The 115,343-nt window shown below is 59.8% G+C and carries 102 protein-coding genes and 1 pseudogene (2 of these 103 cut by a window edge); 61 read left to right on the top strand and 42 right to left on the bottom strand.

Translation table 11 applies throughout. The annotated features are described in order from the left end of the window. From AB4O12_RS21180 to AB4O12_RS21155, 6 genes are all read left to right on the top strand, one after another. Positions 1–1,093, top strand: the final stretch of a protein-coding gene (locus AB4O12_RS21180; RefSeq protein WP_460059683.1) for an ABC transporter permease subunit. The gene continues 1,193 nt to the left of window position 1, outside the view; only the last 1,093 of its 2,286 coding nucleotides appear in the window; the start codon falls outside the window, past its left edge; the stop codon is at positions 1,091–1,093. Positions 1,094–1,109: 16 nt separating this feature from the next. Continuing rightward, positions 1,110–2,780 (top strand): phosphate ABC transporter permease PstA, encoded by a 1,671-nt coding sequence (gene pstA, locus AB4O12_RS21175; protein ID WP_460059682.1) that lies wholly within the window; start codon positions 1,110–1,112, stop codon positions 2,778–2,780. A gap of 93 nt (positions 2,781–2,873) precedes the next feature. Next, positions 2,874–3,707: a phosphate ABC transporter ATP-binding protein PstB gene (pstB, locus tag AB4O12_RS21170; RefSeq protein ID WP_041476597.1), complete on the top strand. Its 834-nt coding sequence runs from the start codon at positions 2,874–2,876 to the stop codon at positions 3,705–3,707. 119 nt (positions 3,708–3,826) lie between these two features. Further along, positions 3,827–4,588, top strand: coding sequence for a phosphate signaling complex protein PhoU (phoU, locus tag AB4O12_RS21165; RefSeq protein WP_016772483.1), 762 nt, complete (start codon positions 3,827–3,829; stop codon positions 4,586–4,588). A 176-nt stretch (positions 4,589–4,764) separates the two neighbouring features. After that, on the top strand, positions 4,765–5,697 hold the full coding sequence (locus AB4O12_RS21160; RefSeq protein ID WP_460059681.1) for a response regulator: 933 nt from the start codon (positions 4,765–4,767) through the stop codon (positions 5,695–5,697). A 316-nt stretch (positions 5,698–6,013) separates the two neighbouring features. Next, positions 6,014–6,910: a peptidoglycan DD-metalloendopeptidase family protein gene (locus tag AB4O12_RS21155; protein ID WP_150742875.1), complete on the top strand. Its 897-nt coding sequence runs from the start codon at positions 6,014–6,016 to the stop codon at positions 6,908–6,910. Positions 6,911–7,082: 172 nt separating this feature from the next. Here the strand turns inward: AB4O12_RS21155 and AB4O12_RS21150 are convergent, their stop codons facing one another. The 3 genes from AB4O12_RS21150 to phoB form a co-directional block, all read right to left on the bottom strand. After that, complete coding sequence (locus AB4O12_RS21150) at positions 7,083–8,423, bottom strand: hemolysin family protein (protein WP_016772486.1); 1,341 nt, start codon at positions 8,421–8,423, stop codon at positions 7,083–7,085. A gap of 123 nt (positions 8,424–8,546) precedes the next feature. Next, positions 8,547–9,833, bottom strand: coding sequence for a phosphate regulon sensor histidine kinase PhoR (gene phoR, locus AB4O12_RS21145; RefSeq protein WP_221264854.1), 1,287 nt, complete (start codon positions 9,831–9,833; stop codon positions 8,547–8,549). A gap of 137 nt (positions 9,834–9,970) precedes the next feature. Next, positions 9,971–10,660 carry a phosphate regulon transcriptional regulator PhoB gene (gene phoB, locus AB4O12_RS21140; protein WP_007896474.1) on the bottom strand — a complete coding sequence of 230 codons (690 nt, stop codon included), beginning with the start codon at positions 10,658–10,660 and terminating at the stop codon, positions 9,971–9,973. Positions 10,661–10,811: 151 nt separating this feature from the next. On the opposite strand from phoB, the gene AB4O12_RS21135 reads away from it, so the two are divergent. Next, the gene (locus AB4O12_RS21135; protein WP_460059680.1) at positions 10,812–11,195 is read left to right on the top strand and encodes a COG4315 family predicted lipoprotein; all 384 of its coding nucleotides are present in this window, start codon (positions 10,812–10,814) and stop codon (positions 11,193–11,195) included. Between the two features lie 83 nt (positions 11,196–11,278). On the opposite strand, the gene ubiA is transcribed toward AB4O12_RS21135, so the two are convergent. Continuing rightward, on the bottom strand, positions 11,279–12,169 hold the full coding sequence (gene ubiA / locus AB4O12_RS21130) for a 4-hydroxybenzoate octaprenyltransferase (RefSeq protein ID WP_460059679.1): 891 nt from the start codon (positions 12,167–12,169) through the stop codon (positions 11,279–11,281). Further along, complete coding sequence (locus tag AB4O12_RS21125; protein WP_252879118.1) at positions 12,169–12,729, bottom strand: chorismate--pyruvate lyase family protein; 561 nt, start codon at positions 12,727–12,729, stop codon at positions 12,169–12,171. Before AB4O12_RS21125 ends, ubiA begins: the two co-directional genes overlap by 1 nt. Before the next feature lie 201 nt (positions 12,730–12,930). On the opposite strand from AB4O12_RS21125, the gene AB4O12_RS21120 reads away from it, so the two are divergent. From AB4O12_RS21120 to AB4O12_RS21110, 3 genes are all read left to right on the top strand, one after another. Continuing rightward, a complete protein-coding gene (locus AB4O12_RS21120; RefSeq protein WP_041476603.1) occupies positions 12,931–13,098 on the top strand; it encodes a rubredoxin in 168 nt (55 codons plus the stop codon). Positions 13,099–13,117: 19 nt separating this feature from the next. Further along, the gene (locus tag AB4O12_RS21115) at positions 13,118–14,266 is read left to right on the top strand and encodes an NAD(P)/FAD-dependent oxidoreductase (protein WP_460059678.1); all 1,149 of its coding nucleotides are present in this window, start codon (positions 13,118–13,120) and stop codon (positions 14,264–14,266) included. Positions 14,267–14,456: 190 nt separating this feature from the next. Beyond that, positions 14,457–14,732, top strand: coding sequence for an HU family DNA-binding protein (locus tag AB4O12_RS21110; protein WP_003213368.1), 276 nt, complete (start codon positions 14,457–14,459; stop codon positions 14,730–14,732). A 113-nt stretch (positions 14,733–14,845) separates the two neighbouring features. Here AB4O12_RS21110 and AB4O12_RS21105 read toward each other — a convergent pair whose 3' ends face one another. The 5 genes from AB4O12_RS21105 to tssI all read right to left on the bottom strand — a co-directional run bounded on the left by AB4O12_RS21105 (position 14,846) and on the right by tssI (position 21,282). Continuing rightward, positions 14,846–15,214, bottom strand: a complete 369-nt coding sequence (locus AB4O12_RS21105) for a DUF2388 domain-containing protein (RefSeq protein ID WP_052392119.1) — start codon at positions 15,212–15,214, stop codon at positions 14,846–14,848. Positions 15,215–15,297: 83 nt separating this feature from the next. Then, positions 15,298–17,628 (bottom strand): lipase family protein, encoded by a 2,331-nt coding sequence (locus AB4O12_RS21100; RefSeq protein WP_460059677.1) that lies wholly within the window; start codon positions 17,626–17,628, stop codon positions 15,298–15,300. Further along, a complete protein-coding gene (locus tag AB4O12_RS21095; protein ID WP_460059676.1) occupies positions 17,625–18,416 on the bottom strand; it encodes a hypothetical protein in 792 nt (263 codons plus the stop codon). The genes AB4O12_RS21100 and AB4O12_RS21095 overlap by 4 nt, the downstream gene beginning before the upstream one ends. Then, the gene (locus AB4O12_RS21090) at positions 18,413–19,261 is read right to left on the bottom strand and encodes a DUF4123 domain-containing protein (protein ID WP_460059675.1); all 849 of its coding nucleotides are present in this window, start codon (positions 19,259–19,261) and stop codon (positions 18,413–18,415) included. Before AB4O12_RS21090 ends, AB4O12_RS21095 begins: the two co-directional genes overlap by 4 nt. Then, a complete protein-coding gene (tssI, locus tag AB4O12_RS21085; protein WP_460059674.1) occupies positions 19,258–21,282 on the bottom strand; it encodes a type VI secretion system tip protein TssI/VgrG in 2,025 nt (674 codons plus the stop codon). Before tssI ends, AB4O12_RS21090 begins: the two co-directional genes overlap by 4 nt. A gap of 698 nt (positions 21,283–21,980) precedes the next feature. On the opposite strand from tssI, the gene tssA reads away from it, so the two are divergent. The 24 genes from tssA (at position 21,981) to AB4O12_RS20965 (ending at position 51,698) form a co-directional block, all read left to right on the top strand. Further along, positions 21,981–23,543: a type VI secretion system protein TssA gene (gene tssA, locus AB4O12_RS21080; RefSeq protein ID WP_041476610.1), complete on the top strand. Its 1,563-nt coding sequence runs from the start codon at positions 21,981–21,983 to the stop codon at positions 23,541–23,543. 32 nt (positions 23,544–23,575) lie between these two features. Then, positions 23,576–24,079, top strand: a complete 504-nt coding sequence (tssB, locus tag AB4O12_RS21075) for a type VI secretion system contractile sheath small subunit (RefSeq protein ID WP_016772498.1) — start codon at positions 23,576–23,578, stop codon at positions 24,077–24,079. 28 nt (positions 24,080–24,107) lie between these two features. Then, complete coding sequence (gene tssC, locus AB4O12_RS21070; RefSeq protein ID WP_016772499.1) at positions 24,108–25,583, top strand: type VI secretion system contractile sheath large subunit; 1,476 nt, start codon at positions 24,108–24,110, stop codon at positions 25,581–25,583. Between the two features lie 9 nt (positions 25,584–25,592). Continuing rightward, positions 25,593–26,000 (top strand): type VI secretion system baseplate subunit TssE, encoded by a 408-nt coding sequence (tssE, locus tag AB4O12_RS21065; protein ID WP_460059673.1) that lies wholly within the window; start codon positions 25,593–25,595, stop codon positions 25,998–26,000. 11 nt (positions 26,001–26,011) lie between these two features. Beyond that, on the top strand, positions 26,012–26,536 hold the full coding sequence (locus tag AB4O12_RS21060; protein ID WP_122087903.1) for a PAAR domain-containing protein: 525 nt from the start codon (positions 26,012–26,014) through the stop codon (positions 26,534–26,536). 12 nt (positions 26,537–26,548) lie between these two features. After that, a complete protein-coding gene (locus AB4O12_RS21055; protein WP_460059672.1) occupies positions 26,549–27,478 on the top strand; it encodes a DUF6402 family protein in 930 nt (309 codons plus the stop codon). Positions 27,479–27,558: 80 nt separating this feature from the next. Beyond that, a complete protein-coding gene (locus AB4O12_RS21050) occupies positions 27,559–27,945 on the top strand; it encodes a hypothetical protein (RefSeq protein WP_042608088.1) in 387 nt (128 codons plus the stop codon). A 7-nt stretch (positions 27,946–27,952) separates the two neighbouring features. After that, on the top strand, positions 27,953–28,375 hold the full coding sequence (locus AB4O12_RS21045) for a hypothetical protein (RefSeq protein WP_256807601.1): 423 nt from the start codon (positions 27,953–27,955) through the stop codon (positions 28,373–28,375). A gap of 69 nt (positions 28,376–28,444) precedes the next feature. Beyond that, positions 28,445–30,232 carry a type VI secretion system baseplate subunit TssF gene (tssF, locus tag AB4O12_RS21040; protein WP_256807608.1) on the top strand — a complete coding sequence of 596 codons (1,788 nt, stop codon included), beginning with the start codon at positions 28,445–28,447 and terminating at the stop codon, positions 30,230–30,232. After that, on the top strand, positions 30,196–31,203 hold the full coding sequence (tssG, locus tag AB4O12_RS21035) for a type VI secretion system baseplate subunit TssG (RefSeq protein WP_056790879.1): 1,008 nt from the start codon (positions 30,196–30,198) through the stop codon (positions 31,201–31,203). Before tssF ends, tssG begins: the two co-directional genes overlap by 37 nt. An 11-nt stretch (positions 31,204–31,214) precedes the next feature. Beyond that, positions 31,215–33,872: a type VI secretion system ATPase TssH gene (gene tssH / locus AB4O12_RS21030; protein WP_024014823.1), complete on the top strand. Its 2,658-nt coding sequence runs from the start codon at positions 31,215–31,217 to the stop codon at positions 33,870–33,872. A gap of 10 nt (positions 33,873–33,882) precedes the next feature. Beyond that, on the top strand, positions 33,883–35,403 hold the full coding sequence (locus tag AB4O12_RS21025) for a sigma-54 interaction domain-containing protein (protein WP_056790872.1): 1,521 nt from the start codon (positions 33,883–33,885) through the stop codon (positions 35,401–35,403). 297 nt (positions 35,404–35,700) lie between these two features. Next, positions 35,701–35,841, top strand: coding sequence for a hypothetical protein (locus tag AB4O12_RS21020; RefSeq protein WP_003229566.1), 141 nt, complete (start codon positions 35,701–35,703; stop codon positions 35,839–35,841). 18 nt (positions 35,842–35,859) lie between these two features. Further along, positions 35,860–37,056, top strand: a complete 1,197-nt coding sequence (tagH, locus tag AB4O12_RS21015; protein WP_016772508.1) for a type VI secretion system-associated FHA domain protein TagH — start codon at positions 35,860–35,862, stop codon at positions 37,054–37,056. Positions 37,057–37,061: 5 nt separating this feature from the next. Next, complete coding sequence (tssJ, locus tag AB4O12_RS21010; protein ID WP_460059671.1) at positions 37,062–37,562, top strand: type VI secretion system lipoprotein TssJ; 501 nt, start codon at positions 37,062–37,064, stop codon at positions 37,560–37,562. A 2-nt stretch (positions 37,563–37,564) separates the two neighbouring features. Beyond that, positions 37,565–38,896, top strand: coding sequence for a type VI secretion system baseplate subunit TssK (tssK, locus tag AB4O12_RS21005; protein WP_016772510.1), 1,332 nt, complete (start codon positions 37,565–37,567; stop codon positions 38,894–38,896). Positions 38,897–38,901: 5 nt separating this feature from the next. After that, positions 38,902–39,777 carry a type IVB secretion system protein IcmH/DotU gene (gene icmH, locus AB4O12_RS21000; protein ID WP_016772511.1) on the top strand — a complete coding sequence of 292 codons (876 nt, stop codon included), beginning with the start codon at positions 38,902–38,904 and terminating at the stop codon, positions 39,775–39,777. A 14-nt stretch (positions 39,778–39,791) separates the two neighbouring features. After that, positions 39,792–43,331 (top strand): type VI secretion system membrane subunit TssM, encoded by a 3,540-nt coding sequence (tssM, locus tag AB4O12_RS20995; RefSeq protein WP_016772512.1) that lies wholly within the window; start codon positions 39,792–39,794, stop codon positions 43,329–43,331. After that, on the top strand, positions 43,331–44,059 hold the full coding sequence (locus tag AB4O12_RS20990) for a PP2C family protein-serine/threonine phosphatase (RefSeq protein ID WP_460059670.1): 729 nt from the start codon (positions 43,331–43,333) through the stop codon (positions 44,057–44,059). Before tssM ends, AB4O12_RS20990 begins: the two co-directional genes overlap by 1 nt. Further along, positions 44,056–45,057, top strand: a complete 1,002-nt coding sequence (locus AB4O12_RS20985) for a serine/threonine-protein kinase (protein WP_460059668.1) — start codon at positions 44,056–44,058, stop codon at positions 45,055–45,057. The genes AB4O12_RS20990 and AB4O12_RS20985 overlap by 4 nt, the downstream gene beginning before the upstream one ends. A gap of 28 nt (positions 45,058–45,085) precedes the next feature. Further along, positions 45,086–47,122 carry a type VI secretion system Vgr family protein gene (locus AB4O12_RS20980; RefSeq protein ID WP_460059667.1) on the top strand — a complete coding sequence of 679 codons (2,037 nt, stop codon included), beginning with the start codon at positions 45,086–45,088 and terminating at the stop codon, positions 47,120–47,122. A 5-nt stretch (positions 47,123–47,127) separates the two neighbouring features. After that, positions 47,128–48,147, top strand: coding sequence for a tetratricopeptide repeat protein (locus AB4O12_RS20975; protein WP_460059666.1), 1,020 nt, complete (start codon positions 47,128–47,130; stop codon positions 48,145–48,147). A gap of 16 nt (positions 48,148–48,163) precedes the next feature. After that, positions 48,164–51,199, top strand: a complete 3,036-nt coding sequence (locus AB4O12_RS20970) for a hypothetical protein (protein WP_460059665.1) — start codon at positions 48,164–48,166, stop codon at positions 51,197–51,199. Then, complete coding sequence (locus AB4O12_RS20965; RefSeq protein ID WP_252877119.1) at positions 51,189–51,698, top strand: hypothetical protein; 510 nt, start codon at positions 51,189–51,191, stop codon at positions 51,696–51,698. The genes AB4O12_RS20970 and AB4O12_RS20965 overlap by 11 nt, the downstream gene beginning before the upstream one ends. 173 nt (positions 51,699–51,871) lie before the next feature. Here the strand turns inward: AB4O12_RS20965 and AB4O12_RS20960 are convergent, their stop codons facing one another. Beyond that, positions 51,872–52,144 (bottom strand): hypothetical protein, encoded by a 273-nt coding sequence (locus tag AB4O12_RS20960; RefSeq protein WP_252877118.1) that lies wholly within the window; start codon positions 52,142–52,144, stop codon positions 51,872–51,874. A gap of 11 nt (positions 52,145–52,155) precedes the next feature. Between AB4O12_RS20960 and AB4O12_RS20955 the strand changes: the two genes are divergently transcribed. From AB4O12_RS20955 to AB4O12_RS20945, 3 genes are all read left to right on the top strand, one after another. Beyond that, entirely contained in the window at positions 52,156–53,520 is a 1,365-nt protein-coding gene (locus tag AB4O12_RS20955) for a lysozyme inhibitor LprI family protein (RefSeq protein ID WP_460059664.1), read from the top strand. A gap of 139 nt (positions 53,521–53,659) precedes the next feature. Beyond that, on the top strand, positions 53,660–54,115 hold the full coding sequence (locus AB4O12_RS20950) for a cell division protein (RefSeq protein WP_460059663.1): 456 nt from the start codon (positions 53,660–53,662) through the stop codon (positions 54,113–54,115). A gap of 4 nt (positions 54,116–54,119) precedes the next feature. After that, a complete protein-coding gene (locus tag AB4O12_RS20945) occupies positions 54,120–54,707 on the top strand; it encodes a lysozyme inhibitor LprI family protein (protein ID WP_237143798.1) in 588 nt (195 codons plus the stop codon). Between the two features lie 504 nt (positions 54,708–55,211). On the opposite strand, the gene AB4O12_RS20940 is transcribed toward AB4O12_RS20945, so the two are convergent. Beyond that, positions 55,212–55,574: a DUF6124 family protein gene (locus AB4O12_RS20940; RefSeq protein WP_460059662.1), complete on the bottom strand. Its 363-nt coding sequence runs from the start codon at positions 55,572–55,574 to the stop codon at positions 55,212–55,214. A 434-nt stretch (positions 55,575–56,008) separates the two neighbouring features. On the opposite strand from AB4O12_RS20940, the gene AB4O12_RS20935 reads away from it, so the two are divergent. Then, on the top strand, positions 56,009–56,392 hold the full coding sequence (locus AB4O12_RS20935) for a helicase (protein ID WP_460059661.1): 384 nt from the start codon (positions 56,009–56,011) through the stop codon (positions 56,390–56,392). A 188-nt stretch (positions 56,393–56,580) separates the two neighbouring features. Beyond that, positions 56,581–59,145: a hypothetical protein gene (locus tag AB4O12_RS20930; protein ID WP_460059660.1), complete on the top strand. Its 2,565-nt coding sequence runs from the start codon at positions 56,581–56,583 to the stop codon at positions 59,143–59,145. Between the two features lie 88 nt (positions 59,146–59,233). Here the strand turns inward: AB4O12_RS20930 and AB4O12_RS20925 are convergent, their stop codons facing one another. The 6 genes from AB4O12_RS20925 to exbB all read right to left on the bottom strand — a co-directional run bounded on the left by AB4O12_RS20925 (position 59,234) and on the right by exbB (position 66,076). Next, on the bottom strand, positions 59,234–60,634 hold the full coding sequence (locus AB4O12_RS20925; RefSeq protein ID WP_460059659.1) for an aminoacyl-tRNA deacylase and HDOD domain-containing protein: 1,401 nt from the start codon (positions 60,632–60,634) through the stop codon (positions 59,234–59,236). 79 nt (positions 60,635–60,713) lie between these two features. Beyond that, positions 60,714–62,789, bottom strand: coding sequence for an ATP-dependent DNA helicase RecG (recG, locus tag AB4O12_RS20920; protein WP_041476627.1), 2,076 nt, complete (start codon positions 62,787–62,789; stop codon positions 60,714–60,716). 9 nt (positions 62,790–62,798) lie between these two features. Then, positions 62,799–63,728 (bottom strand): hydrogen peroxide-inducible genes activator, encoded by a 930-nt coding sequence (locus AB4O12_RS20915; RefSeq protein ID WP_024014805.1) that lies wholly within the window; start codon positions 63,726–63,728, stop codon positions 62,799–62,801. Between the two features lie 216 nt (positions 63,729–63,944). After that, a complete protein-coding gene (locus AB4O12_RS20910) occupies positions 63,945–64,691 on the bottom strand; it encodes a TonB family protein (protein WP_042608108.1) in 747 nt (248 codons plus the stop codon). Beyond that, positions 64,688–65,116: a TonB system transport protein ExbD gene (gene exbD / locus AB4O12_RS20905; RefSeq protein ID WP_016772535.1), complete on the bottom strand. Its 429-nt coding sequence runs from the start codon at positions 65,114–65,116 to the stop codon at positions 64,688–64,690. The genes AB4O12_RS20910 and exbD overlap by 4 nt, the downstream gene beginning before the upstream one ends. Positions 65,117–65,122: 6 nt before the next feature. Then, complete coding sequence (exbB, locus tag AB4O12_RS20900; RefSeq protein WP_041476629.1) at positions 65,123–66,076, bottom strand: tonB-system energizer ExbB; 954 nt, start codon at positions 66,074–66,076, stop codon at positions 65,123–65,125. A 188-nt stretch (positions 66,077–66,264) separates the two neighbouring features. On the opposite strand from exbB, the gene AB4O12_RS20895 reads away from it, so the two are divergent. Beyond that, positions 66,265–67,119 (top strand): SDR family oxidoreductase, encoded by an 855-nt coding sequence (locus AB4O12_RS20895; protein WP_460059658.1) that lies wholly within the window; start codon positions 66,265–66,267, stop codon positions 67,117–67,119. Between the two features lie 87 nt (positions 67,120–67,206). On the opposite strand, the gene AB4O12_RS20890 is transcribed toward AB4O12_RS20895, so the two are convergent. The 6 genes from AB4O12_RS20890 to AB4O12_RS20865 form a co-directional block, all read right to left on the bottom strand. Further along, the gene (locus AB4O12_RS20890) at positions 67,207–67,947 is read right to left on the bottom strand and encodes a hypothetical protein (protein ID WP_252868469.1); all 741 of its coding nucleotides are present in this window, start codon (positions 67,945–67,947) and stop codon (positions 67,207–67,209) included. 65 nt (positions 67,948–68,012) lie between these two features. After that, positions 68,013–68,393, bottom strand: coding sequence for a RidA family protein (locus AB4O12_RS20885; RefSeq protein WP_014340863.1), 381 nt, complete (start codon positions 68,391–68,393; stop codon positions 68,013–68,015). Positions 68,394–68,417: 24 nt separating this feature from the next. Next, a complete protein-coding gene (spoT, locus tag AB4O12_RS20880; protein WP_007920338.1) occupies positions 68,418–70,523 on the bottom strand; it encodes a bifunctional GTP diphosphokinase/guanosine-3',5'-bis pyrophosphate 3'-pyrophosphohydrolase in 2,106 nt (701 codons plus the stop codon). A 57-nt stretch (positions 70,524–70,580) separates the two neighbouring features. Further along, on the bottom strand, positions 70,581–70,844 hold the full coding sequence (rpoZ, locus tag AB4O12_RS20875; protein ID WP_008030604.1) for a DNA-directed RNA polymerase subunit omega: 264 nt from the start codon (positions 70,842–70,844) through the stop codon (positions 70,581–70,583). Positions 70,845–71,012: 168 nt separating this feature from the next. Continuing rightward, positions 71,013–71,633, bottom strand: a complete 621-nt coding sequence (gene gmk / locus AB4O12_RS20870) for a guanylate kinase (RefSeq protein WP_039757364.1) — start codon at positions 71,631–71,633, stop codon at positions 71,013–71,015. 12 nt (positions 71,634–71,645) lie between these two features. After that, positions 71,646–72,509 (bottom strand): YicC/YloC family endoribonuclease, encoded by an 864-nt coding sequence (locus AB4O12_RS20865; protein ID WP_460059657.1) that lies wholly within the window; start codon positions 72,507–72,509, stop codon positions 71,646–71,648. A gap of 268 nt (positions 72,510–72,777) precedes the next feature. Between AB4O12_RS20865 and rph the strand changes: the two genes are divergently transcribed. From rph to gltS, 3 genes are all read left to right on the top strand, one after another. After that, positions 72,778–73,500 carry a ribonuclease PH gene (rph, locus tag AB4O12_RS20860; protein WP_027610407.1) on the top strand — a complete coding sequence of 241 codons (723 nt, stop codon included), beginning with the start codon at positions 72,778–72,780 and terminating at the stop codon, positions 73,498–73,500. Positions 73,501–73,525: 25 nt separating this feature from the next. Then, a complete protein-coding gene (locus AB4O12_RS20855; protein WP_016772541.1) occupies positions 73,526–73,894 on the top strand; it encodes a DUF4870 domain-containing protein in 369 nt (122 codons plus the stop codon). A 370-nt stretch (positions 73,895–74,264) separates the two neighbouring features. After that, complete coding sequence (gene gltS, locus AB4O12_RS20850) at positions 74,265–75,473, top strand: sodium/glutamate symporter (RefSeq protein ID WP_056791569.1); 1,209 nt, start codon at positions 74,265–74,267, stop codon at positions 75,471–75,473. A gap of 68 nt (positions 75,474–75,541) precedes the next feature. Here gltS and AB4O12_RS20845 read toward each other — a convergent pair whose 3' ends face one another. Further along, entirely contained in the window at positions 75,542–76,321 is a 780-nt protein-coding gene (locus AB4O12_RS20845; RefSeq protein WP_016772543.1) for an exodeoxyribonuclease III, read from the bottom strand. 82 nt (positions 76,322–76,403) lie between these two features. Here AB4O12_RS20845 and pyrE point away from each other — a divergent pair, with 82 nt between their 5' ends. Further along, the gene (gene pyrE / locus AB4O12_RS20840; RefSeq protein ID WP_056791572.1) at positions 76,404–77,048 is read left to right on the top strand and encodes an orotate phosphoribosyltransferase; all 645 of its coding nucleotides are present in this window, start codon (positions 76,404–76,406) and stop codon (positions 77,046–77,048) included. A 102-nt stretch (positions 77,049–77,150) separates the two neighbouring features. On the opposite strand, the gene AB4O12_RS20835 is transcribed toward pyrE, so the two are convergent. From AB4O12_RS20835 to coaBC, 6 genes and pseudogenes are all read right to left on the bottom strand, one after another. Further along, positions 77,151–77,543 carry a hypothetical protein gene (locus AB4O12_RS20835; protein ID WP_305381777.1) on the bottom strand — a complete coding sequence of 131 codons (393 nt, stop codon included), beginning with the start codon at positions 77,541–77,543 and terminating at the stop codon, positions 77,151–77,153. After that, entirely contained in the window at positions 77,530–78,102 is a 573-nt protein-coding gene (locus tag AB4O12_RS20830) for a hypothetical protein (protein ID WP_016772546.1), read from the bottom strand. Before AB4O12_RS20830 ends, AB4O12_RS20835 begins: the two co-directional genes overlap by 14 nt. Positions 78,103–78,526: 424 nt before the next feature. Beyond that, on the bottom strand, positions 78,527–79,432 hold the full coding sequence (gene argB, locus AB4O12_RS20825) for an acetylglutamate kinase (protein WP_016772548.1): 906 nt from the start codon (positions 79,430–79,432) through the stop codon (positions 78,527–78,529). A gap of 17 nt (positions 79,433–79,449) precedes the next feature. Then, positions 79,450–80,853, bottom strand: a pseudogene (locus AB4O12_RS20820) (phosphomannomutase/phosphoglucomutase); the annotation flags it as partial. 239 nt (positions 80,854–81,092) lie between these two features. After that, positions 81,093–81,548, bottom strand: coding sequence for a dUTP diphosphatase (dut, locus tag AB4O12_RS20815; protein WP_016772550.1), 456 nt, complete (start codon positions 81,546–81,548; stop codon positions 81,093–81,095). A gap of 5 nt (positions 81,549–81,553) precedes the next feature. After that, the gene (gene coaBC, locus AB4O12_RS20810; RefSeq protein WP_016772551.1) at positions 81,554–82,762 is read right to left on the bottom strand and encodes a bifunctional phosphopantothenoylcysteine decarboxylase/phosphopantothenate--cysteine ligase CoaBC; all 1,209 of its coding nucleotides are present in this window, start codon (positions 82,760–82,762) and stop codon (positions 81,554–81,556) included. 133 nt (positions 82,763–82,895) lie between these two features. On the opposite strand from coaBC, the gene radC reads away from it, so the two are divergent. Then, a complete protein-coding gene (radC, locus tag AB4O12_RS20805) occupies positions 82,896–83,570 on the top strand; it encodes a RadC family protein (protein WP_056791587.1) in 675 nt (224 codons plus the stop codon). A 145-nt stretch (positions 83,571–83,715) separates the two neighbouring features. Here radC and AB4O12_RS20800 read toward each other — a convergent pair whose 3' ends face one another. Further along, a complete protein-coding gene (locus AB4O12_RS20800) occupies positions 83,716–85,302 on the bottom strand; it encodes an ABC transporter substrate-binding protein (protein ID WP_460059656.1) in 1,587 nt (528 codons plus the stop codon). Positions 85,303–85,748: 446 nt separating this feature from the next. Between AB4O12_RS20800 and rpmB the strand changes: the two genes are divergently transcribed. Together rpmB and rpmG are read left to right on the top strand one after the other, a co-directional pair. Then, positions 85,749–85,982, top strand: a complete 234-nt coding sequence (rpmB, locus tag AB4O12_RS20795) for a 50S ribosomal protein L28 (protein ID WP_007920377.1) — start codon at positions 85,749–85,751, stop codon at positions 85,980–85,982. Between the two features lie 11 nt (positions 85,983–85,993). Continuing rightward, a complete protein-coding gene (rpmG, locus tag AB4O12_RS20790) occupies positions 85,994–86,149 on the top strand; it encodes a 50S ribosomal protein L33 (RefSeq protein WP_016772554.1) in 156 nt (51 codons plus the stop codon). A 203-nt stretch (positions 86,150–86,352) separates the two neighbouring features. Here the strand turns inward: rpmG and AB4O12_RS20785 are convergent, their stop codons facing one another. Next, positions 86,353–86,715, bottom strand: a complete 363-nt coding sequence (locus AB4O12_RS20785; RefSeq protein WP_150637118.1) for a cupin domain-containing protein — start codon at positions 86,713–86,715, stop codon at positions 86,353–86,355. 236 nt (positions 86,716–86,951) lie between these two features. On the opposite strand from AB4O12_RS20785, the gene AB4O12_RS20780 reads away from it, so the two are divergent. Beyond that, positions 86,952–88,445 (top strand): aldehyde dehydrogenase, encoded by a 1,494-nt coding sequence (locus tag AB4O12_RS20780; RefSeq protein ID WP_041476638.1) that lies wholly within the window; start codon positions 86,952–86,954, stop codon positions 88,443–88,445. A gap of 259 nt (positions 88,446–88,704) precedes the next feature. Beyond that, a complete protein-coding gene (locus tag AB4O12_RS20775; protein ID WP_252868468.1) occupies positions 88,705–89,847 on the top strand; it encodes an MFS transporter in 1,143 nt (380 codons plus the stop codon). 87 nt (positions 89,848–89,934) lie between these two features. Here AB4O12_RS20775 and AB4O12_RS20770 read toward each other — a convergent pair whose 3' ends face one another. Next, positions 89,935–91,503 (bottom strand): phospholipase D family protein, encoded by a 1,569-nt coding sequence (locus tag AB4O12_RS20770; protein WP_460059655.1) that lies wholly within the window; start codon positions 91,501–91,503, stop codon positions 89,935–89,937. A gap of 61 nt (positions 91,504–91,564) precedes the next feature. Beyond that, complete coding sequence (locus AB4O12_RS20765) at positions 91,565–92,986, bottom strand: aminotransferase-like domain-containing protein (protein WP_041476641.1); 1,422 nt, start codon at positions 92,984–92,986, stop codon at positions 91,565–91,567. A 175-nt stretch (positions 92,987–93,161) separates the two neighbouring features. On the opposite strand from AB4O12_RS20765, the gene AB4O12_RS20760 reads away from it, so the two are divergent. Then, positions 93,162–93,404, top strand: coding sequence for a DUF1127 domain-containing protein (locus tag AB4O12_RS20760; protein ID WP_150637114.1), 243 nt, complete (start codon positions 93,162–93,164; stop codon positions 93,402–93,404). Positions 93,405–93,524: 120 nt separating this feature from the next. On the opposite strand, the gene AB4O12_RS20755 is transcribed toward AB4O12_RS20760, so the two are convergent. Next, positions 93,525–94,835 (bottom strand): NAD(P)/FAD-dependent oxidoreductase, encoded by a 1,311-nt coding sequence (locus AB4O12_RS20755; RefSeq protein WP_460059654.1) that lies wholly within the window; start codon positions 94,833–94,835, stop codon positions 93,525–93,527. 146 nt (positions 94,836–94,981) lie between these two features. Here AB4O12_RS20755 and AB4O12_RS20750 point away from each other — a divergent pair, with 146 nt between their 5' ends. Beyond that, positions 94,982–95,335, top strand: a complete 354-nt coding sequence (locus AB4O12_RS20750) for a YkgJ family cysteine cluster protein (protein WP_041476668.1) — start codon at positions 94,982–94,984, stop codon at positions 95,333–95,335. A gap of 120 nt (positions 95,336–95,455) precedes the next feature. Here AB4O12_RS20750 and AB4O12_RS20745 read toward each other — a convergent pair whose 3' ends face one another. Continuing rightward, the gene (locus AB4O12_RS20745; protein ID WP_010465173.1) at positions 95,456–95,944 is read right to left on the bottom strand and encodes an Lrp/AsnC ligand binding domain-containing protein; all 489 of its coding nucleotides are present in this window, start codon (positions 95,942–95,944) and stop codon (positions 95,456–95,458) included. Between the two features lie 153 nt (positions 95,945–96,097). On the opposite strand from AB4O12_RS20745, the gene dadA reads away from it, so the two are divergent. The 6 genes from dadA (at position 96,098) to AB4O12_RS20715 (ending at position 102,219) form a co-directional block, all read left to right on the top strand. After that, on the top strand, positions 96,098–97,402 hold the full coding sequence (gene dadA, locus AB4O12_RS20740; protein ID WP_122506211.1) for a D-amino acid dehydrogenase: 1,305 nt from the start codon (positions 96,098–96,100) through the stop codon (positions 97,400–97,402). Further along, positions 97,374–97,727 (top strand): RidA family protein, encoded by a 354-nt coding sequence (locus tag AB4O12_RS20735; protein WP_041476645.1) that lies wholly within the window; start codon positions 97,374–97,376, stop codon positions 97,725–97,727. The genes dadA and AB4O12_RS20735 overlap by 29 nt, the downstream gene beginning before the upstream one ends. A 93-nt stretch (positions 97,728–97,820) precedes the next feature. After that, positions 97,821–98,894 (top strand): alanine racemase, encoded by a 1,074-nt coding sequence (gene alr, locus AB4O12_RS20730; protein ID WP_150637369.1) that lies wholly within the window; start codon positions 97,821–97,823, stop codon positions 98,892–98,894. An 88-nt stretch (positions 98,895–98,982) separates the two neighbouring features. Next, positions 98,983–99,531: a cupin domain-containing protein gene (locus AB4O12_RS20725; RefSeq protein ID WP_016772566.1), complete on the top strand. Its 549-nt coding sequence runs from the start codon at positions 98,983–98,985 to the stop codon at positions 99,529–99,531. 181 nt (positions 99,532–99,712) lie between these two features. Beyond that, entirely contained in the window at positions 99,713–100,126 is a 414-nt protein-coding gene (locus AB4O12_RS20720; protein ID WP_039757383.1) for a c-type cytochrome, read from the top strand. Between the two features lie 170 nt (positions 100,127–100,296). Beyond that, the gene (locus AB4O12_RS20715; protein WP_150637110.1) at positions 100,297–102,219 is read left to right on the top strand and encodes an acetyl-CoA hydrolase/transferase C-terminal domain-containing protein; all 1,923 of its coding nucleotides are present in this window, start codon (positions 100,297–100,299) and stop codon (positions 102,217–102,219) included. A gap of 126 nt (positions 102,220–102,345) precedes the next feature. Here AB4O12_RS20715 and AB4O12_RS20710 read toward each other — a convergent pair whose 3' ends face one another. Both AB4O12_RS20710 and rep read right to left on the bottom strand, forming a co-directional pair. Next, positions 102,346–102,918: a xanthine phosphoribosyltransferase gene (locus AB4O12_RS20710; RefSeq protein WP_016772573.1), complete on the bottom strand. Its 573-nt coding sequence runs from the start codon at positions 102,916–102,918 to the stop codon at positions 102,346–102,348. Positions 102,919–102,975: 57 nt separating this feature from the next. Beyond that, positions 102,976–104,985 carry a DNA helicase Rep gene (rep, locus tag AB4O12_RS20705; protein ID WP_016772574.1) on the bottom strand — a complete coding sequence of 670 codons (2,010 nt, stop codon included), beginning with the start codon at positions 104,983–104,985 and terminating at the stop codon, positions 102,976–102,978. Between the two features lie 272 nt (positions 104,986–105,257). On the opposite strand from rep, the gene AB4O12_RS20700 reads away from it, so the two are divergent. Next, entirely contained in the window at positions 105,258–106,931 is a 1,674-nt protein-coding gene (locus AB4O12_RS20700) for a putative bifunctional diguanylate cyclase/phosphodiesterase (RefSeq protein WP_150742919.1), read from the top strand. Between the two features lie 128 nt (positions 106,932–107,059). On the opposite strand, the gene AB4O12_RS20695 is transcribed toward AB4O12_RS20700, so the two are convergent. Further along, positions 107,060–108,454 carry a NorM family multidrug efflux MATE transporter gene (locus AB4O12_RS20695; protein WP_460059653.1) on the bottom strand — a complete coding sequence of 465 codons (1,395 nt, stop codon included), beginning with the start codon at positions 108,452–108,454 and terminating at the stop codon, positions 107,060–107,062. Positions 108,455–108,613: 159 nt separating this feature from the next. Here AB4O12_RS20695 and AB4O12_RS20690 point away from each other — a divergent pair, with 159 nt between their 5' ends. The 3 genes from AB4O12_RS20690 to AB4O12_RS20680 all read left to right on the top strand — a co-directional run bounded on the left by AB4O12_RS20690 (position 108,614) and on the right by AB4O12_RS20680 (position 113,109). Then, the gene (locus AB4O12_RS20690) at positions 108,614–109,534 is read left to right on the top strand and encodes a LysR substrate-binding domain-containing protein (protein WP_460059652.1); all 921 of its coding nucleotides are present in this window, start codon (positions 108,614–108,616) and stop codon (positions 109,532–109,534) included. 188 nt (positions 109,535–109,722) lie between these two features. After that, a complete protein-coding gene (locus AB4O12_RS20685; RefSeq protein ID WP_016772578.1) occupies positions 109,723–111,699 on the top strand; it encodes a methyl-accepting chemotaxis protein in 1,977 nt (658 codons plus the stop codon). A gap of 195 nt (positions 111,700–111,894) precedes the next feature. Further along, positions 111,895–113,109: an aldose 1-epimerase family protein gene (locus AB4O12_RS20680; RefSeq protein WP_460059651.1), complete on the top strand. Its 1,215-nt coding sequence runs from the start codon at positions 111,895–111,897 to the stop codon at positions 113,107–113,109. Here AB4O12_RS20680 and AB4O12_RS20675 read toward each other — a convergent pair. Both AB4O12_RS20675 and AB4O12_RS20670 read right to left on the bottom strand, forming a co-directional pair. Further along, on the bottom strand, positions 113,106–114,599 hold the full coding sequence (locus tag AB4O12_RS20675; RefSeq protein WP_071172128.1) for a YifB family Mg chelatase-like AAA ATPase: 1,494 nt from the start codon (positions 114,597–114,599) through the stop codon (positions 113,106–113,108). The two genes, AB4O12_RS20680 and AB4O12_RS20675, sit on opposite strands and share 4 nt — an antisense overlap. 383 nt (positions 114,600–114,982) lie before the next feature. After that, positions 114,983–115,343: the 3' portion of a hypothetical protein gene (locus AB4O12_RS20670; RefSeq protein ID WP_082530345.1), read on the bottom strand. Its footprint extends 104 nt past the window's final position; only the last 361 of its 465 coding nucleotides appear in the window; its start codon lies off the right edge, out of view — the gene reads right to left on this strand; the stop codon is at positions 114,983–114,985.

Genomic DNA, 115,343 nt, shown 5'->3' with positions numbered 1-115,343 from the left:
AGTGATCGTCGAAGCCGGCGGCAAGCTGCAGCCGTTGCTGCTCGACAACCCGCACCCGGAAGTATCGTGGAGCGCGCTGTGGAGCAAGGTCTGGTACGAGAACTACGACGAGCCTAAATACGTCTGGCAATCGACGGCGGCCAACACCGATTTCGAACCGAAACTGAGCCTGTCGCCGCTGACCTTCGGCACCCTGAAAGCCGCGTTCTACGCCATGCTGCTGGCCGCGCCACTGGCCGTCGCCGCTGCGATCTACACCGCGTACTTCATGGCCCCGGGCATGCGCCGCAAGGTCAAACCGGTGATCGAACTGATGGAAGCGATGCCGACGGTGATCCTCGGTTTCTTCGCCGGCCTGTTCCTCGCGCCGTACGTAGAAGGCCATCTGCCGGGCATCTTCAGCCTGCTGATGTTGCTGCCGATCGGCATTCTGGTCGCCGGTTTCACCTTCAGCCGCCTGCCTGAATCGATCCGCCTGAAAGTCCCGGACGGTTGGGAAAGTGCGCTGCTGATTCCGGTGATCCTGTTTGTGGGCTGGCTCTCGCTGTACATGAGCCCGTTCATGGAGAACTGGTTCTTCGGCGGCGACATGCGCATGTGGATCTCCCATGATCTGGGCATCACCTACGACCAGCGCAACGCTCTGGTGGTCGGTCTGGCCATGGGTTTCGCGGTGATCCCGAACATCTACTCGATCGCCGAAGACGCCGTGTTCAGTGTGCCGCGCGGCCTGACCCTGGGTTCGCTGGCCTTGGGTGCGACGCCATGGCAGACCATGACCCGCGTGGTGATCCTGACCGCCAGCCCGGGCATCTTCTCGGCGCTGATGATCGGCATGGGCCGTGCGGTCGGCGAAACCATGATCGTGCTGATGGCCACCGGCAACACCCCGGTCATGGAGATGAACCTGTTCGAAGGCCTGCGCACCCTGGCCGCCAACGTCGCGGTGGAAATGCCCGAGTCGGAAGTCGGCGGCAGCCACTACCGCGTGCTGTTCCTCTCGGCGCTGGTGCTGCTGTTGTTCACCTTCGTCATGAACACCCTGGCAGAACTGATTCGTCAGCGTCTGCGCAAGAAATACTCGTCGCTTTAAGCAAAGGTAGAAGTCTGTGAAACAGAACTCCCTGAAAGGATGGTTCAAGAGCGGCGCCCCGGGCGTCTGGATCAGCGGTGGCGCGGTGTCCATCGCGGTCATCATGACCATTGGCCTGTTGGCGGTGATTGCCGTGCGCGGTCTCGGTCACTTCTGGCCGGCGGACCTGATCCACGCCCATTACGACGTACCGGGCCAGGCCAATCACCTGGTGATCGGCGAAGTGGTGCAGAAAGAAGAAGTGCCGCGCGCACGTCTGAAGAGCGCCGGTCTGCCGGTGCCGGACGAAGGCCCGGAATTCATGACCCGCGAGCTGATCAAGGTCGGCAACCGTGACCTGAACGGCAACGACTTCACGTGGATCGTCGGCGAGTGGTTGACCAAGCAGACCACGCCGCCCGAGCTGATGGCGATCGAGCGTCGCGAGTGGGGCAACTTCTACGGCTACCTGGTCAACGTCAAGCAGGATGGCAAGGTCATCGCCGAAGGCGAGGCCGCTTGGCCTGAACTGCAAGCGCGCATCGATCGGGTGAACGATCTTGCGGCTCAACTGAAGACGCTGGAAAAAACCGACATCGGCGCAATCAATGCCGGCCTCGAGCGAATCCGTCTGCACGGGCGCAAACTGGAGCTGGAGGGCAAACTCGACGCCACCGCACAAGCGGACATGGAGTCCGAGCGCGCCGAGCTGGACGCGCGCTACAAAGACATCGAAGCACGTCTGTCTGATTTGCATGAACAGTTCAACCGCGACGCCTTGACCGCCCGTGACGCCAACGGCAAGGAAATCGAAATCGGTCTGGGCAAAGTCGTGCATGCCTACCAGCCAAACGGCATGAGCACCTTGACCAAGGTTGGTTTCTACTTCAGCAAGATCTGGGAATTCCTCTCCGACGACCCGCGTGAAGCGAACACCGAAGGCGGGATCTTCCCGGCGATCTTCGGCACTGTGATGATGACCCTGATCATGGCGATGATCGTTACACCGTTCGGCGTGCTGGCAGCGGTGTACCTGCGCGAATATGCCAAGCAGAACACCCTGACTCGCGTCATTCGTATCGCGGTGAACAACCTCGCCGGCGTACCGGCGATCGTTTACGGCGTGTTCGGTCTGGGCTTCTTCGTCTACGTGCTGGGTGGTTCGGTCGACCGCTTGTTCTTCCCTGAAGCACTGCCGGCGCCGACCTTTGGTACGCCGGGCCTGCTCTGGGCCTCGCTGACCCTGGCGCTGCTGGCAGTGCCGGTGGTGATTGTGGCGACCGAAGAAGGTCTGGCGCGGATTCCTCGTACCGTGCGTGAAGGCTCGTTGGCCCTCGGCGCGACCAAAGCGGAAACGCTGTGGAAAATCGTTATCCCGATGGCCAGCCCGGCCATGATGACCGGGATGATCCTCGCCGTGGCCCGTGCCGCCGGTGAAGTGGCGCCGCTGATGCTGGTGGGTGTGGTGAAACTGGCGCCGTCGCTGCCGGTGGACGGCAACTACCCGTACCTGCACCTGGACCAGAAGATCATGCACCTGGGCTTCCACATCTATGACGTCGGCTTCCAGAGCCCCAACGTCGAAGCAGCCCGCCCGCTGGTGTACGCCACCGCGCTGCTGCTGGTGCTGGTGATCGCGACGCTGAACCTGTCGGCGGTGTATATCCGCAACCACCTGCGCGAAAAATACAAAGCACTGGATAGCTAAAGCCATTAGCCACAAGCGGCAAGCTACAAGCCGCTTTTGCTCAAACTTGCAGCTTGCAGCCAGAAGCTTGCAGCTACGAACGGAGTGAGACCCATGCAGCACGAAACACACAGCCACGGCATCAACATGTCTGCCTTGGGCCGCGACAAGCAGAGCCTCAACCTGGCGCAGGAAACCGTCGCCATCGAAGTGCCGGGCCTGAGCCTGTACTACGGCGACAAACAGGCACTGTTCGACGTCAGCATGAACATCCCGAAGCAGCGTGTGACCGCGTTCATCGGCCCGTCCGGCTGCGGTAAGTCGACGCTGCTGCGTACCTTCAACCGGATGAACGATCTGGTCGACGGCTGCCGTGTCGAGGGCGCGATCAACCTGTACGGCAACAACATCTATCGCAAGGGCGAAGACGTTGCCGAACTGCGTCGTCGCGTCGGCATGGTGTTCCAGAAGCCCAACCCGTTCCCGAAGACCATTTACGAAAACGTGGTCTATGGCCTGCGCATCCAGGGCATCAACAAGAAGCGCATCCTCGACGAAGCCGTTGAATGGGCGTTGAAAGGCGCGGCATTGTGGGACGAGGTCAAAGACCGTCTGCACGACTCGGCCCTCGGCCTGTCCGGTGGTCAGCAACAGCGTCTGGTGATCGCGCGCACCATCGCGGTCGAGCCGGAAGTGCTGCTGCTCGACGAACCGTGCTCGGCTCTCGACCCGATCTCGACGCTGAAAGTCGAAGAGCTGATCTACGAGCTGAAGTCCAAGTTCACCATCGTCATCGTGACCCACAACATGCAACAGGCGGCACGGGTGTCCGACTACACCGCGTTCATGTACATGGGCAAACTGGTGGAATTCGGCGACACCGATACTCTGTTCACCAATCCGGCGAAGAAGCAGACCGAAGACTACATCACCGGTCGCTATGGCTGATTGCAGCAGCGGCAAGCCGCAAGCTTCAAGCGGCAAGAAAGAATTGGTGCGATATCAGGACTTATACATAACTGCTTGAAGCTTGCAGCTTGAAGCTTGCAACTTTCGCGGAGCGAACAATGATTTCCAAAGAAGGCCTTACCCATCACATTTCCGCGCAGTTCAACGCTGAACTGGAGGAAGTGCGCAGCCACCTCCTTGCCATGGGCGGGCTGGTCGAGAAGCAGGTCAACGACGCGGTCACGGCGCTGATCGAGGCCGACTCCGGCCTGGCTCAGCAGGTGCGTGAGATCGACGACCAGATCAACCAGATGGAACGCAACATCGACGAAGAATGCCTGCGCATTCTCGCCCGCCGTCAGCCGGCAGCCTCCGACCTGCGTTTGATCATCAGCATTTCCAAGTCGGTGATCGACCTCGAGCGTATCGGCGACGAAGCCACCAAGATCGCCCGTCGTGCCATCCAGTTGTGCGAAGAAGGTGAAGCGCCGCGCGGTTACGTCGAGGTCCGCCACATTGGCGACCAGGTACGCAACATGGTTCGTGATGCGCTGGACGCCTTCGCCCGTTTCGACGCCGATCTGGCCTTGTCGGTGGCGCAGTACGACAAGATCATCGACCGCGAATACAAAACCGCCCTGCGTGAGCTGGCCACTTACATGATGGAAGACCCGCGCTCTATCTCGCGGGTGCTGAGCATCATCTGGGTCCTGCGTTCGCTGGAGCGCATCGGCGATCATGCGCGCAACATCTCCGAACTGGTGATCTACCTTGTGCGCGGCACCGATGTGCGTCACATGGGCCTCAAGCGCATGAAAGAAGAAGTTGAAGGCACAAGCGCTGAAACCGCTAATGTTCCGGGCGAAGCTGACGATAAGTAAGATTGCCTGAGAAAAGCGCCCGGCCCTCTGGCCGGGCGTTTTTGTTTCTGCTTTTCAGAAGCGGATTCGAATTAAAAGCAGCACCCGCGAACGAAAAGTCCCGGCGTGACTGAAGAGTTTTGGCAATGTGCCATCAGCCAGCGTTATGCTTGCCGGGATTTTAATAGGGGTGTTGGATGAGCAAGATCAGTGTGTTGGTCGTGGACGATGCTTCGTTCATTCGTGACCTGGTGAAAAAGTGCCTGCGTAATTACTTCCCGGGGATCCGCACCGAGGACGCCATCAACGGCAAAAAGGCCCAGGCGATGCTGGCCAAAGAGGCTTTCGACCTGGTGCTGTGCGACTGGGAAATGCCGGAAATGTCCGGCCTCGAACTGCTGACCTGGTGCCGCGAGCAGGACAACCTCAAGACCATGCCGTTCGTCATGGTCACCAGCCGTGGTGACAAGGAAAACGTCGTGCAGGCGATTCAGGCCGGCGTATCCGGTTACGTCAGCAAGCCGTTCACCAACGAGCAGCTGCTGACCAAGGTCAAGCAGGCACTGAACAAGGTCGGCAAGCTCGACACCTTGATGAACAGCGCGCCGACCAAGATGAATTCGGCATTCGGCAACGATTCCCTGAGCGCACTGACCGGCGGCAAGCCTGCCGTGGTCGGCGGCGCTGCGGCCGAGCCTGCCGCTGCTGCACCCGCTCCAGCCGCTGCGCCGTCGCGCGGTTTGCTCAACAGCCCGCCAGTTCAGGCGCCCGGTGCATCCAAGGCGCCGGTGGGCGGTCGTGGTCAGGGCCAGTTGCGCCTGCCGAGCGGTACTCAGCAATGCGTGATCAAGGCCTTGAGCATCAAGGAAGCCCTGCTGGTAGTGAAGCGCACCGAGACCCTGCCGCAGATCCTCGACAGCGCCGTGCTCGATCTGGAGCAGGGCGACAACGCCGAGATCGCGCGCCTCAATGGTTACCTGCACGCCATCGTCGCCCACGAGCAGAAAGCCGACAGCGACTGGCTGCAACTGACCTTCCGCTTTGTCGACCAGGATGCGCAGAAGCTCGACTACATCTCGCGCCTGATCGCCCGGGGCACGGCGCAGAAGCACTTCGTACCCGGCGCGTAAGCTTCGTCGCCCGATAGGCCGCCTTCGCGAGCAGGCTCGCTCCCACCCTGGAACGCATTCCAAATGTGGGAGCGAGCCTGCTCGCGAAGGGGCCAGCCAAAACACCACTTGTCTCCCGTGCTCTGATCGTTCCCACGCGCAGCAAAGGAATGCCTCAACCGGACGCTCCGTGTCCTCTGTGCAGGGGACGCAGAGCGTCCCGGGCTGCATCCCCACGCAGAGCGTGGGGACGATCATTTGAAACATCTGTCGACTAGCCTGGTCTGTCTCAGCTGCTAGGCTGATTCCCAGGCCTTCCTTCGACAGACTTTTGCCCATGTTCGCGCGCCTGCTGTTTTTCTGCGGTCTCTGCCTGGCCTCCCAGCTGGCGATGGCCATGACCATCTACAAATCCACCGATGCCAACGGCGTGGTCTCGTACAGCGACCGCCCGAGCAAAGGCGCAAAGGTGTTCGTGTTTCAGGACCGTATGGTCGAGCGCCTCGACCGCCAGGTGTACCTGGACATCAAGAAGCAGAAAGGCGTCGACGTGGTGTTTGCGCGCAACGATTTGTACGCGCCGGTCGAGGTTGCCCTGGCCTTCATTGGCACGAGTAATGTGCGCGGCGTGCCCGCGCGGGCGATCCGTCGCGTGCTGCCGCCGCGCAGCAACACACGGCTGGCGCTGCTGACGGCGATCAGCCGTGACCAGCCGCTGGTGTATTCGCCGCAGTTCCAGTATTCGCTGGGCGACCCCGCAGGCACCGCACAGAGCTATCGCTATCCGCTGCCCTGGCGTGGCGGGCCGTTTCGCCTGAGTCAGGGCGCCAACGGCCAATACAGCCACTACGGGCCGAAGAACCGCTACGCCATGGACATCGCCATGCCGGTGGGCACGCCGATCATCGCCGCGCGAGCGGGAGTAGTGGTGAAAACCGAGAATTCCCAGAGCGGGCGCGGTACCGATGCCTCCGGTAATTTCGTCCGGGTGCTGCACGACGACGGCACCATGGGCGTGTACCTGCATCTCAAACAGGGTTCGGTGAGTGTGCGCGAAGGACAACGGGTCAAGGTCGGCAGCCCGCTGGCGCTGTCGGGCAACACCGGCAACAGCAGCGGCCCGCACCTGCACTTCGTGGTGCAGCGCAATACCGGAGAGGGGCTGGTGTCGATTCCCTATCAGTTCAACCAGCCACTGGGAGCCTTGCCCAACTTTGCGTTGGGCAAGCAGTAGGCGCGATAGGGTGTTGAGGGTTTTTGTGGCGAGGGGATTTATCCCCGTTGGGCCGCGAAGCGGCCCCAAATATTGCAACTCTGTACTAACTGACTGCATTCAATGGTTTTGGGACGGCTGCGCCGTCCAACGGGGATAAATCCCCTCGCCACAAGAGCCCCCAAAACTCCCATCAATCGAGCATCAACACCTTGGCCAGAACAATCTTCGGCCCTTTCATCTTCTTTATGATGATCCGCAGGCCTTCGACTTCCAGCACTTCTTCCTCTTCCGGCACCCGTTTCAGGGTTTCGTAAACCAGCCCGGCAAGGGTTTCCGCTTCGATGTGATCGAGATCGATGCCCAGCAGACGTTCGACCTTGAACAACGGCGTATCGCCACGCACCAGCAGCTTGCCTGGCTGATAGGCGAGAATGCCGCGCTCTGCCTTGCGGTGTTCGTCCTGAATGTCGCCGACCAGCACTTCCAGCACGTCTTCCATGGTCAGGTAGCCGATGATGTTGCCGTCAGCCTCTTCGACCACGGCGAAGTGCGAGCCACCCTTGCGGAACTGCTCCAGCAGTTGCGACAGCGGCATGTGCCGCGACACGCGCTCCAGCGGGCGGGTCAGCTCGGCGAGGTTGAACGACTCTGGAATGTGGTCCAGCGCGGCCAGTTCCAGCAGCAGATCCTTGATGTGCAGCAGGCCGACGAACTCCTGGCGCTCGCTGTCGTACACCGGATAACGGCTGAACTTGTGGCGACGGAACATCGCCAGGATTTCCTTCAGCGGCGCGTTGAACTCCAGGGTGATCAGGTCTTCGCGGGAGTTGGCCCAGTCGACCACTTCCAGCTCGCCCATTTCCACCGCCGAAGCCAACACGCGCATGCCCTGATCGCTCGGATCCTGGCCACGGCTGGAGTGCAGGATCAATTTCAGTTCTTCGCGGCTGTAATGGTGTTCATGGTGCGGGCCGGGTTCACCTTGCCCGGCGATACGCAAAATCGCGTTGGCGCTGGCGTTGAGCAGGTAGATCGCCGGGTACATCGCCCAGTAGAACAGGTACAGCGGCACCGCGGTCCACAGCGACAAAAGCTCGGGTTTGCGGATCGCCCATGACTTGGGCGCCAGCTCGCCGACCACGATGTGCAGGTACGAAATGATGAAGAACGCGGTGAAGAACGACACGCCTTTGATGATCTCGGGCGAGTCGACGCCGACTGCGCTCAGCAGCGGCTCGAGAATATGCGCGAACGCCGGTTCACCGACCCAGCCCAGACCGAGAGAGGCGAGGGTGATGCCGAGCTGACACGCCGACAGGTAGGCATCGAGCTGACTGTGCACGGTGCGCAGGATGTGTCCGCGCCAGCCATGTTGTTCAGCGATGGCCTCGACCCGGGTCGAGCGCAGTTTGACCATGGCGAATTCCGCCGCAACGAAAAAGCCGTTGAGCAAAACCAGGATCAGAGCAAAAAGAATCATGCCGAAGTCGGCAAAAATGGTCGCGAGGGACAAGCCAGGGGAAGGGTCCATGATGGAGTTTTGCGGGTTCCGTGTGATTCGAAATTAGGGAGAAACAGCGCCTGAAAGGCAGGCACAAGTCAGCCAATGTAGCGGCTGACCGTGCGATTGCCTAGTGGCGTGTGCCGGGCGGCGTCACTCGGTGGCGCTGATCGCCCGTGCGCTGGCCACCTGGGCCGGGGCGAAATGGCAGGTAAACGTGCTGCCGTGGCCGGGCACGCTGCTGATCTCCATTCGCGCGCGGTGGCGCAGCAGCACGTGCTTGACGATGGCCAGGCCGAGGCCGGTCCCCCCGGTGTTGGAGTTGCGGCTGGAATCGACGCGGTAGAAACGTTCGGTCAGGCGCGGCAGGTGTTTGCTGTCGATACCGATGCCGGAATCCTGCACGCTCAGGTGCGCGCCCTGATCGTCGCCCCACCAGCGAATGCGGATGTTGCCTTCGGCCGGAGTGTACTTGACCGCGTTGAACACCAGATTGGAGAACGCGCTGCGCAACTCCGCTTCGCTGCCCTTGAGCAGCACTCCGGCATTGGCCTCGAGGCTGATGCGCTGGTTCTTCGCCCCGGACAACTGCTGCGCATCGCTGGTGATCGATTGCAGCAGCGTGTCGATCTGCACTGGCTGGTTGTCCGACGGATAGTCGGTGGCTTCCAGCTTGGCCAGCAGCAACAGATCGTTGAGCAGCGTCTGCATGCGTCCGCCCTGTTGCTGCATCTGTTGCAGAGCTCGGCTCCAGCGCGGGTTCACTTCCTCGACATTGTCCAGCAGGGTTTCCAGATAGCCGCAGATCACCGTCAGCGGTGTGCGCAGCTCGTGGGAGACGTTGGCGATAAAGTCCTTGCGCATCTGTTCCAGCTGATGGATGCGCGTCACGTCGCGGACCAGCATCAGGTGTTCATTGTTGCCGTAGCGCGTCAGGTACAGCTGAATGCGCACGCGATCGTTGGTCGGCGAAGGGATTTCCAATGGCTCGGCGAAGCTGTCCTGCTCGAAGTATTCCTTGAAGCGCGGATGGCGCACCAGGTTCGTCACCGGTTGGCCGCTGTCCTGCGGAGTCTTCAGGCCGAGCAGGGTTTCGGCGGCGCGGTTCCACCATTCGAGGTTGCCGTCGCTGTCGAGCATGATGACCGCGTCTTTCAGCGCGGCGGTGGATTCCTGCACCCGGTCGATCACCGCTTGCAGACGCCCGCGCACCCGTTGGTCGCGGCGTTGCAGGTGATAGATGCTGTCGAACACCTCGCCCCACAGACCATAGCCATCGGGCGGCGCTTCGTCGGGTTGGTGCTGGCGCAGCCATTCGTGCAGACGCAGCAATTGCTTGAGCGTCCAGGCCAGATAAAGCCCCAGACCCGCCGCGAGGCTCCAGCCGTAATAGCCGGTGATCAGGCCGATCACCAGGCAGGCGGTGACCAGCAACAGCATGTGGCGAATCAGGGTGCCATGCCAGTTTTGATTCACAGAGGCGTCCTTAGCCGCAGCGTCAAGTTTCAAGCTACAAGCTGCAAGTCAGAGCGGCTCGCTGTTTCTTGCCGCTTGTAGCTGAAAGCTTGCAGCTGCTTTCATGCTTTTGTGGAGAACCGGTAGCCGGTGCCGCGCACGGTTTGTACCAGATTTTCGTAAGCGTCGCCGAGGGCCTTGCGCAGGCGCCGGATGTGCACGTCGACGGTGCGCTCTTCGACGTAGACGTTGCCACCCCAGACCTGGTCAAGCAACTGGCCACGGGTGTAGGCGCGTTCCTGATGGGTCATGAAAAATTGCAGCAGGCGGTATTCGGTCGGGCCCATCTCGGCGGGTTTGCCGTCGATGGTCACGCGGTGGCTGATCGGGTCGAGCAGCAGGCCGCCGACTTCGATCGGCGCTTCGCCATCGGTCGGTCCGGCGCGGCGCAGCACAGCCTTGAGGCGGGCGACCAGTTCACGCGGGGAAAACGGTTTGGTGATGTAATCGTCGGCGCCGACTTCCAGGCCCTGGATCTTGTTGTCCTCTTCGCCCTTGGCGGTGAGCATGATGATCGGGATGTCCCCGGTCAGCTCGTCACGCTTGAGGCGCCGGGCCAGTTCGATGCCCGAGGTGCCGGGCAGCATCCAATCGAGCAGGATCAGGTCCGGTTTGCGGTCGACAATAATGGCGTGAGCCTGCTGCGAGTTCTCTGCCTCGAGGCAGTCATAGCCGGCCATTTCCAACGCCACGGCGATCATCTCGCGAATGGGCGCTTCGTCGTCGACGATCAGAATGCTCCTGCCAACCATGCCTTAATCCTCTTGTCATTTAACTGTCTTGCGCCGCATTAGATAACGGAATTATTGCAGTCGTGTGACAGTATTTCAGGCCGGCAACATTTGCACCCATCCTCGACTAAGCTCTAAGTCCGAATCCTGACAACCACAAAAGAAGGTTTCCATGACTCAAATGACTGTTTCGTTCAAAGCCCTGCTGCTGGCCGCCGCCCTGACAATACCGGGGCTGGCCATGGCGGCCGATCCGGCGATGGAGAAGGACGGCATGTACACCGACCACAAGGGCATGACCCTGTACACCTTCGCCAAGGACTCCGCTGGCAAGTCCGCGTGTAACGACAAGTGCGCGGCAAACTGGCCGCCGTTGATGGCGCAGGCGGGTGACAAATCCATGGGCGACTGGACGGTGATCAAGCGTGACGACGGCACGATGCAGTGGGCCTACCAGGGCATGCCGTTGTACACCTTCGTGATGGACAAGAAGGCCGGCGACATGACCGGCGACGGCAAAATGGACGGCGCCTGGAAAGTCGCCAAGGCCAAATAACGCAAAAGATCGCAGCCTTCGGCAGCTCCTACACTGGAATGAGTAGGACCTGTAGGAGCTGCCGCAGGCTGCGATCTTTTCAGTCAGCGCAGTGCGTAATCCAGCACGATCCCGACAAATATCGCCAACCCTGCCCAGTGGTTGTGCAAGAAGGCCTGGAAGCAACGCATACGGTCCTTGCTGCGCGTGTACCAGAACTCCCACGCATAACATCCCGCAGCTACCAGCAAGCCGAGGTGGAACCAGATCCCCAGTTCGAACTTCGATCCGGCCAGGATCAGGCAGGCCAGCGACAATGCCTGCAAGCTGAGGATGATCGCCCGATCTGCCTCGCCAAACAGAATCGCCGTGGATTTCACGCCGATCTTCAGATCGTCATCACGATCGGTCATCGCGTAATAAGTGTCGTAGCCCACCGTCCACAGCAGGTTGGCAATCCACAGCAGCCACGCCGCCGCTGGCAACTCGCCGGTCTCGGCGGTAAAGGCCATCGGCATGCCCCAGGAGAACGCCGCGCCCAGCACCACTTGCGGGTAGTAGGTGTAGCGCTTCATGAACGGGTAAGTGAACGCCAGCGCCAGACCGCCGAGCGACAGCCAGATCGTCGGCGCATTGGTGCACAGCACCAGCAGAAAACTGATGCCCATCAGCACGGCAAAGAACACCAGCGCTTCCTTCGAGCTGATCCGGCCAGCGGCGAGCGGCCGTTGCGCGGTGCGTTTGACGTGGCCGTCGACCTTGCGGTCGGCCCAGTCGTTGATCACGCAACCACCGGCACGGGTCAGCACCACGCCGAGGACGAAGATGACGATGTTGGCCAGCGACGGCGAACCCTTGCCGGCAATCCACAACGCCCACAGCGTCGGCCACAGCAGCAGGTAAATGCCGATCGGCTTGTCCATGCGCGTCAACTGAACGAAATCCCAGGCGCGCGGGTTCAGACGGTTGAGGGACTTGAGCAGGCTCTGATACATCAGCAATTCTCCGGATGGGCGCGGGCGGCGTCCCACAGGCTCGGCAGGAAGATTTCCGCGACCAGCACGCTCAGCGCACCACGGTCGAAACGCGAACGCCGGCCCCACAGGTCAGGGGCTTGCACCGCTGGCGGCAACCATTGTTCGGGGTAGCGGCAGACTTCGATCGCGCGGCGCTGGAACGCCTGATCACAAAACAGCAGTTCACCCAGCGAGCGGCTGCCCAGTTCATCCATGTGCAAACCATCGCCTTGCAGAGCCGCCCGCGAGGCGACGCTGCGGGCAAACACCCAGGCTTCGCCATGACCACGCAAATACACCTCACGCACCCAGCCTTCGCTGCCCTCGGCCAGATCCAGCGCCGCGCATTCATCAGCGCGCAGGGTGTCCCAGCCTTCGAACAGCGGCGACACGCTGAAGCCATCCTCGGACAAACGGGTCAAACGGCGGGTCAGCGAACCTTCGTCGAACAACCAGTCCAGGGTCAACGGATCGGGGCGGGGCGTCAGGCGGTCTTGGGTCAGCCAGAGCGGGGCGGGGCAGGCATTTGAATGTTGCACAATGAGTCATTATTGGCCGCAAATGAGGCGGCGAGCTTACCATGGCAGGCGACAGGATTGAGCGGCGCCGGCCGCCGTTGCGCCGAACAGGCTTGCATCTGCGCGGCACCCTCAGTACAAAACGCCCTGAGCAGGATGGCAGCGCAACACCCATCGACCGTCCGCGCCGGCACTACGCCTGAACCCTGAGGAAGTACCTGAATGAAGAAGTGGCAATGTATCGTCTGTGGCCTGATCTATAACGAAGCCGAGGGCTGGCCGGATGACGGCATCGCGGCGGGCACCCGCTGGGAAGACGTACCGGCAGACTGGCTGTGTCCCGACTGCGGCGTCGGCAAAATGGACTTCGAAATGATTGAAATCAACTAAGCAAATAGAGGAGTAAGGCATGAGCGCACCAGTCGTCATCATCGGCACCGGGCTTGCGGGCTACAACCTGGCCCGCGAGTTTCGCAAGCTCGACAGCGAAACCCCGCTGCTGCTGATCACCGCCGATGACGGCCGCTCTTACTCCAAGCCGATGCTCTCCACCGGCTTCGGCAAGAACAAGGACGCCGACGGCCTGAGCATGGCCGAGCCCGGCGCCATGGCCGAGCAGTTGAAGGCCGAAGTGCGCACCCACACGCGCATCAGCGGTATCGACGCCGGCCACAAACGCTTGTGGATCGGCGAAGAAGCCGTGCCCTATCGCGACTTGATTCTGGCCTGGGGCGCGGAAACCGTGCGTGTGCCGATCGAAGGCGACGGCGGGGAACTGGTGTTCCCGATCAACGATCTGGAAGACTACGCGCGCTTCCGTGCCGCAGCGGCGGGCAAGCGTCGGGTCTTGGTACTCGGCGCCGGGCTGATCGGCTGTGAATTCGCCAATGACCTGATCCTCGGCGGCTACGAAGTGCAACTGGTCGCGCCGTGCGAACAGGTCATGCCAATGCTCTTGCATCCTGCCGCGGCGGCGGCCGTGCAGGCCGGGCTGGAAAGTATCGGGGCGAAGTTTCACCTCGGCCCGGTGCTGACCCGGCTGGAGAAAGTCGCCGATGGCCTGGAAGCGCACCTGTCCGACGGTCAGATCATCCCGTGCGATGTGGTGGTCTCGGCGATCGGTCTGCGCCCGCGCATCGATCTGGCAGCGGCTGCCGGCGTGCAGGTCAATCGCGGCGTGATGGTCGATCGTTACCTGAAGACCTCCCACGCCAACATCTACGCCTTGGGTGACTGCGCCGAAGTCGACGGGCTCAATCTGCTTTACGTGATGCCGCTGATGAGCTGCGCGCGCGCTTTGGCGCAAACCCTCGCTGGAAACCCGACTGCGGTCAGCTACGGGCCGATGCCGATCACCGTGAAAACCCCGGTGTGCCCGCTGGTGGTTTCGCCGCCGCCACGGGGCAGCGAAGGCATTTGGAGCGTCGAAGGGCAGGGCGCCGACATCAAAGCGCTATGCCACAGTGCCGACGGTCAGTTGCTCGGTTACGCCCTGACCGGCGGGGCAGTCATGGAAAAACTGGCCCTGAACAAACAGCTGCCGCCGCTGCTGGCGTAAATGCCGGTCGTTCTGTCGCAAACACCGCTCTTTTGCCCCGACAAAGGTCTTGGGGAGACTGGCGCCGCCGTTGGCGGCGTGCCATTCTCACTCCCGTCTGCCGCAGAGTAGAGCCTGCGGCGCCTTGGGCGCTGTTCCAACGAGAACAGCACGGACATAACAACAAAAAACCGTCAAAGGGGCTTCACTAATGCGTAAACCAGAACTCGCCGCTGCAATCGCCGAAAAGGCAGACCTGACCAAAGAACAGGCCAATCGCGTCCTCAACGCCGTCCTCGAAGAAATCACCGGCGCCCTGCACCGCAAGGACAGCGTGACGCTGGTCGGCTTCGGCACCTTCCTGCAACGCCACCGCGGCGCCCGCACCGGCAAAAACCCGCAGACCGGCGAACCGGTCAAGATCAAGGCCAGCAACACCGTGGCATTCAAGCCAGGCAAATCGTTGAAAGACAGCGTCAATCCTTGATGGCGGCGTGCTTCCCTGAATGACGGGGAGAACCGCAAATGAGAAATGGGCACACCGATTGCGGTCGGGTGCCCATTTTTTGTACATCTACCATCCGTCCGGATACTTAATGATTATCCATAGGTAGCCAAAACCATATGGGCAAAATCTCTCTTGCTTAATTTTTGCTCGGTATTTTGATGGAGATATGCACGCCATGCGGATTCAAGCATGGCCCCGTCGAATTCTCCGTCCGTAGCGATATATGTAGTGGCGTCGTCCTTTACAGCTTGCACATAGTGCTTCGAAAGGCTTTTGATTTCTTCCGACGTCGTATAAAACGGCACGGTTGTTGTGAAGAGCAACATAGCCCCCGTTGATGATAAAGGGCCTTTAAACAGGCAAATTTTTGCAATGCACATTTCAGCCGAAACAGAGGTGCTGATAAAAAGCAAAATTAAGGCTGGAATCGTGATCCGTTTTTTGAAAAAGCTAGTGCCCATGTCTAATTGAACTCCTTGTCCTTAATTGCGCCGCCAAGCGCACTGCATGTCTTTTTGAGTCGAGAAAGGATTACGTCAGAGCGCTACACAATCGAATCAATATCCAGATGAAACGGCGCGCCAACTGCATGCCCACCGGTCATCGCGGCGATAGCGGCGTCGTGGTCTTCAGCGGCTGGCGGGATCATCGCCAGTTGCTCCTGAACCAGGTTTTCAGGATGGGCGTTCCAGCGCAGCAGACCTTCCTCGACCCATTCGGGCTGGTCGGCATAGCTGCCGTAAACGTCGACCTCGGTGACCCGTTGACTGCGCAGCGCTGTCAGGCGGGCCATGGTCATGCTGATCTTGTCTATTTCCTGATTGAGCATCAGCGTCTTGTGCGCGCGCTCCTGCTCTCGCACGTAAGAACGGTGGTTGTTTTGCAGATCGCGCTTAACGGCCCGCAGCTGTTGCTGAATATTCTCCAGGGCGCTGCTGATCCATTCGTATTCGCGATTGGTCACCAGCGAACGCTTGAGCTGCAGTGCTTCCTGCCAACGGCGCAAGCTGGCCCAGCAGCCGGGGATGTAGCTGCCGACCATTGAGTGGTGACCTGCGGAGAACAACTGCCGCAAAAACGATTCGCGCTCGGGCAAGCCGTTGGTAGCGCGCAGGGCCTTGGCGCAGCCGTGATCGATGATCGTGCTGCAACCCGGTTTCCACAGAATCGACGACTTGTGACCTTCGCCAAATGTCACCGGCATGAAATGACGCAAATCACCGTGATGCCCATAGTCATCTCCCAGTAAGTTGATCATTCCCAGGATCAGAAATGCGAAACCTCCAACTGGATGCAGGGCCACTAGTCCCACGTTGGCCGCATACATTTCCTTCGGCTTGGCGAAAGTATTCATCCATGTGGCGGGGACGCTCGGAACCGGGTCGTTCTGATTGACGATGCGGTGGTGGGCCAATGCTTTGGCGCTTTCGATGAAGGTGGTGTCGCCGGCGCGGGGGGCGCCGTAGGTGTAGAGCACGATTTGCGGGGAGAACTCCAGGTTGCGTCTCAGCATCTCGGACAGGATCAGTGCAACTGCACCGCCCAGACTGTGACCCGTGATCAGCAGCTTTTGCCCGCTGTAGAATTTTTCCAGATAAGTCACGATAAATGGATAAGCCGCCAAAGCGCCACCGTAGAAACCGCGGTGCACTTTGCCTTCGCCTTCGGCAAAGGGAACCTGATAGGCATCGCCGTCACGCCGGCCGTCGGGCCAGATCTCACTGGTACCGCGTACGCTGATCAGGATCAGTTCGTCGTGGTGGCAGATGAAAGCCTGAGTGTCCGTGCTTTCGACCTGTTTGCGATCATCGAAAAAATGCAGTCTGGCGGGGTGTTCTTGTTGATTCCCTAACGCGGGGTCATTCACTTCGGGGTAAAGATTCGGGTCAAACGGCACCACTTCCAGGCGTTTCGAATACGGCACGTCTTCATACAGTGGATAGTATTTCTGCGATTGTGAGTCATCGACCTTCCACAACTCATCGAACTGCGGCAGCGCGTGGCCGAACCAGTTGCCGCTGCTGGGCTGTAGCGGAAAGCTTACCGTGTCGGTCTGCACCGGTTGAGTGTTGGGTTCCTGTCCGAAATCGGTGTAGCTCAGCGTCGCCATCACCGACAGCTGATAAAGGTTGAGCGCGCAGAACGCGTCGCCTGTCGACAGCATTGGCCGTAGCGCTCTCATCGGCCGTACTTCCAGCACATGGTGTTTGTTCGGCAGCAGTGCGACGCCCTTGGGCGGCGGCGGGGAAAACCCCAACTCGACGGTGGCCATCTCCGCCGCACTCAAGATGGTGTGCAGTCCGCCATCCGCAGAAGTTTTATCGACGACCGTGAAGTCTCTGGACTTCGCAGCGGGGCGCATGAGCTTGTGCGCCGCCCTCTTCGGAGCGTCGCGACGAGCAGCCAGCGGCGGCAAGTGGGCGATGTGTTTTACCAGTTCACTGACTTCGACCTGGCAGTACGCATCGGTTTCGGACAGGTCCTTGGCGGGGTTGGCCTGGGTGCGAGTGCCTGTTTTGTGGAAGAAGCGGGTTTTTTCGGCGCGGACTTGGAGTTCGGTGATGGGGAGAGGGTAGTGCGGTCGTTCCTTCAGTCGCGCATATACTTCCTCTTTACCCTGATAAAACTGACTGAGCTTCAGGGTTACGGGACCGCAGTAATGATCAAGAACTTTTCCGGAGCCCGAGGAATCCAGTTTGCCGGTATAAACAATATCTTCGTAATCGACGGCTTCGTAGGTCAAACCGGCGTAGGGTTTGCCATCACCGAACTCGTCCACCAATTGAAAACTTGTGGCTTGTCCGCGTCTTGGGCAGGCGTGGATGTTGCCTTGCATAAAGGCCGCAATGCCGGAATCTGTCGGCTCAATGCTCATGGGGTCTGATCCTTGTTTTCAGTGCAATCGGGGTAAATAGTGCAGATGCGCTCGTCTACCATCCTGAATGTGCTGAAGTCTTTGTAATTGCCGAAACAGAACGCATCCTGATCCTCAAAGGCTTTCCCCATGCAGCGCTTCCATCCGCCGGGCACTTTTACCCACGTGTCACCAAAAGCGGGCTTTTCCCGCTCAGATAATTGGATTTTCAGAGTCACCGTTTTTCCAGAAAGCTGAGTCAGCGTGTACGCCGTGAAAGGACGGCTCCGCCCGACATTGCCCTGTGCATCCATTTTTTTGCAGGTCAGCAGTTTGATCAGATAACGCTTCGGGCCCACCGTGCGAAAAGACCACATGCACTCACCAAAGAACTCAGCTGTCTCGTCATCTCTGAAACTACCCATCTGTCGTTCCAGCAACTCCGGACGTACAGCAATCGAGGCGTAGTCATAGCTGAAGTTGCTTCGCCCTGAACCATAAATACCGATGACCTTGATCTCGATGTAATTCAGCGCCAGCGGACATTCGCTTACGGTTCTGTACAGCGGGATCTCGGAAGTCCCTTGGTACTTCATATTGGTTTTGTTGTATCCCAGCTGAGTGTTTCTCCCGCCAGGCACGGTGCATGTTTGGCCCTTGGCCGGAACATAGGTGGCCGTCAGGTCGTACTTGAATCCAGGTGGAAAATCCGGAACAAACATAAAGGTGTTCGGGGTCTTCACCGTCGTACAACCCACCAGCAATTCCAGGCAACCACTCAGCAGCAACCCTCGTTTCAAGTTCCTCATCGACCTACTTCTCCCTGCCAATACAACGCTTCCTGATATACCCGCTCAAAATGCATCGCCGGATCTTCACCGGGTTTGGGCAGCCATGATTTGCCTGGCCGATATCCCGGTAACTGCAAACTGCGCGTCAGCAAGAAATGCACTTGCTCCGGTTGTTGCCAGCCCCACAAGTGCGTCAGTTGAATCAGGCCCCACAACCATTCATCGACGTCGAGCTGTTCGGCCAGCGTGGCCATGGCTTCGGTATGTTCGCCGACCAGGTAACGGCGGGTGTTGTCGAACAGCACGTTGGCGTAGATCAGCTCCGGGGTCGGCGTGTGCAGCCACGGCGGATCCATCGGCAGCGGGTGGTGGCCGGGGTCCGGGTTGTCGATGGCGTTCCATCGTTCTGCGTGCCAATAGCAAACGCTGTTGAATGGCCCGAGAAACGCCGCGCGGTGCTCGGGTTGCAGGTGCGCCAGCGCACGTCCCAGAACCCGGTTGTCATGCACGCGGTACACCGCCTGATTCGGACGTTCGCCGGTTATCAGGCGATCGCGCCAATGCGCCGCCAGCAGATCAAGTTCGACGTGACGGGCACTGGCCAGCCAGCCCCAATTGCGCTCGGGCGTGGCGAGCAAGGTCTGGATCGCGGGATGCTGCGCCGTATCGATCTGCAACAGCAGCGGGCCGGTCGGCACCAGCGACTCGGCCGGCGTGCCGGTGTAGAGCGGACGAAACCGCTCGGTGCCGAGGTCGCGGGTCAACGCAGCGTGCTCTGCGCTGTGGCCGTCGGTGTCGAGCATCAGATACAGATCGCAGCCGGCGCAGGACTGAGCGTGCAACCATTGTTCGACCGGGCTCATGCGACTTCTCCCAGCTCGCACAGACCCGCTGCGCAGGCTTCGCACAGCGGGCAAAAATCCGCTGCCTGCTGGCGGGCGCTGTTGACGATCGACAGCGGTGTGGCGCTGCTCGGAAGAATCAGGCCAGCCTCTGCCTGTAGCGGTTGTAGCGGTGCGAGACCCGGCAGTGGCGCGCCGCCCTGAACGATGGGCACGCTGCTGAAAATCCCGCCGGCATTGATCACGACGTGATGACCGCCCGCTGACAGCGTCAGGCTCATGCCGGCATCGATCACCACGTTGCTTGCCGTGACATGCGCCTGCTGGCCGGCCTGGATCACCAGAGCGCCCAGGGTCTGGCTGCTGGTGCCGCTGACCTGCAACAAGTCATCGGCGTTGATCACGGTGCTGCGCAGCCCTTGATGAGTGCGCGAATCCCTGCCCTCGATGAGACTGGTGCTGTCATTGCCGACATGCTCATGGCGGTCACGAGTGATCAGGCTGCGGCTGTCGTTGAGGATCAGTTGCTCAAGGTCGCGCTGCGCGCGCAGGCAGATTTTCTCCTGCCCGGCGCGATCCTCGACCGACAGCTCGTTGTAGCCGCCATTGCGCGGTGAGCTCTGGCTGCGTAATACCGTGCGAGTTTTACTCGCCGGCAAGGGATGAGCGACGGCATTGACCTTGTTGGCGACGCAGCCGGTAATCAGCGGTTGGTCCGGGTCGCCTTCCTGGAAGGTCACGACCACTTCCATGTCGACCCGGGGAATGGTCACCGCACCGAATCCGTCACCTGCCCAACTGGACGCTACGCGTAACCAGCAACTGCTTTTTTCGCTGTTGCGTTCAGCGCGATCCCAAGGAAACTCGACACGAACCCTGCCGTATTCATCACAGAAGATCTCTTCTCCGGGAGGCCCGGTAACGCGCGCGGTCTGGCAGACCAGCAAGGGCCTTGGCGCGGGCAAAGGCGGACGGTAAACCACCTCTGCGGGAATGGCCCTGAAGGTATTGCGGTAACCCTGGGAAAAACCATCGGCAGGTTTCGCCTCGCTGCTGAAAGCCTCTTCGAGCACCGCCGGTTGCTTGCCTTCGTGACTGAGACTGACCAGCAGCCACAACTCGTTGCAGTCGGCCCTGGGATGTTCGCTCAGCTCGAACAGGTGACCGCTGCGCAAAATCGGCTGATTGCTTTTGCCTTCAATCCATTGATAGTCGCTGCGATGGCGCTCCAATGCCTGACGCGCCAGCTGTTTGCCGTGCTTCTCGGACTTGATCAGCAGTGGATAGCGATAGTCCTCCAGAGCCGGCGTGAATTCTGCGGTGAAGCGGCTTTCCAGCAGCAGGCTTGGGCGCTTGAGGTCATAGTCGCGGCGGGTGACCGTGCTGGTACGTGTGTTGAAGCCCATGCTCAGGTGGTTGACCACCGGGTGTTCGGCGACCATGCCGCTATCGACCCTGAAGGGTGTGGTGCCCAATTTGCGCGCGAACACCGGGCTGTCGCTGAACACCAGCAAATGCCTGTCGAGCGAATGCTGGTGGTGCCAGGCAATACCCTCTTCGGCGCACAGGCGCTGGATGAACAGGAAGTCGCTTTCGCCGTATTGCGTGCAGTACTCACGAGGCTCACCGGCGGCGACATTGAACGTGAAGTCATCGGCCTGGATGCCATGCCCTTTGAGCACTTGCGCGATGATCTGCGGCACTGTCAGCTGCTGGAAAATCCGCTGGTCGTGGCTCATTTGCAGATAATGCAGCGCCGGTACCACTGACAGCTCATAGCGGGTCAGGCGCTTTCCCGATTCGCCGAGCATGACATTTTCGATCCGCCCGTGAATGCCTTCGCCCGCTAACCCGAATTGCAGAAAAGCAGGCTGGCTGAGCAGGCTTTCCAGATCGAAGTCCGCGTACTCGCTCACCAGCTCGATGCGAAATGCGTACAGCTGACTGATCGCTTCGGTGCCAGTGAACGCGAGCACCTTGAAGTCGTGACGAATGGCCGGGATATGCAGTGAGAATGGCGCGCAGTGGCCTTTGCCGAACATGGGCTTGTCCTTAAGCAAAGTGAGTCAAAGCGCGATACCGTCCTCCCTGATCGCCGCGCATGAAAAGTTGCCAGGGCAAGCTAGCGGCGCGGCAAACTAATTGATGTAAGAAGTATCCCTGAAATTTGTCAGAGTATTCCGGTGTGGAAGTCTTGGTTGGAATGCGAGAAGTGTCTGTAGGACGCGGCTCGGATAACTATCGAAGTGCCAGTATTTGCCGGGGGAGTAAAGTTTCAGAACAATGAAATGCCATCATTATAGTGGCACTTTTTGCATTGATCGTTGTCGCTGCAAACTTCTCGATGGAACCCGGTCATTTTAGGAAGTGTCCTACTTCTATTTTTTTTTGAATTTGGCATGCTGCACGCCGCTCGAGGGTGCGGGCGTCAGGTAAACTCGCCCGGCTGCGGCCGAGGCTCTGGGACAATGGTTTGGCGGGAGCCGGGAAAATGCGCTGATTTATAAACGGCATCAGGGAAACCCCTGCGATATATAGGGCGATCTCCTACAGATCGCAATGAACAGTTCGTCTTGTTGTTTAATCAGATGCTTGCTAGTGGCCATCATAGTGATTACGATGCGCCCACTTGAAAGAGCACATCTCAATTGGATGAGTCGCTGAACTGCTCTTCGATACTGTCCCGCGTTGCTGAAACTCCATTCGCGCGCATGACTGTAATCCTTAATAAAGGCCATGGATGTCCTACTCAAGCAAACTTTCCGCCCATTACCTCGAACTCGCAAAAGTCTCTGTTTCCAAAGAGAATTTCGCGGGCGAAGACGTTCGTTTTTCGATCGAATTCGAGGCGCTGGAAAGTGAGCTGGCCAAGGCTTCGTCGATGCACGAAAGCGGGCAGATCGACTGGCTGAAAATCCGCGAAAACAGCGAAAATCTGCTGCGTACCCAATCCAAGGATCTGCGTGTCGGCGCCTGGCTGACGTGGTCGCTATACCAGCGCGAATCCTTCCCCGGGCTGCTTGCCGGCCTCGGTCTGCTGCACCATCTGTCGGAAAACAACTGGGCCGACGTACACCCGCTCAAACCCCGCACCCGTGCCGCCGCGATCGGCTGGCTGGTGCCGCGTCTCGAGCAGGTCATCACCGAAAACATTGCGATCAAAGAGCAGTTGCCGATGTTCCGGCAGCTCTCTGAGCACCTGGCCGGTCTTGAGGCCGCGTGCACTGAACATCTGGGCGATGACGCGCCACTGCTGCTGCCGATCTCCCGCCGCCTGAAAACCATGATCCAGCGTGCCGCCGACAACCAGCCGGCACCCGGCGTGGTGGGGGCGGCGGTGGCGCAGGTCAAGCAGGCCGCGACCCAGCTGCTCACTCCTGGCGCACCGATCGACAACGAGCGGGATGCGCACAAAGCCCTGCGCGCCCAGCAGGACAGCGCCCGGCCGTTGTGTGCCTGGTGGCTCAAGCAGAAGGCTACCGATCTGCGTGCCCTGCGCCTCAATCGCACGCTGTTGTGGATGACCATCGACGCAGTGCCCGAGCGCAACGCCGAGCAGATCACCGTGCTGCGCGGTCTGCCGCTGGAAAAACTCAAGCTCTATCAGGACCGTTTCGATCAGGGCAAATACGCCGATCTGCTGGTGGAACTGGAGGCGAGCCTGGCGAAGGCGCCGTTCTGGTTCGATGGCCAGAGGATGGTCTGGGAATGTCTCCAGAACCTCAACGCCGAGCTGGCAATGCGCGAAGTGGAAATCCACTTCGCGCTTTTGATTCAGCGCCTGCCGGGCATCATCGAGTTGCGCTTCCATGACGGCGCGCCGTTTGCCGATCCGTCCACCCGGGCGTGGATCGCCGCCAATGTCATGCCGCACCTGCAAAGCGCCAGCGCGCCGCGCAAGGTCGAAAGCGAGAACGTCGAAACCCAGCCGGCCTGGGAAAAAGCCCTCGAGGAAGTCCAGCCGATCCTGCGCAAGGAAGGCTTGAAGCCGGCCGTGCAGATTCTCAAGCAGGGTCTGCAATCGGCCCACGGTGGCCGTGAACGCTTCTTCTGGCAGTTCACCCTCGCGCGGCTGTGTTTCCTGGCCAAGAAATACGAACTGGCCAAGAACCAGCTCGAAACCCTCGATCAGACATTACAGGACTCAGGCCTGCACGCCTGGGAGCCCGATCTTGCATTGCAAGTGCTGCACCTGCTGCACAGTTGCTGCGAGTTGTTGCCGCAGAACCACGCCGTACGTGAAAGCAAGGAAGAGATTTATCGCAGGCTGTGCCACCTCGACCTCGAAGTGGTACTCGAATAGGCCCCAGGGCCACAACCGCAAGGAGAAAAGCCATGGCCAAAGAAGGCTCGGTAGCCCCCAAGGAACGCATCAACGTCACCTTCAAACCCGCCACCGGCGGAGCTCAGGAAGAGATTGAACTGCCGCTGAAGCTGCTGGCAATCGGTGACTACACCCACCGCAAGGACGATCGCAAAATCGAAGATCGCAAGCCGATCAGCATCGACAAGATGACCTTCGACGAAGTGTTGGCCAAGCAAGAGCTGGGTCTGACGCTGAGCGTGCCGAACCGTCTGCAGGAAGATGGCGAGGCTGAAGAGCTGGCCGTGCAATTGCGCGTCAATTCGATGAAGGACTTCAACCCGGCCAGCCTGGTCGAGCAAGTGCCTGAGCTGAAAAAACTGATGGAACTGCGCGATGCGCTGGTGGCCCTCAAAGGCCCGCTGGGTAACGCACCTGCGTTCCGTAAAGCGATCGAAGGCGTGCTCGCCGACGACGAATCCCGCGGTCGCGTACTCGGTGAGCTGGGCCTGAACGCCGCAGCCCCGGACGCCTGAGACTCCAGTAGCCAAGGAAGCCAACACAATGAGCACTAGCGCAGCACAAGAGAAGAGCGCCGCCAGCGGCGAATACAGCATTCTCGACAGCATCATCGCCGAAACCCGTCTGACTCCGGACGACGAAGCCTACGACATCGCCAAGCGTGGCGTGTCGGCGTTCATCGAAGAGCTGCTCAAGCCGCAGAACAACGGTGAGCCGGTCAAGAAAGCCATGGTTGACCGCATGATCGCCGAGATCGATGCCAAGCTCAGCCGTCAGATGGACGAGATCCTGCACCACCCGGATTTCCAGGCGCTGGAATCGTCGTGGCGTGGTCTGCAGTTGCTGGTCGATCGCACCAACTTCCGCGAAAACATCAAGATCGAAATCCTCAACGTCTCCAAAGAAGACCTGCTGGACGATTTCGAAGATTCGCCGGAAGTCATGCAGTCGGGCCTGTACAAGCACATCTACACCGCTGAATACGGCCAGTTCGGTGGTCAGCCAGTGGGCGCGATCATCGCCAACTACTACATGTCGCCAAGCTCGCCAGACGTCAAGCTGATGCAGTACGTGGCCAGCGTTTCGTGCATGTCCCACGCGCCGTTCATCGCTGCCGCCGGGCCGAAATTCTTCGGTCTGGAAAGCTTCACCGGCCTGCCGGATCTGAAAGATCTGAAAGACCACTTCGAAGGCCCGCAATTCGCCAAATGGCAGAGCTTCCGTACCTCGGAAGACTCGCGCTACGTTGGCCTGACCGTGCCGCGTTTCCTGCTGCGTAACCCGTACGATCCGGAAGAAAACCCGGTGAAATCGTTCGTGTACAAGGAAACCGTTGCCAACAGCCATGAGCACTACCTGTGGGGCAACACCGCTTACGCGTTCGGCACCAAACTGACCGACAGCTTCGCCAAATTCCGCTGGTGCCCGAACATCATCGGCCCGCAGAGCGGTGGCGCGGTTGAAGACCTGCCTCTGCACCATTTCGAAAGCATGGGCGAAATCGAAACCAAGATCCCTACCGAAGTATTGGTTTCCGACCGTCGTGAATACGAACTGGCCGAGGAAGGCTTCATCTCCCTGACCATGCGTAAAGGCTCCGACAACGCGGCGTTCTTCTCCGCCAGCTCGGTACAGAAGCCGAAGTTCTTCGGCATCAGCGCAGAAGGCAAGGCCGCAGAGCTGAACTACAAGCTCGGCACCCAACTGCCGTACATGATGATCGTCAACCGTCTGGCTCACTACTTGAAAGTGCTGCAGCGCGAGCAACTCGGTTCGTGGAAAGAGCGTACCGACCTCGAGCTGGAACTGAACAAGTGGATCCGTCAGTACGTTGCCGACCAGGAAAACCCGAGCGCCGAAGTGCGTGGCCGTCGTCCGCTGCGCGCTGCGCAAGTGATCGTCAGCGACGTTGAAGGCGAGCCGGGCTGGTACCGCGTGAGCTTGAACGTGCGTCCGCACTTCAAGTACATGGGTGCCGATTTCACCCTGTCGCTGGTTGGCAAGCTGGACAAAGAGTAAGAGCGACTCATGGACGGATACGGCAGCCTGTTCGAACGCCTCAACGGCGACGCACAACTACGCAAGGGCAACAGCCTTGAGGCTTGTGCCATGGCGTCAGTGGCTGCCCATCTGGCCAAAATGCTCAGCACCCGGGCCGGCAGCGTGCAAACGCTGGCCGACTACGGGTTGCCCGATCTCAATGACATGCGCCTGAGCCTGCACGACTCCCTGAGTCAGGCACGTCTGGCTATCGAAAACTTCATCGAAGCCTACGAGCCACGCCTGAGCAATGTGCGTGTCATTTCCCTGCCGCGTGACCACGATCAACTGCGCCTGGCCTTCAGTATCGAAGGCCTGCTGGAAGTTGAAGGGTTCAAGCGCCAGGTCAGGTTTTCCGCGCGCCTGGATGGCAGCGGTCAAGTCAAGGTCACCTAAGGAGATCCCCGATGTCTGGCAAACCCGCAGCACGCGTATCCGACCCCACCGCTTGCCCGCTCCCCGGCCACGGCACCAACCCGATCGCCGCCGGTTCCGGCGACGTATTCTTCGACGGCCTCGCGGCCGCCCGCCAAGGCGATGCGTCGGCGTGTGGTGGTGCGATGTCGGGCGGTTTGGCGACCACTGTGTTGATCAACGGCAAGCCTGCCGCGACGGTTGATTCGGTGGGGACCCATGGCAACAAGGTTACGGCTGGATCCGGCACGGTGATTATTGGCAATTCGCATACGCCGGCACCGTTTGTGCCGCCGTTGCCGGTGGAGATCAAATGGCCGTTCAACGAGCACTACGTGATCAATTGTCAGGACTCTGGGAAGCCACTGGCGGGAGTGGCATACAGCTTCAAAACAGCCTCGGGGAAAGTTATCAGTGGGGTCACGGGAGCCGACGGGAAGACGCAAAAAATCTCGTCCTCTATAGCGGAGTCCTATGAGTTGACTATTGAACAGCAATCTGAAGTCGTAATTGGATAAAAGGATTTTGTTATGGCGGATACGAAAATAGCATCAAGTCTGACGCCGGCCAGTAACCAAACTGGTAAGTCTGCAGCTGTCCGTCAATTCAAAATCACAGATATACCTGATGCGATGGATAAGATGAAATGGCCAGTTGCTGCGAAGCTTATGCGCCACTGGTTTGATGGCGCGCCATGGCCAACCGCCGATGGTGCGATGAGTAAAGAGGTCAAAGACCATATTGCTCTTGCTGACATCGCCTACGTGAATGACACTATCGTAAAAATGGACTGGTTGATGCAGTTTGAACCTGCGAAAGCTGTCATTGAAGAGCTTAAGTCTGCTTGGGATAATACTGCAGGTCGTAATAATATAAGCAAGAAGATTAAAGATAAGTATCTTGGCTCGGCGCCGGGTGTCTATCCTTTTAAGTTTGCGAGCGCCAGGAAGGTTGAAGAGTTTGGATACAGCAATAGTCGAGCAGTTAAATTTGGCCTGATAGACAAGACTGATGAGTTGCGAGCTGCGCTGGCAAACTTTAATGTCCGCGTATTTCCAGAAGGAAAACTGGTGATTTCCGTAGATAGCATTCAGCTGTTTGTGGAGCGAATTGGGTTTTATGCTGAGGACGCGTATGACTTCAATGACTCACCGGATGACAATTTCAGTCAGCCATTGGGGTTCTGGAACTTTGATGGTATAGCCAACCCTGCCTATGCGGCCACCGCAAATACCGGTGCAGCGCAGATGAAGTCAGACATCGCTTCAAACCCCTATATCAGTGCGGAAGATTCTCAGGCGATGTTTAGGGAAATAGAGAGCTCGCGTTATTTCTATATTACAAATTCTCACTTTGTAAAATATCGGATGGAATTTAAAAAAGGCGGTGATTTCCAGGTTTTGTCTGATGTTCAATATCAAAACGTTCCCGCGACAGTTATTAGTGTTTGGAATAAATGATGCGCATTTTTACTCGTGTACAATCCGCTGTCGAACTGGGTGTGGCGAAAAAATGACTACGCTTAAAAAAGAAAAGGCTAGTGCCTATCAGTTTGCTCTTGGTGTTTATTGCGTTGCTCGTTTATTGCTTGAACGCAATGCTGGATTATCCTGCAAGTACAACTACAGCTAGTCCCTCGGGCCGCTACACAATTGAGAATGTACGTGTCGGCAGGATCTTCATGCTTGGTGGCATGGCGTATTTAAGAGTTATCGATTCAAAAGAGCCAGAAAAGGTATATCGAACCCCGTTGTATGATACTCAGTCATTGGATATGCGTACATTTGAAGATGATGCTGAGGTTGGAATTACTTGGATCTCCTTCGAAAAGAAAGATAAGGCTTTTGTAATTTCCATGCCGCAATGGGAAGAAAGCTGGCTGAATATTTTCATCAGTAATACACCCTACGAGATTCTGGAAAACTGATAGCAGTATGAATAGCTACGTCCGTCTCGACCTATGTTTATTAACCCACGCCCTCGGATGCGTGGCTTATGCATTCTTGAATTACGCGGTTGTGCATGCTTACAAGCTTTTTAACGGCGGATTTACCTCCCATGGCGTCGCCATCGGAATTGCGACTTACTCACTGTTTTACATTTTTCTGGGCGTCAATCTGATCGTTGCGCTGACTCCAAATCTGGTTGCCAAGCTGGTCATCCTTTTTCTGATGGTGGGCTTCATCCTGCTCTGGATGCTACCCGACAACCCGTTCAGAGCCCTGTTCTACGGCGTGGCCCAAGGTTGCGTCACGTTGCTGGCGATCCTCACCACTCAAGTCATCGAGTTGCGCTGGGCTTTGCGAAACATCACAGGTCGCATTCAGCCAAGTCGGCCTGCAGGTGCAATCCAATGACCAAGTCGGGCGTTGAACGTAATTCACAGGTCGGTAATTCCATGAGCTCCATTACCAGGCAGGTACCCCGTGTCCTTTAACCACTACTACCAAAGCGAACTCACCGCACTGCGCCAGCTCGGTCGCCGTTTCGCCGAGCGTAGTCCGGCGCTGGCGCCGTATCTGGGGCAGGCCGGGCGGGATCCGGATGTGGAGCGGTTGCTGGAAGGCTTTGCATTCCTCACCGGGCGCCTGCGGCAGAAGCTCGATGACGAACTGCCGGAGCTCAGCCATTCGCTGATGCAGCTGCTGTGGCCGAACTACATGCGCCCGCTGCCGGCGTTCAGCATTCTGCAGTTTGATCCGCTCAAGCGTTCCGGCCCGGCGCTGCTGGTTGAGCGCGATACGCCGATCGAGAGCAAGCCGATAGAAGACGTGCGCTGCCGCTTCCGCACCTGCTATCCGACCGAAGTCTTGCCGCTGGATCTGGCTGCGCTGAATTACTCGGTGAAGGGCGATGGCTCGCTGCTCAGCCTGCGCCTCGAGATGAGCGCTGACGGCCACCTCGGCGAACTGGAGCTGAGCAAATTGCGCCTGCACTTTGCCGGCGAGCGCTACATCAGCCAGATGCTTTATCTGAGCCTGCTGCGCAACCTCGACGGCATCGAGCTGATTCCGCTCGACGCCGCCGGCAAGCCGATTGATGGCGTCAGCGGCAAGCCGATGGCGTTCAAGATTCCCGGTGATCGGGTCAAACCGGTGGGCTTTGCCGAAGAAGAAGCGTTGATTCCGTATCCGCTGAACACCTTCCGTGGCTATCGCTACCTGCAGGAATATTTCGCCTTCCAGGACAAGTTCCTGTTCGTCGACGTCAACGGTCTGGACATTCTCAAGGCGCTGCCGGAAGACACGCTCAAGCAGATGCGTGGTCTCGAACTGCGCTTCGACATCCGCAAGAGCGGCATCATGCGTATGCGCCCGACCCTCGATAACGTGAAGCTGTTCTGCACGCCGATCGTCAATCTGTTCGAGCACGACGCGCTGCCGATCCGTCTCGATGGCAAGCAGGACGAGTACCTGTTGCTACCGGCGGAATACGACCTGGAAAACTGCGGTGTGTTCTCGGTGGAAACCGTCACTGGCTGGAAGCCCGGCGGTCTCGGTTATCAGGAATACGTGCCGTTCGAGTCCTTCGAGCACGACCCGAGTTTCGACGTGCCCAACAGCCGTCCGCATTACAGCATTCGCCAGCGTTCGTCTTTGCTGCATGACGGCCTCGACACTTACCTGAGCTTCGGCATCCGCCACACCGAAGCCCACGAAACCCTGTCGATCGAGCTGATGTGCACCAACCAGAACCTGCCGAAAAAGCTCAAGCTCGGCGACATCTGCATGGCCAGCGAGCAGACCCCGGAATTCCTCAGTTTCCGCAACATCACCCCGGCCACTCCGAGCTTCGCGCCGCCGCTGAACCGTGACTTCCTGTGGAAGCTGATCAGCAACATGTCGCTTAACTATCTGTCGCTGGCGGACGTCAATGCGTTGAAGGTGATTCTGGAAACCTACGACCTGCCGCGCTACTACGACCAGCACGCGGAGAAGGTCAGCAAGCGCCTGCTGGGCGGCCTCAAGCACATCAAGCATCACCACGTCGACCGACTGCATCGCGGTCTGCCGGTACGCGGCTTGCGCACCGAACTGACCATCGACCCGGAAGGCTATATCGGCGAAGGCGACCTGTTCGTCTTCGCTTCGGTTCTCAACGAGTTTTTCGCGCTTTACGCCAGTCTCAATTCATTCCATGAGCTGCGGGTAAAAAGCACACAGGGAGAGGTGTACCAATGGACACCACGTATGGGCCTGCAGCCCCTGCTTTAAGCGGGCTGACCAAGGTAATACGCGAGTACTCGCTGTTTCAGGCCGTGCTGCTGGTGATCGACCGGCTGCGCGAGGCACACCCGCATCTGAGCGAAGACGATCTGTACGACCAGGTCGAGTTCCAGGCCAACCCGAGCCTGGGCTTTCCGCGCAGCGACGTCGATCGCGTCGAGTTTTTCGAAGAGCACGGCAAGATGCGCGCGCGCATGCGCTTCAACCTGATCGGCCTGGTCGGCTCCGGTTCGCCACTGCCAGCGTTCTATGGCGAACAAGCCCTGGGCGACAGCGAGGACGGCAACCCGACGCGCAATTTCCTCGACCTGTTCCACCATCGCCTGCAACGACTGATGCTGCCGATCTGGCGCAAGTACCGCTACCGCGCGAGCTTCCAGAGCGGTGCGATCGACCCGTTCTCGGCGCAACTCTTTGCGCTGATCGGCCTGGGCGGCGACGAGATCCGCAAGGCCAAGGAACTCAACTGGAAACGCCTGCTGCCGTACCTCGGCCTGCTCAGTTTGCGGGCGCACTCGGCGGCGCTGATCGAAGCCGTGCTGCGTTACTACTTCAAGCACGAAGACCTGGTCATCGAGCAGTGCATCGAGCGCCGCGTGGAAATTCTCGACGAGCAGCGCAATCGTTTGGGTCGCGCCAACAGCGTACTCGGCGAAGACCTGGTGCTGGGCGAGCACGTGCGCGATCGCAGCGGCAAATTCCGCATCCACATCACCGAACTCGACTGGCAGCGATTCCATGAATTCCTGCCGATCGGTTTCGGCTACCAGCCGCTCTGCGCGCTGGTGCGGTTCACCTTGCGTGACCCGCTCGATTACGACATCCGCCTGGTCCTGCGCCAGGAAGAAATCCGCGAACTGCGCATCGGTGAGCAGAACGCCTGTCGCCTCGGTTGGACCAGTTGGCTGGGCCGCGAAAAAGCGGACGGCGTGGTGACCCTGGGCAGCAAAATTCATTAAGGACGTGAGCCATGATCAACGTAGACCTGCAACAACTCATCCAGGCGCTGGACGCCGAAACCCGTCGTGATCTGGAACGTTCGGCCGAGCGTTGCGTCGCCCGTGGCGGCAGCAAGATCCTCGTCGAAGACTTGCTGCTGGGCTTGCTCGAGCGCCCGAACGGCTTGCTGTCGCGCGCGCTGCAAGATGCTGACGTCGACGCCGGTGAACTGACCGCTGCATTGCAGTCGCGGGTCGAGCACAGTGCTTCGCGCAACCCGGTGTTCGCCCCGGAACTGGTGCAATGGCTGCAAGACGCACTGCTGGTGGCCAACCTCGAACTGGGCCAGACCCAGGTCGAAGACGCGGCGCTGATCCTGGCGTTGCTGCGCAACCCGATGCGTTATGCCGGCAGCCGCTATCAACCGCTGCTTGCCAAACTGAACATTGATCGCCTGAAAGAATTTGCCCTGTCGCAACAGGAGCAACCGGCGGCCAACGGCAAACCGGCCGCACAGGGCGAATCGCTGTTGCAGCGCTTCACCCACAACCTGACCCAACAGGCCCGCGACGGCAAACTCGACCCGGTGCTCTGCCGCGATGGCGCGATCCGCCAGATGGTCGACATCCTTGCCCGTCGGCGCAAGAACAACCCGATCGTCGTCGGTGAGGCCGGTGTCGGTAAGACCGCCATCGTCGAAGGCCTCGCCTCGCGCATCGCTGCTGGTGAAGTGCCGCAGGTGCTCAAAGGCGTTGAATTACTCTCGCTGGACATGGGCCTGTTGCAGGCCGGCGCCAGCGTCAAAGGTGAATTCGAGCGTCGTTTGAAAGGCGTGATTGATGAGGTCAAAGCCTCGCCAAAACCGATCATTCTGTTCATCGACGAAGCTCACACCCTGATCGGCGCGGGCGGCAATGCCGGCGGTTCCGACGCGGCCAACCTGCTGAAACCGGCACTGGCCCGTGGCGAACTGCGCACCATCGCTGCCACCACCTGGGCCGAGTACAAGAAATACTTCGAGAAAGACCCGGCGCTGGCGCGTCGCTTCCAGCCCGTGCAACTGCACGAACCGACTGTCAGCGAAGCGGTGACCATTCTGCGTGGTCTGGCTCAGGTCTACGAGAAGAGCCACGGCATCTACCTGCGCGATGACGCGGTGGTGTCCGCTGCTGAATTGTCCGCGCGTTACCTGGCCGGTCGGCAACTGCCGGACAAGGCTGTAGACGTCCTCGACACCGCGTGCGCCCGCGTGCGCATCAGCCTCGCTGCGGCCCCGGAAAGCCTCGAGCGCCTGCGTGGCGAACTGGCTGAAGGCGGCCGCCAGCGTCAGGCCCTGCGCCGCGATGCCGAGGCCGGTCTGCTGATCGACCACGAAGCGCTGGAGGCGCTGGAAGCGCGGCTGGACGAAGCCGAAAGCGAGATGGTTGCGCTCGAGACCCTGTGGACTGAGCAGAAAGAGCTCGCCGAGCGTCTGCTGGAACTGCGTCAGCAACTGGCCAAGGCCCGCGAGGCTGCAGCTGTTGAGCCGACCGTCAGCGTGGAAGAAGACGCCGAAGGCACCGTGATTGAAACTGTGGTCGCCGAAGTCGAAGAAGGCCAGAGCGTCGAAGCGCTGGAAGCCCAATTGCATGAAACCCACGCCGCGTTGACTGCCGCGCAAGTCAAAGAACGCCTGGTCAGCTTCGAAGTCTGCCCGCGTCTGGTTGCCGAAGTGATCAGCGCCTGGACCGGCGTGCCGTTGGCCCAACTGGCCCGCGAGCACAACGCCAAGGTCGCCAGTTTCGCCACCGATCTGCGCACGCGCATCCGTGGTCAGGAACAAGCCGTGCACGCGCTGGATCGCTCGATGCGCGCGACCGCTGCCGGTCTGAACAAGCCTGATGCACCGGTCGGTGTGTTCCTGCTGGTCGGCCCGAGCGGCGTCGGCAAGACCGAAACCGCGCTGGCACTGGCGGACCTGCTGTACGGCGGCGACCGCTTCATCACCACCATCAACATGTCCGAGTTCCAGGAAAAGCACACCGTCTCGCGTCTGATTGGTGCGCCACCGGGCTACGTCGGTTACGGCGAGGGCGGCATGCTCACCGAAGCCGTGCGTCAGAAGCCGTATTCGGTGGTGTTGCTCGATGAAGTCGAGAAGGCTGATCCGGACGTGCTCAACCTGTTCTACCAAATCTTCGACAAAGGCGTGGCCAACGATGGCGAAGGTCGCGAGATCGACTTCCGCAACACGTTGATCCTCATGACCTCGAACCTCGGTAGCGACAAGATCAGCGAACTCTGCGAAGACGGCGCGCGGCCGACCGCCGAAGTGCTCGAAGAAACCATTCGCCCGGTACTCAGCAAACACTTCAAACCGGCGCTGCTGGCGCGGATGAAAGTGGTGCCGTACTACCCGGTGGGCGGCCCGGTGCTGCGCGAGCTGATCGAGATCAAACTCGGCCGTCTCGGCGAGCGCCTGAACCGTCGTCAGTTGGAGTTCAGCTGGTGCCAGAACCTCGTCGATCACCTGTCCGAGCGCTGCACGCAAAGCGAAAGCGGCGCGCGCCTGATCGATCATCTGCTCGATCAACACGTACTGCCGCTGGTGGCCGACCGTCTGCTCGACGCGATGGCGACCGGCGAGAGCCTCAAGCGTGTGCATGCCACGCTCGACGGCAATTCCAGCGTGACCTGCGAGTTCGTCTGAGGTGGGCGTGATGTTCACTCAAGTGCCGCAGCCACTGGTCTATGCCGAAGCGTTGCTGGCGCAGTTCGCCAGTCTTTCGCGCGCGGCGGACAGTGCTGCGCTGCTGGGTGAATTCGTCCGTGGCCTGGCCGAGCTGAGCGGCTGTGAATTGACGCAGCTGTATCTGCTCGATGCCACCCACACTTGCCTGGGGATGAACGCCGAGTGCCTCGACGGTGCGCTGCAACCGCGTCAGGCGGCGAGCCTGCCAGCGGATTACAACGGCGAGCAACTGCTGCAATTCGCCCTGTGCCAGAACCGCGTGGTGTGCCTCGACGACCTGACCGGCAGCCTGCACGAAACCAGTTTTCTACCGGCGGCGAGCACGCCGTGGCAGTCGCTGTTGTGCGTGCCGCTGGTCAATCAGCACAAGTCGGTCGAGGGCTTGTTGCTGTGTGCCAGTCGTCGTCGCACTGACTTGCAGGGTTTCGCCGACTCCCTCGGCCAGCTCGGCTCGTTCGTGCTCGGCCAACTGCATCTGCTGCAACGCCTGCGTCAGCCAGCCGCCGAATCGGCCACCGCCACACGCAGCGTGCCGAGCATCAGCGGCTACGGCCTGATCGGCAAAAGCGCGGCGATGCGCCAGACCTATTCGCTGATCAGCAAGATTCTTCACAGCCCGTACACTGTGCTGTTGCGTGGCGAGACCGGCACCGGCAAGGAGGTGGTGGCGCGGGCGATCCACGATTGCGGCCCGCGTCGCTCCCAGGCGTTCATCGTGCAGAACTGCGCGGCGTTTCCGGAAAACCTGCTGGAAAGCGAACTGTTCGGCTACCGCAAAGGCGCCTTCACCGGCGCCGATCGAGATCGCGCAGGGCTGTTCGACGCGGCCAATGGCGGCACGTTGCTGCTCGATGAAATCGGCGACATGCCGTTGTCGCTGCAAGCGAAGATTCTGCGTGTGTTGCAGGAAGGCGAGATTCGTCCGCTGGGTTCCAACGACACGCACAAGATCGACGTGCGCATCATCGCCGCGACGCACCGTGATCTGGCGGCGCTGGTCAGCGAAGGCAAGTTCCGCGAGGACTTGTACTACCGCCTCGCACAATTCCCGATCGAGCTGCCGGCCCTGCGTCAGCGCGAAGGCGACATCCTCGATCTGGCCCGGCATTTCGCCGAGAAGACCTGCACCTTTCTGCAGCGTGATCCGGTGCGCTGGTCGGATTCGGCGCTGGAGCATCTGTGCGGTTACACCTTCCCCGGCAACGTTCGCGAACTCAAGGCGCTGGTCGAGCGCGCGGTGTTGCTCTGCGAGGGTGGCGAGTTGCTCGCCGAGCATTTTTCCCTGCGCCTGGAACCGATGCCCGAAGACAACAGCGGCCTGAATCTGCGCGAACGCCTGGAGCAAGTCGAGCGCACATTGCTCCTCGATTGTCTGCGCAAGAACGACGGCAACCAGACCCTCGCGGCCCGCGAGCTGGGCCTGCCACGGCGCACGCTGCTGTACCGCCTCGGGCGCCTGAATATCAATTTGGGTGACTTTGATGGTTGAGCTACAGCACTTCTTCGAACCCAACACATACCCTGTGGCGAGGGGATTTATCCCCGTTCGGCTGCGCAGCAGTCGCAGTCCGGTACATACGGTTTCACTGAGAAATCGCGCTGGCAGGTTATGGGGGCGCTGCGCACCCCAACGGGGACAAGTCCCCTCGCCACGGGAGGTCGCCGTACCTCCAGGCTATGGCTCAAGGCCCCGATCTAGAGGCTTCGAGCCCACCTCAAAAACTTATTTCAGCGCCGCCCGCAAGGGTCGGCGCTTTGTGCTTTGTCTACACCTGGAGACCCTCTGATGTCTGTTCGTCACTGGCACGCTGTCCTGCTGACCCTCGTCGTTCTATGCGGCCTTGGCGGCTGTAGCGGCAATTACAAATTCAACGACAACGACTATCGCCCGTTGGGTGATCCGCAAGCGGTCAATCGCGGCAAGTGACCGCAAGGAGCATCAAACATGGAATTGGTTTTCGAAATGCTGAACACCAAGCAGTTCGTGCCCACCGAGCTGTGCCAGCGGACCTTCAAGCAGGCCGGCGGCGTGATCGGGCGCGGCGAGGACTGCGACTGGATCATCCCTGACCGCAAGCGGCACCTGTCCAATCATCACGCGATTGTCAGCTACCGCGAGGGCTCGTTCTTCCTCACCGACACCAGCAGCAACGGTGTCCAGGACGGCAGCAGCGGCGCGCGCCTGCACAAGGGCGAGCCGGTGCGCATCGAGCACGGCAGCACCTACATTCTCGGCGACTTCGAGATCCGCGCGCGGCTGGTTCGTGACCCGGCGACCTTCGACGGCGAAGTCGGCCGTCCGCGCGCCGCTGGCAGCATCATTCCGGATGACGCGTTCCTCGACCTCGACCCGCTCAATGCCCTCGAACAGCAAGAGCGCGTGTACTCGGAAATCGACGAACTGCTGTCGCCGACCGCCAAGCCGGAAGACTCCCGTCAGCGTGCCGACTACGCGCGCATCGATATGGAAAGCCTGATGGTCCCCGAGCTGATTGCCGCCCCGGTCGAACCTGAGCCGGCGCCTGCGCCGAAAGCCGTCGAGCGTCAGAGCGAAGGTTTCTGGGAACACTTCGGCGCGGCGCTGGGCGTCGACGTCAAAGGCCTCAGCCACGACGAACGTGAAGCGCTGGCGCTGAACGCTGCGCGCCTGCTGCGCCAGAGCATCGGCGGTTTGCAGCAGAGCCTGCGCACCCGCTCCGAGCTGAAAAACGAGCTGCGTTTGGCCCAGACCACCGTGCAAGGCACCAACAAGAACCCGCTGAAATTCGCCGTCGACCCGAGCGAAGCGCTACAGATTCTGTTGCAGCCAAGCAAGCCCGGGCACCTGCCGGCCGAGCAGGCGATCTCCCGCGCATTCCGTGATTTGCAGGCGCACCAAGTGGCTCTGCTAACCGCCAGTCGCGCCGCTGTGCGTGGCACCCTGGAGCACTTCTCGCCGGAGCAACTGACCCTGCGTTTCGAGCGCGACAGCAAGCCGTTGATCGCCACGTCGGGTGGGCGCTGGAGAGCGTTCGGCCGCTATCACCAGGCACTGCGTCAGGACGATGACTGGAGCGAGCGTCTGCTGGCCCGCGACTTCGCCCAGGCCTACGAAGAACAGATCCGCCTGATCTCCACCCTCCACACCGACCACCAAGGATGATGCGCATGTCTCGCCGCTCGACCGCTTTTCTCAAGGCGCTGACTGCGCTCACCGTGCTGGTGCTGCTCGCTGGTTGCTCGTCGCTGTCGCCGTACTCGAAAGTGACCAAGATCAACCTCAAGCTGACCGGCAGCGATCAGCTCAATCCGGACCTCAACGGGCGGCCGTCGCCGATCGTCGTGCGCCTGTTCGAACTCAAGCACCCGGTGACCTTCGAGAACGCTGACTTCTTCAGCCTCTACGAACGCGCCAAGGAATCCCTCAACCCGGATCTGGTGGCCAGCGAAGAACTCGAACTGCGCCCGGGTGAAACAGTGGAACTGAAACTCAGCGTGGAGGAGGGCAGCCGTTACGTGGGCATCCTCGCCGCCTATCGCGACCTGCCGGATACCCAGTGGCGCCACACCGTGCAGATCACTCCGCTGGAACTCACCGAGGCTGATCTGACCCTCGATCAGGCCGGTATCCGCAACACCCAACAAGTGCTCGCCAAGGCGGATGACTGATCATGAACACCCATAAAGTCATTTGGCAGGAAGGCATGCTGCTGCGACCGCAGCACTTCCAGCACAACGATCGTTACTACGATCACCAGATGAAAACCCGCACGCAATTGCTCGGTGGCTACACCTGGGGTTTTCTCAATCTGGAAATCGACTTGCAGTTCCTCAACATGGGCAAACTGGTGATCAGTGAAGCCTCGGGGATTCTGCCGGACGGCAGCCTGTTCGAACTCGGTGGCAACACTGAGCCACTGGCGCTGGACGTGCCGCCGAACACCGGCAACACGCCGATCTATCTGGCGCTGCCGCTGGTCACCGGCAACCACATCGAGGCCCGGCGCCCGGAGCAATCCGACGTGCTCGCGCGCTACACCGCGTATGACGCCGAAGTCGCCGACTCCAACGCCGGCGATGATTCCGCCAGTCAGGTCAGCTGCGGTCGTCCGGATTTCAAACTGTTGCTCGGCGAGCAGCAGAGCGATCAGGCCTACGTGAAGCTGAAAATCTGCGACGTGCTCGACACCACGCCCGACGGCGTGATCAGCCTCGATCCGGATTTCGTCCCGACCTACATTCAGGCCCACGCCTCGAGTTATCTGCTGTCGTGCCTGAAAGAAGTCATCAGCATGCTCAGCCACCGTGGCGACACCATCGCCGAGCGGATTCGCTCCAACGGCAAGGTCGGCGGCGCTGAAGTCGGCGACTTCATGATGTTGCAACTGATCAACCGCACCGAACTGCTGCTGCGTCACTATCTGGGTCTGGAGCAGGTGCATCCGGAAGAGTTGTACCGCACGCTGCTGACCATGCTCGGCGATCTGGCGACCTTCTCCGGCGAGAGCAAACGCCCGCGTCTGGACAGCCGCTATTCCCACGCCGATCAGGGCGCGAGCTTTCGCAAACTGATGGAAGCGATCCGCCAAGTGCTGTCGATGGTGCTCGAACAGCACGCCATCGAACTGATCCTGCAGGCGCGTCAGTACGGCATCATCGTCTCGCCGTTGCACGATCACAAACTGCTCGGCTCGGCCTCGTTCGTGCTGGCAGCCAGTGCCAACTGCGACTCCGAAGAACTGCGTCAGCGCTTGCCGCAGCACCTCAAGGTCGGCCCGGTGGAGCGCATCCGCCAACTGGTCAACCTGCACTTGCCGGGGATCAAGGTCAAACCGTTGCCGGTGGCCCCACGGCAGATCGCGTTCCATTCGAACAAAACCTATTTCATCCTCGAACTCAGTTCCGAAGACCTGGCACAACTCGAGCGCTCCGGCGGTTTCGCGTTCCACGTGTCCGGCGAATTCGCCGAGCTTGAACTGAAATTCTGGGCCATCAGGAACTGACCGACATGATCAAGGAAACGGATTACAACCAGGACGACAAAACCGTCCTGCTCGACCGTCAGGGCCACGGACCGGCATCGAGTCCGCTGACCGACTTCGCCGCGCCGCCGCGTTTCGAGCAACTGGAAGAACGCATGATCTACGCCGCGCGCCTGCGTCCGGCGGAGGCGTTCAACATCAGCCTCAACTCGCTGGTCGCCGCTTCGTCCGACCTGCTCTCGGAAGTGGTGCGCCTCAAGCACAGCGAAACCCGTGAAGATCTGTACGCTCTCAATGAGCGTCTGACCGCCGGGCTGAAATTGTTTGAAGTACGCGCCCTGCACAACGGCGCCGAAAGCAGCCAGGTAATGGCCGCGCGTTACGTGCTCTGCACCGTGGTCGACGAAGCCGTCGTGACCACGCCGTGGGGCAACGAAAGCGAGTGGTCGCAGATGAGCCTGCTGAGCAGCTTCCACAACGAAACCTTCGGCGGCGAGAAGTTTTTCCAGCTGCTCGATCGGCTGTCGAAAAACCCGGTCAAGCACCTGCCGATGCTCGAACTGATGTACCTGTGCCTGTCCCTCGGTTTCGAGGGCAAGTACCGCGTGCAGGCGCGCGGCATGCTTGAGCTTGAAGGCATCCGCGACGCCTTGTACCGGCAGATCCGTCAGTTGCGCGGCGACGTGCCGCGCGAGTTGTCGCCGCACTGGGAAGGTCTCAACGATCAGCGCCGCAACCTGGTGCGCATCGTGCCGGCGTGGATGGTGGTGCTCTTTACTCTGGTCTGTCTGGTGGTGATGTATTCGGGCTTCGCCTGGGTCCTGAGCGAACAACGCGACACCGTTCTGCATCCTTATCAGCCGCTTGATCCAGCCGCGGTGCAACCGCAGGCGCAGCCGTAAAACAGGGACGTGTGATGAAAAAGTTTTTCAAGAAAGTCGGCGCCTTCCTGCGCCAGACCTGGGTCTGGACTCTGCTGCTGGTGCTGTTCGTGGCGCTGCTGGTGTGGTTCGTCGGCCCGTTGTTGGCGGTCGATGATTACAAGTTCTGGGAAAGCGCGACCTCGCGCCTGCTGACCATCAGCGTGCTGTTCCTGATCTGGGGCCTGACCATGGTCTTCGTCAGCTGGCGCGCCGGTATCCGCAAGAAAGCCGAGGAGGAAAGCGAGGACGGTCAGGACCGCATTCGCCGCGAAGAGCTGATCGACGAAGAACAGAAAGAGTTGAAGGCGCGTTTCAAGGACGCGCTGAAAACCCTGAAGACGTCGAGCCTGTATCGCGGTCGCAGCGAGCGCTGGCGCAGTGACTTGCCGTGGTACCTGCTGATCGGTCCGCAGGCCTCGGGCAAAACCAGCCTGCTGGACTTCTCCGGTCTGGAATTCCCGATCAACAAGATCGACCGCAAGCTGACCCGCGACACCCTCGGCACCCGTCATTGCGACTGGTATTTCGCCGATCACGGTGTACTGATCGACACCGCCGGGCGTTACACCACTCAACCGGACGCCGAAGTCGACGGCAACGCCTGGACAACACTGCTGGAGCTGCTGCGCAAGCGTCGTCGCGGTCGTCCGTTGAACGGCGTGCTGGTGACCATTCCGGTGGAAACCCTGACCGGCGGCAGCGAGCAGGACATCGAAACCCTCGCACGCCAGGTGCGCAGCCGTCTGCAGGATGTGCATCAGAAACTGCACGTCGACGTGCCGGTGTATTTGGTCCTGAGCAAGGCTGACAAGCTGCTCGGCTTCGACGAGTTCTTCGATCAACTGACCCGCGAAGAAAGCGATCAGGTGCTCGGCACCAGTTTCCGCAAGGATCAGGTTGGCACCGACGTCACGGTCCTGCGCAACGAGTTCGAAGAGCTGCTGCGCCGCCTGAACAGCCAAGTGATCATGCGCATGCACTCCGAGCGCGACACTCAGCGCCGTGGCCGCATCCTCGACTTCCCGCATCAGCTCGGGCAGATCGGCGAGCGCCTGTGCCTGTTCGTCGACATGGCGTTCACCGGCAACCGCTATCAGCGCGCCACGCAACTGCGCGGCTTCTACCTGACCAGCGCGCCGCACCTGACCCAGGAAATGGATTCGACCACCGCCGGCATCGGCGCCAGCCTGGGCATGAACGCCGGTGTGCTGCCGACTCTGCGCAGCGGTCGTTCGCGATTCATCCACCACTTGCTCAGCCAGGTGATTTTCCCCGAGGCCGATCTGGCCGGTCTGGACAAGCGCGAGCGCAGCCGCATTCATTGGGGCCAGCGTGCGCTGTACGTCGGCGCTCTGGCGGCACTGGCACTGTTCGGCATGCTCTGGGCCGGTGGTTTCTCGGCCAACTACGAGCGTCTGGAAAACCTGCGCACGCTGGCGCAGAACTGGACTCAGCAACGCTCGGCCGTGACGCCGCGCGATGACGCCATGGGTGTGCTGAAAGTCCTCGACACCAGCTACGCCGCGACTCAGGTGTTCCCGAGCAAGGGCGACGTCTCGTACCACGAGCGTGGCGGCCTGTATCAGGGCGAAGAGATCAACCCGGTGGTGAAAACCGCCTACGAGCGTGAGCTGGAAGCGCAGTTGCTGCCACGGGTCGCGACCATGCTCGAAGGCCAGATCCGCGCCAACATGAAGGACCGCGATCGCCTGCTCAACAGCCTGCGCGCGTACCTGATGTTGAACATGAAGGATCGTCGCGACGCGGCGTGGCTCAAGGACTGGGTCGCCACTGACTGGTCGCAGCGCTACACCGGTAACACCGCGGTGCAGAACGGTCTGAACACGCACCTCGAGCGTTTGCTCAAGCAGCCGTTCATCTACCCGCTGAACGATCAACTGGTCACCCAAGCGCGTCAGGTCCTGCGCAGCGAATCGTTGGCCAACGTGGTTTACCGCATGCTCCGCGAGCAGGCGCGCAACCTGCCGGACTATCGCTTCAGCCAACACCTCGGCCCACAAGGCTCGCTGTTCATCGGCACTGAATACGTGATCCCGGGTTTCTACACCCAGCAGGGTTATCAGCAGTATTTCTCGGTGCAGGGCGCGGCGCTGGTCACCGATATCCTGCGTGACAACTGGGTACTGGGCGAAGGCGCGGGCATCAGCGACATGGACTTGCGTCGCCTGATGGTCGAGCTTGAGCAGCTGTACTTCCGCGACTACGCCAACTACTGGAGCGAAGCCGTTGGCCAGGTCGCACTGCCACCAATCAGCGACGCTGGCGAAGGCGCCGAGCAACTGGCGGGCCTGACGTCGGCCAACTCGCCGGTACTCGCGCTGCTCACCGAAGTACGTGAAAACACCCGCTTCGAAGCCGCTGCTGATCCGGTCGATGAAGCCGGCGAGGCTGCTGATGCGCTGGCCGGGCAGAAAGGCAAACTGGGCAAGGTCGGCAAACTCGCCGCCGCTGCCGCCGACAAGGCTTCGGCGCTGAACGTGGCGAAGAACCTGCCGGATACCGCGAAGAAATCCCTGCAACGCCGCTTCGAACCGCTGCATCGTCTGCTCGATGACAACAACGGCCCGGGCGCTGACCTGACGCCGGCGTTCAGCGCGCTCAACGACCTGCAACTGCAACTGGCCGGCCTGGCCCGTTCCAGCACGCCGGAGCAAGCCGCATTCGAGATGGCCAAGACGCGCATGAGCGGCCAGCGTGATGCGCTGACCAACCTGCGCAATGCCTCCGGTCGTCTGCCGCGTCCGCTCAGCGTGTGGTTCAACGTGCTGGCCGAGGACTCGTGGCGTCTGGTGCTCAACGATGCCTATCAATACCTGAACGGCCGTTATCAGAACGAGCTGTACAGCGTGTATGGCAAGACCATCAGCAAGCGCTATCCGTTCAGCGCCAGCAGCACCAGCGACGTGGCGATCAGCGATTTCCGTGAGTTCTTCCGTGCGCAAGGTACCGTCGACCGCTTCTTCGACAGCTATATGCGTCCATTCGTCAGCGGCGATCCGGGCAACTACCGCATGCGCAGCGTCGACGGTCACAGCCTGCCGGTATCGAAGGTCTACCTCGATCAGATGGCGGCGGCGCAGACCATTCGCCAGAGCTTCTTCTCGATCAACCCGGCCGAGCCGACCGTGCAGTTCAAGCTTGAGCCCTACACCCTCGATCCGGCGGTCAGCCGCTCCGAATTCAAGTTCGGTGACAAGACCATGGAATACCGTCACGGCCCGATCCTGCCAATGACCTTCAAGTGGCCGACCGATGCTGAAGACGGTCGCACCAGCCTGGTCATGGACAAGATGGCCGGGCGTCCGATCGGGATCGAGAAGAACTCCGGCCCATGGTCGCTGTTCCGTCTGTTCGACCTGATGCAGACCGAGTACCTGAACGGTCGCGACGTGCTGGTACTGAAAGCCGACGTGGGCGGCCTGCGCGCCAACTACCTGCTGACCAGCCAGCGCACGCCGAACCCGTTCGACATGGGCGTGCTGCGCACCTTCCGTATGCCGGTGCAGCTCTGATGCTGGTGGCCAGTCCCTGGCGCAGCGCGGCGCGTACCGACCCGGGCAAGGTGCGGGCGCGCAACGAAGATGCCTTCCTCGACTCGCCGCAGCATGGGCTGTGGGTGGTCGCGGACGGCATGGGCGGTCATCAGGGTGGCGACATCGCCAGCCAGTTGATCGTTGCCAGCCTGGCTGAGTTGCCGCAACACGAGGACTTCGACGAACGCCTCAAAGCCATCCGCCAGTGCCTGCACTGGCTGAACCGGCGCTTGGGGCAGGAGTTGACCGTCACCGCCGGACGCCACGACAGCATCATGGGCAGCACCGTCGTCGCGCTGCTGGTGGAAGGCAATCGCGCGGCCTGCATCTGGGCCGGCGACAGTCGTTGCTACATGTGGCGCGGGCAGCGGCTGTATCAGCTGTCCAAGGACCATTCGCTGCAACAGCAGCTGATCGACGAGCAGCAAATGAGCGTCGAACAGGCGGCAGCGCACCCAGCGGCTCAGGCACTCACCCGAGCCGTCGGCGCCGCCGACACACTGACCCCGGATGTGCTTGAACTCGAGGTCTACCCGGGCGATGTGTTTTTGCTCTGCAGCGATGGTTTGTATCAGGGCCTGAGCAGCGATGCCCTCGGCAACGCCCTCAGCCTCAGCGCGCCGCACGTGGCGCTGGAACGTTTGTTCGACGGCGCTCTGCGGGGCGCCGCTCGCGACAACCTGACTGCCGTGGTGATCCGCCAATGAGTGAACTCGAATCGCCCATCGATGACCTGCTGATCAGCGAAGAACAGGCCAACAACCTGACCTACTTCGCCTTCGCCAAGGGCAACCAGGCCGAACCGTTGCTGGCGCCGACCAAGGCCAGCATCGGTGCGCTGCCGGATGTACTCGCCGGTCGCTACCACCTCGAGCGTCTGCTCGGGGCCGGTGGCATGGGCGCTGTTTACCGGGCGCGGGATCTGCTGCATGAGCAGTTCGGCGATCCCGACCCTTACATTGCGCTGAAAATCCTCAGCGAAGAATTTGCCGAATCGCCGGATGCCAGTGCCTTGCTCTACAGCGAGTTCGCCCTGACCCGACGCCTGCGCCACGACAATGTCGTGCGTGCGCACACCTTTGAAGTCGACACCGACTGCCAGCGGGCCTTCATCACCATGGAATACATGCGTGGCCTGACCCTGGACAAATTGCTCTGCGAACGGCCCCTCGGCCTACCGTGGAAAGAACTGCGCGACATCGTCCTGCCGCTGCTCGACACGCTGGCCTACGCCCACCGTCGCGGCGTGCTGCACGGTGATCTGAAACCGAGCAACGTCATGCTCAGCGAAGACGGCCTGCGCCTGTTCGACTTCGGTCTGGGGCAGGCAGAAGAGGGCACCTTGCCCGGTCTGCCGCACCTGAGCCGCGAGCGCTTCAACGCCTGGACCCCGGGCTACGCCGCCCCCGAACTGCTTGAGGGCCAACCGTTGTCGGCCAGCGCGGACGTGTACGGCGTGGCCTGCGTGATCTATGAACTGGCGGGCGGCAAACACCCGTTCCGCCGCTTGCCCTCGACCCAGGCCCGCGACGAGCACCTGGAGCGCGAACTGCGCGCCCCAGCGAATCTACCCCAGCACGGCTGGCAAGCGCTGCGAACCGCGCTGAGCTTCAACCCGGCAGAACGCACCATCACTGCCCAACAATTGCGTGACGCCTTGGGCGCCACTTCGTCCTGGCTGCAACGTCTGCGACTTCGGGCGTAACGGATGACATTCGAACAGGGAGCACACGATGTTCAACTCAGCTAACGAAACCCACTTCAGCCTCAAGGTCGAAGACTACGTCGGCGACCTGCAAGTGCTGTCGTTCACCGGCACCGAAGGCATCAGCCAGGCGTATCGCTTCGACCTCGAACTGGTCAGCGAAAACCCCGATCTGGACCTCGAACAACTGCTGCACAAGCAGGCGTTTCTGGCATTCGATCCACAGGGCTCGGGCATTCACGGGCAGATCTACCGCGTCGCCCAGGGCGATGCCGGCAAGCGCCTGACCCGCTACAAAGTCTCGATCGTGCCGCAACTGCAATACCTGCATCACCGCACCAACCAGCGCATCTACCAGCAGATGTCGGCGCCGAAAATCATCGCGCTGATCCTTGAAGAGCACGGCATCAAGAGCAACGCCTACAGCTTCCAGCTCAGCCAGCCGTGCCCGGATCGCGACTACTGCGTGCAGTACGACGAAACCGACCTGCATTTCGTCCAGCGCCTGTGCGAAGAGGAAGGGATTCACTACCACTTCCAGCACAGCGACAAAGGCCACCTGCTGGTGTTCGGCGACGACCAGACCGTGTTCCCCGATCTCGGCCAGCCGACCGCGTACGTGCAGGGCAGCGGCATGGTCGCCGAAGAACCGGTGATCAAAGGCTTCAAGCTGCGCCTGGAAACCCGCACCAGCCGCACCACACGCCGCGACTACGACTTCGAAAAACCGCGCCTGCAAATGGAAGCGGCCTACAGACCCGATGGCGAAAGCACTGAGCCAGATCTCGAAGACTACGACTACCCGGGCCGCTTCATCGACCGCGCCCGTGGCAAGTTCCTCAGCCAGCGCGCCCTCGAACGCCACCGCGCCGACTACCGCCAGGCCGAAGGTCGCGGCGACCAGACCAAACTGGTCAGCGGCCACTTCATGGAAATGTCCGACCACCCGCGCAGCGAGTGGAACGACCTGTGGCTGCTCACCGAAATCTTCCACGAAGGCAAGCAGCCGCAAGTCCTCGAAGAAGGCGTAACCAGCGACACCACCGACAACAAGGACGACTTCCACCAGGGCTACCGCAACACCTTCCTCGCCACCCCGTGGGACGTGTTCTACCGCCCGGCCCTCGAACACCCGAAACCGCGCGTACTCGGCAGCCAGACCGCCATGGTCACCGGCCCAAAAGGCGAAGAAATCCACTGCGACCAATACGGCCGCATCAAAGTGCAATTCCACTGGGACCGCGAAGGCCAGGCCGACGACAAAACCAGCTGCTGGCTACGCGTCTCCAGCTCCTGGGCCGGCGACCGCTATGGCGCCATCAGCATCCCGCGCATCGGCATGGAAGTCCTCGTCACCTTCCTCGAAGGCGACCCCGACCAACCGCTGGTGACCGGCTGCCTGTACCACAAGGAAAACCCGGTGCCGTACGCACTGCCGGCGAACAAGACGCGCAGCGTGTTCAAAACGCTTAGCTCACCGGGTGGCGGTGGCTACAACGAACTGCGTATTGAAGACAAGAAAGGTGCGGAGCAGATCTACATTCATGCGCAGCGTGACTGGGATGAGAACGTTGAGCATGACCAGAAGATTCGGGTCGGCAATGAACGCCACGACACGGTGGTGAAGAACACTTACACCGAGCTGAAGGCAGAAGAACACCGCACCACGATCTCTGACCGTAAGGTTGAAGCGAAGCTGGATGATCATTTGACGGTTGGGCAGAACCAGCATGTGAAGCTGGGCACGGCGCAACTGACCAGCGTGGGGAAAGAGATACACCTCAAGGCTGGGGACAAGATTGTTATCGAGGCGGGGACGGAGCTGACCATTCTTGGGGGTGGGAGTTTTATCAAGCTTGATGGCGGTGGGGTGACGGTGGTTGGGCCGGTGATCAAGATCAATGCCGGGGGCTCGGCTGGGTCGGGTACTGGCATCGGGATTAAACCGCCGGTGCTGCCGGGTGCGGCGGATAAGGATAAGGCGGGGAGTTTGATGGATCAGGCGTTGTTGAATGCACCGACTGAGAAAGTTAAACCGAAGGCTTTTTTTGTGTTTTCCGAGTGATCGACATGAATCGTGTTTTGAAGAAGAGCAATGGCATCGCGATAGCGGTTTTCACCGCGTCGCTGTTGAGCCTGTTTCATGGCAGCGCTTATGCGGATGAATGTCCGTCCGAGGACTTTTCCCAGTTTCTGCCGGCGTTTTCTGCGAATGCCGAAACTCAGCAGCGGTGGACTGCGATGACGGTGAAGTCGCTGGTGTTGAAACCCGAAGGAGAGGGGCGGACTCTTGAGCCGCAAACGGCGGAGATCAACAGCTCCACATTGGCGTTTCCGCTGATGGCACCTTTAGCCACAGACAAGACAGACGGGGTTGAAGTCGAAATAATCGACGACAGTCACGTCAACGTTGTGGACAAGCGAGCGGGTAACAGCAACATCAAGATTTTCAATTTTTCTCGTCAGGCATGCTGGGTACTCGAGGGCGTCGAGAACTGGTCGATCAATGATAAAGACCTTGTTGAAGGGACCACGCCGACCCTGAGTACCGCCGAGAACTTTTGCTATCAGCGTGCGCGAACTTACGGACGCCTTGGTGGCCTGGACAAATACTCCCTGACGGGAGAACTCTTTGAAGCAGCATTGGAAAACTACCTGTGTGCAGCAGCTTCCGGCGATCCTCAGGCAAGTCTCAGTGCTGCCAGTCTGAGCCTTTCCGGAATGGCATCGCAATTGGAAACAGAGAAGGTCGAAGCCCTGTTCAAGGCCGCCGCTACTACTCTGGCAAGCGGAGCTTCTGCATTGTCCACATTCTATTGTTATGGCAATGACACAGACCCCGAGGGCCCTTGTCAGCATCCTGAAGAAGCAGAAAGGGAATTGATTCGCGCCGCATCGATGGGCTCTTCCGATGCTCAAAATAAACTGGGTGATACATTCGAGACCGGTAGATTGGTAACCAAGGATGCCTCCAGAGCACTGGATTGCTATCGCTTGGCCGCCAGTAAAGGAAATGCCACCGCCCTGAGTAATTTAACCAGATTGAAATCGCAAACCGCTGACGCCACAGAATCCAGCCATTGCTATTGATTTGCAGGATGCAGAAATGACAGAACCATTAGATTTAACGGGTAATTACGAAAACCGTGGCTACGTGTACAAGATGGGCGGCGATGGCATAAAAACAAATGCGGCCGGTAATAAGTTAATCGACTGCTCGCACATGGTTAATTTGTTGCTAACGGGGGCTGGCTATAAAATCCCGTATCAAGACACACGTGTAATGGTGGACTCCACTTACTACACAACCGTGGTGCCACCCGACGTCAAGAAAGGCGATATCGCTCTTTGGATTAATGAAGATCCGCTGGGTGGTGGAGATAAGTTATTTCATACCGGTATTGTTGTTGACGTTAATCCTACCGGTACTGCAGGCAAGTTCTTCGGCGCGCAGACGAGGAAAGGGCCGTCATTTACTTACTTTGGCACTAAAGATCCGGCCTTCTACTGGCCCATTCCTACAAAATTTCTCAGGGCTAAAGAAGAGTATAGAACCGGCGCAGCGGAACAACCGGCCCCTGCCCCCGCTCCTGCACCAACGCCTGCTGGACCGGAGCCTGTTCTAAACTTTCAATTCCCCATAAGAAAGGCTGATGGGAAACAGTTCGACAGTGCCAATGAACTGTATGCCGCCATCGAAAATGAGACCTCAGGTCAATACCTTTTGGGTAGCTATAACTTTTGGCACGGTGGCATTCATATTAGCAATGCCAGTGCATCCTACTGTGTGAAAGACGAGCCCGTACGATGCATGGCGGATGGTGTGGTTGTAGCCTATCGCCTCAACGAAGATTATTTACAGTCGGAGTACGCTGGAGATAAACCGGCCAAGCTTAAATACTCTAATTCTTTCTGCCTGGTTCGGCATGACTACAAGTCGCCCGCTAACCCGGAAGAAGGCCCGAACAAAGGGAAACAAAATAAGCTGGTATTTTTCAGTCTTTATATGCACTTGATGCCCTATAAAGGCTACTTGCCTACAGAGGAGGAGTTGGGTAAGCCGAAGATAAAGTTCACGGTGGGAGATTTTACTGCCCGCAGTGATTCTGAGGAAGGTCCGGAATGCGTGAAGTATGGGCTGATTTCTGCGGGCTCTGTCTTTGAAGTTCTAGAAGAAAAGCTTGCCAGCAACGGTATCACTTACGCCCGAGGTAAGTTGTTAAGTGGCAAGGTGCCTAACAGGAAATTAGGGGAAGAATCCTGGTTTGCTTATAAGAAAGATGGTGTGGCAGTCAAGAATAAAAAAGACACCGCGATCTGGAGCGCAATATTACCGCCGGAACGAACCCGGCCAGGCTATTGGAAGGGGCTGGTTAAGGCTCGTGTCAGCGCCCCGAACGGATTGCCGTTGTTCGCAGCGCCCAAAGCTGTTGCTAACGGTGAAAGTGCTGGTGAACCGCTGGGAGAAATGGCCCTTTGTTTGAACAGTGAAATTAAATTCGACGGCACCAAAGTATTTAATCTGAAGGTTGGAAGTTCTCTGGTTCGGATGGCTGAGTGCACCTGCCTGTCTGGCGGTTTGAGAGGCGCAGGAACGGTTCCGTCAACATTCTGGGCGAGCGTCGAAGATATCGGTAACGGTCGGATGGTCACGTGGGCCGAAGTCACACCTGCCGAATTCGATAAGGTAATTGCTTGCGAAGCAGCGATAAAAGCAGGCCATCCAATAGGGTTTTTAGGCTTGCAGGAGAACCTCGGGAAAGTTGAGGGTTCAATCTCTAGCAAATATCACGCTCATATTGAGATATTCACCAGTGATACCGGCCTCGATAAATTCTTGCAGAATGAAGCTGCCCTGAAAATTGGCATGAGTTACCTGAATCTGCCGGCGGGCACGGTACTTGCCAGTAAGGCGACCACGGGACAGCCTGCGACCCTTGAGTCCAAACATATAGTTCCTATGGGATCGGTCTCTGTGTTCAAAGACTCAAAAGGGGTTGAGTGGTATGAGCCGACCGTTACAGAGAAAGATAAAAAGCTGACGGGCCTGATCAAAAAGGCAGATGTTACCTTTACGTCTGCAGGTGCTCAGTTGATATCTCAACATGATTGGGCAAAGTTGGGATATGCAGTTGTCAAAGAGGGCGATGAGAATTCAGATGGTTTTCTTGATCCGGACTCGATGCCGCCTTTTTTCAAGGAGCTCCATGCGAAACTCGACGCTTTGGGTGACAAAGATGGTGAAGTTACCTCCGCGGACTTGAACTCGGCATTGAAGAATGTGGAGTTCCGGGATAAATGGACAAAGTTGATTGCTTACCACCCCACCGAGTGGCAGGCGAAGTCTTCCGAGCCCAAGTGGAGTCGTCTTGATCAATTGCTCGCTGAGTCGCCAAAGTTACTGGAACATGAAAAAGAGCGGATTGACAAGCTTGTTTTTTGGGATGAGCTGGCGGGTGCGTTACAGATGCCTCTTCCGAAACAGGTCTATCATTTTCACCCGATTGCGTTCGTCAATAATTTCATGAAGTTTGCCGTGCCTGGAAAAGGTTGGGCGCACAGTGCGTTTGCCAATTTGCTCGCGAGCGTTGAGTCGAATAATGATTACACTGCTTACAACAGGACCAAGGGTGGACTGAAAGCGTTTTATAAAACTGATTTGACTACGTTGACCATCGCTGAACTACAGCAGAAACAGAAGGACCGGGATATTTTTGCGGCGGGTCGCTATCAAATGGTTCCTGACACGATAAATGGTGCTGTGAAAAAGCTCGAACTTGCTTCCACGCTTAAATTTGACGAAGAGACTCAGGATAAGATTTTTGAGGAATACTTGATAAAAGTTAAGCGCAAGGCATTCATCCAGTATCTGGAAGGCGATGGCGACGTCGAAAAAGCTGCCTATGCCTGGGCCTTGGAATTCGCCTCGGCAGGTGTAAGAAAGGGCAAGACCATTAGCCCGGTGCCGAAGAAAGATGAGCACGGAAACATCGAAATGAAAGACGGCAAACCGGTGATGCTCGCGAGGGTCGCAAGCTTTGAGGGACAGTCGTATTATGCGGGCGACGGTCTCAATACCGCTCACATTTTGCCGGCTGACATGGTTCGTGTTCTCGAGGAGTCAAAAAACAATGGCAAGTAAGTTATCAGCGTCCCGCTTGTTTTGGTTGGGCGCGCTTTTTCTCTTCTCGTGTTTTGCCAAGGCCGATGTGCCGCGGTTCGAAAACTATAAAGTCGACGAAATTTTTAAGGGCCAACATCACGACGCTGTTGCCAGTGATGAAAATAAAAGCTGGGCTGAGGGGCGCAAGAAAGCCATCAAGCAACCCGTAAATTTTGCGGGCCATTATGTTGTTTACGCAAACGGCTGTGGCGGCGGGTCTATCTGTGGCGAAATTCTTGACGTGAAAACGGGGGAGGTTGTTACGTCCTTTCCTAATGCTTATTACATCATCGGAAATGACGGTACCGCACCCTACGCGGCCGTCTACAAGCCAGACAGCAAATTGCTCGAAATTATGGGTGTAGCGGCCGATCCGGAAGTGGATGTAGAGGGTAACGATCTCGAGGAGGGTAACCGGCAGCGCTTCTACGAGTTCGATGGCAAGAAGCTCACTCTGATCGAACTTGTCGATCAGTAAATTTGGTTTATTCCAAGGGGAAAGGTGACGGATGTGCCTCTGGCTAAGTCCGCACCTCCCCTTTCTCCAGCGTGTTCATTTCCTGCGTTGTCGCCATCGACTATCCCTGATGTTGCAACGACCCGTTTGCACTCCTGGGATTCCGGGCGCAGGTGGGAGTAGGGCGGGTAAATTCAGTTCAACCCTTTAGCGGCATCACTAATCGGTCTGACTTGGACGATGCCGGCGTTAGCTGAAACCACCACATTGAGTCCCGTCAACGGTGTCGACACGAAATCAGCCCCAAATCCGGCACGTTTGAAGAGTTGCAGCCGGACTGCGGCGATGGCTTCGTTAACCTGCGCGTCGACAAAAAACGTAAGACGTTGCTCAGCACTTACTGGGGCATGAACGGACCAGATCAATGCATCACCCGACTCACCAAACGCAAAGCCTGAATGACTCAAGGAAGAACCCCGTGAAACGTTTTGTTTTTACCCTGCTGGCCGTGCTACTGCCGGTTTCAGCGGCCTATGCGCAGGATGACTGCAGCCATGTCACCTCAAGCCTGGAAATGGTGCCCTGTTCGGAGGCGGCGAAGAAGGCTGCCGATGCGCAGTTGAACGTCAGCTACAAGCAGTTGATGTCGCGGCTTGAGTCTGACTATCGAGCAGATCCGGCGTTGGGTGCGGAGTACGCGGCGAAGGTTAAAGAGTCGCAACGTGCGTGGTTGAAATTGCGCGATGCTAACTGCCCTTTGGAGGCATTCGAGATCGAGACTGGGATGCCGGCGCATGTGTTCGCGGTTAACTTGTGCATCGCCAGAATGAGTCGCGAGCGCTCGGCGTATCTGGACAAGATTGTCCCTGCGCTTGCATCCGATAAGAGCGCTTCGACGGCACCGACCAGCGACGCTTGCCCCTCGGAGGAGTTCGCGCCTTTCCTGACTGCGTTTTCCGCCAACAGCGAATCACAACGCCGTCTCACGGCGATGACGGTCAAGTCGCTGGTGTTGAAACCGGTGGCGGGAAAGGAACGTAGTACCTTTGAGCCTTCGACCTCGGGAGTCAGTGGAGCTACTTTCAACTATCCGCTGATGGCTGCAATCACGCCCGGCAAGACACTTGGAGTCGAAATCGAAGAGGTCGATGACAGTCACGTCAATGTGGTGGATAAGAGGGCAGGTAACAGCAATGTGAAAATCTTCAACTTCTCTCGTCAGGCGTGCTGGGTGCTTGAGGGGATTGAGGATTGGTCGGTCAGCGAGAAGGATCTTGTCGCAACGGATAACCCGGGAATGAGCCGCGCCGAAAACTTTTGTTATCAGCGTGCAGAAGCGTTGGGTGGGCTGGGGTCTCTTGAGCAATACGGGCTGACTGCGGAGCTGATTGAAGCGTCGCTGGAAAATTTTGTGTGTGCTGCAGAGTCGGGCGATGCACAGGCGAGCCTGTCGGCGGCGAGCCTGAGTCTTTCGCAAATGGCATCTCAGTTGGAAACCCCTAAGGTTGAGGCTTTGTTCAAAGCGGCTTCGAAAATACCAAAGGGTGCGCTGGGCTATGCGACGTTTCTTTGTTCGGGAAACTCCACCGACTATAACGGCCCTTGCCTTCATCCCAAGCAGGCAGAAGAGCAGGTTATTCGAGCGATTACCATGGGCTCCACAGACGCGATGAATTATCTGGCTTCTACCTTTGAAGCAGGCGAGTGGGGAACGAAGGATATGTCTCGAGCGTTAGCCTGTTATCAAATGGCGGCTGACAAAGGTGATCAGCTGGGCTTCTTCAACGTGGGGCGATTGGGATCGTCAGCCACGGCGCCCATCAAATCCAGCCACTGCATTTGAATTTCGAGGGCCTGTTTGAGGCGGTTTTGCACAAGTTTTGCCTGAATCCCTCAGGCTAAAACGTTTAACGCTTGAGCATCTGACTCCCCCGATTTTCCTTTAAACTCCCCACCCCCAAGGAACGCGCTCAGGACACGGAATGCCAGCCTCTTCTTCCTCGCTTCGCCCAGCGTTGGTGCTTTGGCTATATGCCGCTGCGATCACGCACATCCTCGCCGGTCTTACCCTGACCTGGGCCGGTGACTCCGGCTTGCTCGATGGCTACCTGCAAGTCCTCGAACTGTCGTTCTGGGGTGCCGATGCGGTTCCCACCGCCGGCCACGAACAACAAGTCTGGTGGCTCGCGCTGTTCGGCGCGACGTTGCAAAGTTATTCGCTGTACATGTTCGCGCTGGTGCACTTGGGCAATCGCTTGAAAGCTCCGGCCATCTGGGGCTGGTTGATCGCCGGCATCCTGTTATGGGCGCCGCAGGACATGTGGCTCTCGGCGCAACAGCAGGTCTGGTCGCACGTGTGGCTGGATGGTTTAGCTCTGTTGGTGTTGTTGCCGCCGCTGTTTTGGCTGTACAGACATGACCGTCAAAGGAAGGAGTAACAGCGTGAAAGTATTTTCGATTCTTCTCGGTTGCTTGCTCTCTGCTGCTTCATCCGCATTGTTTGCTGGAGAAGCGTGCAACCCAGACAGTTTGTCCAACCCGGACTTGATCACCTGCGGCCAGCAAACCTTCAAGAAAGTCGATGGTGTCTTGAACGAGCAATACAAAAAAGCGCTGTCGACTCTGGCTCCTGCGGAGCAAAGCCACCTGAGAGATGTGCAAAAGAACTGGGTGCGCTTCAAAGAGTCGTTTTGCGAAGAGCTTTACCAAGCTGCGTTGCCGGGTGCTGAGGCGCCAATCGAGAGGCTTGGGTGTCTGGTGCAGACGACCAATGCTCGGCTGGGAGAGTTGATCGCTCTACAGACGGGTTTACTGCTGGATGGTTTTTACAAAGCGGCATCCGCGATTGCAGGGAAGGATCGTGAGAGAAATTTAGCGGCCTCAATCGAGCGGCTGGGAGGGGATCAATTCGATGATCCGCTTTGGAAGAAGTACGCAGAAGGGCACTGCCAGATGGCTAGCCGTCTGTTGCGTGAAGACGTCGCCTACTGCGTGGTGAGGATGCGCTTTCAATTACCCATGAACCGCTAAAGGAATGTTTGGTTTGAAATTTTCGTCTGCATTGTTTTCCGCGATGCTCGTTTTCGTTCCTCTGGCGGCTCATAGCGAGGTCACGACCGGGGTTTTTTGCTTTCGCTCCTAAGAAGGCAAACCCATAAATTTTGAATTCCGAACCTATTACGACTCTGTCGCCAAATGGAGCGGTGCTGGCGTCAAGTACAGCAAGTCGAAAAAGGCAATCGGGCTGGTTCATCGCAGTACTGAACAAGAAGAACTCGTGTATGGCCGGCCCTACCAGTACACGACAACTTGGGTTGAAGTAGTTGATGGCGCACTGACAGGTGAGTATCAGATGGTCACTCAGGGTGGCCGGGTTGATGCGATGACGTATACGAATTACAAGTCTGCAAAGAAGTATTCGTTTGAAAACGATTACAACGTGAATGCGAAACCTGAAACAGGTTGCCAGTGGTGAAGCAGGGAATATTCAAAAAGGGGACTTAACGTCCCCTTTTTTTTCATTCACCAATCTCGCTACGGCTTGGCCGCCACGCTTCGCACTTCAATGTGATCAAGCGTCCCTTCCACCATCAATCTGACCCCGTCCGCCATCCTACTCAATGCCAATGCAACCGAGCGGCGTGAGCCATCTATGTCGTCCGCAAGGTCCGCAGCGATGATGCTGATGGACAGCAGATCTTCCGAGGCGTTGGCCAGGAGGGCTTCGGCATCGATGTCCGGGTTCAGGCTGAACAGGCCTTCAGGGCGTGGGGCCTGAGAGAGGTCAGATTTGCCGAAGTGGTGATCGAGGGCGCGTTCGGCGGCTTCATGTAGTTTTCTTGAATCGAAGGATTCGTAGGGGGAGGTGTCCTCGGTGCTGGTAGTTGAATTGGTCATCGGTGTAAATCCCTTGGAGTAAGAAGAAATTGCTCCCGAATTCGGACTTGCACATCCGGTCACCGAATACCCGATGACGCAGGAAGCCTATCGGTGATCTTCAAGCTCGCCTAGTTCATGGACAGCCCCGCACTTTGCAGGAAATTTCCCATGGATTCGCGGGCCGGAAGATCAAAAGATCGCAGGCTTCGCCGGCTCCTACAGGGATGTGTTTCAACAGGTGTAGGAAAGGTGAGTGGTGAGACGCGGAGCGTCTCGGGATGCATTCCCACGCGGAGCGGGGGAACGATCAGTGGGCGAGCGCTGAATCGTGACTTGGCAGTCATCGTGCGGGAAATGGTCAGCATCCTCTTCCAACAGCGTGAGATACTGGCGTTATCGTCCGAATCCCTTACACTGCCCCGGCCGTTCATTTTCCTTTTGAGGCTGTGCGCATGAAATTTCGTTTTCTCCTGTGGATGATGGGTTTGTTGATGGGTAAGGCCAGCCGGACAAATCCTGCGTTCCAGCAGCAGTTGGGTGACAAGGATCTGGTGTTTCAGCTGCAGACGCTGGACGGGAAAGTGGCGCGGCATTTCGTGGTCAAGGATCAGCGCATCACCAGCAAGTCTGGCGTGGTGCCGGAGCCGGCGTTTGCGATTGCGTTTAAAGACGCGGGTTATGGCTTTGCCACGATGCAGGCGAAGAACAAGCAGTTGGCGTTTATGCAGGGGATTCAGGAAAAGTCGATCCAGCTCAAGGGCAACCCGGCGCTGGTGATGTGGTTTCAGGGGTTGATGAAGTATTTGAAGCCGAGGAAGGCAAAGGCCAAGGCTTGAGATTTTTTTGGGTTGGCTTCAAGCGAAGCACAATGAAGAATCGTGCGTTCTTTGGCTCGCAAAGTCTTTATTCAGGCCTGTAAAGACGGTCGAACTGTCATTTCTGTCAGGTGCTTTGCTCATCTTCGCGATGCTCTACTCAAGCTCCAGTCCCGTAAAGGACGCCACGCACTTGATGGAGCAAGAACATGACTCAGGCTCAGGACTTGACCACGCCAGGTACCCCCGATCCCTCTTTTGCCCTGAATGGTTTATTGAAATTACCGATACCGGGCATTGCGAGCCATGAGGCTGCGGCCGTTTTGGCCCTTCCCGACGGGAAGTTGCTGGTCGCTCTTCCTCTGGAAGGAAGTGACGCGCTGCTGGCCATCGCCCGATTGAACGAAGACGGTACGCTCGACAAGTCCTTCGGAAGTCATGAGACGGGTTTCGTCGAGATATCTTTGAACGGCGCTAGCATCAGCACCGTGTTTGGGCTCGATGCGTTGCGGGACGGCGGCTGGCTGGTGCGCGTTCAATACTTCACACAGAAGGCCGTCGATGCCGGCCAAGCAATGATCCGCTTGAAAGGCGACGGTGAGCTGGACGATTCGTTCGGCGATAAAGGCGTGAGTTTATTTTCTTTCTACAAGATCCCGGGCTCCACGCTTGCGTCGTCGGCAGGGGCGAAGTCAAGCCAAAAGTCCCCCGCTACAAATGCCTCTACCGTCTCTGCAGTTCAGCAGGCCGATGGCAAAATCGTCCTGCTCCATTTCCTGCTGATCGATGAGCCATGGCCATCGCCCGTCGTGATGCGTCTTTTGGCAAACGGCTCGCTCGATCCATCATTTGACGGCGCGGGGTACGTCTTGGTGGATGTCGGTGCCACCTCGAGCACCGCTGGCGCTATCGCTGTTCAAGCCGATGGCAAAGTATTGGTTTGCGGCGTTTTTCAGAGTGGTGAGACAGCCTCCGGAGTTTTTCTGGCACGTTTGGACGTAGCGGGGAAGCTGGATAAGGATTTCAACAACGGCCAGGCGAAGCTGATTTTCGACGAGGATGGCGAGAGCTCTTTGAACGCTGTTTCGGTGCGCGAAAGTGATGGCAGGATCGTTGCGGTGGGTGACGCCTGGCAAAAGAACGTCCATGGCGGGTTGGTGGTTGTGCTGAACGCCAGCGGAGCATCCAATCTTGTATTCAATGATGGCCAGCCTCTGTTTTCCCCGTTACTGCCAGACGGATTGACGTGGCGGCATACATCACAGCTCGACGGCTCGATCATTGTCGTTGGAGCCGGTGATTCCGCGGTAATTACCGCGCGCTTTCTCGCAGACGGCAAGCTGGACACGGCCTTCAACGGTATTGGCTATACGCTCTTCGATAACGTAGCGGGGCCAGTGTTTCCTCATGATCTGGCAATCATGGAGGACGGTCGGATAGTGGTGTCCATGACCCACACCAGCCTTTCTGACCCTTCCCGGGTGGATGGCTGGATCACTCGCTATCTAAGCGCAAACCTGACGAGTGGCACGCTGAATTTTGATCCGTCTTTTGGCGAAAACGGCATTGTCAGATTTCCGCTTGGAGGATTGTCTGAGTTTGACGTAAGAGCGGTATTGGCTCTGCCGGACAACAAGTTGCTGGTGGCTGTTCGTCGACGCAAGGATGGCCTGGAAACGCTGATCGCCCGGCTTCTGGAGGACGGCCAACTGGACCTCGGTTTTGGTGAAGAAAAGACCGGATTCGTCGAGATTTCACTCAAGGACGGTTTGTATATGCACTCGATGCTCGAGTTGACGCCGTTCCCGGATGGCGGTTGGCTCGTTCGTGCCGAGTACCAGAACAATGGGCCTGATGTTTCTGCCGGGCTGGTTGTCGTGAAACAAGACAAAGATGGACGGCTGGATCACAACTTTGCTGACCAGGGTGTGCGTTACATTCCTTATGCGCAGATGGGGAGCGCGGGTCATGGCGACAATGTCTTGCGGCAAGACGAGAAAATCCTGCTGGTCGGCTCCGTCGAAGACGACGCTGGCCGTGTGAGCGGCATCGTCATGCGGCTCAATGCGGATGGCTCCGACGACACCACGTTCAATGGCACGGGTTTCGCGCTTGTCGAGCTCGCTGGCATTGCACACCAACACAGTTCTGCGCAGCTGGTCGCGCATCAACCTGACGGCGCTGTGGTGGTTGGTGGCAGCTATAGCGGGCCATCTTCGGGCGCTTACGTCATTCGATTCGACGCTAACGGCAAGATCGACAGGTCATTCGGCGAGAGCGGTAACGGAGTCGTGACCCTCTCAGGTGAGGATGAGATCCACCTGTCCGCCGTTTCAATTGTGGATAGCAAGATTGTTCTTGCAGGGGCTGCCGTAAGGGACGGTGGCATGCGTGGAGTGATTGCGGTACTCACATCCAAAGGTTCCTACAATCTCGTATTCAATAATGGTAAACCGTTGTTATCCGACTTCGTCCCGCAAGGTTTGAGATGGTTGCGCTGTGTAGCGCGACCTGACGGTTCAATCGTCGTCAGCGGCGACACCGGAATCGGAGTCACCGACGATGATCCGAGTGCGATCACGGCGAAGTTTTTGGCGGACGGAACACCGGACCTGTCATTCAACGGCACAGGGTTCAGCATCTTCGACGAGGCCGGGGTCCTGGAGGCTCTTCATGACATGACGGTACTGGGGGACGGCCGAATTGTAGTGGGAGGGTATTTCATTGGAAGCTTCCCGAATCCGCAGGGCTGGGTGATTCGGTACCGCGGTTGATTACGCCAATAATCAACAGTTGGCCGCAACGCACCCGCTCCTGAAGATCGCATCGATCTTGTGGGAGCGGGCTTGCCTGCGAAGCTTTTCAGGCCTGGCTGAACTGCGAAGCCAGTTCACGCAGCAGCACTTCAGCCTCAAGCACTTTGCTGACGACATCGTTGGCTTTGTCACGGCTCAGGCCGACGCGTTCAAGCAGGGCATCCGGAATATCTTCATCCGGCCCGGAGCCAATCCCGCGGCTGCGTAGCAGGCGTACGGCCAGGCAGACGAGGTTCGGGTATTCGGCGTAGGCGCCGTCGTAGCTTGGGTCGTGCTGGAAGCGCAGGGCGGTGGCCAGTTCATCCGGCATGTCCCAGTAGCGCATCAGCCACGAGCCGATCTGTTCACGGCTGATACCGAGCAGGTGTTGCTCGATGTAGCTGTGGCACAGGTGCGGGTTGACCTCCAGGTGGCGGCAGATCAGCGAGAAGTGCGGCGGGAACACGTGGGCCAGCAGCAGGTAACCGAAGTTATGCAGCAGACCGGCCAGATACGTCAGGCCGGCTTCCGGGCGCTGGGCGCGCGGCATGGCGCGGGTCAGGCCTTCGATGACGGCGGCGGTGTAGATCGACTGCTGCCAGTACGGCGTGGTGTGTTGCGGGTGGTCTTTGGGCAGGCTCAGGGTCTTGCCGAGGGCCAGGCCCAGCGCGAGGTTGATCACCAGATCGAAGCCCAGCACGCGGACGATCGCGTCTTCCACCGAACGAATCTTGCCCGGCGAGGCGTAGTACGGCGACGCCGCCCAGCTCACCACTTGCGCGGCCAGCGCCGGGTCGGTTTCAACCACGCCGGTGATGTCGTCGATGGTGGCATTGGGGTCAACGCGCAGCTTGATGATTTTTTGCGCGGTTTCGGCCAGCGGCGGAATCTCGATGGTCGCTTCCAGACGCTGCTGAATGCGCCGCGCGGTGAACGCCTGCACGGCCTGGGTGATTTCCTCGCGGTCATCGTCCGGGCGGTCGAGGTTCGGGCGGATGCTGCTCAGGGATTCGCCGAAGTTGGCGGCGCTGGCCTTGGTCAGCATCGATTTGAAGTCTTCGCTGCTGATTTCCAGCAGCAGGCCCGGCTCGCCGGAGTTGATCAGCAGCTTCGGCTCGCGCAGCAGGCTTTCTTCGTAGAGGCACGGCGAACTGGTTAGCGCCGGCAGGCCTGGGAGCAGGCTCAGATTGTGTTTGCCGAGCATCTTTTCCAGGCGTTCGGTGGACACGGCTGTGAGTCGGCGACCAGTGAGTTCGGCGAGGCGATTGAGATCCAGCAACTGGCTCTGTGGAAACAGCACCATCAACGCGCCCACGGCGTCGTCCAGCAACACGGCCTGCACTTTGCGCGAGGCATTGAGGCCGTGGTGGTCGAGCACTTCTTCGTAGGCAACGCCCAGCTTGTTGAGCAGCAGCCGAATAACAGACGGAGCTTGCGGAGATTCGGGGACGAGAGCAGCTTCGGTCATGGTCTGTATCCGTTTTTGAAACAATGGCAGGAGTATAACCAGCTCTGTAGGAACGATCCTGCACAAACTGCGACGGTGCTCACACTTGGCCGTATTGCTGCCCATGCCGCAGCCAACGGTCAAGCAATGGGCTGACGTGGGTCGGCCAGCGCTCCAGCAAAGCCTGGGCTGCATCGCGCACGGCGGGCAATAAATCGGCGTCGCGCATCAGGTCGGCGACCTTGAATTGCAGCAGGCCGGTCTGGCGGGTGCCGAGCATTTCCCCGGGGCCACGCAGTTCGAGGTCCTTTTCGGCGATGACGAAACCGTCGTTGGTCTCGCGCATGATGCCCAGGCGCTGGCGACCGATCTGCGACAGCGGCGGATGGTAGAGCAGTACGCAATGGCTGGCGGCGCTGCCCCGGCCGACGCGACCGCGCAACTGGTGCAGCTGCGCGAGGCCGAGGCGCTCGGGGTTTTCGATGATCATCAGGCTGGCGTTGGGCACGTCGACGCCGACTTCGATCACCGTGGTCGCCACCAGCAGTTGCAGGTTGCCGGCCTTGAACTCGGCCATCACCGCAGCTTTTTCGACCGGTTTCATGCGGCCGTGAATCAGCCCGACTTTCAATTCGCCGAGGGCGGCAGTGAGGTCTTCGAACGTGGTTTCGGCGGCCTGACAGGTCAGCTCTTCCGATTCTTCAATCAGCGTACACACCCAATAGGCCTGACGACCTTCGGCACAGGCGCTGCGCACCCGTTCGATGACTTCGACGCGGCGGGTGTCGGTGACCAGCACGGTGTTGACCGGGGTACGCCCGGGCGGCAATTCATCGAGGATCGAGGTGTCGAGGTCGGCGTAGGCGCTCATCGCCAGCGTCCGTGGAATCGGTGTGGCGGTCATGATCAGTTGGTGCGGGCACATGCGCCCGCCAACGCCTTTCTGCCGCAGCGCCAGACGCTGTTGCACGCCGAAGCGGTGCTGTTCGTCGATGATCACCAGTGCGAGGTTCTTGAACTGCACTTCGTCCTGGAACAGCGCGTGGGTGCCGACCACCATTGGTGTGCCGCTGGCGATCTGCTCCAGCGCGGCGACGCGGTTTTTGCCTTTGAGCTTGCCGGCCAGCCAGGCGACTTCAATGCCAAGCGGTTCGAGCCAGCGCTTGAAGGTGATGAAGTGTTGTTCGGCGAGGATCTCGGTCGGCGCCATCAATGCAACCTGGTAACCGGCCTCCAGCGCTTGCAGTGCGGCGAGGGCGGCAACCACGGTCTTCCCCGCGCCAACGTCACCCTGAATCAGGCGCAACATCGGTTCGTGCTGGCTGAGGTCGTAGGCGATTTCGTTGCCGACTCGCTGCTGAGCACCGGTGGGGTTGAAGCCGAGGTTTTTCAGATATTTCGGTGGCAGCTTTGTGGCTTTCGGCATCGCCGGCGCGCGCAGTGAACGCATGCTTTCGCGCAGACGCTGTTGCGACAGTTGATGCGTGAGCAGTTCTTCGAAAGCCAGGCGATGCTGCGCCCAGTGATGGCCAAGGGCGAGTTCATCGACGTCGGCATCGGCGGGCGGGTTGTGCAGGTAACGGATCGCGTCGGCCAGCGGCGCCAGTTGGTAGTCGCGGGCCAGTTCGGTCGGCAGCCAGTCCGGCAGGGTGCTCGGCTTGAGCAGCGTCAAGGTCTGCATGCACAACTGGCGCAGGCGCTGCTGGGTCAGCCCTTCGGTGAGCGGGTAGACCGGGGTCAGGGTTTCATCCACTGGCGGCGGTTCGTCGCCGGTGATGGCGCGGTATTCGGGGTGGTAGATTTCCAGGCCTGAGGCGCCGGGCCGGGCTTCGCCGTAGCAGCGAACCCGCGTGCCACGCTTGAGCCCTTCCTTCTGCGCGTTGCTGAAATGGTAGAAGCGCAGGCTCAGCCCGCCGGTGCCGTCCTGCAAGCGCACGACCAGACTGCGGCGGCGACCCATGACCACGTCGGCACCGCTGACGGTGCCTTCGACCACGGCGTCCTGCCCCGGTCGCAATGCGCCGATCGGCACCACGCGGGTGCGATCCTGATAACGCAGCGGCAAGTGGAAGAGCACGTCCTGCAGATTCTCGAGGCCGACCTTGGCCAGTTTCTCGGCCATGGCTTCGCCGACACCCTTGAGTGCCGTCACCGACACTTGCGACAGCTCCGTCATGACGCTCGCTTAACCGGCCGTGACCGGCGCCGCTGGCTTGGCCACCGAGCACAGGCGAATGGAGTCGGCGAGGATCTCGATGGCTTTCGGCCGTGGGAAGCTGGCGCGCCAGGCGATCGCCACGGTGCGGAACGGCACCGGCGCGGTCAGTGGGCGCACTTCGATCACGCCGGGGGCGTAGTGATGGCTGTCCACCGCCGACAGCGGCAGGATCGAGATGCCCAGGCCGGACGCGACCATGTGGCGAATGGTTTCCAGCGAGCTGGATTCTACCGTGGTGTGCTTGGCGCCGTCGTTGCCCTTGGTCAGGGTCGGGCAGGCTTCGAGCACCTGATCGCGGAAACAGTGACCTTCACCGAGCAGCAGCAGGCTCTTGTCGTTGAGCAGGCCGGCGTCGATGGATTCTTTCTTGGTCCACGGATGCTGGGCCGGCATGAGCACGTAGAACGGCTCGTCGTAAAGCGGCAGGGTCAGCACGTCGGCTTCATTGAACGGCAGGGCGATGATGATCGCGTCGAGCTCGCCGTTGCGCAGTTTGTCGCGCAGCACGTGGGTAAAGTTTTCTTCGATGTACAACGGCATCTGCGGGGCGACCCGGTGCAGTTGTGGAATCAGATGCGGGAACAGGTACGGGCCGACGGTGTAGATGGCGCCGACTTTCAGCGGTGCGGTCAGCTGGTTCTTGCCGGCTTGGGCCAGTTCGCGGATGCCTTGGGCTTGTTCGAGGACTTTCTGCGCCTGGGCGACGATGCCTTCGCCGACCGGGGTCAGGCGCACGGCGCTTTTGCTGCGCTCGAAAATCAGCACACCGAGTTCGTCTTCAAGTTTTTTCACGCCCACCGACAGCGTCGGCTGACTGACGTGGCAACGCTCGGCGGCATGGCCGAAGTGCTGCTCTTGGGCGAGGGTAACGATGTAACGTAATTCTGTGAGGGTCATAGCAAGCGTCCATGAAGATGCGCGCCAAGCATACCGGCTGCAATCGATAGACGCACGTTATCAGACTGCGGGCTGAGTGCGACACCGGTCGAGGTCGGTTTGCCGCTGGCAGATATGCAAAAGGCACCTTTCGGTGCCTCTTGGCTTGGTTCTCTCGGCTGGCGGAGAACCTTGTGGGAGCTGGCAAGCCAGCTCCCACAGGTATTGCGGTGTTGCTTAGCGGCGGCGTTCGAGCGAATAAACAAACGGCGCAACAATTTCGATCGAGCCGTTGTTGAGCATGTCGGCCGGCGGCTTGGGCAGCGGTTGCGCGCGGCGGATCATGTCCAGGGTGGCCCGGTCCAGATCAGCGTTGCCAGAGCGGCCCACCAGTTCGAACGACAGCACATTACCTTCGCCATCGACCACGAAACGCAGACGATTCAAGCCTTCCTTGCCCCGCGACTGCGCACTCTGCGGGTACTTCTTGTACTTTTGCAGATGCGCGAGCAGGGTGCCTTGCCAACTGGCCTTGGCCGCCAACTGAGCCGGCGACGGACCTGGTGCGGGCTGGGCGGATTTCTCCGTCGGTGCCTGGGTCGGCTGGGTATCGGCCGGTTTCTCCTCGGAAGGTTTCTCCTTCGGCGGTTCGGGCAGCTTTTTCTCGACCGGCTTTGGCGGTTTCGGCTTGGGCTTAGGCTTGGGTTTGGGTACCGCGATTTCCGCTTTCGGTGCTTCAGCCAGTTTCGGGATCGGCAACTCTTCAACCGGAGCCGGTGGCTGCGGCGGTGTGACGACTTTCGGCGGAGCCGGCGGTGGCGGGGCAGGCAACGGGGCCAGCTCGACCATCATTGCCTGCGGCGGCAATTCGATGGGCGGGCGGGCGGTCCAGTTCAGCGCCAGCGCGATGGCCAGCGCGTGCACGCCCAGCACCACGGCCAGGCTACCGCTGTAACGCGTCAGCTTATGGCGCGTCGTGATCATTTCTTGGCTGCCGTCTCAAGTCCGACCAGACCAACCTTCAGGTAACCGGCGGCGCGCAGGCTGTCCATCACGCTCATCAGGTCACCGTAATCCACGCCTTTGTCAGCCTGGAAGAAGATGGTGGTGTCTTTCTTGCCCTGTGTCTTGGCGTCGAGGGTGGCGCCGAGGGTTTCGGCTTTCACTTCGTCGTCACCGAGGAACAGGCGCTGGTCCGCTTTCACACTGAGGAACACCGGTTTCTCTGGCCGCGGCGCCGGTTTGGCGGTCGAGGCTGGCAGGTCGACTTTTATGTCCACAGTGGCCAACGGCGCGGCCACCATGAATATGATCAACAGCACCAGCATCACATCGATGAACGGCGTGACGTTGATTTCGTGGTTCTCGGCCAGATCGTCGTCTGCGCCTTCTTTCAAATGCAGGCCCATGGCCGATTACCCCACTTTAACCATGTGCGGCTGCGAGCTGCGCTCAGGCTGGTGGTCGAGATCGCGGCTGACCAGCAGCAGGACTTCTGCCGAGGCATCGGAGACCTGCGCCTTGTAACCGGCGATGGAACGGGCGAAGACGTTGTAGATCACCACCGCAGGAATCGCCGCAACCAGACCCAGTGCAGTGGCCAGCAGCGCTTCAGCGATGCCCGGTGCGACAACTGCAAGGTTGGTCGTCTGGGTTTTGGCGATGCCGATGAAGGAGTTCATGATGCCCCACACGGTACCGAACAGACCTACGAACGGTGCGGTGGAACCGATGGTGGCGAGGACGCCGGTGCCGCTGCTCATGTTGCGACCGCAGGCAGCAACGAGGCGCTCAAGGCGGAAGCTGACGCGTTCCTTGATGCCTTCTTTCTCGCGGCTGTTGACCGACAGGCGCATCTCTTCGAGCGCGTCGTGCACCAGCAGGTTGGCGAGGGTGCCTTCCTTGCCGGCCGTGGCGCTTGCTTCTTTAAGGGTGGTGGCTTTTTTCAGTGCAGCGATTTCGCCACGCAGACGACGCTTGGCGCCCATCAGCTCGAAGCCTTTGGCGATCCAGATAGTCCAGGTGATGATCGAAGCGATGGCCAGACCGATCATCACGATTTTCACGATGATGTCGGCGTTCTGGTACATACCCCACGGCGAAAGGTCGTGGGCCATGCCCAAGGTGTTGTCGGCTTCGAGGGCTTCAGGTGCGTCGGCGGCGTCGACAGCCTGCACCGGATCGGTGGCGGCTGGTGCAGCCGGAGCGGCAGCGGGTGCGCTCTGCTCGGTGGCGGCTGGGGTGGCGGGTGCTTGAGCGTCGGCGAAGGCGGCGGTCGGTGCCAGCATCAGGCTGAGCAACAGAGCCGCGACGGCGCTCCAGGCGCGAGGTCGAGTGGTTGGCGAAGCGGGAGTTTGATTACGTGTCATGCTGGCCGGACCTGAGATAGAAAAACGTTGTTGCTCTTCCAGGCCTCGTGAGGCCGAGAACAAAAGTGGCGTGCATTATTGCAAGTAATTCTTGTTAACAAAAGTAATAGAGTAACTTTTTTTCCTTCATTGCTAGCCGTTCGTCCTGTGCCAGAGCTAGTCTGTGCCTTTCTGATGGGAGTTTTCTGATGTCCGCGCCTTCTCTTTTGATTGCCGGTTGTGGTGATGTCGGCAGTCGTCTGGCCACGCAATTGCTGGCGGCTGGCTGGCAGGTTCATGGCCTGCGCCGCGACGTTTCCAAGCTGCCGGAGGGTGTCATCGGCGTCGCCGGCGACCTGTTCAGCGAAGAGTGCCCGGCGACCTGGCCGATAGGCGCTGTCGACTATCTGGTGTATTGCGCCGCGGCCACCGATCACGACGAAGAGGGCTATCGCAAGGCCTACGTGCAGGGTTTGCAGAATGTGCTGAGCTGGCTGGGTGACTATGGGCAAGTGCCCGAGAGGCTGATCTTCGTGTCCAGCAGCAGCGTGTACGGCCAGCAGGACGGAGCATGGGTGGATGAGACCTCCGAGACGGTCGCGGCCGGTTATTCAGGTCGCTTGATGCTCGAAGCCGAGCAGGTCGCGCTCAATAGCGGCATCCCGGCAAGTGTGCTGCGGCTGACCGGCATTTACGGCCCGGGCCGCGAGTGGCTGCTGACTCAGGTGCGTCGCGGCTATCGCGTGGCTACGGAGCCACCGCTGTATGGCAATCGTATTCATGCCGATGATGCAGCGGGGCTGCTGGCGTTCTTGCTGGAAAAAGACCGCGAGGGCGTCAAGCTGGACGAGCTCTATATCGGTGTGGATGACGCGCCAGCGCCATTGGCCGAGGTGGTGGGCTGGTTGCGCGAGTACCTGGGTGTGACTGAATGGGCGGACGACGCCAGTGTGCGGCGCACCGGCAGCAAGCGTTGCAGCAATGCGCGGGCGAAAGCGTTGGGGTGGGTGCCGAAGTATCCAAGTTACCGCGAAGGCTATGCAGCGATCCTGGAAGGTCGCTAAAAGCAAAAGATCGCAGCCTTCGGCAGCTCCTACAGGAAAATGCATTCCAAAGTAGGAGCTGCCGAAGGCTGCGATCTTTTCAGCGGGTTACTGCTTTTCCAGCAACCACTTGCGCTCACCTGCGGCAAACTGCGGTTGCTCATCTGCCAGCGCAGCATTGACTGCCTGCAGAATCTCCAGCTCCTTGCCCTTGCGCACAAAGATCCAGTTGTTGCCCTGGCCATTGAGTTGCAGCCACATGCTGTCGTTGCCATTGCTCATGGACGCGCAATCGCCGGCCAGACACAAGGCATAACGGTCAACGCCCGGCAGGCCGGTCACCTGGCCGTCGGCCTGGAACTGCACGGTGCCGCCTTCACCCTGGCCGCTGGCGATGGTCCAGTTGCCGCCCAGGTATGCTGAGTAGAGCGCGCGTTCGAAGCTGGCACCGATTGGCGCGCCTTCCGGCACGGGGATTTGTGCGCGATCGAAGACTTGTTCGGGTTCGTTGTCGCTGGCAGCTTGTTGCAGGCGCCCGCCGTCGCGTTTCAGTTCGCTGGCGGAGCTGCCGTAGAAGTCGACCTTCCAGGCGCCGGACTCTCCGCCCAGCAGCCGTCCTTCGACGTTCTCAAAACCGTTGGTGTAGCGGGCCTGACCGGCCTTGGTGTTGACGTCCCACTCCAGATTCGGGCCGTAAGCCTGCAGCGCTTCACGCAGGGGACCGCCCTTGGCGGCGGCATCGATCGCCACCTGGTTGATCCAGGTGCCGCTGATGTCACGGTCGGCAGGGTCGCTGGCGCAGCCGCCGAGAAACAGGGCGAGCAGCGAGAGAGCTAGCGCTTTGCGCATGGTGAAATCCTTTCAAAACCTTTTCTTGCGGCAGTCGGCGCGGCGTGAAGGCCGCGCCGTGCGCATCACTCGATGACCAGAATGGCATCCATTTCAACCTGCGCACCCTTCGGCAGGGCGGCCACGCCAATGGCGGCGCGGGCAGGGTATGGCTGGTCGAAGTACTTGCCCATGATCTCGTTGACCTTGGCGAAGTGGCTCAGGTCGGTGAGGAAGATGTTCAGTTTGACGATGTCCTTGAACGAACCGCCGGCAGCTTCGGCCACGGCTTTGAGGTTCTCGAAGACCTGGACGGTCTGGGCTTCGAAGCCCTCAACCAGTTCCATGGTTTTTGGGTCCAGAGGAATCTGGCCCGACATGTACACGGTGTTGCCTGCCTTGATCGCCTGGGAGTAAGTACCGATGGCGGCCGGGGCCTTGTCGCTGGTGATGACGGTTTTGGTCATGTAGGACTCCTTGTAATAGGCAGGTTATGCGCGCATGCGGGTGATGCGGATCACCCCGGTCAAGGCGCGCAGTTTCTTGATCACGCGGGCCAGGTGCACACGGTCGTGGACGCTGACCACCAACTGCACGACGCTGATGCGACCATCGCGTTCGTCCATGCTGATTTTCTCGATATTGCCGTCGGCCGCGTTGACGCTGCTGGCCAGCAGGGCGATCAGGCCGCGCTGGTGTTCCAGCTCGACGCGCAACTCGACGTTGAATTCGCCGGTGACATCCTTGGCCCACGAGAGCTGGATGCATTTTTCCGGGTTGTGCCTGATTTCGCTGATGTTGCGGCAGTTATCCAGGTGCACGACCATGCCTTTGCCCGCCGACAGATGTCCGACAATCGGGTCGCCGGGGATCGGTGTACAGCACTTGGCGTAGCTGAGCACCAGGCCTTCGGTGCCGCGAATCGCCAGCGGACCTTCCGGGCTCGGCAGCTGCTCGCCTTCGCCAAGCAGGCGACGGGCGACCACGTACGCCATGCGGTTGCCCAGGCCGATGTCTTCGAGCAGGTCTTCGATCAGTTCGAGGCGGTACTCGGTAAGCATTGCTTTGACGCGCTCTGCCGGGATCTTCTCCAGGGAGCTGTCGAAACCGTTGAGGACCTTGTTCAGCAGGCGTTCGCCAAGACTGATGGACTCGGAGCGGCGTTGTAGCTTCAGCGCATGACGAATGTGCGTACGCGCCTTGCCGGTAACGACGAAGTTGAGCCATGCCGGGTTCGGCCGGGCGCCGGGAGCGCTGACGATCTCGACCGTGGAGCCGCTTTGCAGCGGTTCGGACAGCGGCGCGAGACGACGATTGATCCGGCAGGCGATGCAGCTGTTGCCGACATCGGTGTGCACTGCGTAGGCAAAGTCGACCGCCGTGGAGCCTTTTGGCAGCTCCATGATCCGGCCTTTGGGCGTGAACACGTAGACCTCGTCCGGGAACAGGTCGATCTTCACGCTTTCGATGAATTCCAGCGAGTTGCCGGCGCGTTGCTGCATTTCCAGCACGCCTTTGACCCACTGGCGAGCGCGGGCGTGCGTGCCTTTGGGCTGCTCGTCGCCGCTGGATTTGTACAGCCAATGGGCGGCGATGCCGTTGTTGGCCATTTCTTCCATTTCGCGGGTGCGGATCTGGATCTCGATCGGTACACCGTGCATGCCGAACAGCGTGGTGTGCAGCGACTGATAGCCGTTGGCCTTGGGGATCGCGATGTAATCCTTGAAGCGCCCCGGCAACGGTTTGTACAAATTATGCACAGCACCCAGTACGCGGTAGCAGGTATCGACCTTGTCGACGATGATCCGGAACGCGTAAACGTCCATGATCTCGTTGAAGGCCCGACGCTTGCCGCGCATTTTCTTGTAGATGCCGTAGAGGTGTTTCTGCCGACCGCTGACTTCGCCCTGGATGCCGTCGATGGCGAGGCAGTGACCGAGGGATTCTTCGATCTTGTTGACGATTTCCTTGCGGTTGCCCCGGGCGCGTTTGACCGCCTGGTAGATCCGCGCGGAACGCATCGGGTGCATGGCCTTGAAGCCGAGGTCTTCGAATTCGATGCGGATCGCGTGCATGCCCAGCCGGTTGGCGATGGGTGCGTAGATCTCGAGGGTTTCCTTGGCGATACGCCGGCGTTTTTCGCCGGACAGCACTTCCAGCGTGCGCATGTTGTGCAGACGGTCGGCGAGCTTGACCAGGATCACCCGGATGTCGCGCGCCATGGCCATGGCCATTTTCTGGAAGTTTTCCGCCTGGGCTTCGGCCTTGGTCTCGAAATTCATCTGGGTCAGTTTGCTGACCCCGTCGACCAGTTCGGCCACGGTTTCACCAAACTGCGCTTGCAGCGCTTCCTTGGCGATACCGGTGTCTTCGATCACGTCATGCAGCATCGCGGCCATCAGGCTCTGATGGTCCATGTGCATGTCGGCAAGAATATTGGCCACGGCAAGAGGATGCGTGACATACGCCTCGCCGCTGCGACGGCGTTGACCGTCATGGGCTTGTTCGGCGTAGAAATACGCTCGGCGGACCAGGTTGACCTGGTCGTTGCCGAGGTAGGTCGATAAGCGATCGGCGAGGGCGTCTATGCTCGGCATGATGATTCCTGCCGAAAGCTGTGACCCCGCGCCGTGCTACGTCGACCAGGCATAGGCTTAGACGGCCTCGTTCGACTCGTCCTCGAACGCTGCGAACAGCGGTTCATCCTGGACGATTTCCTGCTCGGCGATGAACTCGTAGCTCATCAGGCCTTCAGCAATTTCACGCAGCGCGACAACGGTCGGCTTGTCGTTTTCCCACTGCACCAATGGCTCTTTGCCGCCGGTGGCCAGTTGACGGGCACGCTTGGTAGAGAGCATGACCAGCTCAAAGCGGTTTTCCACGTGTTCTAGGCAGTCTTCAACGGTTACGCGGGCCATGGTATTCCTCGGAGCGAATGCAATATGCGCGCTGCCCGGTTGGGCGAGCGGACTGAGCAGTTTAAAAAATCACCAGCGATTAGGGAAGCGCTGATTTTTTGACCAGACCCTTCAACGCGCTGCAAGCACCAATGTAAAGCGCTTGCAGGCATTTTGGGAAGTGCTGTTTTAGCCGAGCAATTCAGCCAGCAATTTGCCGAAACGCACTTGCTGGCGTTTCTGTTGCAGCTGATTGGCGCGGAAAATCGCTTTCAGATCGTCCAGCGCGTGGGCGAAATCGTCGTTGATGATCAGGTAATCGTAATCGACGTAATGGCTCATCTCGCTGACCGCTTCGCGCATGCGGCCGTCGATGATCTCGTCGCTGTCCTGGCCGCGGTTGGTCAGGCGCTGGTGCAGGGCTTGCAGCGATGGCGGCAGGATGAAGATCGAGCGCGCCTGCGGCATCAGTTTGCGCACTTGCTCGGCGCCTTGCCAGTCGATTTCCAGAATCAGGTCGTGACCTTCGTCCAGCGTCTGCTGCAGGCGGCTTTGCGAGGTGCCGTAGAAGTTGCCGAAGACTTCGGCGCGTTCAAGGAAGTCGCCGTGCTCGCCCATCTTCACGAACTCTTCGCGGGTCACGAAATGGTAGTTCACGCCATCCACTTCGCCCGGGCGCATGGCGCGGGTGGTGTGCGAGACCGAAACGCGGATCTCCGGGTCGGCGTCGGTCAACGCCTTGACCAGACTGCTCTTGCCCGCGCCCGATGGCGCGGAAATGATGTACAGGGTGCCGGTGTGTTGGGTCATGTCAGGGTAGCCTTACTCAATATTCTGCACTTGTTCGCGCATCTGCTCGATCAACACCTTGAGGTTGACGGCGGCCTGGGTGCTGCGCGGGTCGAAGGCTTTGGAGCCCAGTGTGTTGGCCTCGCGGTTGAGCTCCTGCATCAGGAAGTCCAGACGCCGCCCGGCGGCACCACCGGACTTGAGCACCCGGCGGACTTCGATGATGTGAGTGCTCAGGCGATCCAGTTCTTCGGCCACGTCGCTTTTTTGCGCGAGGATGACCATTTCCTGTTCCAGGCGCTGCGGGTCGAGCTCAGCCTTCATGTCGGCGAAGCGGTCGAGAACCTTCTGGCGCTGGGTGGCGAGCATCTGCGGCACCAGTTCACGCAGGGTCACCACGTCTTCTTCGATGGAAGTCAGGCGGTCGTTGATCAAGCGAGCCAGCTCCGCGCCTTCGCGCTCGCGACCAGCCTTCAGATCCTTCAAGCCCTGATTGAACAGCGCCAGCGCTTCGGCGTTCAGCGCTTGCGGGTCGGTCGCATCGGCCACCAGCACGCCGGGCCAGGCCAGCATTTCCAGCGGATTCAGCGCAGCAGGATTCTTGATCAGACCGGCAACGGTTTCCGCAGCGGCCACCAGTTGCGCGGCGCGCTCGCGGTCCACTTGCAGCGGTTTGCCGGTGCTTTCTTCGGTGAAGCGCAGCGTGCATTCCAGTTTGCCCCGCGACAGGCCCTGACGCAGTGCTTCACGCACGGCGCCTTCGAGGTCGCGAAACGATTCGGGCAAGCGCAGGTGCGGTTCCAGATAGCGGCTGTTGACCGAGCGCAGTTCCCAGCTCAGGGTGCCCTGAACGCCGGCTTTCTCGACGCGGGCGAAGGCGGTCATGCTGTGCACCATGGCGGTGACCTCGCAATGCAGATCGGCGCGAAACGCTGTTTCGCAGGCGCGATTTCAATGAATTTAAGCCGACTGGCAGCAAAGGCGCAGGATTGTAGCGCAGTGCGGCGAATGCGCCCAAACACACGGTGTGACAAAGCGCTGCAGCCCGTCGGTTATGCGCGCTTGAGGGGCTTCGGTCGTCGGCCGGCGGTTTTAACCAGTGCCCACTCGCGGTGCAGGGCTCTATAATGCTCGGCAGTTTTCCGTCCTCAGTACAGGTATCCCTATGAAACGTCCAAGTGGTCGCGCTGCCGATCAGCTCCGCTCGATCCGCATCACCCGCAACTACACCAAACACGCCGAGGGATCCGTACTGGTCGAATTCGGTGATACCAAAGTCATCTGCACCGTCAGCGTCGAAAATGGCGTGCCGCGCTTCCTCAAAGGCCAGGGCCAGGGCTGGTTGACTGCCGAGTACGGCATGCTGCCGCGCGCCACCGGTGAGCGTAACCAGCGTGAGGCCAGCCGTGGCAAGCAGGGCGGTCGTACTCTCGAAATCCAGCGTCTGATCGGCCGCTCCCTGCGCGCGGCGCTGGATATGTCCAAGCTTGGCGACGTGACCCTGTATGTCGATTGCGACGTGATCCAGGCCGATGGCGGTACTCGCACCGCGTCCATCACCGGCGCCATGGTTGCGCTGGTCGATGCCCTGAAAGTGATCAAGAAGCGCGGCGGCCTGAAAGGCGGTGACCCGCTCAAGCAGATGATCGGTGCAGTCTCGGTGGGCATGTACCAGGGCGAGCCGGTGCTGGATCTGGACTATCTTGAAGATTCCGCTGCTGAAACCGACCTGAACGTAGTGATGACCAGCACCGGCGGTTTCATCGAAGTGCAGGGCACTGCTGAAGGCGCGCCGTTCCAGCCTGAAGACTTGAACGCCATGCTGGAACTGGCGAAGAAAGGCATGAACGAGATCTTCGAACTGCAGAAGGCTGCACTGGCCGACTGAGGTTTTCGACCACAAGGAGGACATGATGAGTGACGAGCAAGAGTTGCTGCCCAAACCGAGCCAGGAGGTTCGCCAGTGGGCAATGTTCTGTCACCTGTCCGCCTTGCTGGGGATCTGGATTCCGTTCGGCAATCTGATCGGGCCGTTGATCCTATGGCAGATGAAGCGCGAGAAAGACCCTTTTATCGATGCACAGGGCAAAGAGGCGTTGAATTTTCAGATCACGGTGGCGATAGCCTCAATGATCTGCTTCCTGCTCATGCTGCTGATCATTGGTTTCTTCCTGTTTGGTTTGTTGGCGATCGCCGCACTGGTCCTGACGATCATTGCAGGGGTCAAAGCCAACGAAGGTTTCCCATACAGATATCCGTTCACCTGGCGATTGATCAAGTGAAAGTCTGTTGTGTCGCAATATGAAAATACCCCGACTTATCGGGGTATTTTTATTTGTGCAACTTAATAATTGGTTTTTGTTGTAGGACTAGTCTGTTAACGATGTGCGGTTTGGCATTTATTTGCTGATGTTCCTCTATTACATCTTTGGTCACAACTGATCGGTCCAGTGCTTATTCCCGTTCTTGTTATTGGCGCGAGCTGGTTGTTAAAGTTGCCCGATGTAATGTTTCGGTTGAAACATTCCGATATGTTCAAGCCATCGATGGCACTTGAATTCCCCAGTAATCAGTGTTGAGAAAATCAGCCGGTTCACCCGTCGAGCCCAGGTAAACGCTCGCCTCGTGAATACTTAGCCAAGAATAATCCACATGATTGAGCTCGATTTCTACGGCACGCTCGTGGCCGCTTCTTTAGTACTGCTGCTCGGACGCGGACTTGTTACGCGTGTCGGCTTTCTGCGAAGTTACAATATTCCTGAACCGGTAGCAGGCGGCCTTGTGGTTGCCGTGCTCCTGTTGATATTGCGCACTTTCGACATTGAAGTCCGCTTCGATACATCATTGCAAACCCCCCTGATGTTGGCTTTCTTTGCCACCATTGGCTTGAGTGCTGACCTTGCCAGTCTGAAGAAGGGCGGCCGCATTGTCGGTATCTTCCTGCTGGCGGTCATTGGCTTGCTGGTGGTGCAGAACGCCATGGGCATCGGGTTGGCAACCCTGCTCGGGCTCGACCCTTTGATGGGCTTGCTGACGGGCTCGATCACGCTGGCCGGCGGCCACGGCACTGGCGCTGCATGGGGCGCGGTGTTCAGCGAGAAATATGGCCTGGCGTCGGCTTCAGAGCTGGCGCTGGCCTCAGCGACGTTCGGTCTGGTGCTGGGTGGTCTGATCGGTGGGCCCGTTGCCCGGTTGCTGATCAAGCGCGTGCAAGTGCCGGGTTGCAATCCGCAACAAGCGCCGCGACTGCCAAGAGGTTTTGAACAGCCAAACAAGGAACGCTCAATCACGCCGTTTTCGTTCGTCGAGACGCTGGCGCTGATTGCCGTCAGCCTGCTCGCTGGCAACCTTCTGAATGGCGTTCTGCATGGCACTGCGTTCGAACTGCCGACGTTTGTTTGCGTGCTGTTTGTAGGTGTGGTGTTGCGCAACAGTCTGTCAGCACTTGGCTTGTATCAGGTGTTCGAGCGTGAAGTTTCCGTGCTCGGCAATGTCAGCCTCTCGCTGTTTTTGGCGATCGCGCTGATGTCGCTGAAGCTTTGGGATCTGGCGGCGTTGGCATTGCCGATCTTCATCATTCTGGCCGTGCAGGCGCTGGTCATGGCGCTGTTCGCGATTTTCGTAACGTTTCGGGTGATGGGCAGCAACTATGATGCCGCCGTACTCGCTGCGGGACACTGCGGCTTTGGGCTGGGTGCCACGCCTACGGCCATTGCCAACATGCAAGCGGTGACGCAGCGCTATGGCCCTTCGCAAATCGCGTTTCTGGTGGTGCCGATGGTAGGAGCGTTCTTCATCGATATCGTTAACGTCATCGTGATCAAGCTGTACCTGGCCTTGCCATTCTTCGCTGCGGTTTAGGAAGCACGGCGCATAAAAAATGCCCGCATCTCACGATGCGGGCATTTTCTTTGGCTGCGATACGACGCTTAGATGGTCAGCGTCCAGTCGTAGTCGACGATCAACGGCGCGTGCTGCGAGAACCGTGGCTGACGCGGCAGGCGTGCACTGCGCACCGAGCGACGCAGGCCCGGGGTCAGGATCTGATAATCGAAACGCCAGCCCAGATTGAGCATCTCGGCCTGTTCGTTATCCGGCCACCAGCTGTACTGATCGCCTTCGCGGCTGACTTCGCGCAGCGCATCGACGTAGCCCATGTTGCCGACAATCTCGTCCATCCAGGCGCGTTCCGGCGCCAGGAAGCCTGGAGATTGCTGGCTGTCGCGCCAGTTCTTGATGTCGAGTTTCTGCTGCGCAACGTACAGCGAGCCACAATAAATGTACTCGCGACGTTTGCGTCGCTGTTTGTCCAGGTACTTGCCGAAATCGTCCATGAGCTTGAACTTCTGGTTCAAGTCCTCATCGCCGTTCATCCCCGAAGGAAACAGCAAGGTGGCAATACTGACTTTGTCGAAATCTGCTTGCAGGTAGCGCCCGTAGCGGTCGGCCGTCTCGAAACCGAGACCGCTGATGACAGCCTTCGGTTGCAACCGCGAATACAAAGCCACGCCGCCTTGGGCAGGGACTTCAGCATCGCAGGCATAAAGGAAGTAGCCATCCAGTTGGAAGGCTGGGTCATCCAGTTCAAAGGCGGAGGCACGGGTGTCCTGCAGGCAGATGACGTCGGCATTCTGGGCTTGCAGCCAACTGAGCAAACCGCGCTCGACTGCCGCCTGAATACCATTGACGTTCACACTGATGATCCGCATAAATGGCCCCAAAAATCGCGTGCGTGTATGATACACGGCGTCAAGCTAATTAGCTAAATCCGTGGTATTTGGGGTTTTTTTCATGCAAGCGTATCAGCGCGATTTCATTCGTTTTGCCATCGATCGCGGCGTTTTGCGCTTCGGTGAGTTCACCCTGAAGTCCGGGCGCACCAGTCCCTACTTCTTCAACGCCGGCCTGTTCAACTCGGGTTCGGCCCTGGCGCAGCTGGGGCGTTTCTACGCCGCCGCCATCACCGAGAGCGGCATCCCCTTCGACGTTCTGTTTGGCCCGGCTTATAAAGGTATTCCGCTGGCGGCCACGACCGCCGTTGCGCTGGCCGAGCATCACGATCGTGACCTGCCGTGGTGCTTCAACCGTAAGGAAGCCAAGGCCCACGGCGAGGGCGGCAGCCTGGTTGGCGCACCGCTGACTGGCGAAGTCTTGATCATCGACGACGTAATCACCGCCGGCACCGCCATTCGTGAAGTGATGCAGATTATTGCTTCCCAGGACGGCGCCAAGGCCGCCGGTGTGCTGATCGCACTGAACCGCCAGGAGCGTGGCAACGGCGAATTGTCGGCCATCCAGGAAGTCGAGCGTGACTTCGGCATTCCGGTGATCAGCATCGTCTCGCTGAATCAGGTGCTGGAGTTCCTCGCCGACGATCCGCAGCTCAAGCAACACCTCCCAGCCGTGGAAGCGTACCGCGCCCAATTTGGCGTGTGATACGCACCTGTAGGAGCTGCCGAAGGCTGCGATTTTTTGATCTTGTTTTTCAGGATCAAGATCAAAAGATCGTCCGATCGCGGCCCGAGCCTTCGGCAGCTCCTACAGTGGTCTACGCAGTTTTTGCCATTTGATCAGCAGTCTCAGCGCCAGTCCCGCATTGACCAGCGCAAACACCAGCAGCGCTACAACCACCATCACGTACAACGTGCGATCCACATCGAAATCCCACAAATCCAGCGTGCTGCTGTCGATGATGCTAACCGCAGCCGGCAAGTTGACGTAAAACAGCGCCACAAACGCGCACGTCAATGGCAATGCTCGCCAGTAGAAAGCTGCCATCACCTTGTCTCGACTGCGCTTGCGGGCCTGCGAACCTTTTTGAAATTCATCTTCAGCCAGCGCTTCATTGAGCGCCGGCCACGCCAGATTGAACATGAACGTGGTCAGGGTCAGCAGCAAGCCACTGACCGCGACGATGTCACTGAACGGCATTCAGACCCAGCGTTGCACACAGCAATGCGTGGGAATCTTCGCTGATCTCGAATTGCCCGGCGCTGCCCTTGCGTTTGGTGATGGGTTTGAAGGTCGGCTCGTTCTGGGTGATGAGCATGTTCAATTCATCGCGGATCACGTCCGAGCTGATCACCACCAGAAACACGTTTTGCGCATGCTCGGCGGACTGGATTACGGCGCGCATGCTGTGCTGCAGGATGTCGTCGAGCTGATTGCGAAAACGCGAAACGGTGTTCTTCAGCAGGGTTTTGCTTTGGCTCTGGGTCAGTTGAAAGATCGTCGAGATCTGCGATTCGGTCGGCAGGGTTTGCCCAAAGTAACTCTGAATCAGATACAGCAGGCGATCCTGTTTGGCTTCGTCCGCCCGGCTGGGCATGCCGCCCTCAACCAGCATTTTCAGGTATTCGGTCAGGCTGGCTTTGGCGATGCGCTCCAGCGCATGGGCGATTTCAGCGTCGCCGATGCGCAAGGTCTTTTTTACCGGTTCCTTTTGTTCCTGCTCGAAAGCATCGGCGTCGATCGTGAACGAGATCTGCATGAGTCGCCGCTCCGGTTATTTGTCGCTGGCGGCTGGGTAGGGATCCTGGGGCGCATCTCCTTGGCCGGTGAGCACTTTCCAGCCCTTGAGTGGGTGAGAGGCTTCGGTGAAGTCAGGGCAGGGCGGCATCGAAGTCTGCGAAGGGGCTGAATACTCTCGGCCGCAGTCCACGCAGGCCTAAATGCCAGCCGAAATGTCACTGCCGTAAGGAACGCTGTTTTTTTGCATGGGAAGATCTCCGTTGGATGAGGGGAAGATCCTATGGAGATTTGTTCTGGAGGGATGTCGGACGTTTCGCTGTGTCGCGTCAGGCTTTTCCTGCGCGCACAAAAAAGATCGCAGCCTTCGTCAGCTCCTACAGAAATTTCGCATCAACGAAATTTGCAGGCGCTGCCGCAGATTGCGATCTCCGGTGTATCAGCGATCAAGGACGCTTGCGATTGCTGATCAGCGTACCCACGCCAGTATCAGTGAAGATTTCCAGCAGAATCGCGTTCGGCACACGACCGTCGATGATCAACGAACTACCTACGCCACCCTGAACCGCTTCCAGTGCGCAGCGGATCTTCGGCAGCATGCCGCCGTAGATCGTGCCATCGGCGATCAGGTCGTCGACCTGCTGCGTGCTCAGGCCGGTCAGCACGGTGCCCGACTTGTCCATCAGGCCGGCAATGTTGGTCAGCAGCATCAGCTTTTCAGCTTTCAGTGCTTCGGCAACCTTGCCCGCCACCAGGTCGGCGTTGATGTTGTACGACTCGCCGTTCTCACCGACGCCAATCGGCGCGATGACCGGGATGAAGTTGCCTTTGACCAGCAGATTCAACAGCTCGGTATTGATGCCGACGACTTCGCCGACATGGCCGATGTCGATGATTTCCGGCTGGGTCATCTCCGGGGTCTGGCGGGAAACGGTGAGCTTCTTCGCCCGGATCAGCCCGGCATCCTTACCGGTCAGGCCGATGGCGCTGCCGCCATGGCGGTTGATCAGGTTGACGATGCTCTTGTTGACCTGACCGCCAAGGACCATTTCCACCACGTCCATGGTCGCCGCGTCGGTAACGCGCATGCCGTCGACGAAGTGGCTTTCGATCGACAGGCGCTTGAGCAGATCACCGATCTGCGGGCCGCCACCGTGCACGACCACCGGGTTGATGCCCACGGCTTTCATCAGCACGATGTCGCGGGCGAAGCCGGTTTTCAGCTCCTCGCTTTCCATCGCGTTGCCGCCGTATTTGATCACCAGGGTCTTGCCGACATAGCGTCGGATGTAAGGCAGCGCTTCGGACAGGACCTTGGCAGTGTTGGCGGCGGCTTCGCGTTCGAGGGTCATTCAGGGCTCCGGGTGGATCAGAACGGTAGTTGGAGATCAGGTGCAACGCGTTTCAGTTGGGCGTGGAACACATCCTTGATGCGTTGCAATTCAGCCTCGTCATCGGCCTCGAAGCGCAGCACCAGCACCGGTGTGGTGTTGGATGCGCGCACCAGGCCCCAGCCTTTGGCGTAATCGACACGCACGCCGTCGATGGTGGTCAGGTCGGCGCCTTCGCCCCACTGAGCATCGTGCAGTGCATCAATGATGCTGAATTTGCTCTCTTCGGTCACATGGATATTGATTTCCGGCGTGGAAATATCGTTCGGGAAGGTCGCAAACAGCTCTTCCGCGGTGGATTTTTCCTTGCTGAGGATCTCCAGCAGACGTGCGGCGCTGTAGATGCCGTCGTCGAAACCGAACCAGCGTTCCTTGAAGAAGATGTGCCCGCTCATTTCGCCGGCCAACAGTGCGCCGGATTGTTTCATTTTCTTTTTGATCAACGAGTGACCGGTCTTCCACATTAGCGGCCGACCGCCGTATTCCTTGATCAATGGCACCAGGCGACGGGTGCATTTGACGTCGAAAATGATTTCCGCGTCCGGGTTGCGTGCCACCACATCGCGGGCGAACAGCATCAGCAGACGATCCGGGTAGACGATACTGCCGGTGTTGGTCACCACGCCGACGCGGTCGCCGTCACCGTCGAAGGCCAGGCCGATATCGGCGTTGGTTTCCTTGACCTTGGCGATCAGGTCGACAAGGTTTTCCGGTTTGCCCGGATCCGGGTGATGGTTAGGGAAGTTGCCGTCGACTTCGCAGAACAGCGGGATGACTTCGCAGTTCAGCGCTTCGATCAGTTGCGGGGCGATCACGCCGGCCGCGCCGTTGCCGCAGTCGACCACGACTTTCAGGCGACGAGCGAGTTTGATGTCCTGGACGATTTCGGTGTTGTAGCGGTCGAGGATTTCGACCTGAGTGACGCTGCCCTGGCCGCTGCTCAGGTCATTGTTCTTGATGCGCTCGTGGAGCACTTGAATCTGCTCGTTGGCGAGGGTGTCGCCGGCGATGACGATTTTGAAGCCGTTGTAGTTCGACGGATTGTGGCTACCGGTGAGCATCACCCCGGACTTGCCGGCCAGCACGTTGGCGGCGTAATACAGCGCCGGCGTTGGCACCAGACCGACATCGCTGACGTGGCAACCGCTCTCGGCGATGCCGCGAATGAGTTCCGCGACCAGCTCCGGGCCGGACAGGCGGCCGTCGCGACCGACCGACACGTTCGGTTCGCCCTGGGCCAGGCTCTGCGAGCCGATGGCACGGCCGATCCAGTAGGCGGTTTCGCCGTTGAGGAATTCCGGCACGGTGCCACGAATGTCGTAGGCGCGGAAAATGCTGTCAGGCAGCTTCGGGGCGATCTTGGCGGGGGTGCTCATCTGTGGACATGCTCCATCTCGAAAAGGGCGGGACAGACCGGCGAATGATTCGACGGCAGGCTCAAACTGAAGGGTATGACGGCGTTTTCCACAGAGAGTTCGTGCTATGAAAGGGCCATGACGCCCCGGCTGGCGTGGCTTTGGGCCGGCAAAACCTTGATTTACGGTGTTAAAACCTGCTGCCGATGTAGCGCATTTTTTGTGGTGAGGGGATAAATCCCCTCACCACCATAATTTCTATCCGGTTATTTGGTGCCAGTGTGGCCAAAGCCGCCGGTACCGCGCTCGGTCTCGACAAACTCTTCAACCATTTCGAAATGTGCTTGCACTACCGGTACCAGCACCAATTGCGCCAGGCGTTCGCCGACGGTCATGGTGAAGTCGCTCTGGCCGCGGTTCCAGCAGGAGACCATCAGCGGACCCTGGTAATCGGAGTCGATCAGGCCGACCAGATTGCCCAGCACGATGCCGTGTTTGTGGCCCATGCCCGAGCGAGGCAGGATCAGTGCGGCGAGATTCGGGTCGCCGATGTACACCGACAGGCCGGTGGGAATCAGCACGGTTTCACCCGGTTTGATCACGATGTCCTGTTCCAGCATGGCGCGCAGGTCGAGGCCGGCGGAGCCCGGCGTGGCGTATTGCGGCAGCGGGAATTCGGTGCCGATGCGTGGATCGAGGATCTTGGCTTGCAAAGCGTGCATGTAAATTAAACCTGGTTCAGACGTTCGGCGATAAAAGTGACCAGTTGGCGAGCGATCTTGCTCTTGCTGGTCTGGGCGAAAACCGTGGCGTGCAGCTCACGGTCGATGACGCTGCAGGCGTTTTCTTCGCTGTTGAAACCGATGCTCGGGTTGGCGACGTCGTTGGCGACGATCAGATCGAGATTCTTGTCCTTCAGCTTGCGTGCAGCGTAGTCGAGCAGGTGTTCGGTTTCGGCGGCGAAGCCGACACTGAACGGACGGTCGGGACGGGTCGCGATGGTGGCCAGGATGTCCGGGTTACGCACCATTTGCAGGACGAAGCCGTCGCCGCTCGTAGGATCTTTCTTGAGTTTATGCGGAGCTACTACTTCCGGGCGGTAGTCCGCCACCGCTGCCGACGAGATGAACACATCGCAAGGCATGGCCGATTCGCAGGCGGCGAGCATGTCGCGGGCGCTGACCACATCGATCCGCGTCACGCGATCCGGCGTCGGCAGGTGCACCGGGCCGCTGATCAACGTCACACGGGCGCCGGCTTCCACGGCTGCTTCGGCGAGGGCAAAACCCATTTTGCCGGAGCTGTGGTTGGTGATGTAACGCACCGGGTCGATGTTTTCCTGAGTCGGGCCGGCGGTGATCACCACATGCTTGCCGGTCAGGGCCTGGCGCTGGAAGCAATCGGCGGCGAGCAGTGCCAGATCGGTGGCTTCCATCATGCGGCCCATGCCGACGTCGCCGCAGGCCTGGCTGCCCGAGGCCGGGCCGAAAGTCTTCAGGCCACGGCTCTCCAGCAGTTGCAGGTTGGCCTGGGTCGCCGGGTCGCGCCACATCGCCTGGTTCATCGCTGGTGCGACGGCAACCACGGCATCAGTGGCCAGCACCAGCGTGGTCAGCAGATCGTTGGCAATGCCTTGGGCCAGACGGGCGATCAGGTCGGCGGTGGCCGGGGCGATCAGCACCAGATCGGCCCATTTCGCCAGCTCGATATGACCCATGGCGGCTTCGGCGGCAGGGTCGAGCAAGTCGAGGTGAACCGGGTGGCCCGACAGGGCCTGCATGGTCAGCGGGGTGATGAATTCGGCGCCGCCATGGGTCATGACCACGCGCACTTCGGCACCCTGGTCGATCAGGCGGCGAACCAGATCGGCGCTCTTGTAGGCCGCAATGCCGCCGCCGACGCCCAGAACGATGCGTTTCCGATACAGCCGCTGCATAGGTCTGCCTTTCATTTCGTTGATGACGGCGGCGCGATACCCCTCCCCAGGGTTGAATCGACCGCCAAAAAGATGGGCTACGATATCACAGCGACCGCTACGGAACAGCGGCGCCCACAGACAAGGAGGTGCTATGAGTATTCGCGATTGGCCGGCGGCGGAACGGCCGCGGGAAAGGCTGTTGGAACACGGCGCAGGGAGTCTTTCGGACGCTGAGTTGTTGGCGATTTTTCTGCGCACCGGATTGCCCGGAAAAAGCGCTGTCGACCTCGCCAGACATCTGCTGACGCAATTCGGTGGCCTGCGTTTGCTGCTCGAGGCCGATCAGGACGCATTCAGCAAACAACTGGGCCTCGGCCCCGCCAAGTTCGCGCAGCTGCAAGCCGCGCAGGAAATGAGCAAGCGCCATCTGGCCGAGCGCTCACGACAGAAACCGGCACTGGAGAACCCTCAGGTCGTCCGCGATTACCTCAAGGCGATGCTGCGGCATGAGCCGCACGAGGTGTTCGGCTGCCTGTTTCTCGATTCAAAGCACCAGGTGCTGAATTTCGAGGCGCTGTTTCGCGGCTCGATCGACAACACCAGCGTGCATCCTCGGGAGGTGGTGAAGCGCGCGCTGGCCAATAACGCCGCAGCGGTGATCCTGTGTCACAACCACCCGTCCGGCAACACCGATCCGAGTCAGGCCGATCGGCTGCTGACCAAGCGCCTGCAGAAAGCGCTGGAGCTGATTGACGTGCGAGTGCTCGATCACTTCATCATCGGCGACGGCGAGCCGCTGTCGATGGCGGAGTGTGGTTGGATGTAGTTCTCGGCGCCGATTCTGGACCTTGTGGGAGCGAGCCTGCTCGCGAAGGCGTTTTATCAGTCAGCATCATTGTTTGCTGAAAGACCGCTTTCGCGAGCGGGCTCGCTCCCACAGATTGTTTCCATCCACCGGTGTGTCAGGCAGGTTATTTGAGGCTGATCTTGGAATAATCCTGCCGGCCAAACGGGCTGACGGAATAACCCTGAACATCCTTGCGCGTCAAAGCGTAGGCCGTCGGGTGCGCCAGTGGCAGCCACAATGCCTGCTGCTGGATCTGCGCTTGTGCCTGCTCATACAGCTTGGTGCGCACGCCTTGCTCGCTAGTGGTCTTGCCGGCGCTGATCAGCTTGTCCAGATCGGCGTTGCAGTACCGGGCGAAGTTGGTCCCGGACTTCACTGCTGCGCAGGAAAACTGCGGGGTGAGGAAGTTGTCCGGGTCGCCGTTGTCACCGGCCCAGCCCATGAACAGCAGATCATGTTCGCCGGCCTTGGCGCGACGAATCAGCTCGCCCCATTCGATCACACGAATTTCTGCCTGGATGCCGATCTCGGCCAGATCCGACTGCAGCATCTGAGCGCCGAGGCTTGGGTTCGGGTTGAGCAGGCTGCCCGATGGCCGCGTCCAGATCGTGGTCTGGAAGCCGTCCTTCAAGCCGGCCTTGGCCAGCAGCGCCTTGGCCTTGGCCACGTCGTGCGGATAGCCCGGCAGGTTCTTGGCATAGCTCCAGGTGTTCGGTGGGTATGGCCCATTGGCTGCCTCGGCGGTGTCTTCGAACACGGCTTTGATGTAGTTGGCCTTGTCGAAGGCGAGGTTGATCGCCTGGCGCACTTCCGGCTTGTCCAGCGGCGGATGCTGGCTGTTAATGCCCACGAAAGCGGTCATGAACGCGTCAGTCTTTTCGACTTTCAGTGTCGGTTCCTTCAGCGCTGCCTGTACATCCAATGGTTTCGGCGACAGGGCGATCTGGCACTCATTGCGCCGCAGCTTTTGCAGGCGCACGTTGGCGTCCGGCGTGATGGCGAAGATCAACGGGTCGACGGCAGGCTTGCCATGGAAATAATCCGGGTTGGCCTTGTAGCGAATCGCCGCGTCTTTCTGGAAGCGATTGAACACGAACGGACCGGTGCCGATCGGCTGGCTGTTGAGTTTGTCGGTGGCGCCGGCCTTCATCAGTTTGTCGGCGTATTCGGCGGAATAGATCGAGGCGAAACCCATGCTCAGGGTCGCGAGGAAGGTCGAATCCGGATGATCAAGCGTGAAACGCACGGTCAGCGGGTCGAGGGCGTCGATCTTCTTGATCAGGCTTGGCAGTTGCATCGACTGCGCATGGGGGAAGCCGCTCTGCGCGACTTTGTGCCACGGGTTGGCCGGGTCGAGCATGCGGTCGAAGCTGAATTTTACGTCTTCGGCACTCAGCTCGCGGCTCGGCTTGAAGTAATCGGTTGTGTGAAATTTCACCTGCGGGTGCAGTTTGAACACATAGGTGAGGCCGTCGGTGCTGACTTCCCAGCTGTCGGCAAGGCTCGGAATGACCTTGCCGCTGGCGGTGTCGAAATCCACCAGGCGGTTCATCAATACGTCAGCCGAAGCATTGGTGGTGGTCAGTGAGTTGTACTGCACCACGTCGAACCCTTCAGGGCTGGCCTCGGTGCACACGCTCAACGCGGCGGCCTGGGCAAGGGGGCTCAGCAGGAGCGGGGCGAGCAACAGGGGTAGGGCAGCGAGGCGCATGGTCGGTTTCCTTTACAGATCGAAGGCCCATCTGCAAGTGCAGTCTGGAAAAGTCCTACCCTAGAGCTCTGAATTGCAAATGACTATCCCCTTTTTGCATTTTCAGGCGCACTCTTGCGCGGTTTCGAGCGTGGGCCGCCCGATGAAAAGTCTGAATCGCCTGTAGGACGGGATTTCTGCGACGAGTGGTCAAAACTGGCCGCAGCCTTTGTCCAAGGCGTCTGCGGCGGAAAAAATCGCCCTTTTGCCGATTGATTGCACACCGATTGTTGTTGCACCCCGGTCTTTCTGGTATAAAGCAGCGCTCTTTTCTAGGGGCCCGGTTCCTTCACTGTAGGTGTAGCCGGTAAGACCTCTAAAGAAACGCGGCGCCTGGCGCCAAATGACTGAGAGATTAAGCGGCCAACCCATGCCGGGTTGGGCATGTGGTTTTAGAGGGCTGAGGCATGTCGAGAGTATGTCAAGTTACCGGTAAGGGTCCGGTGACTGGGAATAACATTTCCCACGCAAACAACAAAACCCGTCGTCGTTTCCTGCCGAACCTGCAGCATCACCGCTTCTGGGTTGAAGAAGAGAAACGTTTTGTGCGTCTGCGCGTATCTGCCAAAGGCATGCGTATCATCGACAAGCGTGGCATCACTGTCGTGCTCGCCGAACTTCGCCGCGATGGCAAGATTTAAGGGAGCTAATCATGCGTGAATTGATTCGTTTGATCTCGAGCGCCGGTACTGGTCACTTCTACACTACCGACAAGAACAAGCGTACTACCCCGGACAAAATCGAGATCAAGAAATATGATCCGGTTGTTCGCAAGCACGTGATGTACAAGGAAGGCAAAATCAAGTAATTGATTTTTCCTGACTGCGAAAAAGGCCCGTATCGTGAGATACGGGCCTTTTTTTTGCCTTGGATTCTGCGGTGACCGGTTGGGCCTTATCGCTGGCAAGCCAGCTCCCACATTGATTGCCGGTCTTCACAGAACCTGTGTCATGCACAAAACCTGTGGGAGCTGGCTTGCCAGCGATGAGGGCCGATCAGCCAGCAAACATCTCAAGCCTTCTGTTCAAAGATCACATAAACCTTGCGGCAAGCCTCCAGCACTTCCCAGGTGCCGCGAAAACCCGCCGGGATCACGAAGCGATCGCCAACGCGCAAGGTCTTGGCATTGCCATCGCTGTCACGCAATACCGAAACCCCCTGCAGAATCTCGCAGTACTCATTCTCGGTGTAATTCACCGTCCACTGGCCCACCGCGCCTTCCCACACACCAACACCCATTTGCCCACAAGGGCTGTCGTATTGATGAAACACCGCTTGCTCAGGGTCGCCTTTGAGCACTTTCGCCGGGTCCGGGCGATAACGCTCGACTTCGCTGCTGGCGAGGCTGATGTCGACGACGTTCTGGATGTTCATTGTTGTTTTCTCCGTTAATGACGGCGCGTTGGCTGGAATGGGCCAAAGTCTATGTTTATTAAAATGAACACCGCAAGGCCGTATGGCCAGCTTATGTCAAATATATTGAAACAAACCCGGTCGCTGGTTTAGGGTGGCGGGTGCCTCGGGCCGAAAGTGCAGGCTGGCCGGGCAGAATTCTTGAACAGCGCCGCAGCGCTTGCGGTGCCCGTATTCAATAAGAGGAGGACACCCGAATGACCACCCTGACTCGTGCCGACTGGGAACAACGCGCCCGCGATCTGAAAATCGAAGGCCGCGCCTTCCTGAATGGCGAATACACCGACGCCGTTTCCGGCGAAACCTTCGAATGCATCAGCCCGGTCGATGGCCGCCTGCTCGGCAAGATCGCCAGCTGTGACGCCGCCGATGCTGACCGTGCCGTGGAAAACGCTCGCGCTACTTTCAATTCCGGCGTCTGGTCGCGCCTGGCGCCGACCAAACGCAAAGCCACCATGATCCGCTTCGCCAGCCTGCTGAAACAGCACGCCGAAGAACTCGCGCTGCTGGAAACTCTCGACATGGGCAAGCCGATCAGCGATTCGCTGTACATCGACGTGCCGGGCGCGGCGCAGGCGCTGAGCTGGAGCGGAGAGGCGATCGACAAGATCTACGACGAAGTCGCCGCGACCCCACATGATCAACTGGGCCTGGTGACTCGCGAGCCGGTGGGCGTGGTCGGCGCTATCGTGCCGTGGAACTTCCCGCTGATGATGGCTTGCTGGAAACTCGGCCCGGCGCTGTCGACCGGCAACTCGGTGATCCTCAAGCCGTCGGAAAAATCGCCGCTGACCGCCATCCGTATCGCTGCGCTGGCCATTGAAGCCGGGATTCCGAAAGGCGTGCTCAATGTGCTGCCGGGCTATGGCCACACCGTCGGCAAGGCGCTGGGTCTGCATAATGATGTCGACACGCTGGTCTTCACCGGCTCGACCAAGATCGCCAAGCAACTGATGGTCTACGCCGGCGAATCGAACATGAAGCGTGTCTGGCTGGAAGCCGGCGGCAAGAGCCCGAACATCGTCTTCGCCGATGCGCCGGATCTGCAGGCCGCCGCTGAATCCGCCGCCAGCGCCATCGCCTTCAACCAGGGCGAAGTCTGCACCGCCGGTTCGCGTCTGCTGGTCGAGCGCTCGATCAAGGACAAATTCCTGCCGATGGTGATCGAGGCGCTGAAAACCTGGAAGCCCGGCAATCCGCTGGACCCGGCGACCAACGTCGGTGCGCTGGTCGATACCCAGCAGATGAACACCGTGCTGTCGTACATCGAATCCGGCCATAGCGATGGCGCCAAACTGGTCGCCGGCGGCAAGCGCATCCTCCAGGAGACCGGTGGCACTTACGTCGAGCCAACCATTTTCGATGGTGTGAGCAATGCGATGAAGATTGCTCAGGAAGAGATTTTCGGCCCAGTGTTGTCGGTGATCGCTTTCGACAGCGCCGAAGAAGCCATCCAGATTGCCAACGACACGCCATACGGTCTGGCCGCAGCGGTGTGGACCCAGGACATCTCCAAGGCGCATCTGACTGCCAAGGCCCTGCGCGCCGGTAGCGTGTGGGTCAACCAGTACGATGGTGGCGACATGACCGCGCCGTTCGGTGGCTTCAAGCAGTCGGGCAACGGTCGCGACAAATCGCTGCACGCCTTCGACAAGTACACCGAGCTGAAGGCGACGTGGATCAAGCTGTAAGACGTTAGCGAGCCCGGTCACTCCGGGCTTCCTGACCAAACAGAGATCCCCTGTGGGAGCGAACTCTGTGGTGAGGGGATTTATCCCCGTTTGGCTGCGAAGCAGTCGCTAAACCATTGCACGAGGTGTACCTGGTACATCGTGGTTGCAGGTTTTGGGGCCGCTGCGCGACCCAACGGGGATAAATCCCCTCGCCACAGGGGCTCGCTCCCACAGTGATTTTGTGGTGCATATAAAAATATCCACAGGAGCGTGGAACATGCGGTGGGCGACGTATTTCGCCGTGTTGGCGTCTGTCTTGAGTGTCGGTCTGGCCCTGGGGGTCAGCATGCCGCTGGTGTCGTTGCGTCTGGAGGGCTGGGGCTACGGCTCGTTCGCCATCGGTGTGATGGCAGCCATGCCGGCAATCGGCGTGCTGCTCGGGGCGAAGGTTTCCAGCCATCTCGCTGCGTATTTCGGCACGGCGAACCTGATGCGCCTGTGCCTGTGGGCCGGGGCATTGTCGATCGGCCTGCTGGCGCTGCTGCCGAGTTATCCGATCTGGTTGCTGCTGCGGTTGCTGATCGGTGTGATCCTGACCATCGTGTTCATTCTTGGCGAGAGCTGGATCAATCAGCTGGTGGTCGAGCAGTGGCGCGGGCGTCTGGTGGCGCTGTATGGCAGCAGCTATGCGCTGAGCCAGCTGTCCGGTCCGTTGCTGCTGGGTGCGCTGGGTACCGAGCATGATTACGGTTTCTGGGTCGGGGTCGGTCTGCTGACGCTCTCGCCTTTCCTGCTGCTGGGGCGCAGCGGCGCGCCGAGCAGCGAGGCCAACAGCGTCACGTTTGGCGATCTGTGGGGCTTTGCCCGTGAGCTGCCGGCGATTGCCTGGGCGGTGTCATTGTTCGCCGCGTTCGAAGCGATGATCCTGACGCTGCTGCCGGTGTACTGTCTGCAACAGGGGTTCACCGCCGAAATCGCGCTGGCCATGGTCAGCACCGTGGTGGTCGGCGATGCGCTGCTGCAATTGCCGATTGGCGCCCTGGCCGATTACCTGTCGCGGCGCACGCTGTTTGCCGGGTGCGCGGTAGTGTTAATGCTGTCGAGTCTGGCCATTCCAATGCTGCTCGACACGCTGCTGATCTGGCCGCTTTGGGTGCTGTTCGGCGCCAGTGCTGGCGGCTTGTTTACCCTGTCGCTGATTCTGATTGGCGAGCGTTATCGTGACGATGCGCTGGTGCGTGCCAATGCGCATATTGCCCAGTTGTGGGGTGTCGGTTGTCTGGTCGGGCCGTTGGCGGCGGGGGCGGGGAGTCAGTGGATCAACGGGCATGCGTTGCCACTGTTGATGGCGGCTGGGGCTTTCGGGTTGGTTATCCTGTTGTTGCGCCAGGGCGCCTTCGGCAAAATCCAGACTGCTTGAGATCAAAAGATCGCAGCCTTCGGCAGCTCTTACAGGGCAAACGCATTTCCAACTGTAGGAGCTGCCGAAGGCTGCGATCTTTGCTTTTTACAGCATCCGCTCCAGGCCGACGCTGGTGCTGAACCATGAGTTGAAGCGCCGCCACCAGCTCCCCGGCTCCTTGGTCAGGGTGTGCATCTGGCCGTTGTCTTCGGTGACCCAGACGACCTTGCCGTCCTCGAGTTTCGCCTGATAACTCAAGGTCGGCGCCATGCCTTGCAGTGCCAGTGCGCGCACATGCTCGGCCAGTTCCGGGCTGTCGACCAGGACGCCGACTTCGGTGTTCCACAGCACCGAGCGCGGGTCGAAATTGAACGAACCGATAAACGATTTGCGTCGATCAAAGATCATCGCCTTGCTGTGCAGGCTGGAATCCGAGCCGCGAAACGACTTGCTGTAAAACACGCGTGGCCCGCTGCCGTAGTTATCCCCAGGCTGGCGGCGCAACTCATAGAGTTTCACTCCGTGTTCAAGCAACGCCTTGCGATAGGGCGCGTAACCGCCATGCACCGCCGGCACGTCAGTGGCCTCCAGTGAATTGGTCAGCAGGCTCACGGAGACCCCGGCATCGGCGCGCCCGGTCAGATAGACCAGCCCTGGCTGACCCGGCACGAAGTAGGCGGAAATCATGATCAGCTCTTTGCTGACGCCGGTCAGTTCCGGCGCCAGTTGCGTGGTCAGCAGCAGATGCGGATCGGGTTCGCCCTTGGACAGGACCTTGCTCGGCGCATCCCACAAGGCCTGGTTCCAGGCCCAGATCAGCTCTCTGCGCCAGATGTCCATGCGCGGGTCGGTGGTGAACTTCATCAACTGCTGATACAGCGCGTGGTTCTGCTTGCGGGTTTCTTCCAGCGACTCTTCCAGGCGCGTGCGCGTGTTTTGCAGGTCGGCGGCGGTCGGTTGGCTGGAGAGGAATTCGTCGATCGGCTTGCTCAGCGCGCTGTTCCAGTACTGGTCGAAACTGTGTCCGAGCTGCTCGGCCACCGGGCCGATGCTGAGCATGTCGATGTCGGTGAAATTCAGGTTGGCTTCGGCGTCGAAATATTCATCGCCCAGATTGCGCCCGCCGACGATGGCCGCGCTGTTGTCCGCCAGCCACAACTTGTTGTGCATGCGCCGGTGCTGCACGGACAGATTGAACAGTCGCCCGGCCGCGCGTGTTACGCCGGTGCTGCGTCCCAGGTGCAACGGATTGAACAAACGAATCTGGATCTGCGGATGTGCCGCAAGGGTCGCGATGATCTGGTCGAGGCCGTCGCTGGTGGTGTCGTCGAGCAGGATGCGCACGCGCACGCCACGGTCGGCCGCCTTCAACACTTCCTCCACCAGCATCCGCGTGCTGATGCCGTCGTGGACGATGTAGTACTGCAAATCGAGGCTGACCTGGGCGTGACGAATCAGCTCGGCCCTGGCAGTAAACGCCTCGCCGCTGTCGGAGAGCAGGCGAAACCCTGACTGCCCCTTGTAGGGCGCGGCCTGCGCCTGGATCGAACGGCCGAAGCTGGATTGCGAAGCTGGCAAAGCCTGGCTCGGTTCGCGCGGTACATCAAGGCTGGCGCAGCCGCTGAGGAACGAGGCGAGTATCAGTAAAGCGAGTAGGGGCTGTCTGAAGCTCACGTAGGGTCGTTCCGGTTGGCGGCTGAGGTCGGCAATTTGGACGCCGGGCGCGCAAAAAAGGTCAGTCGGTCTCAGCGAGTAATTTGATTGCTGCAGCGCCGACCTTGCGCACCGCTTCTTCGATCTGCGCTGTTGGTTTGGCAGCGTAGTTCATACGCAGACAATTGCGGTACTTGCCCGAGGCGGAAAAGATGCTGCCGACAGCAATCTGTACGCCCTGATCGTGCAGCGCGCGATTCAGTTTCAGCGTGTCGAAACCTTCCGGCAGTTCCACCCAGAGCATGAAGCTGCCTTGCGGGCGACTGGCGCGAGTGCCGGCGGGAAAGTAGCGGGTCACCCAATCGATCATCGCGTCACGATTGCGTTGGTACTGCATGCGCATGCGCCGCAAGTGCGGCTCGAAATGGCCGGCCTTGATGAATTCGGCGATAGCGATCTGCGGTTGTGGTGCGGTCGAGCCGGTGCTGATGTATTTCATGTGCAGCACTCGCTCCAGATATCGGCCCGGCGCCACCCAGCCGATGCGCAGCCCCGGCGCCAGGGTCTTGGAGAACGAGCTGCACAGCAACACGCGGCCGTCTTCGTCGAAGGATTTGATCGTACGCGGGCGCGGGTAGGTATAGGCCAGCTCGCCATACACATCGTCTTCGATGATCGCCACGTCGAAACGCTGGGCGAGCGTCAACAACGCGCGTTTGCGCGACTCGGGCATGACGTAGCCGAGCGGGTTGTTGCAGTTTGGGGTGAGCTGAATGGCCTTGATCGGCCACTGTTCCAGCGCCAGTTCCAGGGCGTCGAGGCTGATCCCGGTGAGCGGGTCGGTGGGGATTTCCAGGGCTTTCATGCCCAGGCCTTTGAGGGTCTGCATGGCGCCGTGGAAACTCGGCGAGTCCACCGCGACGATGTCGCCCGGCTCGCAGATCGCGTGGATGCTGGTGGACAGCGCTTCGTGGCAGCCAGTGGTGATCACCAGATCGCTGGCGCTCAACTGGCAGCCGGAATCAAGCATCAGCCGTGCGATCTGTTCGCGCAGTTCGAGGTTGCCGTGGATGTTGTCGTAATACAGACCAGGCATGTCCTGCCGCCGACTGATTCGCGCCAGCCCACGCAGCAGCGGCTTCATGGTGGGTGAGCCGACGTCGGGCATGCCCCGACCCAATTGCACGACGTCCTTGCGCGGTACGGCGCGAATGAGTTCCAGCACCTGATCCCATTGCGAAATCTCTACCGGCCGTTGCGCGGGGCGGCCTACTGCGGGCAGCTCCGGCAATTCGCGTCCTACGGGGACAAAATAGCCGGACTTGGGTTTTGGCGTGGCCAGACCGCTGTCTTCAAGCACGCGATACGCCTGCTGCACCGTGCTCAGACTGACTCCGTGTTCGACGCTCAAGGCACGCACCGACGGCAAGCGGTCGCCGGGACGATAGAAGCCTTGTTCGATGCGGGTGCCGAGCAATTCGGCGAGGTTTACATACAGAGTCATGGTGGCCTCGGTGCGTCTTGGTGAAAACCAGTACAGATGCGGCAAAAATCAATCATTCAGTCGGCGAATCGGCAAATCTGTATGGATTTAATACTGGTTCTTTGAGTCTGTAATGGTTTTGCTCGCCCGCGCATCATGGAATCTCTGGCTACCCAAGTAAACAGGAGCAACGAAAATGAACGGCTTGAGCGATGTGCGGCTGACGTTACACAGTCAGGAACTGGCGGCAGGGCAAAAGGACAACGCGCGCAATCTGCTGCGTAATGCGCCGTCCGGCCTCAGTCGCTGGGAGCTGTTCTGGCATCGTCTGCACACGCGCAAGGCGTTGCTCGGCCTGACACCGGAGCAGCTCAAGGATGTCGGGTTGACGCGGGAGCAGGCAAGGGAGGAGGGGTTGAAGCCGTTCTGGCGGATATGAATACCGCAGAGCGTTCCCATGCTCTGCGTGGGAACGCCGGCCCGGACGCTCTGCGTCCGCTGTGACGCAGAGCGTCACTGGATGCATTCCCGCGCGGAGCGTGGGAACGATCCTGATTCGTCAGACCAACTCTTTCAGCCGATGCCACAACATCCCCAACGCCAACAACGGCGAGCGCAAGTGCTTACCGCCGGGGAAGGTGATGTGCGGCACCTTGGCGAACAGATCAAAGCCGCCGCCGTGCTGCCCGCTGATTGCTTCGGCCAGCAGCTTGCCGGCCAGGTGTGTGGCATTCACTCCGTGGCCCGAATAAGCCTGGGCGAAATACACGTTCGGCTGGTCGGCGAGCCGGCCAATCTGCGGCAAGCGGTTGGCACCGATGCCGATCATCCCGCCCCACTGATAATCGATTTTCACCTCGGCCAGTTGCGGGAACACTTCAAGCATCTTCGGTTGCATATAGGCGCCGATGTCTTTCGGATCGCGCCCTGAATAATGGCAGGCGCCACCAAACAACAAACGTCGATCCGCCGAGAGCCGGTAGTAATCGAGCGCCACCCGCTGGTCGCAGACCGCCATGTTCTGCGGCAGCAGGTTGTGCGCCTGCTCTGCGCTCAACGGTTCGGTGGCGATGATGTAGCTGCCGGCGGGCAGGACCTTGCCGCTCAGTTGCGGGTTGAGGTCATGGAGATAGGCATTGCAGCCCAACACCAGAGTCTTCGCCCGCACCGAGCCTAGCGCGGTGTGCACCTTCACTTCGGGGCCGTAATCGATGCGCGTCACTGCCGATTGCTCGAACAACTGCACGCCCAGTTGCTGCGCCGCTGCCGCTTCGCCCATCGCCAGATTCAGCGGGTGCAGATGCCCGGAACCCATGTCGATCAAACCGCCGACATAGCGCTTGGAACCGACCACGGTGTGCATTTCACTGGCCTGCAACAGACGGGTTTCGTAGCGATAACCCAGGCTGCGGAGTTCTTCGGCATCTTCGGCAAAACCGTCGAGATCGGAAGGCTTGTTGGCGAGGTCGCAGTAGCCCCAGGTCAGATCGCAGGCAATGCCGAAACGCTCGACGCGGTGACGGACAATCTCCACCGCTTCCAGGCCCATGAGTTTCATTTCGCGCACGCCCTCGGCACCGATGACATTGGCGAACTGATCAAGGCCGTGACCGACACCGCGAATCAACTGCCCGCCGTTGCGACCGCTGGCGCCCCAGCCGATCCTGTGCGCTTCCAGCAACACCACGCTGAAACCGCGTTCGGCCAGTTCCAGCGCCGTGTTCAACCCGGAAAAGCCACCGCCGACCACGCAGACATCCGCCACCACCTCGCCTTGCAGCACGGGATGGTCAGGCTGCGGCAGGCTGCTGGCGGCGTAATAAGAGGCAACGTGGGGTTGGCTCGCGGTGGTCGGGGCGCGGGCGGTCATGGGCATCATCCAACGGCTGAGTGTCGAGAAAATTTGACGGAGCATAAGCCGCGCGCCCGAACGTGGGCAACATCGGTCGGCCTGCGGTGTCTGGATCCGGACTTTTGCGGCACAATCATCAGCCCGCCACTTTGGTCACCGTTTCGATGAGCTGCAACAGTCAGAAAATCCGCACCCTGCGTCAGCAGATCCCCACGTTCGACTGCGTGCCGGGCTGCCACGACTGCTGCGGCCCGGTGACCACGTCGCCCGAGGAAATGGCCCGGCTGCCGCGCAAATCCCGCGCCGAGCAGGATGCCGCGCTGGAAGAACTCAACTGTGTGCACCTGGGGCCGAATGGCTGCACGGTGTATGAAGAGCGGCCGCTGATCTGTCGATTGTTTGGTACGACCAAGACCCTGCCGTGCCCGAACGAGCGGCGGCCGGTGGAGTTGATACATCCACGGGTCGAGAAGCAGATTTTCGAGTACATGGCGGCGAATCGGCAGGTGTTGGTGTAAGTGATCGTTCCCACGCTCTGCGTGGGAATGCCTCTTCGGACGCTCCGCGTTCGGCCTTTGGGACGCAGAGCGTCCGAAGAGGCATTCCCACGCAGAGCGTGGGAACGATCATTGCGGTGATCAGTCCGGAATCGGCAGGCAAAGGCTCTCTTTCACCTCTTCCATGACGATATAGCTCTTCGATTCACGCACATGTGGCAGCTTCAACAGAATGTCGCCGAGCAGTTTGCGGTACGAGGCCATCTCGGAAATCCGCGCCTTCACCAAATAGTCGAAATCTCCTGAGACCAAATGGCACTCCAGCACATGCGGCAGCTTCAGCACCGCGCGGCGGAACTCTTCGAATGTGTCACCGGATTTGTAGTCGAGGCTTATCTCGACGAACACCAGCAGGCTACCCTTCAAATGCTGCGGATTGAGCCGGGCGTTGTAGCCCATGATGATCCCCTCGCGCTCCAGACGCCGCACGCGCTCGGTGCACGGCGTGGTCGAGAGGCCGACCTTTTCCCCGAGTTCGGTAAAGGAAATCCGCCCGTCCGCCTGGAGGATGCGCAGGATGTTGCGGTCGATCTTGTCCAGCTCACGTTTGGTCTGAGTGTTAGTACGCATAGGGGATGCGCCTCCGTGAAAAGGGTTTTTGCCGAGAATTGTCGCCAAATATAGGCGCTTATATAGTGAAAAGCACTGGCATTTCTTTTTTACACTGCGCCCATCATTGCTCTAACAAACAGTTCGGCGAAAAGCCGCGATGAGGGATTGAAAATGCGCGTCATGGTCTTGGGTAGCGGCGTCATCGGTACCGCCAGTGCTTACTATCTGGCCCGTGCCGGGTTTGAAGTGGTGGTGGTCGACCGGCAGCCTGCTGCGGCCATGGAGACCAGTTTCGCCAACGCCGGCCAGGTCTCGCCGGGTTATGCCTCGCCGTGGGCCGCGCCGGGCGTGCCGCTCAAGGCCATCAAGTGGCTGCTGCAACGCCATGCGCCATTGGCGATCAAGGCCACCGCTGATATCGACCAATACCTGTGGATGGCGCAAATGCTGCGCAACTGCACCGCCAGCCGTTACGCGGTGAACAAGGAGCGCATGGTGCGTCTGTCCGAGTACAGCCGCGACTGCCTCGACGAATTGCGCGCCGAGACCGGCATTGCCTACGAAGGCCGCAGCCTCGGCACCACGCAGTTGTTCCGCACCCAGGCGCAACTGGATAACGCCGCCAAAGACATTGCCGTACTGAAAGAATCCGGCGTGCCGTTTGAAGTTCTCGACCGCGCCGGTATTGCCCGCGTCGAGCCGGCGCTGGCAGGCGTGACCGACATTCTCGCCGGTGCGCTGCGCCTGCCCAACGACCAGACCGGCGACTGCCAGATGTTCACCACGCGCCTCGCCGAAATGGCGCGCAAGCTCGGCGTGGAATTCCGTTTCGGCCAGGACATTCAAAAGCTCGATTACGCCGGTGATCGCATCAACGGTGTGTGGATCGACGGCAAGCTGGAAACCGCTGACCGCTACGTGCTGGCGCTCGGCAGCTACTCGCCGCAGCTGCTCAAGCCGTTGGGCATCAAGGCCCCGGTATATCCGCTCAAGGGTTACTCGCTGACCGTGCCGATCACCAACCCGGACATGGCGCCGACGTCGACCATTCTCGACGAGACCTACAAGGTCGCGATCACCCGCTTCGACAACCGCATCCGCGTCGGCGGTATGGCCGAGATTGCCGGTTTTGACCTGTCGCTTAACCCGCGTCGGCGCGAAACCCTGGAGATGATCGTCAACGACCTTTATCCTCAGGGCGGCAATCTGGCCGAGGCGAGTTTCTGGACCGGCCTGCGTCCGACCACGCCGGACGGTACGCCGATCGTTGGCGCCACGCCGTTCAAGAATCTGTTCCTCAACACTGGTCACGGTACGCTCGGCTGGACCATGGCCTGCGGTTCCGGCCGTTTGCTCGCCGACCTGATGGCGAAGAAAAAGCCGCAGATCAGCGCCGAAGGCCTCGATATTTCCCGTTACGGCAACCAGACCCAGGAGTCCGCAAAACATGTCAATCCAGCGCCAGCTCACCAATGAGCGCATGAGTCAGATCGTCAGCCACAACGGCACCGTGTATCTGGCCGGGCAGGTCGGCGACGACTTCGACGCCGGAATTGAACAGCAGACCCGCGAGGTGCTCGCCAATATCGAGCGCCTGCTCGATCTGGCCGGGACGGACAAGCAGCATCTGTTGTCGGCGACGATCTACCTGAACGACATTGAAGCGCACTTCGCCGGGATGAACGCGGTGTGGGACCAGTGGCTGCCAAAAGGCGCCGCACCGGCCCGTGCCACCGTCGAAGCGAAGATGGCCAAGCCGAGCATTCTGGTGGAGATCTCCATCGTCGCCGCGCTGCCATAACGTTTTACAGATCCCTCTCCCGGTGCTGTTGGCGGTTCACGCCGTCAGTCAGCGCCGGTTTTTCTTCCCATGACCGCCCAGAAGTCTGCCGCCATGCGTCCTGCCCGTGCCCTGATCGACCTTCAAGCCCTGCGCCACAACTACCGAATTGCCCGCGAAGTCACCGGCGCCAAGGCGCTCGCCGTGATCAAGGCGGACGCCTACGGCCATGGCGCGGTGCGTTGCGCCCAGGCGCTGGAAGCCGAGGCGGATGGTTTTGCCGTGGCCTGCATCGAAGAAGCATTGGAGCTGCGCGCTGCCGGAATTCGCGCGCCGGTACTGCTGCTGGAAGGCTTCTTCGAAGCCGATGAGCTGGCGTTGATCGCCGAGCATGATTTCTGGTGCGTGGTGCATTCGCTGTGGCAGCTCGAAGCGATCGAACAGGCAGTCCTGAGCAAACCGATCACGGTGTGGCTCAAGCTCGATTCCGGCATGCACCGCGTCGGCCTGCATCCGAAAGATTACCCAGCGGCGTACCAGCGTCTGCTGGCCAGCGGCAAAGTGGCGAAAATCGTGCTGATGAGCCACTTCGCCCGCGCTGATGAACTGCATGCGCAAAGCAGCACCGAGCAGGTCGCGGTGTTCGAAGCGGCGCGTCAGGGTCTGGCGGCGGAAGTCAGCCTGCGCAACTCGCCAGCCGTGCTCGGTTGGCCAGAAATTCAAAGCGACTGGGTACGCCCGGGCATCATGCTCTACGGCGCGACCCCGTTCGAAGAAGCCAACGCAGTGGCCGAACGCCTGCAACCGGTGATGACCCTCGAATCGAAAGTCATCAGCGTGCGTGAATTGCCGGCCGGCGAGCCGATCGGCTATGGCGCCAGATTCATCACCGACAAGCCGATGCGCATCGGCGTGGTCGCCATGGGCTACGCCGACGGTTACCCGCGTCAGGCGCCGACCGGCACGCCGGTGCTGGTGGCCGGCAAACTCAGCCGCCTGCTGGGGCGTGTGTCGATGGACATGCTCTGCATCGACCTGACCGACATACCGGAAGCGGGCCTCGGTTCCAACGTCGAACTGTGGGGCAAAAACATCCTCGCCAGCGATGTGGCGAAGTGGGCCGATACCATCCCGTATCAGATCTTCTGCAACCTGAAACGTGTGCCAAGGCTCTATTCCGAGGGTTGACGCCGCTGCGGGGGCCAAGTGTTGTAAATACTGAACGCTGTCGCCATGATAACGCTCAATATTCTTACAACATCAGGAGGCTCCCGCCTTGGACGTCGGTGAACGACTGCAATCGATCCGCAAGCTCAAAGGGCTTTCCCAGCGTGAACTCGCCAAACGCGCGGGCGTCACCAACAGCACCATTTCGATGATCGAAAAGAACAGCGTCAGCCCATCGATCAGTTCGCTGAGAAAGGTGCTCGGCGGCATTCCCATGTCGATGGTCGAGTTCTTTTCCGAAGAGATCCTGCAGGACCAGCCGACCCAGATCGTCTACAAGGCCAATGAGCTGATCGACATCTCCGACGGCGCCGTGACCATGAAACTGGTCGGCCGCGCCCACCCGAGCCGCGCCATCGCCTTCCTCAACGAAATCTATCCGCCGGGCGCCGACACTGGCGAAGAAATGCTCACCCACGAGGGCGAGGAAACCGGAATTCTGGTCGAAGGCCGCCTCGAACTGGTGGTGGGTCTGGAAACTTTTATCCTCGAAGCCGGCGACAGCTACTATTTTGAAAGTACCAAGCCGCATCGTTTCCGTAACCCGTTCGACGTGCCGGCGCGACTAATCAGCGCAGCCACGCCGGCGAATTTCTAAGCAGAAGGCGCCAAGCCAATACGGCAAAGGCCCCAGAACCGTTTTACCGATGGGCAACAAGACCCCTCTAACCATGGGGTTGTTTCAGTACAGCGGCCTACCCGCTATACTTGCGCCCGCCTGCGAACCGTGGCCGCAGGCGTGAATAGCCACCATTGAGGGTGAACGCGTGAACCTAATTATGAAAATGCTGGCTGCACCAGCAACCGTACTGGCCCTCTGGGCTGTCAGCGCTCAAGCTGCGACAAATGACGACATCGCCAAGCGCCTCGAGCCCGTCGGCCAGGTGTGTGTTCAAGGGCAGGAATGCAAGGGTATGGAAGTGGCTGCTACCGCTGGCGGTGGCGGGGGAGCAAAGGCCCCTAAAGACGTGATCGCCAAGCACTGCAACGCTTGTCACGGCACGGGCCTGCTCGGCGCGCCGAAGATCGGCGACAAGGCAGCCTGGAAGGAACGGGCCGATCATCAGGGTGGTCTGGACGGCATCCTCGCCAAGGCCATCACCGGCATCAACGCCATGCCGCCAAAAGGCACCTGCGCCGATTGCTCCGATGAAGAGCTCAAGGGCGCGATCAAAGAGATGTCCGGTCTGTAATCAGCGCCGGCTTTGAAAAAAAACCGTCTTCGGACGGTTTTTTTGTGTCTGTGGTTTCTGGTTTCCGATTCATTCAGGCCCTGATCCCTCCAAACCAAACACTGTCCTTTGCAGCAAACTCAAGGCAATCTCGGTCTACCCCTATCAACAGAACGGGCGGGAGGCTTCAGATGGTGCAGTTGTGTTCGATCGAACAGGCGGTGGACGATGTGCTGGCGCGTTTGCCTGCGCACATCCACATGGGCCTGCCGCTGGGGTTGGGCAAGCCGAATCACTTCGTTAACGCGCTATACCGGCGCATCAAGGAGCTGCCCGAGCGGCAGCTGACGATCTATACCGCGCTGTGCCTCGGTCGGCCGAATCTGGGCGATGGCTTGCAGAAGCGCTTTATCGAGCCCTTTGTAGAGCGGGTGTTTGGTGATTATCCGGAGTTTGATTTTCTCGCCGATCTGCAGCGCGACAGTCTGCCCGCCAACATCCGTATCCAGCAGTTTTTCATGCAGCCTGGCAGTCTGCTCAACAGCGCGCCGGCGCAGCAGGATTACGTCAGCAGTAATTACAGCCATGCCGCCCGCGACATCAATGCGGCGGGCCTGAACCTTGTGGCGCAACTGCTGGCCAGCAACAGTGAGCATCCCGATCGTCTGAGCCTGAGTTGCAACCCGGACATTACCCTCGATCTGCTGCCGATGATCGCCAAGCGCCGCGAGGCAGGGGAGACCATCGTGCTGGTCGGCCAGGTGCATACGGATCTGCCGTACATGCCCGGCGATGCGGAAGTCGACATCGATACCTTTGACCTGCTGATCGACGAGAAGGACAGCAGCACGCTGTTTTCGACGCCGAACATGCCGGTGGGCTTTCAGGATCATTTCATTGGTTTGCACGCCAGTGCGCTGGTGCGCGATGGCGGTACATTGCAAATTGGTATCGGCTCGATGGGGGATGCGTTGACTGCTGCGCTACTCGCGCGGCAGGCCGATAACGCCGGCTATCAGGCGGTGCTCGATGACATCAACCTCAGCCAATGGGCGCAATTGATTCAGCGCGAGGGCGGCACCGCGCCATTTGCCAAAGGCCTCTACGGTTGCAGCGAGATGTTCGTCAACGGGCTGCTGGTTTTGGCGGATGCCGGGATCATCCGGCGCAAGGTCTATCCGGATGTGCCGACCCAAGAGCAGGCCAACGCCGGCAGCCTAGATGAAGCGGCACAGCCTGACGGTATCTCGGTGCACGGCGGCTTCTTCCTTGGCCCGCGCAGTTTCTATGAGCGGCTGCGCGAGTTGCCGCAAAGCAAGCTGCTGGAATTCAACATGACCCGTATCAGCTACATCAACGAGCTGTACGGCCAGGAAGAGCTCAAGCGCTTGCAGCGCATCGATGCGCGCTTCATCAACACCGTGTTCACCATGACTCTGCTCGGCGCCGGCGTGGCTGATCAATTGGCAGACGGACGCGTGCTCAGCGGTGTCGGTGGGCAGTACAACTTTGTTGCTCAGGGCCACGCACTGGAAGGCGCGAGATCGATGTTGATCCTGCGCAGCTGGCGCGAGTCCGGCGGCGAGGTCAATTCCAATATCGTCTGGGACTACGGCCACTGCACGATCCCGCGGCACCTGCGCGACATCGTCGTCACCGAGTACGGCATCGCCGACCTGCGCGGTAAGTCCGACGCGGCGGTGATTGAAGCGCTGCTCAATATCAGCGATTCGCGCTTCCAGCCGGGGCTGATCGAACAGGCGCAGAAAGTCGGCAAGCTGCCAAAGGATTTCCGTATCGATCCACGGTTTGCCGATAACACACCGCAACGCTTGCAGGCGATTGCCGCGCGACATCCGAACCTGTTTCCGGAGTATCCGCTGGGCTGTGATTTCACTGTGATCGAACGGGATCTGCTGCGGGCGCTGAACTGGCTGAAGAGCAAGTTCAAGCTGACGGAGATTCTGGAATTGGGCAAGGCAGCGCTGGATGCGCCGGAGGCCTCAACGTTCCCGGAACACCTTGAGCGGATGCAGCTGACCAATCCGGAAGGTCTCAAGGAAGACCTGTTCCAGCGCTTGCTGCTCACCGGTCTGAAAGCCACCGCGCAATAAAGGCTCACCGCAAAACCTGTAGGAGCTGCGGCACGCTGCGATCTTTTGATCTGTTTCAAGATCAAGATCAAAAGATCGCAGCCTCGTTTAACTCGACAGCTCCTACCGGGGAGCGGCGGTGTGGCCTTACTCGATGAAGGTAACGACGCCATCCTTCAGCGATTGCACCCGGGCCAGGGACTCAACGCGGTAGCCCTGCGAGTCCAGTTCGGCGCGGCCGCCCTGGAACGACTTCTCGATGACGATGCCCAGACCGGCAACGGTGGCGCCGGCCTGTTTGATGATCGAGATCAGCGCTTGCGAGGCCTTACCGTTGGCCAGGAAGTCGTCGATGATCAGCACGCGGTCGCTGCTGGTCAGGTGGCGCGGGGAGATGGCCACGGTGCTTTCGGTCTTCTTGGTGAACGAGTAGACGGTCGCCGAGAGCAGGTTTTCAGTCAGGGTCAGCGACTGTTGCTTGCGGGCGAAGATCACCGGCACGCCGAGGTTCAGACCGGTCATGATCGCCGGGGCGATGCCTGAGGCCTCGATGGTGACGATCTTGGTGATCCCGGAATCCTTGAACAGCGCGGCGAATTCGTCACCGATGAGCTTCATCAGGGCCGGGTCGATCTGGTGGTTCAGGAAAGCGTCGACTTTCAGGACCTGATCGGAAAGCACGATGCCTTCTTCGCGGATTTTTTTGTGCAGTGCTTCCACAACAGCTTCCTCTGGTGGCGCGATGGGCGCCGAAGGTAGATTAAAAAGTAGTCGATTCTAGCGCTTTAACATCGCGCGTATATCGGCCAATGCGCTATTACCACGCACGGCTTTGACTTCAGTCGGGGTGTCGTCGTTGCCTTCCCAGGCCAGATCGTCCGGCGGCAGCTCATCCAGAAAGCGACTCGGCGCGCAGTCGATGATTTCACCGTACTGCTTGCGCTTGGCAGCGAAGGTGAAGGCCAGGGTCTGGCGGGCGCGGGTGATGCCCACATAGGCCAGGCGGCGTTCTTCTTCGATGGTGTCGGCTTCGATGCTGGAACGGTGCGGGAGGATTTCCTCTTCCATGCCCATGATGAACACGTAGGGAAATTCCAGCCCTTTGGACGCATGCAGCGTCATCATCTGCACACCTTCGGCACCGTCCTCTTCTTCCTGCTGGCGCTCGAGCATGTCACGCAGCACCAGTTTGCCGATGGCGTCTTCGACGGTCATTTCGCCGTCTTCGTCTTTCTCGAGGGTGTTTTTCAACGCCTCGATCAGGAACCAGACGTTGCCCATGCGGTAGTCCGCCGCCTTGTCGCTGGAGCTGTTGGTGCGCAGCCAGTTCTCGTAGTCGATGTCCATGACCATGCTGCGCAGCGCCGAAATCGGATCTTCGCCGGCGCACTGCTCGCGGACCTTGTCCATGAAGCGCTTGAAGCGCGCCAGGCGATCGGTGAAGCGGCTGTCGAGATGTTCGCCCAGGCCAATTTCGTCGGTGGCGGCGTACATCGAGATCTTGCGTTCGGTAGCGTAGTTACCGAGCTTTTCCAGGGTGGTCGAGCCGATCTCGCGGCGTGGCACGTTGATCACGCGCAGGAAGGCGTTGTCGTCATCCGGATTGACGATCAGGCGGAAGTAGGCCATCAGGTCCTTCACTTCCTGACGACCGAAGAAGCTGTTGCCGCCGCTCAGGCGATACGGCACCTGGTGGTGCTGCAGCTTCAATTCGATCAGCTTGGCCTGGTAGTTACCGCGATAGAGAATGGCGAAATCGCTGTACGGGCGGTCGGTGCGCAAATGCAGGCTGAGGATTTCCATCGCCACGCGCTCGGCTTCGGCGTCCTCGTTGCGGCAGCGGATCACGCGGATCTCGTCGCCGTGGCCCATCTCGCTCCACAGCTGCTTTTCGAATTCGTGCGGGTTGTTCGAGATCAGCACGTTGGCGCAACGCAGGATGCGGCTGGTGGAGCGGTAGTTCTGCTCCAGCATCACCACTTTCAAGGACGGATAGTCGTCCTTGAGCAGCATCAGGTTTTCCGGGCGCGCGCCACGCCAGGCATAGATCGACTGGTCGTCGTCGCCGACCACGGTGAACTGGTTGCGCTTGCCGATGAGCATCTTCACCAACAGATACTGGCTGGCGTTGGTGTCCTGGTATTCGTCGACGAGCAGGTAACGGACCTTGTTCTGCCACTTTTCGAGAATGTCGGCGTGTTCTTCGAAGAGCTTTACCGGCAGCAGGATCAGGTCATCGAAGTCCACCGCGTTGAACGCCTTGAGCGTGCGCTGGTAGTGGGTGTAGACGATCGCGGCGGTCTGTTCCTTGGGATTGCGCGCGTTTTCCAGGGCCTGGGCGGGCAGGATCAGGTCGTTTTTCCAGGCGCCGATCATGTTCTTGATCTCGTCGACGCCGTCGTCGCCCGCGTATTCCTTCTGCATGATGTCGGTCATCAGGGCTTTGACGTCGGTCTCGTCGAAGATCGAGAAACCGGGTTTGTAGCCCAGCCGCGCATGCTCCTTGCGGATAATGTTCAAGCCCAGGTTGTGGAAGGTGCAGACGGTCAGGCCGCGTCCTTCACCGGCACGCAACAGGGTGCCGACCCGCTCTTTCATTTCGCGCGCGGCCTTGTTGGTAAAGGTCATGGCGACGATGTACTGGGCGCGGATGCCGCAGTTCTGAATCAGGTGCGCGATCTTGCGCGTGATCACGCTGGTCTTGCCGGAGCCAGCACCGGCGAGCACCAATAGAGGGCCGCCGACGTAGTTCACGGCTTCTTGCTGCCGGGGATTGAGTCGGGACATACGAAAATTCGGGAGTCGTTGACGAAATGGGCCGGCATTTTAACAGGCTCAGCGATTTGTGCTGCTCTGTCCGACTTGTGACGCAACACGCGATTCAAATTTGCCGGTTTTGTTACTTTCACGCAGGATGCGCGGGGATTTTGCGGCTAATGTTCTCATTCGTGACACAAAATAACGTTTCGAGGCCGTTGTCATCAGACAACGCATTGGTCATTGTTCAGCACACCGGCATAATGCCCCGCCTACATCATTGCAGAGTCTAGGGAGTCAGCTTGTCTACGCCTGTCGAACCCTTGCGTTTGCTGCTACTGGCCGAAGAGCCAGCGTGGACAGCGTTGTTGCGTGAGTGTCTGGCTCCGATGGGGAGCGCGGCGGTGCTGATCAGCGCGCCGAACTGGGATTCGGTCAGCCGCCTGTTCGAAGACAACCGCCACGCGGTACTGCTGACCCTGCCAGCGTTGCAACCGCCGCCCGGGCGTTGCAGCCTGCCGACCGTTCTGCTGCTGGAGCACGAGCCGGCCACCGCGCCGGTCGGTGTCAGCGACTGGCTGGTGTTCGACGCTCTCGACGCCGGCATGCTCCAGCGCTGCCTGCGCCATGTGCGCGAGCGCGGCGTGCTGGAAAACACTCTCCAGCGCCTCGCCGAACAGGACCCGCTGACCGGCATCGCCAATCGCCAGGGCTTTCAGACTCTGCTTGCTGCGCGCCTTGCCGAGGGCGACGGGCGCGGTCTCGCCCTCGGCCATCTTGATCTCGACAATTTTCGCCATGCCAACGACGCCCTCGGGCATCAGGCCGGGGATCGTCTGATTCTGCAGGTCGTCGCGCGGCTGAAAAGTCAGCTGGAGGCCGGCGATCAACTGGCACGGCTGGGCAGCGATGAATTCGCTCTGCTGATCGATACCCGCCGCGCGCCGCAACGCGCCGAGTGGATGGCCGAACGCATCACTGAGGCGTTGGCCGAACCTTATTGGGTCGACGGCGAGAGCCTGCTGATCGGCTCCAGCCTTGGTATCGCCCATGCCCGCGCCAATGGCGGCGCCGATCCATTGATGTGGCACGCGCACATCGCCATGCAGCAGGCCAAGAGCACGCAGGGCTGCACCTTTCATATCTTCAACGAACGCATCAATCGCAACGCGCGGAGCATGGCCGATCTCGAAAGCGAGCTGCGCCGGGCCTTGCGCCGCGATGAGCTGGAACTGCATTACCAGCCACGCCTGAATCTTGAGGACGGCCAGATTGTCGGCCTCGAAGCGCTGGTGCGCTGGCGTCATGGCGAGCGCGGTCTGTTGCCACCGAGCGAGTTCGTCCCGCTGGCCGAGCAGAGCGGTCTGATCGTGCCATTGGGTTACTGGGTGATTTCTCGCGCCTTGCGCGACATGCAGGCTTTGCGCGAGCAGGGTCTGCCGGCGCTGCACATGGCGATCAACCTGTCGTTCCGCCAGTTTCAGGACAGCCAGTTGCTGCCGACACTCAGCCGTCTGATTGCCGAGCGCGGCGTCGAGGCGCAGTGGCTGGAATTCGAACTGACCGAAACCGCGGTAATGCGGCGCAGCGATCTGGTCAAACAGACCATGGACGCCCTCGGCCGCCTCGGTGTGCGCTTCTCGCTGGACGATTTCGGCACCGGGTTTTCGTCGTTCGTGCACCTCAACAGCCTGCCCATCACATTGCTGAAGATCGACAAGAGTTTTGTCGGCGGCATGGAACAGCGCGAAGAGAACCGCAAACTGGTGCACGCGATGATCAACCTTGCGCACAACCTGCATCTGGAAGTGGTCGCCGAGGGCGTCGAAACGCCGGAGCAACTGGAATTGTTGCGCGGGTTCGGCTGCGATCAGGTACAGGGTTATCTGATCAGCCGGCCGTTGCCGTTGGATGAGCTGGTGGAATATCTGACGTCTGGATCGAACCAGCAGCCGGCCCTGGAAATCGTCGGTTGATCACAATTGTTGCGGCCGGCGCAAATCCCCGTGGGAGCGAGCCTGCTCGCGAAGGCGTTATGTCAGCTGAATGATCTGGGCCTGGCACTCGGTCTTCGCGAGCAGGCTCGCTCCCACAAAGGAAACCCTCATTCGGCCTGGGGGATGTTGAAACCTTGAGCTTGCGGCTCGCGCCGAATCATCCGCTTCATCTTCCATTCGAACGCCAGCGTCAGGCTCACCGCCGCACACGCCAGGCCCAGCGCCAATCCCCACCAGACGCCCGTCGGCCCCCAGTTGAGGTGGAACGCCATCCACCACGCCGCCGGTGCGCCAATCAGCCAATAGCAAGCCAGCCCCACGAGAAACGTAGTCTTGGCATCCTTGAGCCCGCGAATACAGCCCATGGCAATCGTCTGCGTGCCGTCGAACAGCTCGAACCACGCCGCTACTGCCAGCAGGCTCACCGCCAGACGGATCACCTCGGCAAACGCCGGGTCATTATGGTCCAGGAACAGGCCGACCAACTGGTTCGGCCACAGCCAGAACACCAGGGCGAAGCCGAGCATCACCACGGCGCCGAAAGCGATACCGACACGCCCGGACATCCGTGCATCGACCAGTTGCCCGGCGCCGTAGTGTTGGCCGACGCGCATGGTGATGGCATAGGACATCCCGGCCGGGACCATGAAGGCCACCGACACGATCTGCAGGGCGATCTGATGCGCACCCATTTGCATACTGCCCATGGTGCCCATGCACAACGCGGCAAAGGCAAACAGCCCGACTTCCACCGCATAGGTGCCGCCAATCGGCAGGCCCAGGCGCCAGAGTTCTTTCAGGTATTGCCGGTTCGGCCGCGACAGACCGGCGCGCAACGGATAAGCGTCATAAGCCGGATGCCGACGGATATGCCAGGCCAGCGCCAGTGCCATGCAGTTGGCGACAATCGCCGTGACCAGACCGATGCCGGTCAGACCCAGTTGCGGCAGGCCGAACATGCCGGTGATCAGCGCGTAGTTGAGCAGGAAGTTGGCCACCGTGCCGGCGAGGCTGATGACCATCACTGGCGTCGCCCGGCCGATTGCACTGGTAAAGCCGCGCAGCGCCATGAAGCTCAGATAACCGGGCAGGGCGAAAGGCAGGGCGATGAGGAATTGCCCGGCGGCGTTGACGTTGGTTTCGGTCTGGCCGAACAGCAGCAACACAGGTTTGAGGTTCCACAACAGCAGCCCGGCGCCGAGGGCCATCAGCCACGCCAGCCACAACCCGGCCTGGGTCAGGCGCGCGGCACCGATGATGTCGCCGGCACCCTGACGGATCGCCACCAATGTGCCAACTGCGGCAATCACGCCGATGCAGAAAATCGATACAAACGAGTAGCTCGCCGCACCGAGGCCGCCACCGGCCAGCGCTTCGGGACTGAGGCGCGCCATCATCAGGGTGTCGGTGAGCACCATCAGCATGTGCGCCAACTGCGAAGCAATCAGCGGCCCCGCCAGCCGCAGAATGGCCCAGAGTTCGGTACGCACAGGATGCTGCATGGTCATCACCACCCAAATATCAGAGGAAGCAGAAGAGCGTCGATTCTCGGCGCTTGGCAGGCTTTGCACAAAGGGATAAAAAGGATGGGTGGCATGATTAATACTCATCCTGAAACGTCCTGCCGAATTGGCTGTATCCCCGCTACTGGAGCTTTTTGCATGTCCCGACGCCTTCCGCCGTTGTATGCCCTGCGCGCATTCGAAGCGGCAGCGCGACACAGCTCGTTCACCCGCGCGGCGGAAGAGTTGTCGATCACCCAGAGCGCGGTCAGTCGGCACATGCGCACCCTTGAAGAACACTTCGCCTGCCGGCTGTTTCATCGCAGCGGGCGCAACCTGCAACTCACCGAATCGGCGCGGCTGCTGCTACCCGGAATCCGCGAAGGCTTCGCCGCCCTTGAGCGCGCCTGCAATACCTTGCGCGCCGAGGACGACATCCTGCGCATGAAAGCGCCATCTACCCTGACCATGCGTTGGCTGCTGGCGCGGTTGAGTCGCTTCCGCCATTTGCAGCCGGGCAATGAGGTGCAATTGACCAGCGCATGGATGGATATCGATTCGGTGGACTTCAACAACGAACCGTTCGATTGCGCGGTGTTGCTCAGTGACGGGCATTTCCCGCCGGACTGGGAAGCGAGCCTGCTGTTTCCCGAGGAATTGATTCCGGTCGGCGCGCCGAACCTGCTCAATGATCAACCTTGGGATGTAGCGCGTCTGGCGACCGCCGAACTGCTGCACCCGACCCCGGATCGCCGTGACTGGCGCAGTTGGCTGGAGCGCATGGGTCTGTCCGAGCAAGTTTCGCTTAAGGGCGGGCAAGTGTTCGATACGCTGGAGCTGGGCATGATCGCGGCGGCGCGCGGCTACGGCGTTTCGATGGGGGATCTGTTGATGGTTGCCGAAGATGTTGCGCAAGGGCGCTTGAGCCTGCCGTGGCCTACGGCCGTCGCCAGTGGCCTGAATTATTACCTGGTCTGGCCAAAGCCGCGCCCGGGAGGTGAACGTTTGCGCCGCCTCAGCGATTTTCTGCAGAGCGAAGTCCGCGCCATGCAACTGCCGGCGGTGGCGCGCTTGAGCTGAAACGTTCGAGCCGGCACAATGCCACCACTGCGCCATACCCACGCAATCCGCTCAAGTATTCGGTTTTACCGCCGACTACGAGCATGTGGAACCGTCGTGCCGGTTCCGCGTTACACCCCACTATTAGAATATTTTCCGGGCAATTACCGCGATCAAGGAGGATTCGGTGGCTCGGCCAGGAGCTGTTCATGTCTCAACCTCGTGCTCGGATCGCCTCGCAGCTGGGTCTTGCCCTTGCTGTGATACTGGCGATAGTCATCAGCGGCAGTACGGTGTTCGCCTTGCGTTCGCTGGATTCCGCCAACCTCGCCACCCGTGAAGAGCATCTGGCCAGTGAGGCCCGGCTGCTGGCCGATCAACTGAGTACCTTCCACGGTACGCTGCGCGAAAGCACCCTGCGCCTGAGCGGTCTGTTCGAAAAACGCTTCGGCAGTGGCCTGAGTGTGCACCCCGATCAGCCAGTGACCGTGGCCGGCGTGCAGACCCCGGGTCTGCATCTGGGCAACGAAGTGCTGAACAACAACTTCAAGGAAGTTGACGAGTTCAAGCAGATGACTGCCGGTGTGGCCACGGTATTCGTGCGCAGCGGCGAAGACTTCATTCGCGTCAGCACCAACGTCAGCAAGCAGGACGGCACCCGTGCCATCGGCACCGTGCTCGATCATGCCAACCCGGCCTACGCGAAGTTGATGGCAGGGCAGAGTTATGTCGGCCGCTCGTTGCTGTTCGAGCGCTACTACATGTCGCAGTACACACCGGTGCGCGATGCGGGCGGCAAGATCATCGCCGTGTTGTATGTAGGTTTCGATTACACCGACGCGCAGAACGCGCAGTTCGCCAATCTCAAGCGCTTCCGCATTGGCAAGACCGGCTCGCTGGCGCTGCTCGACGAGCAGAACAAATGGCTGGTGCCGATTGCCGGCGTCGAAAACCTGGATCAAGCCGCCCCGACCATTAACAACCTCGTCAAAACCCCGGGCAAGGGTGAGTTCTGGAGCGACAAGGGCGAGGACTTCTACAGCATCGCCGTGCCGTTCGAAGGTGGCCCGTGGTCGGTGGTGGCGAGCATGCCGAAAGCCGAGATCCGCGCGGTGACCTGGAGCGTCGGTACGCAACTGGCGATCGGCAGCCTGCTGGCGATGTTGCTCGCGGTCGGTTCCGTAGTCTGGCTGCTGCGCAGCAAACTCGCGCCGCTGGGCGATCTGGTGCGTCAGGCTGAGGCCTTGGGTGCTGGTGATCTGAGCGTGCGTCTGAACGTATCGAGCCACGATGAAATCGGACAGCTGTCCCGCGCGTTCAACCAGATGAGCCAGGCGCTGTCGACCATGGTCGAGCACATCCGCCGCGCCTCGGAAGAGGTCAACAGCCGTGCGCAGGCGCTGTCCGGTTTGTCCGGTGGTGCTTACGAAGGCATGGAGCAGCAGTCGGGCGAAATCACCAGCATGGCCGGCGCCGTGGAAGAGTTCAGCGCGACGTCGTTGAACATCGCCGACAACATGGGCGCGACCCAGCGCCTGGCGCAGGAAAACGCTCAGCAAACGCAGATCGGCCGCAGCTCGATGGAAGAAGCGTCGTCGTCGCTGGAGCAGATCGCCGGTGCGCTGAACAGCACCGCCAGCGTGATCAACACGCTGGGGCAGCGCTCTCAGGAAATCGGCGGAATTGTCGGTGTGATCACCTCGATCGCCGAGCAGACCAACCTGCTGGCACTCAACGCTGCCATCGAAGCCGCGCGTGCCGGTGAACAAGGTCGCGGTTTTGCCGTGGTCGCGGACGAAGTGCGCAGCCTCGCCTCGCGTACCCGTCAGGCGACCGATGAAATCTCCAGCATGATCCACAGCATCCAACAGGAAACCGGCAACGCGATCAGCACTATGGAACAGGGCAACGTGCTGATGCAGGAAGGCCTGTCGCGCAACGCCAATGTCGCCTCGGCGCTGGCGCGGATTGACGAGCAGAGCCGTTCGGCAGGCCAGCAGTTTGCTGCGATCACCACCGCCACTCAGGAACAAAGCAGCACTGCGACGTTGCTGAGCAGCAATTTGCAGAGCATCGCCTTGGCCAACAGCGAGCAGCGTGAGGTGGTGTCGAACCTGGCTGTCACCGCGAAAGAGCTGGAGAAGCTGGCGGCGGATCTGCGTTCCGAGGTTGACCGCTTCCGTTGATGCATCTTTGAAACAGCTATCGCGAGCAGGCTCGCTCCCACAGTAGTCGGCGTAATTCACAAATATTGTGAAGGCCCGATGTCCCTGTGGGAGCGAGCCTGCTCGCGAATGCTTTTCTCCCACCGCTTCTTTGCACTTGCTGAAACGTTTCCGCAGCGCTATAAAAATGGCACAACTCCAATAAAGGCTGCTGCCATGACCCCGCTCAAACTCCTCGTCGCCCTCGGCGCATTCTCTGCCGCTTCTCATGCCATGGCCTGGGACTATGTCCTGCTCGACGCCAACACTCCGGCAAAAAACCGGACGATCACCAGTGAGCAACTCGGTGTAAAAACCGCCAAACCGTTTTCCGTGACCCTGCGTACTCTGCATGGCGGTCGTCAGGAGGGCGTCAGCATCGTCGACATCGATAACGGCACGATGAAACTCTCGGTGGTGCCAACCCGTGGCATGAACGTATTGCAAGCTTCGGTGGGCGACGTGCGCATGGGCTGGGACTCGCCGGTCAAGGACGTGGTCAACCCAGCGTTCATCGAGCTCAACGGTCGCGGTGGTCTGGGCTGGCTGGAGGGCTTCAATGAGCTGGTCACCCGTTGCGGTTACGAGTGGGTTGGCCATCCCGGCATGGACAACGGCGAACTGCTGACCCTGCACGGTCGCGCCGCCAACATCCCGGCCAGCACCGTCACTTTGCACATCGACGAGAAGCCGCCGTATGCCATCACGCTGCGTGGCGAGCTGAAAGAGCAGGCATTCAAGAAAGTCGATTTCTCGGTAGCGACCGAACTGGTCACCGAACCGGGCAGCGCAAGCTTCGCCCTTAACGACACCCTGACCAACAACGGCGACTATGCGAAGGAATATCAGGCGCTGTATCACAGCAACTTCAGCACGCCGTTTCTTGAGCAAGGGGCAAAATTCGCTGCGCCGGTGAAGCAGGTGTCGCCGTTCAACGACAAGGCCAAGGGTGATCTGCCCGACTGGCAGACCTATCGCGCGCCGACCAAGGATTACGATGAAACCGTCTACAACGTCGTGCCTTACGCCGACGCCAAGGGCGACACCTTGACCGTGTTGCACAACAAGGCCGGTAGTCTCGGCGTATCCGTTGGCTTCAACACCGAGCAGTTGCCGGTGTTCTCGCTGTGGAAAAACACCGACACCCAGGGGCAGGGCTACGTCACCGGGCTGGAGCCTGGGACGAGTTTTTCCTATAACCGTCGCTATCAGCGGCCGTTGAATCTGGTGCCGACCATCGCCCCAAAACAGCACAAGCAGTTCCAGATCAGCTACAGCCTGTTGGCGGATAAAGCTGCGGTGGATAACGCCTTGAAGCGCGTGACCGAGATTCAGGCCGGGCGCGACACTGAAGTGCGTCAGGCACCGCTGGTTGATCTGACCGAGCATTAAGGTGTCGCCGGCCGGTATTGCAGTGCCTCGGCCAGATGCTCGCGGGTAATCGCATCGGCCTGCTCAAGATCCGCCAGTGTGCGCGCGACCTTGAGCAGGCGATGCGCCGAGCGCAGCGACAGGATCAGTCGCTCGCAGGCCGCCTCCAGCCATTTCTCGTCAGCTGTGGATAACTTGCAGTGACGCTTGAGCCCCGGCAGATCGAGAAACGCATTGGCACAGCCCTGACGCTTCTGCTGTCGTTCGCGAGCCTCGGCCACCAACGCAGCAGCGCTGGCGCTGTTTTCGCCGGGCTTGGCTGCCGGATTCAACGCGGTTGCCTCCCGCGCCACGGTCAGGTGCAGATCGATACGATCCAGCAGCGGCCCTGACAACTTGTTGCGATAGCGTTGGACCATATCCGGTGTGCACGAGCATTTGCCGCTGGGTTCGCCAAGATATCCACAGGGGCACGGATTCATCGCGGCAACCAATTGAAATCGCGCGGGGAAACGTACGCGATCCTTGGCCCGCGCGATGACGATATGTCCCGACTCCAAAGGCTCGCGTAAAACTTCCAACACCTTGCGATCAAACTCCGGCAACTCATCGAGAAACAGCACGCCGTGGTGGGCGAGGGTGATCTCGCCGGGTTGCGGTTTCGAGCTGCCACCGACCAATGCCGGCCCTGAAGCCGAATGGTGTGGTTGGCGGAAGGGGCGTTGCGGCCAGTGAGTCAGAGGCACCCCGCTGGCGACCGATTGAATCGCTGCCACTTCCAGCGCCTCGCATTCGGAAAGCGGCGGCAGCAAACCCGGCAGACGACTGGCCAGCAGCGTCTTGCCGGTTCCCGGTGGCCCGCTGAACAACAAATTGTGAGCTCCCGCTGCGGCAATCAGCAGTGCGCGCTTTGCGGCTGTTTGACCCTGCACTTCGTTGAGGTCGGGATAGGGCTTGGCAGCGTGCATCAAACCATCGGAAACGTAAGGCTCCACCGGCGTATGCCCATTGAAATGCGCCACCGCTTCCAGCAAATGATCGACCGCAAACACCTTGAGCCCGGATGCCAGGCACGCCTCTTCCGCATTCGCTCGAGGCACCACCAGCGCCCGTCCGGCCTTGCGCGCCGCCAGTGCCGCCGGCAGCACGCCACGCACCGGCCGCACGGCACCCGACAGCGCCAACTCACCCAGACATTCCACCTCGTCCAGGGTCAGGCAGGGCACCTGCACACTCGCCGACAGAATCCCCAAGGCAATCGCCAGATCAAACCGCCCGCCATCCTTGGGCAGGTCCGCCGGCGCCAGATTCAAGGTGATCCGCCGCGCCGGAAATTGCAGTCCGGAATTGATGATCGCGCTGCGTACGCGATCCTTGCTCTCCTTCACCGCCGCTTCAGGCAGGCCGACCATGGTCAGCGACGGCAGACCGTTGGCCAGATGGACTTCGACGGTAACAGCGGGGGCTTCCACGCCAATCTGGGCGCGACTGTGGACAATGGAGAGGGACATGGTCGTTCCTTGAGCTGAATCGGGGAGCCGCTTCCTGCGGGTTTTTGAAGGGTAGTTGAGCCGGGTTTCGGTGCTGAAATAGAGGTTTACAAGACGTATCCAGACCCGATGGGCTGTCACTGCTTGCCTGAATTAGAGCGTTGACTCTCGCACGGCATTGAAGGATCATCCCATTCGAGGACTGCAACTGCGCATTCGTCGGGACTGGGCACCAGCAAAAGCTCCCCCGCATTTTTGGCAGCAGAGAAAGCTGGTTTCTCTGAAGTAGTGACGACGGGCTAGCCTGTCGGATTCTGAACCCAAGGCCGTAAAGCCAGGAGCTAAAGAATCGCTGCGACTACTCCTCAAAAAATACTTAAAAGGCGTCCATCGGACGCCTTTTTTTATTTCTGATTTGGTGGTGCTCGTGGTATCTGCCCCACTAACGTGCCATGTGCACGTTTTTGCGGGTACCAAGTCACCACGAAGTAACCAAATCCTGTGGCGCGCTCGTGTCGCGGTTCAAGAATCAGTGTTCCCATAGATGTCCTCAGTACCGCGACCCTGTTTCCACATCGTTGTTCTTTGAACTCACAATAGATTTGCGCCCCCGGGACGATCATTTTCGCAACAATCGCTGCTACCCCATCGGCAGTCTGGCAACCATGCTTGAGCAAATCGGCACTATGGGCTTCCCAAATGTGCACTACGCCAAAACCACTATTCGCTCGACGGTGAATACCTACCCGCAGATAAATCTTCCCG

Source organism: Pseudomonas sp. S2_A05, assembly GCF_054668485.1.
This window is presented reverse-complemented; position numbering and strand designations above follow the sequence as displayed.

Excerpts from the sequence above, each read along its gene's own strand:
- pstB (WP_041476597.1), top strand. The coding sequence starts at position 2,874 with ATGCAGCACGAAACACACAGCCACGGCATCAACATGTCTGCCTTGGGC.
- phoU (WP_016772483.1), top strand. The coding sequence starts at position 3,827 with ATGATTTCCAAAGAAGGCCTTACCCATCACATTTCCGCGCAGTTCAAC.
- AB4O12_RS21160 (WP_460059681.1), top strand. The coding sequence starts at position 4,765 with ATGAGCAAGATCAGTGTGTTGGTCGTGGACGATGCTTCGTTCATTCGT.
- AB4O12_RS21155 (WP_150742875.1), top strand. The coding sequence starts at position 6,014 with ATGTTCGCGCGCCTGCTGTTTTTCTGCGGTCTCTGCCTGGCCTCCCAG.
- AB4O12_RS21150 (WP_016772486.1), bottom strand. The coding sequence starts at position 8,423 with ATGGACCCTTCCCCTGGCTTGTCCCTCGCGACCATTTTTGCCGACTTC.
- phoR (WP_221264854.1), bottom strand. The coding sequence starts at position 9,833 with ATGCTGTTGCTGGTCACCGCCTGCCTGGTGATCGGCCTGATCACCGGC.
- phoB (WP_007896474.1), bottom strand. The coding sequence starts at position 10,660 with ATGGTTGGCAGGAGCATTCTGATCGTCGACGACGAAGCGCCCATTCGC.
- AB4O12_RS21135 (WP_460059680.1), top strand. The coding sequence starts at position 10,812 with ATGACTCAAATGACTGTTTCGTTCAAAGCCCTGCTGCTGGCCGCCGCC.
- ubiA (WP_460059679.1), bottom strand. The coding sequence starts at position 12,169 with ATGTATCAGAGCCTGCTCAAGTCCCTCAACCGTCTGAACCCGCGCGCC.
- AB4O12_RS21120 (WP_041476603.1), top strand. The coding sequence starts at position 12,931 with ATGAAGAAGTGGCAATGTATCGTCTGTGGCCTGATCTATAACGAAGCC.
- AB4O12_RS21115 (WP_460059678.1), top strand. The coding sequence starts at position 13,118 with ATGAGCGCACCAGTCGTCATCATCGGCACCGGGCTTGCGGGCTACAAC.
- AB4O12_RS21110 (WP_003213368.1), top strand. The coding sequence starts at position 14,457 with ATGCGTAAACCAGAACTCGCCGCTGCAATCGCCGAAAAGGCAGACCTG.
- AB4O12_RS21105 (WP_052392119.1), bottom strand. The coding sequence starts at position 15,214 with ATGGGCACTAGCTTTTTCAAAAAACGGATCACGATTCCAGCCTTAATT.
- AB4O12_RS21100 (WP_460059677.1), bottom strand. The coding sequence starts at position 17,628 with ATGAGCATTGAGCCGACAGATTCCGGCATTGCGGCCTTTATGCAAGGC.
- AB4O12_RS21095 (WP_460059676.1), bottom strand. The coding sequence starts at position 18,416 with ATGAGGAACTTGAAACGAGGGTTGCTGCTGAGTGGTTGCCTGGAATTG.
- AB4O12_RS21090 (WP_460059675.1), bottom strand. The coding sequence starts at position 19,261 with ATGAGCCCGGTCGAACAATGGTTGCACGCTCAGTCCTGCGCCGGCTGC.
- tssI (WP_460059674.1), bottom strand. The coding sequence starts at position 21,282 with ATGTTCGGCAAAGGCCACTGCGCGCCATTCTCACTGCATATCCCGGCC.
- tssA (WP_041476610.1), top strand. The coding sequence starts at position 21,981 with ATGTCCTACTCAAGCAAACTTTCCGCCCATTACCTCGAACTCGCAAAA.
- tssB (WP_016772498.1), top strand. The coding sequence starts at position 23,576 with ATGGCCAAAGAAGGCTCGGTAGCCCCCAAGGAACGCATCAACGTCACC.
- tssC (WP_016772499.1), top strand. The coding sequence starts at position 24,108 with ATGAGCACTAGCGCAGCACAAGAGAAGAGCGCCGCCAGCGGCGAATAC.
- tssE (WP_460059673.1), top strand. The coding sequence starts at position 25,593 with ATGGACGGATACGGCAGCCTGTTCGAACGCCTCAACGGCGACGCACAA.
- AB4O12_RS21060 (WP_122087903.1), top strand. The coding sequence starts at position 26,012 with ATGTCTGGCAAACCCGCAGCACGCGTATCCGACCCCACCGCTTGCCCG.
- AB4O12_RS21055 (WP_460059672.1), top strand. The coding sequence starts at position 26,549 with ATGGCGGATACGAAAATAGCATCAAGTCTGACGCCGGCCAGTAACCAA.
- AB4O12_RS21045 (WP_256807601.1), top strand. The coding sequence starts at position 27,953 with ATGAATAGCTACGTCCGTCTCGACCTATGTTTATTAACCCACGCCCTC.
- tssG (WP_056790879.1), top strand. The coding sequence starts at position 30,196 with ATGGACACCACGTATGGGCCTGCAGCCCCTGCTTTAAGCGGGCTGACC.
- tssH (WP_024014823.1), top strand. The coding sequence starts at position 31,215 with ATGATCAACGTAGACCTGCAACAACTCATCCAGGCGCTGGACGCCGAA.
- AB4O12_RS21025 (WP_056790872.1), top strand. The coding sequence starts at position 33,883 with ATGTTCACTCAAGTGCCGCAGCCACTGGTCTATGCCGAAGCGTTGCTG.
- AB4O12_RS21020 (WP_003229566.1), top strand. The coding sequence starts at position 35,701 with ATGTCTGTTCGTCACTGGCACGCTGTCCTGCTGACCCTCGTCGTTCTA.
- tagH (WP_016772508.1), top strand. The coding sequence starts at position 35,860 with ATGGAATTGGTTTTCGAAATGCTGAACACCAAGCAGTTCGTGCCCACC.
- tssJ (WP_460059671.1), top strand. The coding sequence starts at position 37,062 with ATGTCTCGCCGCTCGACCGCTTTTCTCAAGGCGCTGACTGCGCTCACC.
- tssK (WP_016772510.1), top strand. The coding sequence starts at position 37,565 with ATGAACACCCATAAAGTCATTTGGCAGGAAGGCATGCTGCTGCGACCG.
- icmH (WP_016772511.1), top strand. The coding sequence starts at position 38,902 with ATGATCAAGGAAACGGATTACAACCAGGACGACAAAACCGTCCTGCTC.
- tssM (WP_016772512.1), top strand. The coding sequence starts at position 39,792 with ATGAAAAAGTTTTTCAAGAAAGTCGGCGCCTTCCTGCGCCAGACCTGG.
- AB4O12_RS20990 (WP_460059670.1), top strand. The coding sequence starts at position 43,331 with ATGCTGGTGGCCAGTCCCTGGCGCAGCGCGGCGCGTACCGACCCGGGC.
- AB4O12_RS20985 (WP_460059668.1), top strand. The coding sequence starts at position 44,056 with ATGAGTGAACTCGAATCGCCCATCGATGACCTGCTGATCAGCGAAGAA.
- AB4O12_RS20980 (WP_460059667.1), top strand. The coding sequence starts at position 45,086 with ATGTTCAACTCAGCTAACGAAACCCACTTCAGCCTCAAGGTCGAAGAC.
- AB4O12_RS20975 (WP_460059666.1), top strand. The coding sequence starts at position 47,128 with ATGAATCGTGTTTTGAAGAAGAGCAATGGCATCGCGATAGCGGTTTTC.
- AB4O12_RS20970 (WP_460059665.1), top strand. The coding sequence starts at position 48,164 with ATGACAGAACCATTAGATTTAACGGGTAATTACGAAAACCGTGGCTAC.
- AB4O12_RS20965 (WP_252877119.1), top strand. The coding sequence starts at position 51,189 with ATGGCAAGTAAGTTATCAGCGTCCCGCTTGTTTTGGTTGGGCGCGCTT.
- AB4O12_RS20950 (WP_460059663.1), top strand. The coding sequence starts at position 53,660 with ATGCCAGCCTCTTCTTCCTCGCTTCGCCCAGCGTTGGTGCTTTGGCTA.
- AB4O12_RS20940 (WP_460059662.1), bottom strand. The coding sequence starts at position 55,574 with ATGACCAATTCAACTACCAGCACCGAGGACACCTCCCCCTACGAATCC.
- AB4O12_RS20935 (WP_460059661.1), top strand. The coding sequence starts at position 56,009 with ATGAAATTTCGTTTTCTCCTGTGGATGATGGGTTTGTTGATGGGTAAG.
- AB4O12_RS20930 (WP_460059660.1), top strand. The coding sequence starts at position 56,581 with ATGACTCAGGCTCAGGACTTGACCACGCCAGGTACCCCCGATCCCTCT.
- AB4O12_RS20925 (WP_460059659.1), bottom strand. The coding sequence starts at position 60,634 with ATGACCGAAGCTGCTCTCGTCCCCGAATCTCCGCAAGCTCCGTCTGTT.
- recG (WP_041476627.1), bottom strand. The coding sequence starts at position 62,789 with ATGACGGAGCTGTCGCAAGTGTCGGTGACGGCACTCAAGGGTGTCGGC.
- AB4O12_RS20915 (WP_024014805.1), bottom strand. The coding sequence starts at position 63,728 with ATGACCCTCACAGAATTACGTTACATCGTTACCCTCGCCCAAGAGCAG.
- AB4O12_RS20910 (WP_042608108.1), bottom strand. The coding sequence starts at position 64,691 with ATGATCACGACGCGCCATAAGCTGACGCGTTACAGCGGTAGCCTGGCC.
- exbD (WP_016772535.1), bottom strand. The coding sequence starts at position 65,116 with ATGGGCCTGCATTTGAAAGAAGGCGCAGACGACGATCTGGCCGAGAAC.
- exbB (WP_041476629.1), bottom strand. The coding sequence starts at position 66,076 with ATGACACGTAATCAAACTCCCGCTTCGCCAACCACTCGACCTCGCGCC.
- AB4O12_RS20895 (WP_460059658.1), top strand. The coding sequence starts at position 66,265 with ATGTCCGCGCCTTCTCTTTTGATTGCCGGTTGTGGTGATGTCGGCAGT.
- AB4O12_RS20890 (WP_252868469.1), bottom strand. The coding sequence starts at position 67,947 with ATGCGCAAAGCGCTAGCTCTCTCGCTGCTCGCCCTGTTTCTCGGCGGC.
- AB4O12_RS20885 (WP_014340863.1), bottom strand. The coding sequence starts at position 68,393 with ATGACCAAAACCGTCATCACCAGCGACAAGGCCCCGGCCGCCATCGGT.
- spoT (WP_007920338.1), bottom strand. The coding sequence starts at position 70,523 with ATGCCGAGCATAGACGCCCTCGCCGATCGCTTATCGACCTACCTCGGC.
- rpoZ (WP_008030604.1), bottom strand. The coding sequence starts at position 70,844 with ATGGCCCGCGTAACCGTTGAAGACTGCCTAGAACACGTGGAAAACCGC.
- gmk (WP_039757364.1), bottom strand. The coding sequence starts at position 71,633 with ATGACCCAACACACCGGCACCCTGTACATCATTTCCGCGCCATCGGGC.
- AB4O12_RS20865 (WP_460059657.1), bottom strand. The coding sequence starts at position 72,509 with ATGGTGCACAGCATGACCGCCTTCGCCCGCGTCGAGAAAGCCGGCGTT.
- rph (WP_027610407.1), top strand. The coding sequence starts at position 72,778 with ATGAAACGTCCAAGTGGTCGCGCTGCCGATCAGCTCCGCTCGATCCGC.
- AB4O12_RS20855 (WP_016772541.1), top strand. The coding sequence starts at position 73,526 with ATGAGTGACGAGCAAGAGTTGCTGCCCAAACCGAGCCAGGAGGTTCGC.
- gltS (WP_056791569.1), top strand. The coding sequence starts at position 74,265 with ATGATTGAGCTCGATTTCTACGGCACGCTCGTGGCCGCTTCTTTAGTA.
- AB4O12_RS20845 (WP_016772543.1), bottom strand. The coding sequence starts at position 76,321 with ATGCGGATCATCAGTGTGAACGTCAATGGTATTCAGGCGGCAGTCGAG.
- pyrE (WP_056791572.1), top strand. The coding sequence starts at position 76,404 with ATGCAAGCGTATCAGCGCGATTTCATTCGTTTTGCCATCGATCGCGGC.
- AB4O12_RS20835 (WP_305381777.1), bottom strand. The coding sequence starts at position 77,543 with ATGCCGTTCAGTGACATCGTCGCGGTCAGTGGCTTGCTGCTGACCCTG.
- AB4O12_RS20830 (WP_016772546.1), bottom strand. The coding sequence starts at position 78,102 with ATGCAGATCTCGTTCACGATCGACGCCGATGCTTTCGAGCAGGAACAA.
- argB (WP_016772548.1), bottom strand. The coding sequence starts at position 79,432 with ATGACCCTCGAACGCGAAGCCGCCGCCAACACTGCCAAGGTCCTGTCC.
- dut (WP_016772550.1), bottom strand. The coding sequence starts at position 81,548 with ATGCACGCTTTGCAAGCCAAGATCCTCGATCCACGCATCGGCACCGAA.
- coaBC (WP_016772551.1), bottom strand. The coding sequence starts at position 82,762 with ATGCAGCGGCTGTATCGGAAACGCATCGTTCTGGGCGTCGGCGGCGGC.
- radC (WP_056791587.1), top strand. The coding sequence starts at position 82,896 with ATGAGTATTCGCGATTGGCCGGCGGCGGAACGGCCGCGGGAAAGGCTG.
- AB4O12_RS20800 (WP_460059656.1), bottom strand. The coding sequence starts at position 85,302 with ATGCGCCTCGCTGCCCTACCCCTGTTGCTCGCCCCGCTCCTGCTGAGC.
- rpmB (WP_007920377.1), top strand. The coding sequence starts at position 85,749 with ATGTCGAGAGTATGTCAAGTTACCGGTAAGGGTCCGGTGACTGGGAAT.
- rpmG (WP_016772554.1), top strand. The coding sequence starts at position 85,994 with ATGCGTGAATTGATTCGTTTGATCTCGAGCGCCGGTACTGGTCACTTC.
- AB4O12_RS20785 (WP_150637118.1), bottom strand. The coding sequence starts at position 86,715 with ATGAACATCCAGAACGTCGTCGACATCAGCCTCGCCAGCAGCGAAGTC.
- AB4O12_RS20780 (WP_041476638.1), top strand. The coding sequence starts at position 86,952 with ATGACCACCCTGACTCGTGCCGACTGGGAACAACGCGCCCGCGATCTG.
- AB4O12_RS20775 (WP_252868468.1), top strand. The coding sequence starts at position 88,705 with ATGCGGTGGGCGACGTATTTCGCCGTGTTGGCGTCTGTCTTGAGTGTC.
- AB4O12_RS20765 (WP_041476641.1), bottom strand. The coding sequence starts at position 92,986 with ATGACTCTGTATGTAAACCTCGCCGAATTGCTCGGCACCCGCATCGAA.
- AB4O12_RS20760 (WP_150637114.1), top strand. The coding sequence starts at position 93,162 with ATGAACGGCTTGAGCGATGTGCGGCTGACGTTACACAGTCAGGAACTG.
- AB4O12_RS20755 (WP_460059654.1), bottom strand. The coding sequence starts at position 94,835 with ATGACCGCCCGCGCCCCGACCACCGCGAGCCAACCCCACGTTGCCTCT.
- AB4O12_RS20750 (WP_041476668.1), top strand. The coding sequence starts at position 94,982 with ATGAGCTGCAACAGTCAGAAAATCCGCACCCTGCGTCAGCAGATCCCC.
- AB4O12_RS20745 (WP_010465173.1), bottom strand. The coding sequence starts at position 95,944 with ATGCGTACTAACACTCAGACCAAACGTGAGCTGGACAAGATCGACCGC.
- dadA (WP_122506211.1), top strand. The coding sequence starts at position 96,098 with ATGCGCGTCATGGTCTTGGGTAGCGGCGTCATCGGTACCGCCAGTGCT.
- AB4O12_RS20735 (WP_041476645.1), top strand. The coding sequence starts at position 97,374 with ATGTCAATCCAGCGCCAGCTCACCAATGAGCGCATGAGTCAGATCGTC.
- alr (WP_150637369.1), top strand. The coding sequence starts at position 97,821 with ATGCGTCCTGCCCGTGCCCTGATCGACCTTCAAGCCCTGCGCCACAAC.
- AB4O12_RS20720 (WP_039757383.1), top strand. The coding sequence starts at position 99,713 with ATGAAAATGCTGGCTGCACCAGCAACCGTACTGGCCCTCTGGGCTGTC.
- AB4O12_RS20715 (WP_150637110.1), top strand. The coding sequence starts at position 100,297 with ATGGTGCAGTTGTGTTCGATCGAACAGGCGGTGGACGATGTGCTGGCG.
- rep (WP_016772574.1), bottom strand. The coding sequence starts at position 104,985 with ATGTCCCGACTCAATCCCCGGCAGCAAGAAGCCGTGAACTACGTCGGC.
- AB4O12_RS20695 (WP_460059653.1), bottom strand. The coding sequence starts at position 108,454 with ATGCAGCATCCTGTGCGTACCGAACTCTGGGCCATTCTGCGGCTGGCG.
- AB4O12_RS20690 (WP_460059652.1), top strand. The coding sequence starts at position 108,614 with ATGTCCCGACGCCTTCCGCCGTTGTATGCCCTGCGCGCATTCGAAGCG.
- AB4O12_RS20685 (WP_016772578.1), top strand. The coding sequence starts at position 109,723 with ATGTCTCAACCTCGTGCTCGGATCGCCTCGCAGCTGGGTCTTGCCCTT.
- AB4O12_RS20680 (WP_460059651.1), top strand. The coding sequence starts at position 111,895 with ATGACCCCGCTCAAACTCCTCGTCGCCCTCGGCGCATTCTCTGCCGCT.
- AB4O12_RS20675 (WP_071172128.1), bottom strand. The coding sequence starts at position 114,599 with ATGTCCCTCTCCATTGTCCACAGTCGCGCCCAGATTGGCGTGGAAGCC.